Source organism: Mesorhizobium sp. M0830 (assembly GCF_040319965.1).
Lineage (GTDB): Bacteria > Pseudomonadota > Alphaproteobacteria > Rhizobiales > Rhizobiaceae > Mesorhizobium.
On the sequence record NZ_JAMYOR010000001.1, the window covers coordinates 227,483 to 318,304 of the forward strand.

The window sequence follows — 90,822 nt, forward strand, 5'->3', positions numbered from 1 at the left end:
CATCTGAACGGGCTGACGAAACCTGCCGTTTGAAGCGCTCAGCAGGCTTGACTATTTTCCGCTGGCAGCTAAAAGGCAGCGCTCAAGCGGCTCAGCCGCTCGGCCCGCACGGTTCATGACCGCGCCTGCTGGGGAATAGGTTAACGGTAGACCCACGGACTCTGACTCCGTTAGTCCTGGTTCGAATCCAGGTTCCCCAGCCAAACATATCTCGAAAACAGCCGATTTACTCATCCCGGAAATTCTGCAGCGTTTCAGGGCGCAAAGTCATCCTTGCCGGGCGTGAACGGGACTCGGCAACACCGAGATCCAATCCGCTGACTTATATTAGCTTTCTCTCATTAATAACTGATCGTTGTGACGCGCGCCGTCCAATCTGGCGCCTGGAGTGGAACATGGTCCTTTAATCAAATTAGCAATAATGCATAAAAGGGCTTATAATTCGGACAGCCGGCACTGCCCCCCCAAGCCGGTTAGGCTCGGCGCCAGTCCCCTCGATACCCCCCCGACGCCGGGCCGCTGCTCCTAAGCCGCTGGTTAGGATGAGCGCGCGAGCGATATGACGCGTCATCGGTGTCTATGCGACGGAATCATGGAAGGCGAGATTGCCCGGTCGTTGCGTGCGCCTTAGCGAAGCTTCGCGAAAGGATCCTGCACGAGGCGGCGTAATGCCCACTGATAGCCAGTTCATTCTCGAAAGCATCAGCCAAGGCTGCGTGATGCTTGCCGATGACGAGTTCGTCATCGACAGGCTGGTGAAGTATGTCGGCAACGGGAGGATCCGATGGCACGTCGAATTCCGTGGGCATCGCATCGAGCTGACCACAGGCCAGCTTAAGAAGCAGCCTACCTTCCGCCGGAAGATGCTCGAACAGGCTGGTGTGCTGCCGCCCCAGCGTGCAGCGACCAACTACAGGCGATGGGCACTCGATCTGAGGAAGAATGCCATCGAGCTTCCTTGGCGGGATAGGCCGGTCGATGTCGGTTTCGCCATCGACAGGCTCACCAGCCATGGGGATGAGCGCTGGACGGTCGAATACCAAGGCAAGGCAATCAAATTCACGACGACCAAACTCCGCAGGCAGGTCAGTTTCCGCAAACGCATGCTGGCCAAGGCCAAGGTGCTGCCGCCCCAGTTGGACCCGGTTGCCTATCGGAAGTGGATAGACTGGCTCATTCAAAACGCCACCGACCCGCAGGCCGGCGATGCCTTGATGACGGAGAAAAGTTGGCTTGACGACCTGCCAGAGCTAGCCGGCTGGCAAAACGGGAACGGCCTGACATCCTAGTTGCCCGCGCGATTCCCGCGCCGGCGTTGCCGCTTACCCCAGCCATTTCTCGTAGTCGGACACCAGCAGGTGCACGGGGGCGACATCCTCTTCGATGTCCGCGAAGCGGCCGATCGGGTCGCGAAACACGTTGTCGGTGAGATCGTCGTTGACGGTCGACACTTCGCCGATCAGCACATCCTTGCCCTCGGCCCAGAAGGCATGCCAGACGCCGGGCAGCAATGTGACGCTCTGGCCGGGGTCGAGCTTCAACAGGCCGCCCGCCGGCAGCCTGTGGATGGTTCCGTCGACAGGCACCGACACTTCGGCCTTGGGATCGATGCCGCCGTCGCGGTCGTGCATGAACAGTTCCAGCACCAGCTTGCCGCCACCACGGTTGATGATGTCCTCGGCCTTGATATTGTGGCGGTGCATCGGCGACAGTTGGTCCTTGCGCGAGATCATGATCTTCTCGGCATAGAGCATGCCCATGCCCTTCTTCATGTCCTCGTAGCGGCCGTTGCGGACGGTGAACAGGAACAGGCCGAGATCCTTGAACTTGCCCTGCCCGTAATCGGTGATGTCCCAGCCGAGCCGAGAGCTGAAAACGGCCGAGGAATCCATCTGACGCGCCTTCGCCTCCTCGGGTGACCAATAGGCGAAGGGCGGCATGATGTAGCCGAACGAGCGGATGAACGCGTCGGCTTCGCGGATGATGTCGTTGATGGCGGAGCGTTTCATGATCATGACCCTTCGTGTCGATTTTGCCAAAGCGCCTCGCGTTCGACGAGGTTCATGCGACGCGCGTTGGGGTTGTTACCATGCATGCCGTGATCCCAAAACCGCTACACACTTTTGCGCGACATGCTTTGGCAATTCGCTTAGCCCAACGCCGATCCGGTGTCGATCTGGCCAGGCCTTTCGCCTCGAGCACATGGACCATAGACCGGGTTCGCTGGCCGCGTGACATCGTGTCGGTTCAGGGTCATAACCGCTGCGGATTTCCACAGAGTGACAGCTGATGCCGACCATCCACGACCTCGATACGCCGTCGATCCTGATCGACGCCGCGCGCGCCGAAGCCAACATTGCCCGCGCCCAGGCCCATGCCGACAAGAACGGGCTGAAGCTGCGGCCGCATATCAAGACGCACAAACTGCCCTACTGGGCGAAGAAGCAGGTCGCGGCGGGTGCGGTCGGCATCACCTGCCAGAAGATTGGCGAGGCGGAGGTGATGGCCGATGCTGGTCTCGCCGACATTTTTCTTCCCTACAACATTCTTGGGCGCGCCAAGCTGGAACGGCTTCTGGCGCTGCATAGGCGTGTCACCCTCTCGGTGACCGCGGACAGCATGGAGACGCTGGAAGGGCTGGCGGCGACCTTCGCCGATGCCGGTCATCGCCTGTCGGTGCTGGTCGAATGCGATACCGGCATGGGCCGCTGCGGCGTGCAGACGGCGGATGAAGCGGTTGCGCTGGCGAGACAGATCGACAGAGCCGGCGGCCTCGCCTTCGGCGGGCTGATGACCTATCCGGCCGCTGGCCGCGCGGCGGAGGCCGAGGCCTGGCTCGCCGGCGCCAAGCAGGCGCTGACCGCGTCAGGGCTCGCCTGCGAACGCATCTCCAGCGGCGGCACGCCGGACATCTGGCGCTCCAGCATGGCATCGGTCGTCACCGAATATCGCCCTGGCACGTACATCTATCTCGACCGCTACCAAGTCGCGAAAGGCGTCGGCAGTCTCGACGATTGCGCGCTGACGGTGCTGTCGACAGTGGTCAGCCATCCCACAGCAACGCGCGCCATCCTCGATGCCGGCAGCAAGGCACTGTCCAGCGATACGTTGGGGCTCGCCGATTTCGGCGAGCTGCTCGGCATTTCGGGAGCGCGGGTCACCGGCTTGAGCGAAGAGCACGGCACCGTCACGCTTTCAGGCGACGGAAAGCTGCGCATCGGCGATCGGGTGCGTGTCGTGCCCGATCATTGCTGCGTGGTCACCAACCTGTTTGACGAGGTCAATCTGATCGACGGCGACACGGTGCTGGAAACACTGCCGGTGGCAGCGCGCGGCCGCACCAGCTGACGCGAATATCCAAACGCGTGTCCAGGGCATAGTGCATGGTCGACCCTGTCTAAGGTCCTGCTTGCCGCCGGTGTTCCCTTACGTCAATCTGCCTTCAGCAAGCTGGCCATTGGATGGTTCGCGGCTTGTTCGGGAGGAAAACGAAAATGGCTTACGCAATCGCGCATTATTTTCCTGGCGGCACGAAGGAGCAATACGAAGCGTCAATCGCTGCGGTGCATCCAGCAGGCGGGAAAAGCCTGCCAAAAGGCCAGATCTTCCATGCTGCCGGCCCGTCGGCCGGTGGCTGGTCAATTGTTGCGGTTCACGAGTCCAAGAAGAGTTGGGAGCAATTCCGGGATGACATTCTGATGCCTCAGATGAAAACGGTCATCAAGGGTGGGTTCACCTCGCCGCCTCAGGAGACCACGTTCGAGGTTCACAATCTGCAGAAATGACAAGCTGTTCAGAGACGACGAACGCTTGATCTGTCGATGCACCGCTGCGATGGCGCCTTAGATCCGCTCGGCCTGCCTGGCGGCGACGCGACGCATTGCAATGACCCTGCGGCGGCGGATTTCCGTGCGCATCGCCATCAGATGCAGCGCGAAGAACAGCACGGTGAAGCCTAGAGCCATCACGAGCAAAGGCCAAAGCAGGCTCGGATCGATGGTCGGCCCGCCAAGCCTGAACACTGACGCCGGCTGGTGCAGCGTGTTCCACCAGTCTACCGAGAATTTGATGATCGGGATGTTGATAAACCCGACCAGTGTGATGATGGCGGCGGCCCAGGCGGCGCGGCTTGCGTCGTCGAGCGCGCGGCTCAGCGCGATGATGCCGAGATACATCAGGAACAGCACGAAGACCGAGGTCAACCGCGCATCCCAGACCCACCAGGTGCCCCACATCGGCTTGCCCCAGATCGAGCCGGTGATCAGCGCCAGCGCGGTGAAGACAGCACCTATGGGTGCAGCCGATTTCAGCGCGACATCGGCCAGCGGATGCCGCCAGACGAGGGTGCCCAGCGCCGAGACCGCCATCAGCGTGTAGCACATCATGGAGAGCCAGGCGAAAGGCACGTGGATGTACATGATGCGAACGGTGATGCCTTGCTGGAAATCCTCGGGCGCGGCGAAGCTCATGTAGAGTCCGACGGCGAGGATGAGTGCGGCGACGGAGGCCAGCCACGGTACGATCCTGTCGACCAGCCCGACGAAGCGCGTCGGGTTGGCAAGATCCATCCAGCCGGTCAGGCGTGAAGTCGTGTCGCTCATGCGGCTCTACATAGACCGCCGGCGCGTTCGGGGCAATCGAGCGGTGGTGTCGCAGGGCTGGGCAGCGCTTCCCTTCTCCCCTTGTGGGAGAAGGTGGATCGGCGCGCAGCGCCGAGACGGTTGAGGGGTGTTGGGCGGAATGAGGCGTTGGTGTCTTCTGGAGCACCCCTCATCCGACCGAGCTACGCTCGGCCACCTTCTCCCACAAGGGGAGAAGGCAGAGACGTTCAGCTCAGGCCGCGGCTTCCTGCTGTTGCTGTACGGAGCGGCTGAGGCGGCGAACCTCCTCGTCGTTGAGCAGGCCGCCGGCGCGCAGCAGGCTGGCAAAGCGGCCATTGCGCAGCGACAGCTCGGTGAAGCCGCCCATCTCGATCACCCTGCCCTTATCCATGAACACGACCAGATCGGCGTCGCGAACGGTGGTCAGGCGGTGGGCGATGATGAAGGTGGTGCGGTCGCGCCGCAACTCGTCGATCGCTTCCTTGACGCGATCCTCGGTCTCGACGTCGAGCGCGCTGGTCGCCTCGTCGAGCACCAGGATCGGTGCGTCCTTCAGCACGGCGCGGGCAATGGCGATGCGCTGGCGTTCGCCGCCCGATAGCTGGCCGCCACGTTCGCCGACCAGCGTGTCGTAGCCATTGCTCTTCGACAGGATGAAGTCCTGCGCGGCAGCCGCATTGGCGGCGGCATGGATCTCGTCATTGCTCGCATCGGCACGGCCGACGCGGATGTTGTCCTCGATCGAGCGGTTGAGCAGGCCCGCATCCTGGAACACGGTGGCGATCGAATGGCGCAGCGACTTGCGGGTCACGGTGCGGGTGTCGATGCCGTCGATCAGGATACGGCCTTGCGATGGCGAGAAGACGCGCTGCAGCAAGTTGATGAGCGTCGTCTTGCCGGCGCCCGTCGGGCCGACAATGGCGACGGTCTGGCCAGCCTGGACCTCGAAGGACACGTCGTCGATGCCATGGCCAGAATTGGCGAATTCGAAACCGACATTCTCGAAGCGGACATGACCGGTGACGTTGGCGAGATCGCGCAAGCCGTCCGGCTCGGCGGCGTCGGCCGCGGAGTCCTCGAGATGGTAGAAGTCCTCGAGCTTGGCACGGGCCTCCGAAATCTGGTTCGCGAACGCCGACATCTGGTCGAGCCTGGCGATCAGCAGCGTGGCAAAGCCGGTGAAGGCGATGACGTCGCCGATGCGCAGCTGACCGTGGGTGACCAGATAGGCGCCGATCAACAGTACGACCATCATCGAGATCGTCGAGGACAGGCGATGCAGCGCATTGGCCATCGCCCACCAGTCGAGCACCGGGTTCTGGGCGTCGAGCAGGTTCTTGACATAGAGGCGCAGCGTATCGGCCTCGTGGCCGAGACGATTGTAGCTCTGCAACACGGCAACATTGCTGACCGAGTCGGTCACGTGCGCGAACACCTTATGGTAGTGGCGCTCCACGGCGGCCTGACCCGCCTTGGTGCGCTTCATCACCAGCCGGCCGATACCGACATAGAGCGCACCGAGCGCCAGCAGCACCATAGACATGCGCAGGTCCATGCTGACCGCGGTCGGGATCAGCAGGAACAGCGCAACCACCGTCGACAGGTGCTGACGCATGAATTCGAGCCACAGGCTGAACAGCGTCTCGACCGCGCGCAGCAGGGTGTGCAGGGCGTTGGAGGTGCCGCGCTGGTGGTGCCAGGCAAGCGGCATGGTGATCACGCGCTCGAACGAGTCGCAAAGCACCTCGCTACGGCGCTTGTGGGCAAAGCGGTCCGCGCCGCGCGCCACCAGCACGAATGCCACGATGTTGAAAGCGCCGAGGCCAGCCCACAGGGCAAGTGTCGTAAACACCGAGCCGCGTTCGGAGATCGCATCGATCACCCGTCCGAACATGATCGGCTCAAGAATGGCGATGATGGCGAGAGCCACATTGGCCGAACAGATCAACGCGACGCGCTTCCTGTCCTGGGCGAGATATCCGAGCGCTCGCCAGTAGATTTGCAGAAGGGTCACCCCAGTTACTCCGCCATGCTGTTTATTGTGCACTGCATCATTTGACTCGTATCGGTTGATACGTCGCAAAACAATGGCCGTGTACCTCTTCAGTTCCCTCAGAGCGAACAAAAGATGGCGACGTTCCGAAATCTGCCGTGATCACCTAACGGTTTGAGAAGACAGGTAAAATGTCAGGCATACGGCGAAATCATGGCAGTTGGCACACGCTGCCACAATTTTAATCAGCGGCAATGTCGGGCGCATGACCAAGGCCGAAATCTCCTTCTGCGCAGTATAGGCCAAAGCCAAGTGCGCTTGCGCCCCGCCTAGCGACGGGGACTACGTCTCGTCGATCGAGGCGACCCTTACGGCGCACCCCAAGCCTTTGATTTCATGTGCTTCTCAGAGGCATCGCCTTCAGCCGGGCCGACGGCAACGCCGGACGGCATGGCGCCGCGCATCTCGTCATGGCCCAAAAACCGAGCCCCCGGGGCTAGGTCCGGGAGCACGCTTTTGGGGCAACATGCATCAGGCCGGGATCCTGACGATGACGTCGGTAACTTCGCCAGCCCTCAGTTCGAGCGCCGAAGCCTTGGTCTTTGCCCCGTTCACCTCCAGCGTCACGGCCTTGGCCTTATTGTCGCGGATGACGCGAACCTTGAGTTCCGCCCCCAGCATCTTGAGGGTTGCCGAATAGCCGTCCCAGTGAGTGGGTAGTTTCGGCTTGAACTGGACACGCTTGCCGCGCCGTTCGATGCCGAGGATGCCTTCTACCGCCGCCCTGTAGAGCCAGCCGGCGGAGCCGGTGTACCAGGTCCAGCCGCCACGGCCGCCCTTGTTGTTGCCGGCATTGCCGTCCCCGGCATAGATATCGGCCGCCACGACATAAGGTTCGACGCGATAGTGCTCGGCCGAGGCCTCGTCGATCGCATGGTTGACGGGGTTCAGCATCGAGAAACAGCGATAGGCCTCGTCGGTCCGCCCCATCTCGGCAAGCGCGATGACGAACCATGTGGCGGCGTGGGTGTACTGGCCGCCATTCTCGCGCACACCGGGCGGATAGCTCTTGATATACCCTGGGTCTTTATCCGTCTTCGAGAAGGGCGGCGTGAACAGCTTGACGATCTTGAGCTTGTCGTCGACGAGCAGCTTGGTCGCCTGCTCCATCGCCGTCGTCGACCGCGCCGGATCGCCCTCTCCCGAAAGCACGCTCCAGGACTGGGCGATCGAGTCGATCTTGCATTCCTGCGAGGTTCGCGACCCCAGCGGGCTGCCATCGTCGAAGCTGCCGCGCCGATACCATTCGCCGTCCCATGCCGTACTTTCAAGCGCCCGCTTCAGCACATCGGCATGTTTCGCCCAGGCCTGTGCACGCTTGGCATCGCCCTCGATCTTGGCAACGGGGGCGAAGTCACCCAAAGTCTTCAACAGGAACCAGCCGAGCCATACGCTCTCGCCCTTGCCGTGCCCGCCGACGCGGTTCATGCCGTCGTTCCAGTCGCCGCCGAGGATCAGCGGCAGGCCCGCAGGACTGCTGCGCTTGATGGCGAGATCGAGCGCGCGCGCGCAATGGTCGTAGAGCGACGCCGACTTCTTCGAGATTTCCGGAGTGAAGAAGGCATCGTGCTCATCATCGCCCAGCGTCTGCCCGTCGATGAAGGGCAATTGCTCCTTCAGTATGGCGACATCACCGGTGACCAACAGGTAGCGCGCCGTGGCGTGAGCCAGCCAGACCACGTCGTCGGAGATCAGGGTGCGCACGCCGGCACCGGTGCGCGGCAGCCACCAGTGCTGCACGTCGCCTTCGGGGAATTGCCGCCGTGCCGCGTTGAGTATCTGGTCGCGCGCCAGTTGCGGATCATGCGCCAGCAACGCAAGCGTATCCTGCAACTGGTCGCGGAAGCCGAACGCACCACTGGCTTGATAGAAGGCGGAGCGGGCACGGATGCGACAGGCCAGGCTCTGATAGGGCAGCCAGTGATTGACCATGGCGTCGAGTGCCTTGTCCGGCGTCTCGACCTGGAAGGTGTCAAGGAAGCCACGCCACTCGCGCTCATTCTCGGCCAAACGCTGGTCGAAATCCTTGGCCCGGTGCTTCCGCACCAAGGCACTCGCCTCCTCGGCGGATTCGGCGTCACCGAGCAGCCAGAGCAGCGTCACGTCGCCGCCGGCCGGAATCTCAATGTCGCGGGCGATCGCCGCGCACGGATCGTCGCCGGCCTCGACACGGTCCGACAGTCCAGCACCGCTTAGCACCGCCTGCGGAAGCTCGCTGGAACCATGCCGGCCGAGGAACTCCGAGCGGTCGGATGTCACCGAATGGACGCCGCCATCAGCGGCGAGGAAGGCCACCCGCTCGCCGAAATCGAGACCATAGGGATTTTGCGCCAGCAACGCGCCGCTGGCAGCGTCCCGCGCCGGAACGATGGTTGCCGCCGTGCGCGACCGATGCCCGCCGAGCACCCATTCGGCATAGGCATAGACACGCAGCCGTGCCGGCACCGAACCCGAATTCTGGATACGCAGCCGCGAAATTTTCACCGGATCGACCGGATCGACGACATGGGTAAGATCCATCGACAACGGCCCGCGCTTCGAACGGAAGGTCGAGAAACCCTGGCCATGCCAGGCCTCGTAGGTCATCGAGGGGTCGCGCACCATGGCGGCGAGCGGCGAGAACGCCTTGCCGCTGGCCTGATCGTAGATGTAGAGGCCCTCGCCCGGCCGGTTCGAAACCGGATCATTCGACCATGGCGTCAACTGGTAGTCGCGGCTGTTTCGGCTCCAGGTGAATGCAGCACCCTCGGCCGAGGTATGGAAGCCGAACGAGGCGTTGGAGACGACGTTGATCCACGGCTGCGGCGTCGTTCGCCGGCCGGCAAGGCGCACGACATAGTGCCGCCCGTCGCCGTCGAAACCGCCAAATCCGTTCCACTGGCTGAGCCCGCTTCCATCGGCGCTGACATTGGCCACCGCCTGCGAGGCGAATGCATGCGTCGTGGGCATCGGCGACGGCAGGTCACGCGGAACCGGCAACGCTGTCGGCAGCAGGGCGTCGCGCGCCTGCAAGGCGGCTGCTTCGGCCCGCTCGATCTGGTCGAAGATGGTGCCGTTGCGCGTGTGCAGGACGACGCGGGCCACGGCGAGCAGCGTCTTGTAGGTCGTGTCGTCCATAAGATCGCGGCGCACCGCGAAAATGTGCTGGCGAGGTCCGAGCTCCTTGCCGCGCAAACGGCTGTTTTCGCATAGCGTCTCGACCGCCCGTTGCAGGTCCTGGACATAGGAGGAGGCCTGCTCGTTGACGACGACGAAGTCGATCATCATGCCACGGCTGCGCATATATTCCTGGAAACGCAACGCCTGGGCGACGATTTCCAGATCGGCCACGTCACCGATCCTGACCAGGAAGATCGGGAAATCGCCGGAAATGCTGGTCGGCCACAGGCTCGACTGCTTGCCCAGCCCCGTGGAAATGGACTCGGCGGGAAGACGCAGGAACGGATCCGGATAGATCAGGTAGCGCGCCAGCTTCTGGACATTGGCGGCATCGGTCAGGCTGAGGCCCATATGACGCGTCTGGACCTGGCTGCGCGTCCAGGCGAGCATGGCCTGGCGGGCAAAACTCTCGGGATGATCGAGCCGGGCGATAGCCTCGTCCAGTTCGGCACGGCCGGCGCCGACCACAGTCCAGAAAGTCAACGATATCTTCTTGTTGGCCGGCACCCGCACTTGCCGGCGCAGCGAGGCGACGGGATCGAGCGTGAAGCCTGAATGGCCGCCGAGCCTGGCGCCCGGATCGAACGCGGCTGCGTCGACAATGGTACGGCCACGGCCGATGAAGGCGCGCCTGTCGGTCTCGGCCTCGGCATCGCGCGCCGATCCTGATGGATCGGTGACGAAATGCACCATGGCGATATCGGGCTCGCTGGTCTCGCGCTTGCGCCGTGTGGCGAAGATCGCCGCGTTATTCGCAGAGATTTCGGTTTCCACGAACATCTTCGAGAAGGCCGGATGCGCGTTGTCGGATGCTTCCAGACCGAGCACCAGTTCGGCAAAAGAGGTCACTTCAATGTGACGGTCGGATGGGCCATCATTGTAGAGCGTGACCCGACGCCCCTCGCCGTTGCCTTCCGAAACGACGATACATTCGACCTCGGAGCGCAACGTCCCCACCGATTTGACGAAGCTCGCCTTGTCGTCGGAGAACAAGGTCTGCGCCGTTTCCTCGGCCGCACGCTTCGGCTCCGATGTCGCCGACCACCAGTCGCCGGTATCGGCGTCTCGCAGGAAGATGTAGGACCCAAGCCGGTCCTCGGTCGGGTCCGGCTGCCAGCGGGTGACGGCGAGATCGCCCCAGCGGCTGTAGCCCGAGCCGGTCGCCGTGACCATCACCGAATAACGTCCGTTCGACATGACGCTGGTCGAGCGCAGCGATTGCAGCGGGTTGAGCACGATGCGGGTGTCAGGGCTCTCGATCTCGGTCTCGTCCTTGGAGCGTTCGTCGGCCTCGGTCCTGACGGTCGCGGTCGGAATGTCGCGGGGCGCCCTCTCCTGCAGCAGCAGTTCGGCCGATTCGATGACCGGATCGCTGTGGAAGCGGTCGCGCATGCGACCTTCGAAGATGGCGTCGGCGACCGCCACGATCGACATGCCCGAATGGTGCGCCATGTAGTTTTGCACGACGACATGGTCGGTGCCTTCCGGCACGCGCTGCGGCGTGAAGTCGACGGCGTCGTAGTAGCCGTGGCGGCCTAGTGCGCCGACTTCCCTGAGCCGGGCGAGATTGTGCACGGCCTCACGCGGGTTGAACTGTGCCGCCAATATGGTGGCGTAAGGTGCGATTACCGTGTTTTGGCCAAGGCCGCGCTTCAGCCCGAGGCCGGGCACGCCGAAATTGGTGTACTGGTAGGTCAGTTCACGGTCGCGGGCATTGTAGGCCGCTTCGGAAATGCCCCACGGTACGTTCTTCTGGCGGCCATACTGGATCTGGCGCTTGATGATCAGCTTGCTGGTCTGGTTGAGGATCGAACCGTGCGGCTCCTTCATCACCAGCGGCGGCATCAGATATTCGAACATCGAGCCGGACCACGACATCAGCGCGCCCTGAAACCCGATCTCGACGATCGGTCGGCCAAGCCGGAACCAGTGCTCGGTCGGCAGGTCGCCCTTGGCGATGGCGAAAAGGCTGGTCAGCCGCGCCTCGGAAGCCAGAAGGTCGTAGCAGCTTTCGTCGAGCTGGTGTTCCTCGACCCGGTAGCCGATCGACAGCAATTTGCGCTCCGGCCGCATCAGGAAGGAGAAATCCATCTCGAAGGCGAAGCGGCGCGTGCGCTCGCGCAGGGTGATCAGCTTGGCACGCAATGCCTCGACGGCATTGTCGTCGCTGTGCGCGTCGTGGACATGCGCCTCGCAGGTGGCCTCCAGCCTTGCCGCCCAGTCGACGATGACGTCGCTCTGGGGCGACGCCGCCTCGGTGTGGATAGCTGTGGCAAGCTTGCGGATCTCGCCGGCAAGCACAGCCAGGTTGATGGTGCGGATCGACGCCATCTCCGGCTGCGCCTTGATGGTGTCGACCGCGCGCCGCATGCCGTCGAGACGGTCGGCGAGGCGCTGGCGCAGGGGGCGCAGCTGGCGACGGTCATCGGGCAACTCATCAAGGCTTTCGCTGAGAACGGTGACCGTGTCGAGAATGCCTTCGAAATCACCCTGGAGATGGACGGAGGGTGCCTCCGCCCATTCGGCGCAGGCTGCCGCCACAGCCACCAGATGGCCGGCAAGATTGCCGCTGTCGACGGCCGAGATGTAGAGCGGGTAGAGCGGCTTCAGTGTCGTCGTGTCGTACCAGTTGAAGAGGTGGCCGCGGTCGCGCGGCATACCCTCGATCGTCGACATGGTGGCGTCGATGCGGGTGATGGCATCGGACAGGCTGATCCAGCCGAAATCGCGGGCCGATACGACGGACAGCAGGTAGACGCCGATATTGGTCGGCGAGGTACGTGGTGCGACGACCGGCGCCGGGCTTTCCTGGAAATTGTCGGGCGGCAGATGGTGGTGCTCTGACGTCACGAAGCTTTCGAAATAGTGCCATGTGCGCCGTGCCACCGTGCGCAACGCATGGATGTCAGCTTGCGATATGCGCAAGCGATCCTCGGTTTCGGCCGAACGGCTGATCCAACTGGCGATGGCGGGCGAGCCAATCCAGAACAGCGCGAAGAAGAAGGCGACGAAGGCACCGGTGGAATCGGCCAGCACCGGAATGGCAAGGCCGACGAAGCCGATGATCACGGCGCCATACATCATGCCGTAATAGGAACCGACACTATTGTCGCCGCTCTTATGCGCCTGCGAGGCAGTCCGCCATTCCAAAAGATTCTGGCGGCTGACGAACAGCCGGTACAGCGTGCGGACGATGGCATCGCCCATCATCCAGGCGTTGTGCGCCATCAGTACGATCTTCAGCGCCACCATGGCGGTGCCGAAGGCAACGTCGCGTGCCAGGGCCGAAAAATGGCCGCGCGGCGTCTGGTCGCCGCTCTTGGGAAGGATGGCGTTGACGATGTTGAATGTCGGCGCCATGAACAGGCTGAGGATCAGCAAGGCCTGCCATTGCGCCGCCTGCGTGAAGGGCAGCAGCGTCCAGCCGCCGATCGCCGCCATCACCCAGAAGATCGGTGTCAGCGAGCGGCGCAGATTGTCGATCATCTTCCAGCGCGACAGAGCCGGCACGCCGGAGCGCGGATCGAGCATGAAGCCGAGCAGCTGCCAGTCGCCGCGTGCCCAGCGATGGTGGCGCGAGGCATCGACCGAATAGCGCGTCGGATAGTCTTCGACCAGTTCGACGTCGGTGACCAGCGCCGCGCGCGCCAGCGCGCCTTCCAGCAGATCGTGGCTGAGGATGGTGTTTTCCTCGATTCGGCCCTGCAGCGCCGCCTCGAAGGCGTCGACATGATAGAGGCCCTTTCCAGTGAAAGATCCGTCGCCGAAGACGTCCTGGTAGAGATCGGACACGGCAAAGACATAGGGGTCGAGGCCGCGATTGGCCGAAAAGACCCGCTGGAAAAACGATGCATCGTCGCCGCTGGTCAGCGACGCGGTGATGCGCGGCTGCAGGATCGCATAGCCAGCCGTGACGACGCGCTTGCTGGCATCGAAATGCGGGCGGTTGAGCGGGTGGCAAAGCTTGCCGACCATGGTCGCGACCGCGTCTCGAGTGGTGCGCGTGTCGGCATCGAGCGTCATCACATGGACGACGTTCTCCGGTAACGGCACATCGAGCGGCAGGAAGGTGGTGTCGCTGTCACCGCGCAGCAGAAGGTCGAGCTCGTGCAGCTTGCCGCGCTTGCGCTCCCAGCCCATCCAGGACCCTTGAGCCGCATTGAAGAGCCGGCGCCGGTGCAGGATGTAGAAACGCGGCGCACCTTCGGAGGGATAGCGGTCGTTGAGACGGGCGATCTCGGCGCGGGCGAATTCGAGGATTTCAGTATCCGCCGCATCGATCTCGGTCTTGCTGTCGGGCCAGTCCGACAGCAGCGCGAAATGGATTTCATCGGCTGTGTTGGCGAGATGATGCACCTCGATGTTGCGGACATTCTCCTCGACGTCGTCCCGTGAACCGATCAGCGACGGCACCACCACCAGCGTGCGCGCCTCGGGCGGCACGCCGTGCCTGTAATCGTAGCCGACGAGGCGCGTCGGTTTGAGGAACAGCGAAACGACAGTGTTGAAGAAGGCGAGCGCGCCCTCGCTGGCCGGCACTGCAAACAGCACCAGCATCAGGGCGATCGACGGCACCGACAGGCCGAGATTGGCAAGTGCGTTGCCGGAGAGGACCAGAAGCAGGGCCGTCAGCGCAAACACCGGCACGACGATGCCAAGCCATCCGGTCTTGCGGAAGGCTCGTTTGAACGTCTGGCTGATGGTAGGCCGATAGCCGATCGCCTTCTCCAGCTCCAGCCGGCGTGGGCCGACGAGAAAGAAACCCACATCGGTGTGGGCGGATGGCGTTGGTACGGCATCGCCTACATCATCACGCGACATGGTCTCGCCGGCAGCGTGGCCGGCCAGTTCGATGGCTTTGTCGGCGACACGATATTCGGAGAGGTCCGAGCGGCGCGCCAGTTCCTCGATCGCAGTCCGGTACTGGTCACGCGAGAAGAAGTCGAGCGCGGCGAAATCGGTGCGCTCGCGCAGCACCGTATCGATGCGGCTGACGCCTTCGAACCAAACGGTCCAGTCGACGTCGTTGATGAGGCGCAGGCCGCGGATGATGTTGCCTGTCGTCACATTGCCGCTGGACAGCGTCTGATGCTCGGAAATGATGATTTCCTCGGCGTCGGAGCCGGCCTTTTCGAGTTCACCTTCCAGCCATTCCAAGGCCTTGCCGGCGTTCTGCGATCCATCGCGCAGACGGTAGAGCAGCTGGGTGGCAAAGGTGGTGTCCTGCGCATGGACGCTGAAGTTGGACAGGATTGCCTGCCGGTCGGAACTGTCGTCGATCGCCAGAACCTTGTCCGCCACATCATTGGCGATCTGGCGCATCTGACGGGTGCGATTGACCCTGACCGCCAACCGGCGGAGATTCTCGATCAGGACGAAGCGCAACAGGGAAGGCAGCGCCCAGAGCTCGCCGATCTTCAGCGGCTCGACCGATTGAAAACCCTGGACGATGGACTTGAACATCGTCGCCGAGACGGAGCTGTCCGAATGCGCCATATAGGTCCAGGCCAGCGCCAGCGCACGCGGCACGCTGCCGTTATCAGGCAGTTTCAGGGTCGGCAGCTGGCGATAGAAGCGGCGCGGCAGATCGCGCTTGACTTGGAAAATAGTCTCTTCGACCAGATAATTGTTGTCGAGCAGCCATTGAGCCGACGGCGTGATCGTCTCGCCCCTCGCCTGCGCCGCATTCGTCGACCGGTAGACTTCCAAAATCTTCTTGGCACTGTCACGGATACGGGCCTGAAAATCGAAAGGCGTCAGGCCGAACAAATCCGTGAGGTCGCCGTTTGCCAGCCTTTCACCGAGCAGCCGAAGGCGCTCCTCAGGCAGGTAATTGGAGCGGATCGGCTCTTCGGTGATGGCCGGGAAGCTCGCGCTTGTCTTCTCGATTTGGGCAGGGGTCGTCTGAATATTCATTGAAAATTCCGTAAGCGGGGCAGTCCAGCGGCGTCACCGCCACGGCAATGGCCCTAAAACCGATTCAATTGCAATTGGTTGCATAAGCCCCATTTGCCGAAATGTTGTTTCCGCACCGCGACAGGGCGTCATCTCTCAGCGAAAAACAACGACGAGCGCCCCTCTTCCCGTCGGGATCGATCGACGGAAAGGATTCGGGCTTTTTCGTGATGCCCGCCTTCAGCTTACGCTATAATTCGTCGGCATCGCGATCATGTTTGGAAACAGGCGTTAACCATTGCCGGAAATGCCGCCGATCCGGATCACGAACAGCGTTGCGGCATGGGCTGGCTGGACAAGCAGGCTGGCGCTGTCCGGACCGGCTATCAACGTGTCCAGCGCTCCGAGGCGAACCGATCCGATGTCGCTCACGGTTATGTCCCCGTCCAGGCATAGGATCAGGGTCGTACACGCGTCGGTCCTGATTTCCACGGGTACCGAAACAACCAGGCGCTCGACCGAATGCGTCATCCGGCTTCTGCGGGTCATGACATTGAGATCGGTGATCGGCCCGCCGATCAGCGTGGCCGAGGTCTGCACGTCGGCCGGGAAGGAAAACAGGGCGGTCGCCCTGTTTATGGTTGTCGGCGGGTAGCCGGCAATCTTGAGGACGATGCCCTCGCCTTCGAGCACGGCAAGGGTGCGATCGATGCCTGCAAACTGCGAGAACGGGCCGCTCGATTCGACGCGCGCCATCGAGACGCGCCAGTCGAAGTCGTCGAGGCCGGCCCCAGTGGGGGAGACGGCGATTTCGGTCGTCACGCCACCGCCGTTCTTCCACGGCATCGACCGGTATTCGGCTGCCCGCAGGATGCGCATCGGTTCAGGCAGTCAGCCGAGAATGCCGGGCAGGTTGAGCTGATGCTCCCTGGCGCATTCGATGGCGATGTCGTAGCCGGCATCGGCGTGGCGCATCACGCCGGTCGCCGGGTCATTCCACAACACCCGTTCCAGGCGTTTGGCCGCTTCGCGCGTGCCGTCGGCGACGATGACCATGCCGGCGTGCTGCGAGAAGCCCATACCGACGCCGCCGCCATGGTGCAGCGACACCCAGGTGGCGCCCGACGCCGTGTTGAGCAATGCGTTGAGCAGCGGCCAGTCGGACACGGCATCCGAGCCGTCCTTCATGGACTCCGTTTCGCGGTTCGGCGAGGCGACCGAGCCGGAATCGAGGTGATCGCGGCCGATGACGACCGGCGCCTTCAGCTCGCCCTTGGCCACCATCTCGTTGAAAGCAAGGCCGAGCCGATGCCGGTCGCCGAGACCAACCCAGCAGATACGAGCCGGCAAACCCTGAAAGGCGATGCGCTCACGCGCCATATCGAGCCAGTTGTGCAGATGGGTGTTGCCGGGCGTCAGTTCGCGCACCTTGGCGTCGGTCTTGTAGATATCCTCCGGATCGCCCGACAGGGCCGCCCAGCGGAACGGACCGATGCCGCGGCAGAACAGCGGACGGATATAGGCCGGCACGAAACCGGGGAAGGCGAAAGCGTTCTCGAAGCCTTCTTCCCTGGCCACCTGGCGAATGTTGTTGCCATAGTCGAGCGTCGGTACACCGGCGTTCCAGAACGCCACCATCGCCTCGACATGTTCGCGCATCGAAGCGCGGGCCGCCTTCTCGACCGCCTTGGGGTCGCTGACGCGCTTCTCGCGCCATTCGGCCATCGTCCACCCCTTTGGCAGATAGCCATTGATGGGGTCATGAGCCGAAGTCTGGTCGGTGACAATATCGGGACGGATACCGCGCCTGAACATTTCCGGCACGATCTCGGCCGTATTGCCAAGCAGGCCGACCGACTTCGCCTCGCCGGCCTTGGTCCAGCGCTCGATCATCTCCATCGCTTCATCGAGCGTCTCGGCCTTCTCGTCGACGTAGCGTGTGCGCAGGCGGAAATCGATCGAGTCCGGATTGCATTCGATCGCCAGGCAGCAGGCGCCGGCCATGACAGCCGCGAGCGGCTGGGCGCCGCCCATGCCGCCGAGCCCGCCAGTCAAGATCCATTTTCCCTTCAGATTGCCGCCATAGTGCTGGCGACCGGCCTCGACGAAGGTCTCGTAAGTGCCCTGCACGATGCCTTGCGTGCCGATATAGATCCACGAGCCGGCCGTCATCTGGCCGTACATCATCAGGCCCTTCTTATCGAGCTCGTTGAACTTCTCCCAGGTCGCCCAATGCGGCACGAGGTTGGAGTTGGCGATCAGCACGCGCGGCGCATCGGGATGGGTGCGGAACACACCGACTGGCTTGCCCGACTGGACCAGCAAAGTCTCGTCATCGGCCAGCGTCCTCAACGACGCGACGATGCGGTCAAAATCGTTCCAGGTGCGCGCCGCCCTGCCGATGCCGCCATAGACGACCAGTTCGTTGGGATTTTCGGCGACGTCCGGGTCAAGATTGTTCATCAGCATGCGCAGCGGTGCTTCCGTCAGCCAGGAGCGGGCACTGATTTCCGTGCCACGCGGGCTGCGGACTTCGCGGATGTTGTGGCGAGGATTGTTCATGGCGTCACTCCAAAAAGGATCGAATTTCAGACGCGCGCCCAGGATGTCGCGGCCTCGAGGATTTTCCGCAGCGTCGCGCGGATCGGTGCTGCGAACTCGGCATCGTAAGGCACCGGCCAATTGTCCGGCATACCCTTGCCGTCGGGCTCGCGCATATAGCCGCGGTTGGAGAGCTCCATCTGCAGCGCATGCACGCCCTGTTGTGGCTGGCCGAAATGGCGTGTGATCCAGCCGCCCTTGAAGCGGCCATTGACGACATAAGCTTCGCCGGTTTCGGCCATGATCTGGCCGATCATCGCCTGCAAGGCCGGATCGGCGCTCGCGCCGTCATTGGTGCCGAGATTGAACACCGGCAGCATCCCTTCGAACAGGCGCGGCAGCACCGAGCGGATCGAGTGGCAGTCATAGACGACGATCTTTTCGTGCAGGCCACGCAGCCGGTCGATCTCGGCCTGTAGCGAGGCATGGTAGGGCGCGAAGAATTTTTCACGGCGCTCGTCGATCTCCGACGGCCCCGGCTCTTCGCCCTCCCGATAGAGCGGATCGCCGTCGAAAGTCTCGGTCGGGCACAGGCCAGTCGTCGCCTGACCGGGATAGAGCGAGGCGCCGGACGGATCACGGTTGACGTCGATGACGGTGCGCGAGATCGCCGTATGCACGACAGTCGCCCCAAGGTCGGTGGCGAAATCGTAAAGCTTGTCGATCCACCAGTCACAATCGCGACGGCCAAGCCAGGGCGACACCAGCCGGTTCTCGAGGCCGGCGAGGTCGATGCCGGTGTGCGGGATCGAGACCAGCAACGGGGCCGTGCCGCGCGTTATCGTGAGCCAGGGCGCGCTTGCCATCATGCCGCTCCAGAAATCGACGGCAGCGCTACCGTGCCGGCTGCCTTGATCGTCGCGCCGCTGCGCACCATTGCGATGGCCTTTTCCATATCGGGGTGGAAATGCCGGTCATTGTCGAGATGCGGCACCTCGGCCCGAACCAGCTTGCGCACGGCTTCAAGTGCCGCGCTCGACGCCAGCGGGGCATGGAAGTCGCAGCCTTGTGCCGCGGCCAGCAATTCGATGCCGATGACCGCGGTGGCGTTCTCGACCATGCCGATCAGCCGGCGCGCGCCATGCGCGGCCATCGAAACGTGGTCTTCCTGGTTGGCCGAAGTGGGTATCGAATCGACGCTGGCCGGATAGGCTTTCTGCTTGTTCTCGGAAACCAGGGCTGCCGCCGTCACCTGCGGGATCATGAAGCCGGAGTTCAAGCCGGGCTTCGGCGTCAGGAAGGCCGGCATGCCCGACAATGCCGGGTCGACCAGCATGGCGATGCGGCGTTCCGACAGTGAACCGATCTCGCAGACCGCCAGCGCGATCATGTCGGCGGCGAAGGCCACCGGCTCGGCGTGGAAATTGCCGCCCGAAAGCGCGGTGTCGTCCTCGGCGAAGATCAGCGGATTGTCGGTGACGCCATTGGCCTCGGTGCCTAGCGTGTCGGCGGCCTGGCGCAGGACGGTGAGCGCCGCGCCCATGACCTGCGGCTGGCAGCGCAGGCAATACGGATCCTGCACGCGCTCGTCGCCAACCCGGTGCGATTCGCGGATGGCGCTGCCGGCCATCAAATTGCGCAGCGCGTCCGCCGTCTCGATCTGGCCGCGATGCTGTCTCAGCGCATGGATGCGCGGGTCGAAGGGCGCGTCCGAGCCTTTTGCGGCATCGGTCGATAGCGCGCCAGCGACCAGTGCAGACTGATAGAGCACTTCGGCCTCGAACAGGGCGGCCAGCGCATAGGCGGTCGAAAACTGCGTGCCGTTGAGCAGCGCCAGGCCTTCCTTGGCGCCCAAGGTCACGGGCTCCAGCCCGTGCGAGACGAAGGCCACCTTGGCCGGGAAACGGCCGTGCGGGGTAAAGCATTCGCCGACGCCGATCATCACCGCTGTCATGTGCGACAGCGGGGCAAGGTCGCCGGAAGCGCCGACCGACCCTTGCGCCGGCACCACCGGGATGACGTCGTTTGCGAGCATCGCTTCGAGCAGTTCGATGGTCTGCGGCCGCACGCCGGACGCGCCCTGCGCCAGGCTGGCGAGCTTCAGCGCCATCATCAGCCGGCAAATGGCTGATGGCATTGGCTCGCCGACGCCGGCGGCGTGCGACAGCACGATGTTGCGCTGCAAGGTCTCGAGATCCTCAGCGGGGATGCGAACGCTGGCCAGTTTGCCGAAGCCGGTGTTGATGCCGTAGACCGGCTCGCCCTTGGCGACGATCCTGGCGACGGCTTCGGCGCTCGCCTTGATTTTCGGCCGGCAGGCATGGTCCAGCTTGGGCACGGCGCCGCGGTAGATGGCGCGCCAGTCGGCCAGCGTCGCGTTGCCGGGCGTCAGCGTTAGTTCGGTCATTGTCCTCTCCAGATGCGGGCATGCAGCGGATTGAAGCCCATGCGGTAGACGAGTTCGGCGGGGCGCTCGATGTTCCAGATCGCCAGATCGGCGGATTTTCCAGCTTCGAGCGTGCCGGTTTCACCCAGCTTGCCAAGCGCCCGGGCGGCCTCGCGGGTGACGCCGGCAAGGCATTCGTCGATCGTCAGGCCAAACAAGGTCGCCGCCATATTCATGGTCAGAAGCAGCGAGGTCAGCGGCGAGGTGCCGGGATTGTTGTCGGTGGCGACAGCCATCTTGACGCCGTTCTGGCGAAACAGGCCGATCGGCGGCTTCTTGGTTTCGCGAATGAAGTAGTAAGCGCCGGGCAGGATCGTCGCCACGGTTCCCGCCCTGGCCATCGCCGCTGCACCCGCCTCATCGGTGTATTCGAGATGATCGGCCGACAGTGCGCCATAGCGGGCGGCGAGTTCGGCGCCGTGCAGGTTGGACAGTTGGTCTGCATGGAGCTTGACCGGCAGGCCGGCGGCCTTGGCCGCATCGAAGACGCGCGCCATCTGGTCCGGTGAAAAGGCAATGCCCTCGCAAAAGCCGTCGACGGCATCGGCCAGCCCCTCGGCGGCAACCGCCGGGAGAATTTCTTTGGCGACCAGATCGATAAAGCTGTCCTTGTCGCCCTCGGCCTCCGGCGGCAGGGCATGGGCGCCGAGGAAGGTTGTGCGGATCGTCACCGGACGCTGGTTGCCCAACTGCCGCGCAGCGCGCAGCGATTTTTTTTCATTTTCCAGATCAAGCCCATAACCCGACTTGATCTCAATCGTGGTCACACCCTCGGCGATCAGCGCATCGAGGCGGGGTAGCGATTGCGCGACCAACTCGCGCTCGCTGGCGGCGCGCAGCGACTTGACCGAGGAGACAATGCCGCCGCCGGCCCTGGCGACCTCTTCATAAGTGGCGCCGGCCAGCCGCATCTCGAACTCGTTGGCGCGGTTGCCGGCATGAACCAAATGGGTGTGGCAGTCGATCAGGCCGGGCGTGATCCAGCGGCCCTCGCAATCGATCGTCTGGGCATCCTTGGCAAATGCCGCAGGGATCTCCGATTCGGGACCGGCATAGACTATGCGGCCGTCACGTGCAGCGATCGCGCCCCGTTCGACGATTCCCAGTCCGGCCTCGTTTTCGACCAACGTCGCCAAGCGTGTATTGCGCCAGATGCGAACCGCCCCTGCCCGGCCTTTGCTCTCTGCAACCATCATCTTTTCCGTTTCAATCGATGGGGATTATGTATATACATATTGAAACGCACCGCAAGTGCCATCATCGCACGAGAGACAGAGAACCGGAGAGAAAAGTGACTGAGATCTTCGCGGAACAGGCACTCCTTCCCAATGGCTGGCACGACAATGTGCGGCTCAGCTTCGCCAAGGGACGCATTATGGCCGTCGAACCTGGAGCCACAGCGCTGGCCGGCGACGAACGTCACGCGATCCTGCTGCCTGGTATGCCCAACCTGCACAGCCACGCCTTCCAGCGCGGCATGGCTGGCCTTGCCGAGCTTCGCGGCCCCTCCGCCGACAGTTTCTGGAGCTGGCGCGAGGTAATGTACCGCTTCGCCCTGTCGATGACGCCCGATCAGGTCGAGGCTGTTGCAGCACAACTCTATGTCGAGATGTTGGAGGCCGGTTTTTCGCGCGTCGGCGAATTTCACTATCTGCATCACGATCGTGACGGAAAACCCTACACCAACCTCGCCGAAATGGCAGAGCGCATCGCGGCCGCGGCCGGTGAAACCGGTATCGGCCTAACGCTGCTGCCGGTGTTTTATGCGCACTCGTCTTTCGGCGGCACTGCTCCGAACCAAGGCCAGCGGCGATTCGTCAACGATGTGAATCGGTTCTCCCGGCTTGTTGAGAAAAGCCGGGAATCCGTTCGCACTTTGAATCAAGCCGTTGTCGGCATTGCCCCTCACAGTTTGCGCGCGGCGACACCACAGGAATTAGCCGAGGTGGCTGCCATGGCGCCGGACGGGCCGATTCACATCCATGTCGCCGAGCAGGTGAAGGAGGTCGAAGATTGCCTTGCTTGGTCGAGCGCGCGGCCGGTCGAATTTCTGCTCGGCCATGCCGAGGTCGACCAACGCTGGTGCCTGATCCACGCCACGCATATGACCGATGCGGAAACGATCGGCATGGCCAAGAGCGGCGCTGTTGCCGGTCTCTGCCCAATCACCGAGGCCAATCTCGGCGACGGCACTTTTGCCGCGCCGCTATTCAGAGAGCATGGCGGCCGCTTCGGAATCGGCTCCGATTCCAACGTTCTGATCGGGCTGCCCGACGAATTGCGCCAGCTCGAATATTCGCAGCGCCTCGCCCACCGTGCCCGCAACATGCTCGCGGTCGCCGGCGGCTCGACCGGCCGCGCGCTGTTCGACGCCGCACTTGACGGCGGCAGCGTCGCGCTTGGTGCCGGCGCCTCAGCGATCGCGGTCGGCGCATCCGCCGATCTCGTCTCGCTCGACGCCGGCAGTCCCTCGCTGGCCGGCAAGACCGGCGACGCGATCCTCGACGCGTGGATCTTCGCCAATGGCAGCAAGGTCGACTGCGTCTGGGTGCATGGCCAAAGACAGGTCAGCGGCGGCCGGCATGCCAGGCGCGAGGCCATCGCCGAGCGGTTTCGCGGCGTGATGACGGCGCTCTCGGCATGAGCATGACCGGGACAATTGGGACGGAAGGCGGCTCGCTGCACCAGCGCATCCTGTCCGACATCAGCGAGCGCATCATGTCCGGCGCCTGGGCGCCTGGTCACCGCATTCCGTTCGAACACGAACTGAGCGCGCAATACAACTGCTCGCGCATGACGGTGAACAAGGCGCTGTCGCAGCTTGCCAAGGCTGGACTGATCGAACGACGGCGTCGTTCCGGCAGTTTCGTCCGCCGCCCGCAGTCGCAGGCGGCGGTGCTGGAAATCCACGATATCCGGATCGAGGTCGAAGCGCTCGGCCTGGCCTATCGCTACGAGCGCGTGGCGCGACACGAGAGGCTCAGCAGCGCCGAGGATCGCGCACTGCTGGAGCTGGGCGCAGCCGAACCGGTGCTGGCGTTGGAGTGTCGGCATTTCGCCGGCGAGCGGCCATTCGCGCATGAACAGCGGGTGATCAACGTAGCCGCCGTTCCTGAAGCAGCCGACGAGGAATTTTTCGCCATCGCGCCAGGGCCATGGCTAATCAGCCGCGTGCCGTGGAGCGAAGCCGAGCACCGGATACGCGCTGTCGCTGCCGACAGGCTTATCGCGGCCGCGCTCGATATCGCAGCCGGCGCACCGTGCCTGGTGGTCGAACGGCGGACATGGAGCGCCGAACATCCGGTCACCCATGTGCGCTTCACCTATGCCGCCGAGAGCCACGCGCTGGTGGCGCGGTTCACGCCGTCGAAGGGGTAGTCTTTCTTCACCCTCCCCCTTGTGGGGAGGGTCGGCGAACCGGCATTGCGAAGCAATGGTGGCGAGACGGGGTGGGGGTGCGGCGCGGGGGGGGGGGGGGGGGGGGGGGGGGGGGCGGGCCGGGCCGGCGCCGCGGGGGACGCGGCGGACGTGGGGGGGGGGGGGGCGGCCCCCCCCCCCCCCCGGGGCTTGCCCCCCCCCCCCCCCAACATGGGGGAGGGTGAGAAACTCAGATCGCGGCGGTAATAATGATCTCGACCAGATATTCCGGCCCGGCGAGCTTTGCTTCGCCGGTGGCGCGGGCCGGCGTGTTGCCTTGCGGCACCCACTTGTCCCATTCCGCGTTCATCTCGGCAAAGGTGCTCATGTCGGCCAGCCAGACGATCGCCTGCAGGATCTTGGTCTTGTCGGTACCGGCCTTGGCCAGCAGTTGGTCGATTGCCGCCAGGATGTCCCTGGTCTGCGAAGCGACGTTGCCGGTCGGCTGACCGACCTGACCGGCCAGATAGACGGTGTTGCCGTGGATGACGATCTGGCTCATGCGCGGGCCAACGTCGATGCGACGAATGCTCATTGGATGGTTCCTTGCTGTGTCGGTCGTGCCTCTTTAGAGTTGCGGCCGGCCTCGGGCAAGGTCGCCCGGGCAATTCGCCTTGGACCAGCGGCGTGAGACATCCTTACACGGCGAGTTGATCCGGCAGTCGCAATTCCGCCGGATTGGCTTGTTGACTAATGTAATAACATCACATATCCAATCGGCCGCTGACAGCAGCCGGATTTCGCCGCCCCACGGATCGCAGAATGACAAACACATGCCTGACATTCCGCGACCTGACGCTTGGCTACGGCAGCCATCCCGCAATCCATCATCTTGACGGTACCATCCGCAAGGGCTCGCTGACGGCCGTCGTCGGCGCCAACGGCTCCGGCAAATCGACGCTGATGAAAGGCATTGTCGGCGTGTTGAAACCAATGGCCGGCGAGGTCGTCCGCGCGCCTGGCATTCGCGCCGCCTATCTGCCGCAGCAGTCGGAACTCGACCGCTCCTTTCCGGCACGAGTGGTGGATCTGGTCTCGCTTGGCCTGTGGCCACGGCGCGGCCTGCTCGGCCGCTACACCAGGCAAGATCGCGATGATGTTGCCAAAGCACTGATGGCGGTCGGCCTCGGCGGCTTCGAGAAGCGGCCGATCGATACGCTGTCGGGCGGCCAGTTGCAGCGCACGCTGTTTGCGCGTGTGCTGTTGCAGGACGCTGAGCTCATCCTGCTCGATGAGCCGTTCAACGCGGTCGATGCCAAGACGGTTGGCGACCTCATCGCACTGATCAAACACTGGCACGGCGAGGAACGCACCATCATGGTGGTCGTCCACGATCTCGATCTGGTGCGGCAGAATTTCCCCGAAACGCTGCTTCTCGCCCGCCAGCCTATCGCCTGGGGCGAAACCAGGGAAACGCTGAAGCCGGAAAACCTGCTGCGCGCCCGCCGCTTCCACGAAGCCTGGGAAGAGAATGCGCCCTGGTGCGAGCCGGCTGAGGACGCTCATGCCCATGGGCACGATCACGACCATCATGATCACGACCATCACCACGGCGTCGGGCCGAGGGCTGCCTGATGGACGCGCTTTACGGTCTTTTCATCGCGCCTTTCGCCGATTTCGGCTTCATGCAGCGGGCGCTAATCGGTTCGCTGATGCTGTCGCTCGGCGCCTGCCCCATCGGCGTCTTCCTGATGCTGCGACGGATGAGCCTGTCGGGCGACGCCATGGCGCATGCCATCCTGCCGGGTGCGGCCGCCGGCTTCCTGTTCTATGGGCTGGAGATCCTGCCGATGACCATCGGCGGCCTGATCGCCGGCGTCATCGTCGCGCTCGGCGCCGGTGCCGTCTCGCGCTTCACCATCCAGCGCGAGGATGCATCGATGGCGGCGTTCTATCTGATCTCGCTCGCCATCGGCGTGCTGATGGTGTCGATCCGCGGTTCCAGCGTCGATCTCATGCATGTGCTGTTCGGCACCGTGCTGGCGCTCAACAATGAAGCGCTGATGCTGATCGGCGGCATCGTTGCGGTGACATTGGTCAGCCTTGCCATCTTATGGCGGGCATTGGTCGCCGAATGCCTCGATCCGCTATTCCTGCGCTCGGTCAGCCGGCTCGGCAGTCCGGTGCATTTCATCTTCCTCGGCCTTGTCGTGCTCAACCTCGTCGGCGGCTTCCAGGCACTCGGTACCTTGCTGTCGGTGGGGCTGATGATGCTGCCGGCCGCCGCCGCCCGCTTCTGGACGGTGCGCGTCGAGCCGATGTGCGTGCTGGCGGTGTTGATCGGCTTTGCTTCCTGCGTCGCCGGGCTGCTCCTGTCCTATCACGCGTCGCTGCCATCCGGCCCGGCCATCATCCTGTCGGCAGGCGTCGTTTATTTCGGCTCGATCCTATTCGGCACGCGCGGTATCCTGCGCGCCCGCATCGTCCATCACCGTCACAGAACGGCCTGATCCCCGCCCCTAAAGGAGACCTGTCTATGCTGAAATCGATCCGCGCCGCCCTCACGATGAGCGTTATAACATTAACTGCCTTTGGCGCATCGTCGGCCTTCGCGGCACCATTGAAAGTGGTCGCCAGCTTCACCGTCATCGCCGATTTTGCTAGGAATGTCGGCGGCGACCGGATCGATGTAACCACCATCGTCGGGCCGGACGGCGACGCCCATGTCTATGAGCCAAGCCCGGCCGATGCGGTGACAATGGCCAAGGCCGATATCGTGCTGGTCAACGGCCTGCATTTCGAAGGGTTTTTGCAGCGGCTGGTCGACGCCAGCGCCACCAAAGCCTCGATCGTCACGTTGACCAAAGGTGTGACGCCGATCGATTTCAAACCTGAATTCGCCGATGCCGACGCAGCCGAAGGTGCCGGCACCGGTGGCGGCAAGACCGTCACCGATCCGCACGCCTTCCAATCGATCGCCAATGCCAGGATCTATGTGAAGAACATCGCCGAAGCCTTCTGCGCGGCCGACTCCGAAGGCTGCGTCAGCTACCAGACCAATGCCGCCGCCTACACCAAGAGGCTCGATGCAGTCGAAGGCGAAGTGAAAGCGGCGATCGCCTCGATCCCTGAAAACAAGCGTGTCGTCATCACCTCGCATGATGCCTTCGGCTATTTCGAACACGCATACGGCCTGACCTTCCTCGCCCCGCAAGGCATCTCGACCGATTCCGAACCGTCCGCCGCCGACGTCGCCAAGCTGGTCACCCAGGTGAAGCAGGACAGAGCGGCTGCGATCTTCGTCGAGAACATCACCAACCCGCGCCTAATCGAGCAAATCGCCAGCGAGACCGGCATCAAGGTCGGAGGCACGCTCTATTCGGATGCGCTGTCGCAACCCGATGGCCCGGCCTCGACTTATATCGACATGATGCACAACAACATCCGCCAGATCAAAGGGGCGATCCTCGGCAGCTGAGTTTGAAGGGTCATCCAACCGGGCCGCATCGGCCCGGTTGGATTTTCTGGCGCGCAATGTCTATTTGGCAGAGAATTCCTTCGGTGCGGATTGCCGCGCATGTCGGGGAGTGGCAAGACTGCCGCCTGACCAGTTTGCGAGGATACTGTCATGGAATACCGCGAAATCAGTGAGGACTATTCGGTCTCGGGCCAGATACAGCCGGAAGACATCGCCGCCATCAAGGCCGCCGGCTTCAAGAGCGTCATCTGCAACCGACCCGACGACGAGCAGCCCGGCCAGCCTTCGGCCGACACGCTCAAGGCGGCAGCGGAAGCCGCCGGTCTCGCCTTCCGCTATATCCCCGTCATCAGCGGCCAGATCACGGCCGAGAATGTCGAGGATCAGGCCGAGGCGCTGGATGAGCTCGACGGCCCGGTCTTCGCTTATTGCCGCTCCGGCGCGCGCTGCACCAATCTTTATGGGCTGATCCAACAGTCGAAGGGGTAGATTGGCCGAAGGTCGAATCGGGCCAACAGTCAGATCGGCAGCGCGCCGGTTTCCTTCAGTGTCTCCAGCACGATCGCCGTTTTCACGTGCTGCACGGATTCGTGCGGCAGGAGCACACCGTTGACGAATTCCGACAGCGACTTCAAATCGGGCGTCACCACTTTCAAGATGTAGTCCATCTCGCCGGTCAGCGCGTGCGCCTCCTGCACCTCGGGCAGCCGCGCCACCAGTTCGCCGAACCGCCGCGCATTGTCGCGGTTGTGAGTGGCCAATGTCACCGAGATGACGTTGACCAAGGAAAAACCGAGCTTGTCGCGGTCGAGAACGGCGCGATAACCCTTGATAAAGCCGTCTTCCTCCAGCCGCTGGCGGCGGCGCGAGCATTGCGACGCCGACAGGTTGACGCGTTCCGAAAGATCATTGTTGGTCAGCCGAGCATCGCCCTGCAAAAGCGCCATTATCTTGCGGTCAAACTGATCAATGCGCGTCCCATCCATGGTTTTTCCCCACATGGTGCATATTTCGCGCATGAGATGATCATTTCAAGCGTTTGAATGCAAGCACCGTGCACCGGCTCCGCGTTATGATTGCGTCAGATGGCCTTTGCAGGCCAGGCCAGATCCGGAGGAATATCATGGGCCCCTTCCCGCACGATGCCCCACCCGCCAAGATCAGCAAGGACAACCCCGCCGGCACCGATGGGTTCGAGTTCGTCGAGTTCGCGCACCCGGAGCCGCAGAAGCTCGCCGAACTGTTCACCCGGATGGGCTATGTCGCGGTGGCCAAGCACCGCACGAAGGACATCACAGTCTGGCGCCAGGGCGACATCAACTATGTCGTCAATGCCGAGCCCGGCTCGCATGCGATGAAATTCGTCGACAAGCACGGCCCCTGCGCCCCCTCCATGGGATGGCGCGTGGTCGATGCCAAACACGCTTTCGACCACGCTGTTGCCAAAGGCGCGACGCCTTACGAAGGCACCGACAAGGCGCTCGATGTGCCGGCAATCGTCGGCATCGGCGGCTCGCTGCTCTATTTCATCGAGACCTACGGCGAGAAGGGTTCGGCCTACGATGCCGAGTTCGAATGGCTGGGCGAACGTGACCCGCGGCCGCAAGGCGTCGGCTTCTATTATCTCGATCACCTGACTAACAATGTCTATCGTGGCCAGATGGACAAATGGTGGGATTTCTACCGCAACCTGTTCGGCTTCAAGCAGATCCATTTCTTCGACATTGATGGCAAGATCACCGGCTTGGTCAGCCGCGCCATCACCTCGCCCTGCGGCAAGATCCGCATTCCGCTCAACGAGTCCAAGGACGAGACCAGCCAGATCGCCGAATATCTGAAGAAGTACAATGGCGAAGGCATCCAGCACATTGCGGTCGGCACCGACGAGATTTATGCCGCCACCGACAGGCTGGCCGAAAACGGGCTGAAATTCATGCCCGGACCGCCGGAAACCTATTACGACATGTCCTATGCCAGGGTGAACGGCCATGACGAGCCGATCGAGCGGATGAAGAAGCACGGCATCCTGATCGACGGTGAAGGTGTCGTCGACGGCGGCACGACCAAGATCCTGCTGCAGATCTTTTCGAAAACCGTGATCGGACCGATCTTCTTCGAGTTCATCCAGCGCAAGGGCGACGAAGGCTTTGGCGAAGGCAATTTCCGCGCGCTGTTCGAATCGATCGAGCAGGACCAGATCAAGCGCGGGGTGATCAAGGTGGATGGCAAAGCGGCCTGAAACCTCAAGCTCGTTTGCGGCTCGATCGGCTTTGGTCTAAGTTCCGATCACAAGAGGTCGAGCCGTGAACGTCTCCATAACCGAAGCCAGAGCTAAGCTGTCGGAACTCGTAAGGCGCGCGAAGGCCGGCGAGGAGATCGTGATCACCCGACGCGGTAAGCCGGTGGCGCGTCTTCTCCCCCCTCCGGTGAAGGTGGGCCTTCTGCCAGGCATCGGCACTACCTCAGCCGTTGATGGGCCGATTATGTAAGATGAGAATTGGCAACTGGAGCCCCCAGCCTCTCGACCTCTGCCTTCCTTAGTTTGATGTCATAAACGAGCAGGAACTCGTCCAACTGTGGCGGCTTGACCAAGGTGCCGGATAGCATCGCATGCAGGTTGCCGGACATGCGAGCAGGTGATCAGGCAGGTTCATGGTGTCATCCGATCGACCGCACCAGATACAAGCCCGCCCACATAACCACAGATCCGGCAAGAACGATCAGCAAAAGCCGGCTCATCCGCCGCCGCATGACTTGCGTTTCCAGATCCCGCGCGACGTTGATGTTGGTGATGGTGTGGAACATCATCGCCTTGCGCGGAAAGCCGCTGCGGTTGGTCAGGCCGAGCGTGCGCGCCTCGACGCGGTAGCTCAACCGGATCGCCTGGATGAAGGCCGCCAGCAAGGCGAGTGCCCAGACACCGGCCAGCAGATAGTGCCCCGTCATTCCCTCACCTCTCGTATTTCTCGACCTTCTGCTCGATGGCGCCGAAGATCGAATGACCCGTCTTGTCCTTCATCTCGATGCGCACCGTGTCGCCGAAGCGCAGGAACGGCGTCTTGGGTTCGCCTGATACAATGGTCTCGATCATGCGCAGTTCTGCGATGCAGGAATAGCCGGCGCCGCCGTCCTGGACAGGCTTGCCCGGCCCGCCGTCGAGCTTGTTGGAGACGGTGCCCGAGCCGACGATGGTGCCGGCGGCCAGCGGCCTTGTCCTGGCGGCATGCACGATCAGCGCCGGGAAATCGAAGGTCATGTCGATGCCGGCATTGGCCCGGCCGAAGGGCTTGCCGTTGACATCGGCGAGCAGCGGCAGGCTGACCTTGCCGCCATCCCAGGCGTCTCCCAGTTCGTCCGGCGTCACTGCGACAGGCGAGAACGCCGAGGACGGCTTTGACTGGAAAAAGCCGAAACCTTTCGCCAGCTCCGGTCCTGTCAGTGCGCGCAGCGTCACGTCGTTGACCAGCATGATCAGCCGGATCGCGGCGCGCGCTTCCTCGAGGCTTGCACCCATCGGCACGTCGTCGACGACAACAGCGACTTCGCCTTCCATATCGATGCCGAACGCCTCGTCGACTATCCGGATCGGATCGCGTGGCGGAATGAAGGAATCCGAGCCGCCCTGGTAGATCAGCGGGTCGGTCCAGAAGCTCGCCGGCATCTCGGCGCCGCGGGCTTTGCGAACCAGTTCGACGTGGTTCACATAGGCCGAGCCATCGGCCCACTGATAGGCACGCGGCAGCGGCGAATGGGCGTCATGCTCGTGGAAGCGTTCCGACGGCATCGCATTGTTCTCCAGCGATTCCGCTATCGTCGCGAGATGTGGGGCGATGCGCCGCCAGTCGTCTAGCGCCGCCTGCAGCGTGCGCGCCAGGAACGAGGCGTCGGTGAAGTGTGTCAGGTCGCGCGAGACGACGACGAGTTTTCCGTCGCGCGTCCCGTCCTTCAATGTGGCAAGCTTCATGCGGTTTCCTCTCCCTGTGCGGCTTTGGCGCCGCTTAATTCCACAACAAGGCCGTCGCGGGCGATCGTCAAGTCGCCGGCCCATGTTTTCCTGACAGCGGCGATCCAGTCGGCCTCGCCGATCTCGGCATCGTCGGCCGGAATGAGGTGATTGAGCACCAGGCTCGTCACGCCGGCATCGCGGGCGATATGCCCGGCTTCTTCGGCAAAGCTGTGGCTGGCGAGCAGATGGTCTCTCAGCCGCCCGCCATTGCCGGTCTTAGCCACAAGCCGCTCGATGCCGTCTTCCAGCATGGCTTCGTGGACCAGGACGTCGGCGTCCCGGGCAAAATCGGCGAGCGGTGGAAAAAAGGCCGTATCCGCGGAGAACACAACGCTTTTCCCGTCATGCTCGAAGCGCAGGGCAAAACAGTCGGTCACCGGAGGATGCTCGACGCGCAGCGCCGAGACCTTCAAGCCACCCTGCTCGACCACATGGCCTTCGCCGAACTCGACCATCGAAACCAGTTCGCGGATATCCGGCCGGCCCTCATCGACGATGCGTATCTCGATGTCGAACTCCATCGACTGACAAAAGCGCCGCCAGTAGTGGCCCGTGCCGGGCGGACCGAACACTTCGATGGGTGTCGCCAGCCCCGCCGTCCAGGCGGTGTGGATCAGCGGTCCCAGTTCCAACACATGGTCGGAATGCAGATGCGTGATGAAGACCAGGTCGAGCGCCTTCAGGCTGATGCCGGCATCGACCAGACCGCGCGTCACGCCGAGACCGCAATCGACGACGATGCTGCGGCCGCCGATCTGCAGCAGCGACGAACTCGGCCACGGTCCGCCTGGCCGCAATGCCGGGCCACCCTTCGAGCCCAAAAGCACCAGCCGGTCCGGCATTGTCTCAGCGCTCAAGACCAGTCGCCCTCCGGCGTGCCGTTGAAGTGCTTCTTCAGGTCCGCCCAGCAGTCGATGTAATTGTCCTGCCGGGTTTCCAGTTCGGCGCCGTAGCGGGTCAGCATCTGCGGAAAACGGGTCTCGAACATAAAGGCCATGGTGTTGTCGAGCTTGACCGGTTTCAGGTCTGCGCGCGAGGCCTTTTCGAAGCCAGGCGCATCCGGTCCATGGGCCAGCATCAGATTGTGCAGGCTGATGCCGCCGGGTACAAAACCCTCTTCCTTGGCATCGTACTGGCCGTGGATCAGCCCCATGAACTCGCTCATGATGTTGCGGTGGTACCAGGGCGGCCGGAACGTATCTTCGGCCACCAGCCAGCGCGGCGGGAAGATGACGAAGTCGATGTTGGCGGTGCCCTCCTCGCCGCTCGGCGCGGTCAGCACGGTGAAGATCGACGGGTCTGGATGGTCGAACAACAGCGCGCCGACCGGCGAAAAGGTTGCCAGATCATATTTGTAGGGCGCGTAGTTGCCGTGCCAGGCGACGACATCCAGGGGCGAGTGACCGATCTCGGTGACATGGAAATTGCCGCACCATTTGACGATCAGCCGGCACGGCGTTTCCTTGTCCTCGAACCATGCGCAAGGTGTCTTGAAATCGCGCGGATTGGCCAGGCAGTTGGCGCCGATCGGACCACGATCGGGCAGCGTCAGCTTGGCGCCGTAATTCTCGCAGACATAGCCGCGCACTTCGGCATCGACCAGCTCGACCTTGAAGACCAGCCCACGCGGCAGCACTGCGAGCTCGCCGGGCCGCAGCTCGATGACGCCCATCTCGGTGATGAAGCGCAAGGCACCGACTTGCGGCACGACCAGCAACTCCCCGTCGGCATTGAAGAAATGATCGTCCGCCATCGAGCGGTTGGCGACGTAGACATGCGCTGCCATGCCGGTCTGTCCCAGCACATCGCCTGATGTGGTGATGCTGCGCATGCCGGCGATGAAATCGGTGGGCTCTTTCGGCATCGGCACCGGATTCCAGCGGTACTGGCCGAGCGCCAGTTCGTGATCGCCGACATTGGGCGCGCTCTTCCACAAGGGATAGCTCGCCCGTTTGAAGCGGCCAGTGTGCTTGACGCTCGGCCGAATGCGATAGAGCCAGGAGCGCTCATTGGTGCCGCGCGGCGCGGTGAAGGGCGAGCCGGAAAGCTGCTCGGCATAGAGCCCATAGGCCGGCCGCTGCGGCGAATTCCGCCCCTGCGGGAGCGAACTCGGCAAGGTCTCGGTTTCAAAGTCGTTGCCGAACCCCGGCATGTAGGAAAAGGCCATTGCTTCCTCCCGGAATAGATCTCAATTGACCAAACTGGTTTCATTTGTAACCATCGAAAATGTAACCATCAATGGCGGCTTTGAAAAAATGGCGATCAAGAGCGAAGCGTCCGACGCGCCTGAAATTCTCAATCTGGAAAATTTCCTGCCCTACCGGCTCTACCGGCTTGCCGACGCCGTCAGCCGCGAATTTTCGCGAATATACAAGGACAGTCACGGCCTGACGCGGCCGGAATGGCGTACCCTTTCCGGGCTTGGGCAGCATGGAACGATGACCGCGACTGAACTCGGCAACCAATCGGCCATGCACAAGACCAAGGTATCGCGCGCCGTGGCTGAACTCGAACGACGACGCTGGCTCACCCGAACCGCTGACGAGAATGATCGTCGCGTCGAACATCTGGCGCTGACCAAGGCCGGCCTTGCCGCCTATCGCGAAATGGTGCCGCTGGCGAAGGCGTTCGAGAGGGATTTGCTGGACAAGCTTAGCGCGAGCGAGCGTGCGGCGATCTCGAACGGATTGGCCGCGCTGGAGGCCGCCTTGGCATCGACCCACGCCTAGTTACGGAATGACATCGAACAGGCGCAAGGAACAGCCCTTGCTGGCCCGGTTGGATGGCGAGGGCGGCATCTACTCGCCCCCGCCACTTGGAACAACATTGATCGACGCCGCGGATTCAGTCGGCGCCGATGACTTGGCTTTCGCCGGCAAGCATCCGTTCGTTGGGATCGATCGGTCCAAGGTTCTTCACGATCCGGAAGCGACCGCTCTGTGCCTGCGCAATGTACATGTTCATGCGAACATGGTGCTGGCCGGGGACCATTTCGGCCGGGCCACCCGGCCCCTCGCTGATCCGAGCATGGTCGAGCGCCCGGATAACCGCGTCGCGCTCGACCGAGCCGGCTTCGGCCACCGCCGCTTCCCACATTTTGATCGCCCGGTAGTGGCCGGTGCAGCCGCTGCCCGCGGTCAACATCGCGCTGCCGGGGAATCGGTCCTGGTAGCGCCGCAAGAGCGCCCGGCCAAACGGATCCTCGAGTTCCTGATAGTAGTCGAGGCAACTGTAGAGGCCTTCGATCTGCTCGGACGGCACGAGATTGAAGAAGTTCTCGTCGAAGTAGGTGCAGATGAACTTGCCGCCTCGCTTGCCGAAACCAGCCCTGTGCAGCTCGTCGAGAAACGGCGTCAAGCCCGGCGGAACCAGGGTGTTGAAGACCACTTCAGCGCCGCTCGCCATGATCTGCTGCACCGTCTGCCGGAAATCGACGGTATCGAGCGGAAAATACTCCTCACCGACGATCTCGCCGCCATTGGCGCGAACCACCCGGCTCGCGGCCTTGTTCAACAGATGGGGCCAGATGTAGTCGGCCGAAGGCAGATAGAACTTCTTCGCCCCGGTGCTCTTCATGAACCATGGGATCAGCGGCTCGACCTGCTGCGCGGGCACCGGGCCCGTGCAGAAGATCAGGGGATCGCTTTCCTGCCCCTCGTATTGCTCGGTGTAGATGTAGAGCGTCCTGCCGCGTGTGACCGCCTCGCTCTTGATGGCTTGGCGGGTCGAACTGTAGATGCCTCCGACGACCAGATCGACTTTGTCGACATCTATCAGTTTCGCGGTCCTTGCCTTGGCAACGCTGTCGGTGGTCTCACCGTCCTCAATGATGACTTTCACCGGCCGGCCCAGCAAGCCGCCCTTGGCGTTGATGTCATCGACGAGCATGGTCGTGAGGTTTGCGTTGGCGATGCCCATGAAGGACAACGGGCCGGTGAGTTCGGCGATAAGGCCGATCTTGATGGGTTTCTGGTCCATCTCATGTCTCCGATCTTTGGGGTTCGTGGGTGCGCCGCCGGTAGCAGGCGGCGCGAAAGGCACGTCAGGCCTCATAGTGGCCGAGCAGCATCGCCGCTTGCGGCTTGCCCACGTGGCCAGCCTCCTGCAGGATCGCCGGCACTTCGGGATCCGATACGAAGTTCTTCCAACCCTCGGCATCCCAGTCGAAGATCGCCCAGACGCGGTCGGACTCGCTGGGGTCGCGGAACACGGTCGCGCCGTTCGAACCGTGCAGTCGGCGCTTGTCGGCGCCCTTGGTCGAAAAGATACGGATGAAGCGGTCGACGTCCGCCACCTTGGTCGTTGCGAGAAGCATCTGATTTCCTCCTGTCGGTCGCGGCCACCATTGGTCCGTCGACAGGATCACGATGCGCGCCTCGGAGCAGGTGCACATGGGGAGGATTCCCTATGCCGATGACTACGTCTCGCCCGGCCGGACAAGGCCGTGCTCGACCGCATAGAGTACCGCGGCGGCGCGAGTGGTCACACCGATCTTGGCATAGACGTTCTGGATATGGTGGTCCGCGGTCTTGGGCGAGATATCCAGCTCGCGCCCCGCTTCCTTGGCGGTGAGGCCGGCGGCGATCAGGCGCAGCACCTCGATCTCACGTGGCGTCATTCCGGCCAGCGGCCGGTGCGCCGCCCGGCGTGACCGCTGCCCGGCGAAGGACAGCACGGCCTCGGCGGCGTCGGGGCAGATACTGCCCTCACGAACGGCAGCGCGCAACTGCGTCGCTGCAGCGTCGCTGGACAGCGCCCTGCGGTGAGGACGTTCCTCCCGCGACGTTTGGAACGCTTCGGCAGCGGCCAGGATCCTCGCCGCCGGGGACAGGTCGGAACCGCCGACCTTGCGGTGATAGCCAGAGCCGTCCAGGCGTTCGTGATGGCGCAGGACGAGTGAGGCCATTGCCTCGCCCTCGCGGCCGAACGAGGCCAGCGCACGCTCGCCGTAATAGGCGTGCAGTTGGGCTGCGTCGCGCTCGCGGACCGACAGCGGACCATTGCGCATCCAGGTCGCCACCGGCACGACAAGTTCGCCAATGTCGTGGATGCAGCCCGCCCAGCGCAGCGCACGGACGTCGGCGGCGGGCAGCCCCATCTGTCTCCCCGCTCCCTCAGCCAGTTCCGCCACCATCCGCGAATGGCCTTGTGTGAACGGCATGCGCATGTCGATCATGTCGGCGATGGCGAGAAATGCCTCGTCGCAGTCCGCCTCATCGAGCGACACCGGCGGATCGGGCTCCAGCGCCAAAATCGTCTCGCGGTCGACCGTCACGCCGATGCCCTCCATCAGCACCGCCGCGTTTGCCGAGACAAGCCGGGCCAGATCAGCCGCGTAAGGGCCGTCGCCGCGGCTGGCGACAGTTTCGGCCATTTCCACGATCCCGACGGCATCGCTAAGCGCAATGACATCCTGCGCCAGAGTGATCAATTGGACGGCCGGCAGCACCTCCTCGCCGCTCAGTCCACGTGGCAGACCCTTGCCGTCCCAGCGTTCGTAGATTTGTCCAAGATTGCGGCCCATCTCCCCGGACAAGCCAAGCCGCTCACCGATGCGCTGCGCGACCTCGCAATGCGCGATCAGCACCGGGCGGGCCACCGCCAACGCCTGCGACATGGCGGCCTCGATCGCCCTGGCCTGCGCGTCAGGCTGGAGATCGTAGTAGAACCGCTTGAAGGCCTGTACGAAGACCCTGCCCAGTTCCGCACGATTGCCCATGTCGAGACCGACAAGGTCCTGGCGGAGCGCGATTTCGTCGCCGAAGGTTGCCGACAGAAGATCGGTATCCGCGTTGCAGCCAACATAGCGAAGCATCGACTGGTGGTAGGCATCGCGCCGAACCTGCTCGGAAACGCCCGCACGATCTGCGATCCGCATCGCAAGCACGCAGGATTTCAGCGCGAAGTCGCGAGAATGGCCGGTTGCGAGGTCCGAAGCATAGGCGAGGACCATCATGAAGTCCGCCCGGCGGATCGAGACTTTTGTCATCGCCCACCTCCCAATGAGCATGCTAGTCCCGCGGGCCGTCAATACCTAGCGGAAAATCCCACGCACGCCGTCAGCCGGCTGGCTGGTTTCAGATCCCCGGCGCCAACGCCTACCAGTCCATCACCACCTTGCCCGAACTGCCGCTGCGCATGGCATCGAAGCCGGCCTGAAAGTCATCGATGCCGATGCGGTGCGTGATCAAGCCGGAGACATCCAGCGGACCCTGCACAAGCGCGATCATCTTGTACCAGGTCTCGAACATCTCGCGGCCATAGATGCCCTTGAGGTGCAGCATCTTGAAGATGACCTTGTTCCAGTCGATCTCGAAGCCGGTGGGCGCGATGCCCAGGATGGCAATCTTGCCGCCATTGTTCATGGTATCGATCATGTCGCGGAAGGCGGGGGCGGCGCCCGACATTTCGAGGCCGACATCAAAGCCTTCGGTCATGCCGAGCGCCGGCATGACGTCGCGCAGTTTTTCCTTCGAGGCGTCGACGACATGCTGGACGCCGAGCTTTTTCGCCAGCGCCAGCCGCACAGGGTTGATGTCGGTGATCACCACCTTTCGTGCGCCGACGCATTGCGCGACGAGCGCGCCCATGATGCCGATCGGTCCGGCCCCGGTGACCAGTACGTCCTCGCCGACCAAGTCAAAGGACAATGCCGTGTGGACGGCGTTGCCCAGGGGATCGAAGATCGCGGCGATCTCGTCGGGCACGTCGTCGGGGATCGGCACGACATTGTGCTGCGGAATCGCCAGATATTCGCCAAAGGCGCCCGGACGGTTGACGCCGACGCCGAGCGTGTTGCGGCAGAGATGCCCTCGCCCGGCACGGCAGTTGCGGCAATGGCCGCAGACGATATGACCCTCGCCCGACACGCGCTGGCCGACCTTGTATTCGGTGACAGCGGCGCCGAAATCGGCGACGGTGCCGACAAATTCATGGCCGGTGACCATCGGCACCGGCACCGTCTTCTGCGCCCACTGATCCCAATTGTAGATATGGACGTCGGTGCCGCAGATTGCCGTCTTGCGGATCTTGATCAGCACGTCGTTAGGGCCGATTTCCGGCACCGGCACCTCTTCCATCCAGATGCCCGGCTCGGCCTTGGCCTTCACCAGCGCCTTCATCATGTTCGACATGCTTTTGTCCCTTGAATCTCTTGATCCGGAATGGCTTTCGATTGCGGCCTTTCAGGAAATCACGCCCAATTCCTTGCCGACCGCTTCGAATGCCTCAACCGCACGGTCGATGTCCGCGGCGGAATGCGCCGCCGACATCTGGGTGCGGATGCGCGCCTGGCCCTTCGGCACCACCGGGAAGGAAAAACCGATGACGTAGATGCCACGCTTCAGCATGCGAGCCGCCATCTCCTGCGCCAGCGTCGCATCGCCCAGCATCACTGGAATGATCGGATGGTCGGCGCCGGCCAGCGTGAAACCGAGCTTGCCCATCTGCGACCGGAACCGCGTCGCATTGGCATAGAGGTGCTCGCGCAAGGCATCGCCATTGCGGATCAGGTCGAACACCTTGATCGAAGCGCCGGCGATCGCCGGCATCAGCGTGTTGGAAAAAAGATAGGGCCGCGAGCGCTGGCGCAGCCAATCGACCACCTGCCTCTTGCCAGAGGTGTAGCCGCCGGATGCACCGCCGAGCGCCTTGCCGAGCGTCCCGGTGATGATGTCGACCCTGCCCTCGACGCCACAATGCTCGGGCGAGCCGCGGCCGTTCTGGCCGACGAAGCCGACCGCATGGCTGTCGTCAACCATCACCATGGCGTCGTATTTTTCGGCAAGGTCGCAGACACCCCTGAGATTGGCGATGATGCCATCCATCGAGAACACACCGTCGGTGGCGATCAGCCGGAAGCGGCAGTCCCTGGCTTCCTTCAGGCGCACCTCCAGATCGGCCATGTCGTTGTTGGCGTAGCGGAAGCGTTTGGCCTTCGACAGCCGCACGCCGTCGATGATCGAAGCGTGGTTCAGCGCATCGGAAATGACCGCGTCCTCTTCACCGAGCAACGTCTCGAACAGGCCGCCATTGGCATCGAAGCAGGAGCCATAGAGGATGGTGTCTTCCAGGCCGAGGAAGGATGAAATCGTCGCCTCGAGCTGCTTGTGCTCCTCCTGCGTGCCGCAGATGAAGCGCACCGACGCCATGCCATAGCCATAGCGGTCGAGCGCCTGCTTGGCCGCATCGCGCAGGTCGTCGCTATCGGCAAGGCCGAGATAGTTATTGGCGCAGAAGTTGAGCACTTTCTGCCCGCCGACCTCGATCTCAGCCGACTGGGTCGAGGAGATCACGCGCTCGGATTTGTAGAGGCCGGCCGATTTGAGCCCCGCGAGCTCGTTGTCGATGTGGGAAAGGAATGCTGCGGTCATGGTTGGGCCTCGTTCGATGTGGGCCGACTGTCGTCTCGTCCGAGCTAAAAATCCATCGCAAAAACGACCGGATCGGTGGCAAGCGACCCGATGTGGCCCCGATGATCACTAAAGCGACACTACAACAAATGGTGCTGGCTGGTGACCGCTCGAATGCCGGCATGACGCTAAACGGGCCGATAACCATTTCGCGATCTTTCCACGTCCCAACCTTGCCGGACGGCTGTGGATTTCCAGACCTGTTAATGTTTGCAGGCCAGTCTTCGCAGCAGGAATCCGTTGGCGAAGAGGACCGCCCCCGAAAATGTCGCAGCAGCCGGCGCAGACCGTTTCAGGCAAACTCATACTGCTGATCAAAGCTGGCTACTGGCTGGCCCTGCTGATCATTGCCGCCATGGTGATAGCCTCCTTCATCCTGCTGCAGCAGATGATGGCCACCCAACAGCACAACAACACCTTGCTCGACATCGTCAGCACGCAAAAGACGCTTTCGCAGCGCATCGTCTTCCTAGCCGGCGCAACCGGTGCTGCTTCGCGTGACAAACAGCCGGCGCTGGTCAGCGCGCTCAAGCAGGCCACGGGGGAGTTCGAGACCAACTACGATCTGCTGCTAAAGCAGACGGGAGCCGACCCCCAATCGCCGGCCAAGCTCGATCCGAGGTCGATCGACAGCGTCCTTTTCGCCAAGCCCTTCCACCTCGACTATTTCTCGGTCGGGCTGATCGCCAATGGCGACCGCCTGATCTCGGCCTATGAATCTCAATTCAGCGGCAATGGCGGCTACAAGGGCGGCGGCGAGCGCGTCAATCTCGATGCCTCCGTCGCCAATGCGAACTTGTCGGGCTACGCCGCGCTTGGCCAGCGCATCAGCGCCGATGCAGACGAGCGTTCCGAGAGGCTGCTCGCTCTCCACCGCACGCTGTTCTACGCCACCCTGGGCGTCATCATACTGGTGGCACTCTTCATCTTCAGGCCGATGTCGAACGCCATCCTGCGCAAGACGCATGAGCTGATCGACGCGCGCAATTCGATGGCCTTCATCGCGGTGCATGACGGCCTCACCGGCCTGCACAACCGCACGTTCCTGACCGATCATTTCGACACGCTGATCAAGGGGTCACACCGCCGCCGGGAGCGCCTGGCTGTGATCCAGCTCGACCTCGACCGGTTCAAGCAGATCAACGATACGCTAGGCCATGCCGCAGGCGACTATGTGCTGGTCGTCACCGCGCAGCGCATGCGCGATTCCTGCCGAGCGTCGGACTTGTGCGCGCGCCTGGGCGGCGACGAGTTCGTCATGATCCTCGGCGGCGCCGGCGGCACCGAAGACATCAACATGCTGGCCCGGCGCATCCTGGCGCATATCAACGAGCCGATCGTCTTCCAGGGCACGACCGTTCTCCCGGGCGCCAGCGCCGGCATCGCCGTCTACCCGATCGACGCCGACAATGCTCAGGATCTGCTGGTTCATGCCGATCTGGCGCTCTATTCCGCCAAGAAGCTGGGCGGCGGCAACTTCTCCTTCTTCTCCGAAGAGTTGCGCCGCGAGCTCGACTATCGCAAGCAGCTCGAGCACGACATCAAGGTCGCCATCGCGGAGCGGGCATTCCAGGTCTATTTCCAGCCCCAGGTTTCGCTGACCAACGGCACGATCAGCGGCATCGAAGCGCTGGTGCGCTGGAACCATGCCGAGCGCGGCATGATCCCACCGGGCGAATTTATCCCGGTCGCCGAAAAATGCGGCTTCATGCCCGAGATCGGCCGCATCGTCATCGCCAAGGCGATCAACGAAGCCGCCGAATGGAACCGCGCCGGCATTGCCTTCGGCCGGCTTGCGGTCAATGTTTCCGGCACCGAACTGCGCGAGCACGATTTCGATGAGTTTCTTTTCGAGACGCTGGAAAAGGCCGGGCTGCCGCCACAGAAACTGTCGCTGGAAATCGTCGAATCCGTTATCCTCGACGACGAGAAGACGGGTATCGCCGCCAAGCTGCGCCACATCAGGGCGGCCGGCGTCCACCTGGAACTCGATGATTTCGGTACCGGTTATGCCTCGCTAAGCCATGTCAATCCGAACGAGATCGACCGGCTGAAGATCGATCGACGCTTCGTCCAGAACATTCATGAGAATGGCGACAACTCGAAGATCGTGCGCGCCATCACCGAGCTTGCCCGTGGCCTCGGCATCTCCATCGTCGCCGAAGGCGCCGAAACCGAAGCCGAACTCGAATCGCTGATGGCGATCGGCTGCGACCAGGTGCAGGGCTACTCCATCGCCTTCCCGATGCCGCACGACAAGGCACTGGAATGGCTGACTGCCCGCATGCCGAAGAAGGCCAGGCTGACGGTGCTGCAGGGAAGCCTGGCATAGGCGTCGCCCAAAGCGTATCGCGCTTGAGCGGAACCGAGCGACGCGCTTTATTATCCCGAACCGCTACGCACTTTTGGGCGAGATGTTCCAGGACGGCTTCGACGCAAGACGAAGCTGACCAATTTGATCACCGCGCCAAAGCTACGCCATTACACTTTTGGAACAATCCGGGGCTACGACGACTGAGCCGATGAGCCGGGCCCGCGCTCCTATCCCCCGACATTCGCCCGCAACGCCGCCAGAACCTGCGCGAACTCCGCCAGCCGCTCGTCGGACAGTCCGACCCGTAGCCGCTTGTCAAAGGACAACGCAGCCTTGCGCAAGGTCTCGAACATCGCTTCTCCCGCCGCGGTCAGTTCGACCAGATGAACCCGGCGGTTCACGGGATCGCGGCGGCGTATCAGCAGGCCCTGCGCCTCCATCGCATTGAGATGGTGGGTCAGCGTCGCCCCCTGGATGCCGATCATGCCGGCAAGCTCGCGCTGATTGGCAAGCTTGCTCGATTTGACCGACAGCAGAGTGAGCCAGACCGGCAACGTACCGCCCGCTTCGACAAGAGCAGCATCGAAGGCCTGGGCGACAAGTTTGGCGGTGCGGCCGAGATTCATGCCGACTGGCGGGCGGTCAAAGGGCGTCATCGTCGGACACTAGGCGGTGTTCTCCGTAGAGGGAACTGGGTGACAGTCTTATACATTGACATCTAATCATTTGATATCTAATTATATGCGAACGACGGGCAAAAAAGAGGAAATGCGGTCATGCAATATGTCTACATCGTCGTCCTCGGTCTTCATGTCATGGCCGGCGTGTTCTGGGCCGGCACCACCATCGCGGTCGGCCGCGATCCGGAGATCCGGGCGGAACGGTTCTTCCGGCCCCAAATGGGCGCGGCCGGCCTGGTTTTCCTCACCGGCATACTGCTTTGGTATTTCTTCCATCAAGGCCTTTTCGGCCCGATGGAGAAGGTGCTGGCGCTGGGCATCGCCACGGCTCTAATTGCCGCCGGCGTACAGGGCGCGCTGGTCGGTTCTGCCGCCAGGCAGCTTGCCGGCACCGACGCGGCGACAGAAGCCGGGTTGCGCGCGAAAATGACAAGAGGCGAGCGCATCGCCGGCGGTCTGCTGGTCATCACCGTGCTGTGCATGGCCGTCGCGCGGATGGTCTGAGGCGCAGCACAATTTCACGGAATCGCATGTTGTCTGGCGACGAGCCAATGACGTGCGGGCGCGCGGTCGGACCGAAGTACACGGGCTCTCGTACGCAGGTCCGACCGCGCGCCACCGATTCTCGCGATAACGAATTTCAAATCCGCAAGCCGAACCTGATGCCGTCATAGATGGCGGCATGGATGTTGCGCGAGGCGACCGCGTCGCCGATCCGAAACAGCACGAAGTGCGCTTCTGGATTGCGCTCGGGAAAAATGTCGCCACCACTCACCAGCCGCTCATAGTCGATCGCGCCGCCGTTCTTCGACAGCGGCTTCAGCGAGAGATAGAGATCGTCGAGCGGCAGTGTGCCGTGCTCGACCACCACCTGGTCGACCCTGCGCTCGCCGCGCCAGCCATCGGCGAAATCCGAGGCCAGTTCGGCGACCAACAGGTTGCCCTCGCGCCTCACCGAGCGCAGCCGGGTGTTGATAGTGATGGTGACCCCCTTTTCCTGGAATGCGCGCATGTATGGCACATGGTTCATGCCACCCATTTCCGGCGCAAAGAACCGCTCCGGCGAAACAAGCTCAAGTTTCGAGCCGGCATTGGCGATCAGTTCGGCAGCGCCCATGCCCTGATGGCCGCCATTGTCGTCATAGAGCAGCACATTTTCGGCCGCCTTGACGCTGCCGGCCATGATGTCCCAACTCGAGGTGACCAGATTGTCACCAGCCGTCAGCGGCGGGTTCTGCGGCAGCCCGCCGGTGGCAACCACCACAATGTCGGGCGACAGTGCCAGAACGTCGTCTTTCTCGGCCCAGGTGTCGTAACGGATCTCGACCCCGAGCCGGTCGAGTTCGGCCAATCGCCAGTCGATGATGCCGATCAATTCCTTACGCCGCGGGTTCTGCGTCGCCAGCCGAACCTGGCCGCCGGCCTGTGACGATGCTTCCAGGATCGTGACTTGATGGCCTCTCTCTGCCGCGACTCGCGCCAGTTCCAACCCGCCGGCGCCGGCGCCGACGACGACGACTTTATGCTTCGGTCCTTCAGTCTTGACGATGATGTGCGGGATGTCGGCCTCGCGGCCGGTCGCCGCATTGTGGACGCACAGCGCTTCACCGCCTTCGTAGATGCGATCGAGACAATAGGTGGCGCCGACACAAGGGCGGATTTCGTGCTCCCTGCCCTCCATCACTTTTTTGATGATGTGCGGATCGGCGATGTGGGCGCGGGTCATGCCGACCATATCGAGTTTGCCGGTGGCGATGGCGTGCCGCGCGGTGGCGACATCGGAAATGCGCGCCGCATGGAAGGTCGGGAATTTTGTCGCCGCCCTCACCTCGCCGGCGAAATCGAGATGCGGCGACGAGCGCATGCCAGTCACCGGGATAACCTTGGTGAGTGCCGCATCGCTCTCGATCGAGCCGCGGATGATGTTGAGGAAATCGACCTTGCCGGAGCCGGCCAGCCGTTTTGCAATCTCTATGCCTTCCGCCTTCGATAGGCCTTTTTCGAAATCTTCATCGGCGACCATGCGGATGCCGACGACGAATTTATCGCCGACCGCCGCACGGACGGCATCGAGCACCATGTTGGTGAACCGTAGGCGGTTGTCCAACGAGCCGCCGAATTCGTCGTCGCGGTGGTTGGTGGCCGGCGACCAGAAGCCGTCCATCAGATGGCCGTAGGCCTCGAACTCGATGCCGTCGAGGCCCGCGGCGTGGCAGCGCTGGGCCGCTGACGCATAGTCGGCGACGATGCGCTCGATGTCCCAGTCCTCGATGGTCTTCGGGAAAGCGCGATGCGCCGGTTCGCGCACGGGCGAAGCCGAGAGCACCGGCAGCCAATCAGCCTTGTTCCAGCCGGTGCGGCGGCCGAGATGGGTGATCTGGATCATCACCTTGCAGTCGTGCTCGTGACAGGCGTCGGCGAGTTCGGCCAGCCACGGCACGATCCTGTCCTCATAGACATGCAGATTGCCGAAGGCGGCCGGACTGTCGCGCGAAACGATCGCCGAGCCGGCGGTCATGGTCAGCGCCATGCCGCCCTTGGCCTTTTCGGCATGGTAGAGCCGGTAGCGCTCTTTCGGCATGCCATCCTCGGAATAGGCCGGCTCATGGCTGGTCGACATGACCCGGTTCTTCAGCGTCAGATGTTTGAGCTGATAGGGCTGGAGAAGCGGATCGCTGCTGGTCATCGTCTTCCTGCGGTTTCAAATTGTGCTAATGAGCGGCAAATTTCGTTTTCAAGCATGTCGTCCCCACATTTCCCGGCATGCGATAAGGATCCCGCTCATGATCGACACCAAAACCCTCACCCAGCTCGGCGCCCACGTCGAGACGCCACAGAGCCCCGAAGCAGCGATCCTGGAGACCGTGCCGTTTGCGCGCGGCGACGGGCCGCCGGCGATCGTGCGCTTCACCTGCCCGGAATTCACCTCGCTGTGCCCGGTCACCGGCCAGCCGGATTTCGCCCATATCGTCATCGACTATGCGCCCGATGCGCTGCTGGTGGAATCCAAGTCGCTCAAACTGTTCATGACCTCGTTTCGCAACCATGGCGCCTTCCATGAAGACTGCACCGTAGTGATCGGCCGCCGTATTGTGGCGGCAACCAAGCCCTTGTGGCTGCGCATAGGCGGCCACTGGTATCCGCGCGGCGGCATTCCGATCGACGTGTTCTGGCAGACCGGCGCGCCGCCCGAAGGCGCCTGGCTGCCTGACACCGGCGTCGCGCCCTATCGCGGGCGCGGCTAGCTCGCTCATCATTCGCACTGATATTGGCTGAGTGCCCATTCACCGGTCACCGACAACAGATCCGTGATCTTCCAGTCGCCGTCGACCTTCTTGAACTTCCACTCCAGCCGGTGCGGGTTTCCAGCGATGACGAAGGCGACAATGACCTTGGCCTGGTCGCCGCTGATCGCCTCGAGCGTCTTCAGGCTCTTGGCGATCTCGGCCTTGTCGTAATCAGCGTTGTCGAGCGCCATGTTGGGGTCGAGGCATTCGCCCTGCCCGGATTTGCGCAAGGCGTCGCTCTTGTCGAGCACCGTTTTTGCCGGATCGATGAAATGGCTGCGCTGCGCCGGATCGATCTCCAGCCCAGCCTGATCGTAAAACGGCAGCACCACGGCGGTCGGGGATCCCGGCTGGACGGGTGCTGCCGGCGCTGCCTCGGCTGGCGACCATCCGACCGGGGGTGTTGCCGGTTCCACGGCCCCGCCGGGCGCATTTGCCGGCGGCGCCCCGCTGTCGCCCGGCGCGGTGTCAGCCGGGGTGTTTGCCGGCGGCGCACCCAACAAACCTTGGGCGGCGGCACCGCTCAGACTCACCGCCAGCAGGCACATGGTCGAGAGTGCCAGGAACGGGCGATGGGCCATCGCATCACTCCGCTGTCTGGCCGGCCATGCATTCCAGCGCGCTGAGCTTCCAGTCGTTGGTCCTCGAGGCAATGTCCGATATCTTCCATTTGCCTTCGATCTTCTTGAGCGACCACACCATTTCGCGTTTGGAATCGTCGCCTTCGGAGAAAAGGCTGAAGGACGCTGTAACCTCTGCATTGTCGCCATCCAGCTTCTCAGACAGTTTCAGCGTTTTCGAGATGGTCTTCTGATCGAAATCCTGGGCGTCCAGGCCAGGATCGAAATCGATGCACGCGACCTCGTCCGGGTTCTTTTTCGTTGCCTGGTCGTTCAGGTCGAACAGTTTCGTCACCGGCTCGGTGAACCGATCCCGGTATTGTTCGTCGGCCTCGAACTTGACCGCCGGAACATAGAAGAACTTCACGGCGTTGGACGCCGGTCCGGCGACGGCGGCCGCCGGCAAGGCTATCGAAAGGGCGGCAACGAGCACTGTCAGTCTCATGCAGAATCTCCGGCTTTTGATGGCTTGAGCCTATCAATACCACGCATCCTGCATATCGGCTTTTTTTCGGCTCATGAAGCCCCGCAACGCTTGTTTCAACCATCCAGCCAGACGTTCTGCAGGTCCATCTCGAAGGTCTGGTGGACGCCGTAGTTCTTCACCTTCTTGTTCATGTGGCTGTAGAGCTTCTGCCAGAACGGCTGAACGATGACGCCCGGATCCTGCAGGATCTGTTCGACGTCCTTCATCACTTCGCGGCGCTTCGCCACGTCGATGAGCGAGAGAGCCTGCTTGAGCTTGGCGTCGAAATCGGGATTCGAATATGCCGTTTCATTCCAGGCCTCGCCGGTGCGATATCCCAGCGCCAGCACCTGGACGCCGAGCGGGCGCATGTACCAGATCGTCATCGAGTAGGGATATTTCGTCCAGTCGTTCCAGAAGGTCGAACCCGGCAGCACCGTGCGCTTGACCTTGATCCCGGCATCGCGCAGCTGGCCGGCGATCGCGTCGCCCGTATTCTTCTGCCAATCGTCCTCGACGGTGATCAGTTCATGCTCGAAGTCGGCCTGCCCGGCTTCCGCCATCAGCTTCTTGGCGCCGGCGGCGTCACGTGTCTTCTTGGGCAGCGGGTAATATTCCGGGTGGATCGGGGCGACGTGATGGTTTTCGCCGGGGGTGCCTCGTCCGGCATAGCCAAGTTCGAGAACCGCATTGTTGTCGACGGCCATTTGCAGGGCATTGCGCACCCGCTGGTCGTCATAGGGCTTGTGGGTGATGTTGGTGCGGGCAACGAGCGTCGTCGCCGTCGCGACCTCCGATTTCACCAGGCCCATCTTGTCGAGTATGTCGATGAAGTCCGCGGGCGTCTCGAAATTGAGGTCGATCTCGCCGGAGTCGAAAGCATTGACCGAAGCGTTGAAGTCGGTGCCGTAGTCGATGAATTCGACACTGTCGAGCGGCGCTTCCCCACCCCACCATTTGCCGTTCTCGCGGCGCTTGACCACCGCCTTCTGGCCGACATCGTATGAGACCAGTTCGAACGGCCCCGTGCCGATCGGCTTCTTGATCGGATCGGCGCCGTCGGCATCGAAGTTGCGATGAACAACCAGCGCGGGATAGTCGGTGAAGTTCGGGATCAGCGAAATGTCGGGTTCGGCGAGTTTCAGCTTGACCGTGTTGTCGTCGACCTTGGTGATCGCGCCATCCCTGGCCTTGCCGGTCTTTGCGTCGATCAGCGCGCCGACGCGGGCGGCCATCGAATTGCCGGCGACGCCTTTCTCGCACCAGCGAGTCAGATTGTAGGCGACGTCATCGGCGTTGAAAGCATCGCCGTTGTTCCAGGTGATGCCCTTGCGCACGTGCAGCACGTATTCTGTGGCATCGTCGTTGATGTCCCAGCTTTCGAGCAGAACCGGTTCGAATGTGAATTGCCTGGTGTAGCGGACAAGCGGCTCCAGCCAGCAGCGCGAAATGTTGGCCAGTTCCACCCAGTCGTAAGTGCGCGGATCCTTCTGCCCCTTCACCGACATGGAAACGCGCAGCGTTCCGCCTTTCTTCGCCTCCTGCGCCACCGCCCTGTCGGGCACGGCTAGGCCGATCATGCCATAGGCAAGCGCCGTTGACGCGCCGAAGGCGCTTGCCAGCGCCAGGAATTCGCGCCGATCGACGCGACCCGCGCGTGCTTCGGCGGCCATTGCTTCGATGGCGCTCGGCACCTGATCGCCATTGCTTCTGAATAAGGTCATTGTTTCCTCCCGTCTGATTCCCTTGGTCTTGGTTCGTTGCGTCAGCTGACGCTGTCCGGCAGCTTCTCCTCGCGCCGCGCGATAAAGTCTGTCAGGCCGTCGGCGATGCCTTCGTCGAGCTTCGGCTCCTCATAATCGGCCAGCATGTTGCGTGCCTTTTCGCGGCCGCGCGTGTCGTGGTCCTTCGCCCCTTCGGCCTTCCACTGTTCGAACGAGTTGAAGTCCATGATGGTGGGCATGAAGAAGGCGGACTCGAAATGTTCGAGCGTATGCTGGGTGCCCAGGAAATGGCCCTGCGGCCCCACTTCGCGGATCGCCGCCATCGCTTCCTTGAAATCGTCGAACGGCAGCCCGCCGGCGTATTTGTACCAGCCGACAAGCTGTTCGCAGTCGGTCGCGAATTTCGAATAGCCGCAAGTCAGGCCGGCCTCGAGCCATCCGGCGGAGTGCCAGATGTAATTGGCGCCTGAAAGGATGGCGGCATGCATCAGCATGTTCGCCTCGTAACCGGCCTGCGCATCGTTCAGCTTCGACCCGACATGGAAGCCAGACGTGCGCCACGGCAGCCGGTATTTCCGCGCCAGCGCCCCCATCAGATACATCATTTGGGCCGCCTCCGGCGTGCCGCCCATGGGAGCGCCGGTCTTCATGTCCACCGTCACCATGAACTGTCCGTAGACCTGCGGCGACCCCGGGCGCAGCAGTTGCGTGAACGCGACGCCCGCCAGCGCTTCCGCATTGACCTGCGCCACCGCGCCCACGGCGGAGGCCGAGGTCGAGGCGCCGCACAGTGCGAAGGGCGCGAGGATCAGCGGCTGGTTGCTCCGCGCATAGACCTTCATCGCGTCCAGCATGGTGGCGTCCCACACAAGCGGCGAATTGCAGTTGGTGATTGACACCAGGACCGGGTTGTCGCGGACATAATCCTCGCCGAACACGATGCCCGCCATCGCCATCGTGTCTTCCGCCCGATCCTTGGACGTGACGATGCCCATGAACGGCTTGTCGGAGTGCTTCAGCGCTGAATGGATTATGTGGAGGTGACGCTTCGGCACCGCAATCTCCATCGGCTCGCAGATGATGGAGCTCGATGAATGCAGCGCCGGCGCCATGTAGGCGAGCTTGTGGAAATTGTTGAGGTCGGCGAGCGTGCCGTAGCGCCTGTTGTTGTCGAGGTCGCGCACATAAGGCGCGCCGTACATCGGCACGAAGATGGAGTTGTTGCCGCCCACGCGCACCGAGCGCTGCGGATTTCGCGCATTGAGCGTGAATTCCGACGGGACCTTCGACACGAGCTCCATCAGCAACGCGCGGTCGATGCGGACACGCGTCTCCGAAACGTCTGCCCCGGCCGCCTTCCAGATCGCAATCGCCTCGTCGTCGCGGAACTCGCATCCCACCTCTTCGAGGATCGAGAGCGACTCCTCATGGATCAGTTCCACCGCCTCATCGGGAACCATCTGATAGACGGGGATCTTGCGGACCAGCGTCGGAAACGACATTACCGGCGCTCCGCGCAGCGCCTTGCGCCCCAAGCGTCCGCCACTTCGACGGTTGGCGTGTTCGGTCACTTCAGGGGCCGGTGCGTTCATGGCAACTCCATTCCACTCATTGAGACCAGCCTAACGGGACAAAATGGTGATGTGACGCTGGAAAATCCTGATCGCTTGTATAAGCTGAGCTTATGCGAAGCCTGCGCCACCTCCTGCCCTCCGCGGGCAGCCTGATCGTCTTCGAGGCGGCCGGGCGTCTGTCGAGCTTCACCGCCGCCGGGCGCGAACTCGGCATGACGCAGGCTGCCGTCTCCTATGCGGTGCGCGGACTGGAAGAACAGCTCGGCGCCAAGCTGTTCCAGCGCCGCCATCGTCAGGTCGTCCTCACCGAGGCCGGGGAGCGCTTCCACGCCGATGTCTCGCTCGGCCTCTCGCATATTCGTAAATCGGCGGAGGATCTGCGCCTGCAGGCAACTGGCGGCCATGTGACGCTGGCCGCGTCGACTGCCTTCGGTTCCTTCTGGATGATGCCGCGCCTACAGCAGTTCCGAGACGAACTGCCGGGCATCGACCTTCGCATCCAGACCGCCGACCGCGATCTCGATATCATCGCCGAAGGCATCCCTCTCGGCGTGCGCGGAGGCGAGCCGCGGGACTGGCCCGACTATCATTCGCTGCCGCTGGCCGATGAGGAGATATTTCCCGTTGCCGGCACCAGCTACGCGGCGAAGTTCGGCCTGCCCAAATCGGTGGCGGAACTGGCCACGCACCGTCTCATCCATCTGGAAGAGCCGTACCGCGAGGCGGCCAGTTGGGACGAATGGTTCCTGTCAGCGGGCGCCAGCCTAAGCGACACCGCGCGCGGCCTGCGCATCAACGACTATGGCCTGGTGATCCAGGGCGTGATGGAAGGGCAAGGCATTGCCCTCGGCTGGCGGCATCTTGCCGAGCGGCTGCTGGCATCAGGCCTGCTGGTGCCGGTGACGGATCATGTTCTGAGGACCGGCAAGGCGTTCTATGTCGTCTGGCCGAAGAACCGGGAACTGAGCGACAACGCGCGCAAGGTAAGGGATTGGCTGGCGGCGCAGGCATAGGTGGTTTTCCACTGATCCACGGCCTGAGCAATTCTACCCTCCCCCAACGCCTTCGAATCCGCCTATAGTGGACGGCATGCTCATCCGCCAGCTTTCCGAAACGATGATCAACCAGATCGCCGCCGGCGAAGTCATCGAGCGTCCGGCAAGCGTGGTCAAGGAACTGGTCGAGAATGCGCTCGATGCCGGTGCCGGGAGGGTCGAGATCGTCACGGCCGGCGGCGGGCTGAACCTGGTCCGCGTCACCGACGACGGCTCCGGCATTCCAGAACCGGAGCTGGCGCTGGCGATTGCCCGCCACTGCACCTCCAAGCTCACCGAGGATATCAACGATATCCGATCACTCGGCTTCCGCGGCGAAGCGCTGCCGTCGATCGGCTCGGTGTCGCGGCTGTCGATCCGTTCGCGCACGGCCGCCGGCGACAGTGCCGCCGAGATCGGCATCGAGGGTGGCCGCGTCTTGCCCGTCCGACCGGCGGCGGCCAATCGTGGCACCACGGTGGAGGTGCGCGACCTGTTCTTCGCAACGCCGGCCCGACTGAAATTCATGAAGGGCGAGCGTGCCGAAAGCTCGGCGACCAGCGACGTGGTCAAGCGCATAGCCATCGCCTTCCCCGCCGTGCGCTTCACGCTGGCCGGTTCCGACCGCTCGACGCTGGAACTCCCGGCGACGGACGACAGCGCGGAAGGCAGCCTGCGCCGCATCGCCCAGGTGATGGGTGCCGACTTTCCTGACAATTCGATTGCCCTCAATGCGATGCGCGAAGGCGTGCATCTGACCGGTCACGTGTCGATCCCGTCCTTCACCCGCGCCAACGCGCTGCAACAATATGCCTATGTCAACGGCCGCCCGGTGCGCGACAAGCTGATCGCCGGCGCCATTCGTGGTGCCTTCGCCGACGTCCTGCCGCGCGACCGCCATGCGGTGACGGTGCTGTTCCTGACGCTCGATCCGGCCATCGTCGACGTCAATGTCCATCCGGCGAAGGCCGATGTGCGCTTCCGCGACCCTGGCCTGGTGCGTGGGCTTATCGTCGGAGCAATCCGGCAAGCACTCGCCGATTCCGGCATTCGTGCCGCGACCACGGGCGCTGCCGGTATGATGGCGGCCTTCCGACCCGGTGCCGCATCCTACGGTGGCCCGGCGAACGGCCACCGCAGCTACGACGCGGCCTACCGCGCGTCAGGTACGTCCAGCTTCGATGCGGCCCGTTCGCCGCAGCGGCCGCTCGACATGGGTTTCGAAGGGGCTGGCTTTGAGCATCGCGGTTTGCGCGAAAATGATCAGGCTGCGTTCGATGCCGGTCCGCTTGCCAGCGCCGATGCGCGCGCCGGACAGGGCGAAGCCGCCGAGACATTGCTTGGCGCGGTGCTGGGTGCGGCGCGCGCCCAGGTGCATGAGAACTACATCGTCGCGCAGACCAGGGATTCGCTCGTCATCGTCGACCAGCACGCAGCGCATGAGCGGCTGGTCTACGAGGCGCTGAAAAATGCGCTGCATTCGCGCCCCGTGCCCTCGCAGATGCTGCTTCTGCCTGAAATCATCGACCTGCCGGAAGAGGATGCCGAACGGCTGGCGATGCATTCGGAGACGCTGGCCCGCTTCGGCCTCGGCATCGAGCGCTTCGGCCCGGGCGCCGTCGCAGTGCGCGAGACGCCGTCGATGCTCGGTGAAACCAATGTCCAGCAATTGGTGCGCGATCTTGCCGACGAGATCGCCGACAACGACACGGTCGAGACGCTGAAGGAGCGGCTGGACAAGATCGCGGCGACCATGGCCTGCCACGGCTCGGTCCGCTCCGGCCGCCTGCTCAAGGCCGAGGAGATGAACGCGCTGCTGCGCCAGATGGAAGCGACGCCGGGTTCCGGCACCTGCAACCACGGGCGACCGACCTATATCGAGCTCAAGCTGGCGGATATCGAGAGGCTGTTTGGGCGGCGTTAGTTCAGTTCTGGGAAAGACGATGCAGGAGGAGCGTTTGGTCGGCGAAAGAGCAGACCGTAGGTGCCAGTGTTCACAAGCAATGCCGAGACAACCGTTCGCCGCGCTCGCCCCGAATGCGGCGCCGGCTTCACGCACGGCAATCGCCAGCATCGCAGCAGCCAGCAGGTAGCGCATCGCCGCCAACAGAAGTGGGGGGTAAGTCATTGAGACCGAACTTGATCGCCGTCCAGGTCAGCCCCCACATCAGCGACATCACCGCGAAGAAAGGTGAGGTTGCGAATGACCACGTGGCCGTCAGCGCAGTCCCTGCCTATCGACGAGTATCCGATGGACATCGATCCGCTTGGGCAATTCTATCAGGAACTCGGCATCGCGGTCCAAATGGTGGACTTTGGTCGGTTCGCCTTTGGTGAAGGCGGTCATCGCTTGCATATCGGCCCAATAGGAGATGGTCGTGAACCACGTCTCCTCGCCGCGGTCCTCGCGCAACAATTGGACGCCGAGCGCGGTCTTCTCGAGGGGTGGAATACCCTCGGCGCGAATGTATGACTCATAGGCGTCGGCAACCTCGCGGCGTGTGCGACCGCGCCAAATGCGCGCGATTGTCGGCTTAGTCGGCATGATAAACTCCTTCGCACAGACGGGCACGGGCACTGCGAACCCCAACCTTGAGCGACGATCAGGCGTGGACACGTGCCAAAAACTCGCGAATCAGTGGCAGGGCATCGTCGAAATGTGTCTCCAGCAGCCAGTGGCCCGCGCGATCGATCAAATACAGTTCCGCATCGGGCAGATCGCGATGATAGGCCCGGGCGGACGCTGCCGGCATATAGCCGTCCTCTGGCCCCCAGACGATCAGCGTCGGCGGATGATGGGCGCGCAGATAGGCTTGATATCGCGGGAACCAGGCAAGGTTGGCCTCCAGTTTCTCCATTAGATCGACGGCGACCTGTCGACGGACGGGTGTGTCCATCAATGGCCAGTGAAGTTTCCACAGATCGGGCGGCACGCGCATGGCGACGTCGTCCGCCACTTCGCCGATGAACTCGGCGCGAAACCCGTCCTCGCTCACCGCCGCCTCGAGTGGGCGGTGCTTGTCGGGCGTCTTGTCGGCCCACCAAGCTTTGATCACGGCGTATTTGGGACCGAGGACGTCCTCGTAGATATCACAGTTCTGGATGATGAGCGCGGTGACCCGATCCGGATACGAGATCGCGTGCCGGAGTCCTATCTGCGAGCCATAATCATGCAGCCACAAGGCGTAGCGCTCGAGACCGAATGCATCGGCAAGTTTGGCAAGCACGTCGGCATAGGCGTCAAAATCATAGCCGAAGGCGGTCAGATCGGGTGTGCTGCTGTACCCGAAGCCCGGCCAGTCGAGTGCAATCGTCCGCCAGCGGTCGGCGAGCGCGGGCATCAATTGGCGGAATTGGAATGAGGAACAGGGATAGCCGTGCGGCAAGAGCAAGACAGGTGCTTCGGGTGGCCCTGCGTCGCGGTAGAAAACGGATAAATCATCCAGTTGCATGCGCCGGTGCGTCGTTGCACCCACCATTCGGGCCTCCGTCGAATAAACACCGGCAAAACGCGTCTAGCCGGGGTTCGTTCCGGGATTTATCGGAGCGCAAGGGACACTGGCCGATCAGGTAGACGTCGGAGGGTCGGGCTTCAGCATTTCTTTGGAGTCGGACGACTCCAGCATTCATCTCTTCAAATTCACCACGATGACGCCGCCAAGCGCCAGCGCGCCACCAAGGATGCCGAGCAGGGTCGGCACTTCGCCCAGCCAAAAGAAGCCGATCAGGGCAGACATGGGCGAAACCAGGTAAAGGAAGTTCGAGGCGCGTGCCGCGGGCAGACGCGACAGTGCGGTCGCCCAGGCGGCATAGGCGATCAGGCTGGGGACGATGCCGAGAAAGATCACAGCGCCAAGGCCTGCGGTGTCAGCAGCCGCCGCCTGCGAAAAGGCTGACGGCAGGAAGGGCGACAGGCAGAGTGCGCCGAGCACCATGTTCGAAGCCGAAATGGTCAACGGATGGTGGCGGGCAAACAGCGGCTTCTGGACGATGGTGTTGACGGCCGAGCATAAGGCCGAGCCAAGTACCAGCAGGGCACCGGCGTTGAAATGCAGGCCCTGCCCGTCTGCCATGGCGATGATGCCAATGCCGGCAAAGGAAATCACCGTGCCGAACCACGCCATGCCCGAGAAGCGCTCGTCAAGCAATGCCATCGCCATGATGGCGGTGAAGATCGGGCTGACATTGATGATGAAGCCGGCGGCACCTGCCGAGACGGTCAGTTCGCCGAAATTGAGCATGACGGTGTAGAGCGCGACGAAAATGGCGCCGCCGAAGACGAGGCGCCACACTTCGTCCAGCCTGGGCAGCGCCGGACGCTTGACCGCGAGGAAGACCGCCGCCGGCACCGCGGCGATGGAAAAGCGCAGGGCGCCGAGTTCCAGCGGCCCGAAGGCGGCAAGACCGGCGCGGATCGCCGGAAAGGCTGACGCCCAGCCAACCACCGTCAGCGCCACCGCAATGGCTGCCGTGGTGTCCACTCGCTGTGTCGAATTCAACGTGCCCGTGATTGCACCCATCTCACCGTCCTCGCATTCTTCGGTCCTGAAAGGCAGAAAACGCCTTTTCGGGCCAGTTGACAAACGACCAAATCGAGGATCACCTGTGACTATGGATCACAGCTCAGACACAATGGTGCCGCTCGAAACGCTGCGCGCCTTCGATGCGGCGGCGCGAACAGGGAGCTTTTCGGCGGCGGCCGAAAAGCTCAACATCACCCACGGCGCCGTCAGCAGGCAGATCGCCAAGCTCGAAGACTGGCTGGGACTGAAAGTCTTCGATCGTGGCGCGCGCGGCGTTTCGCTGACCATCGAGGGCAACCGGCTGCATCTGCGCACAGCCGAAGCTTTCGCGCTGATTTCCAGCCATTCCGACCGCTGGGTCGAACCGCGCGGCACCGCCGTGGTGCGTCTGACCTCGATCCCCTCGGTCAGCGGGCTGTGGCTGATGCCGCGCATGGCAGCGCTGGAGAACGATCCCTCCAAGCTGCGCATCGTGCTGGATGTCGATATACGTCAGACCGACCTTGCCGACGAAGGCATTGACCTCTCGATCCGCTGCGGCCGCGGCGGCATTCCAGGCCGCGTCTCGGTGCAGCTCTTCGAGGAACATGTCTTCCCCATCGCTTCGCCCGAGCTAGCCCGCGAGATCGGTCGCGGCGACCCTGCCCGGCTGCTCAAATTTCCGCTGATCAACGATTCCGATGCGTCGGCCTGGCGCGCCTGGTTCGCCGCGCAAGGCATGGACTACCGCCCGCGCCCGCAGGACCGTCGCTTCGAGGACTACAATCTGGTGCTCGACGCCGCCGCCTATGGGCTCGGCATCGCGCTGGCGCGTCCGCCGCTGACCGGGCATCAGTTGGAGTCGGGCCGCATCGCTCCCGTCGACGAGCGCACCGCCCTCAATCCGGTATCCTACTGGCTCGACCGGCCGATGGGACGGCCACGGGCCGCCGCGGCGGAACTGGCGCGCCGTATCGCGGTGCAGGCAGGACTGCCGCCGGAAAAGATGGAAGCCTTCATCGATGCTGAGGGTTAGCGTAGCACCAGAAGGACGAACCCGACGATCGCCGCGACCAACAGCCCGGCAGCCAACGACGTTAGCCCGACGCTCATCTGCCTGCTTTCGGGTCGCGCCACGTCGTTCGACCGGGAAGCCGCCCGCCCTTGTCCTGCAACCGCATTGGCTACCGTCGCGCGGCGCAGGGCCGGCACCTCAGGTGATAGAATCGCAAGCCATCGCAGTGCTGTGGGCCTTGCGGCGGCCTCATCGAATCTTGCCGGCGGCGGCGCCAGGCCACGTCGCGTGTCGCCGTCGGCCGATGTGCTCGCCGCAGTCGCTGCGGCATCGCCGGTCGTTTCGCCAGCCGGTTCCGCGAGCGCCAGATAGGCCTGCAACATCTCCGCCGATGCTGTCTGCTGGGCTCTCACCGTTGTTGCCGGCAATATCAGCATAGGCAGTGTCGGTGCCGCTGCCGGACGCACGGGCGCGCCGGATGGCGCCGGCGGCGCCACCAGCGCCTTCACGAGTGCGGCTTTTACCGGATCGGCCTTCGCCGACGGCACGGCCTGCGGAGCTATTGCTTCCCTAAGCAAGGCGGCAAGACGAGCAGAGGAAATATCCATAGTGCCCTGTCAACAGCGTTTTTCTTCCCAACATTAGGGGTTCAGCATTGTCTCAGGCTTGTCACATGCTTGACCTCGCCGGAAATTTATGGCGATGAAATCCCCATGAACCTCGGCGTCCCTGCATGATGAACCGTTTCGAAGGCCCCGGCGGCAGCAAGGAAGCCCGCATCCGCTATCTAGATGGCGATTTCCAGGTTACCAGCCCTGGCGCATTCGTGCGCTGCGCGGTGACCGGCGAAAGCATTCCGCTCGATGAGTTGAAATACTGGAGCGTCGCCAGGCAAGAGCCCTATGTCAGCGCAACTGCATCCCTGCGCCGCGAAATCGAGGTGCATCCGGAGCTGCGTAGGCGCGGTTAGCCCCTCATCTTACGCTGGCGCCAGGCATCGAGCGTTTCATCGATGATGCGCGCGGGCACGTGATCGAGTTCGAAAACGGTGTCGATCTCCAGCACTTCGAGCCGGTCGAGAAAGTCCTGTGAGGCGCCGTGCCGCAGCCGGGCGGCGTCCTTGGCGGTGGTGATGAGGCTAAGCCCCTCGGTGCGTGCGGTCGCCGCCAGTTCGGCCAGTTCATCCTCGCCATAGAAATGGTGATCCGGAAACGGCCGCGTCAATGCCAGTTCGCCGCCGGCTTTGCGCACCGTGTCGAAGAATTTCTCGGGGTGGCCGATGCCGGCGAAGGCAAGGAACCGCTTACCGGCAAGCCCTGCCTTGCCGGTTGGTTCGGTATGGGCTTCGAAGATCGCCCGGCCGGCGCGTGCCGCCTGGCGGACGACGGCGTCGGCGGCGGTGCCCTCGCCGATCTTCAACAGGCCGCTGGTGAAGACCAGCTGGTCGACGATTTTGGCGCGGAGCGGACCGCCCGGAATGACCCGGCCATTGCCGATCCCGTAGCGCGCGTCGACGACGACCAGCGCGTAGTCGATATGGATGCGCGCGCTCTGGAAGCCATCGTCCATGATCAGGAAATCGCAGCCATGCTTTTCCAGCAGCAGCCGGGCGCCGGCGGCGCGGTTGGGCGTTACCGCCACCGGCGCGTGTTCGGCCAAGAGCAGCGGCTCGTCACCGACATGCTTGGCGCTGTCGTGATTGATATCGACGACATGCGGCTCGGCGAAGGAGCCGCCATGGCCGCGCGACAGGAAGCCGGGTTTCAGATGCATGCGTTTGGCTTGTTGGGCGAGCGCGATGGCCACCGGTGTCTTGCCGGTACCGCCAACGGTGAAATTGCCGACGCACAGAACCGGTGCCTCGATTTTCTCACGCTTGGCCCGCCGCATGCCGCGGCCGGCGGCAAGCGCATAGATGGCCGACAGCGGCGACAGTGCCAAGACCCGCCAGTCCGGCTCTTCCCACCAGAATGGTGGTGCTTCGGAAGCCACGTTAGCGCCCGTTAGCGCCCTTCAGGCGCGATTTGATGACCAGCGGCTGGATGTAAGGCTCAAGGGATTTCAGCGTGCGCGCCAGCGCACCGCGCATCTCATCGACGGTCGCAACGCCCGCCGCCATCATTTCGTGGCGCGCCACTTCGTTGGTCAGGAGGAAATTGACGGCGCCGGCCAGCATGTCGCGATCGCGCACCAGCTTGGCGCCGCCGCTGTCGAGCAGACGCTGGTAGGCCTCGCGAAAATTCTGCACATTGCGGCCGGCGAGAACCGCGGTGTCGAGCATGGCCGGCTCCAGCGGATTCTGGCCACCCTCCGAGGTCAGCGAGCGGCCGACGAACGCGATTTCCGTCAGCCGGAGATAAAGCCCCATCTCGCCGATCGTATCGCCGAGCAATATGTCGGTGTCGGCAGTGATCCTGTCGCCCTTGCTGCGCCGCGCGACCTTCAGACCCATGCCGGAAATCTGCGTGGCAAGCGCCTCGGCGCGATCGGGATGACGTGGGACGACGATCGTCAGAAGACCAGGGTGACGCCTGTGCAGTGTCGCGTGGACTTCCGCCGCGACCACCTCCTCGCCGTCGTGGGTCGAGATCGCCGCCCAGGTCGGGCGCGCGCCGATCTGCCGCCGCAGCGTCGCCAGCACCCGTTCGTCGACCGGCGGCGGCGAAGTATCGACCTTGAGGTTGCCCGACACGGTGACCGGCCTGGCGCCGAGCGCGAGGAAGCGCTCGCCATCGACATCCGACTGCGCCACCACATGAGCCAGGTTCTCGAACAACGCCTCGGCGATGTTTGCCCGTTTCTTCCACGACCTGAACGAACGGTCGGACAGCCTGCCGTTGACCAGCACCTGCGGCACGCGGCGCGCGCCAAGCTCGAGGATGGTCATCGGCCAGATCTCGGATTCGGCGATGATCGCCAGATCCGGCTGCCAGTGATCGAGGAACCTGCTGACCGCGGGCTTGAGGTCGAGCGGCACATATTGGTGGATGATGCGATCACCGAGCCGCTCGTCGGCGACCTGCGCCGAGGTGACCGTGCCGGTCGTCAGCACGATGTTGACGCCGTAGTCGAGAATGCTTTCGACCAGCGGCACGACGGCTATGGTCTCACCGACGCTCGCGGCATGGATCCAGATCACCGGACCCTGGGGCCGCGGGCGGCCGGCGACGCCATAGCGCTCGCGCCGGCGGTAGCGATCTTCCTTGCCGCGCGAGGTGCGCCAGGCGACATAGGGCCCGACCAGCGGATAGGCGGCCGCCCCCGCGAAACGGTATGCCGACAGCATGGCTCGCGCCCAGCGACCGCTCATCGCGCGGCATCCACGAGACGGTAGGCCTCGGCGGTCGCGGCATTGAGCGCAACCGTCACTTCCTGGCGCTTGCGCTCCATTTCGGCGTCATCGGCGCCGGCCGCCACGAAGATCGGCGACCCGATGACGATCGACGATCGGCCGAACGGCAGGTTGATGGTGGTCTTGTCCCAGCTCTTGTCCAGCACCTTGCGGCGGCTGGTGGTGATGGCGACAGGCAGTAGCGGCCGGCCCGAGAGGCGCGCCAGGAGAACGATGCCAAGCCCTGCGTCTCGCGGCGTACCGTGCGGAATGTCTGCAATCATGGCGACGTTCTTGCCGACGGCGAGCGACTTTTTCAGGGCGATAAGCGCTTTTGCTCCGCCCTTGTCGAGATGCCTGGCATTTTCTCGCCCGCCCGAACCGCGCACCGCCTCGATACCGAATTTCTCCAGCATCAGCGCGTTGAGTTCCGCATCGGCGCTACGCGAGACCATGGCGACCAACGGCTTGCGCTTGGGGTAATAGGCCGGCGTCAGCAGATGCTGACCGTGCCACAGAACGATGATACCGGGCTCGAACTCGGTATAGGCACCGCCCGAAAACCGCGCCGATCCCTCGACGACACGGTTGGTGAGGCGTACGAACCGGACGAACTGGGCGAACAGGCTGGCGATGGCGTTCTTGACGAATCGCGACTCCGCCAGCGGTTGGCGAATCTTGCGCCAGAAGGCCTTGGTCGTGCGGCTGCGTCCCCTGCCCGTGGGCGAGGCCTCTCTCGCTGGCCCTTTCGCCAGATCATGCTCCATCGAAGTCAACCGGCAGCCTTGTGATCGGGGTCCAGCAGCCGATGTAGGTGAACGACGAAATAACGCATGTGGGCATTGTCCACGCTGGCTTGCGCCTTGGCTTTCCACGCCGTGTGCGCGGATTGATAGTCCGGATAGATGCCGACGATGTCGAGCCCGTCGAGATCGCGGAATTCGGTGCCGCCAAGCTTCTTCAGTTCGCCACCGAACACCAGATGCAAAAGCTGTTTCTTTCCGTCTTCCGCGGCCATGTCGGTCCTTCACATATCGTGAGTTTGTGACAGGTCTAGACCAAAGCCGCCGACTTTGGAACCTTAGAGCCTGATGAATTCATCTCGTTCAGGAAAGCGCTTTCAGGCATCCAGCCCGGCGATGACGCCGGCGAGCACGGCCAGCAGTTCGCCACTGCCGGCGGCGAGCGCGCCGTGACGGGTCACCTCGCCGGCATAGAGCGGGGCGCGGCCATGCTGGTCGAGCAACTGGCCGCCGGCCTCGCGCAGGATGAGATCGGCGGCCGCAATGTCCCAGTCATGCGCGTTCGGCTTGACGAAAGTGGCATCCAGCGCGCCATTGGCGATCATGGCCAGCCGATAGGCGAGCGAAGGACTGTAAGGCGCGCGCTTCATCCGCGCCTGCCATTCGGCAGGCATCAGGTCGGTCAACTGCTTCAGCCCGGAAATCTCGGCCGGATCTGCCAGCTTGCGCACCGCAATCCGCTTGCCGTTGCGAAAGGCGCCATGACCGGGCAGCGCCCAATAGGTCTCCTCCATCGCCGGACATTCCAGCACGCCGGCCAGCGTGCGGCCATGCTCGACCACGGCAACGCTGACGCACCAGGTGCGCTGGCCTTCCAGGAAGCCTCGCGTGCCGTCGATCGGATCGACGACGAAGGTGCGGCGTGCCGAAAGCCGAACCGGATCGTCGACTGTTTCTTCCGACAGCCAGCCATAATCCGGCCGTGCCGCCAGCAGCGTTTCGCGCAGATAGGCGTCGGCGGCGTGATCGGCCTCGCTGACCGGCGATGTGCCGCCCTTCATCCAGACTTGCGGGCTGTTGCCGAAGTAGCGCATGGCGATGATACCCGCCTCGCGGGCGGCATCGCGCAGCAGCGGCAAATCTTCGATAGCACCGGCAGTGGTCAGGTCATGCTCCGGCAAGGGTCATCCCTTCGATCAGGAGCGTTGGAGCGGCGGTGCCGAAATTGCGGTCAAGATCGCTCGCCGGCACCATGTTGAGGAACATGGTCTTCAGGTTCGAGGCGATGGTGACCTCGGCGACCGGATAGGCCAGTTCACCATTCTCGATCCAGAAGCCCGAGGCGCCACGGCTGTATTCGCCGGTGACCATGTCGACGCCCTGGCCAAACACCTCGGTGACATAGAACCCGGTCTTGAGCGATTTGATCAGCTCTTCCGGCGAGCGCTCGCCAGGCTCGATGGCGAGATTGGTGGAGGACGGCGAGACGGAAGAGCCGCTGCGCGCGCCGCGCCCGTTGGTGACGAGGCCAAGCTCGCGCGCGGCCGATGTCGACAGGAACCAGTGATTGAGCACGCCCTTCTCGACCATCAACAGCTTTTCCCCCTCGACGCCTTCGCCGTCGAATGGACGCGACGCCTGGCCACGCCGCCTGAGCGGCTCGTCGGTGACGGTGATGGCGGATGCGGCCACCTGCTTGCCCATCATGTCGCGCAGGAACGAGGTCTTGCGCGCGACCGAGGCGCCGTTGATGGCGCCGCCAAGATGACCGGCGATGCCGCGCGCGACGCGCGGATCGAACACCACGTCGACCGGCCCGGTCGCCGCCTTGCGCGCGCCGATGCGACGCACCGCGCGTTCGCCGGCCTTGCGGCCGATATCCTCGGGTGTATCCAGATCGGCAAAGTGCTGGCGCGAAGAGAATTCGTAGTCGCGCTCCATACCGGTGCCCTCGCCGGCAATGACGCTGGCCGAACGCGAAAAACGCGAGCCGACATAGTGGCCGAGGAAGCCATGCGAGGTGGCCAGAACCAGCCCGCCCAGGCCCGCACTGGCGCTGGCGCCGGCCGAATTGGTCACGCCCTTGACGGCAAGGGCTGCCGCTTCCGTCGCAAGGGCTGCTTCCTTCAACTGGTCGGCCGACACTTCGGTGGCATCGAACAGGTCGAGATCGCGCGTCTGTTTGGCGAGCAATGCCGGGTCGGCTAGCCCCTGGTAAGGATCCTGCGGCGACACTTTCGCCATCGCGACGGCGCGCTCGGCCAGCATCTTCGGATCCGAGGCCGCCGTCGCCGAGACACTCGCCACCCGGCCACCGACAAAGACGCGCAGCGCGACATCCTCGCTCTCGGACGATTCGGTGCCCTCGACGTTACCGAGACGCACCGACACACCGGTCGAGCGGCCGCGCACGGCCACCGCGTCGGCGGCATCGGCGCCGGCCTTTTTGGCAGCCTCGACCAGAGCCGCGACGCGGTCGGTCAATTTTGCTGCGTCTGATATATCGGTCATGCCTGAAATCCTGCTGGTGCGGCCGACGTCCGGTCGTTGCCCACCCATCTATTGTTCCAGTCCGGCTTGTGCAATGGCATAGGCTTCAATCAAAATGCAGGGTTGAGGGTTCAAACTGCGAACCCCGCGACGCATAACCAGTCCGCAGCCTGTTCGGAGCATTTTCGATGACGCCTTTCCATCTCGCCTTCCCGGTCCGTGATCTCGATGAAACCCGCGTTTTCTATGGCGAGGTGCTGGGCTGCGCGATCGGCCGCTCGTCGGCGACCTGGGTGGACTTCGACCTGTTCGGCCACCAGATGTCGGCGCATCTGCGGCCGCAGGCGGCACAAGCCCCCAGTGACGGCAAGGTCGACGGCATCACCGTGCCTATCCCCCATTTCGGCGCTGTGCTGCTGATGGACGACTGGCAGCGCCTGGCAACGCGACTGGAGGCGCGCGACGACATCGACTGGCTGGAACGGCCGATGGTCCGCTTCAAGGGCGAGCCCGGCGAACAGGCGACGCTGTTCATCCGCGACCCCTCGGGCAATGCGCTGGAATTCAAGGGCTTCCGCTCGCTGGAGCAGGTTTTCGCGCATTGAACAGGTCAGGAACGGCTGCCGACTGGTTCAGGACGCCGCGACCGGAGTCCAGATGACGTCCTCGATCTTCTGCGCGCCGGTCGCCAGCATCGCCAGCCGGTCGAAGCCGAGCGCGATGCCGCTGGCCTGCGGCATGATGGCTAGGGCGGCGAGGAAATCCTCGTCCAGCGGATAGCGCTCACCATAGATGCGCTGTTTCTCGTCCATCTCGACGATGAACCGCCGGCGCTGCTCCTCGGCATCGGTCAGTTCGCCAAAGCCGTTGGCGAGTTCGACGCCGCAGCAATAGAGCTCGAAGCGCTCGGCGACGCGCGGGTCGATCGGGCTCGGCCGCGCCAGGGCCGCCTCGGCCACAGGATATTCGCACAGAATGGTCGCCCGCCCCTGCCCGAGAAACGGTTCGACTTTTTCCACCATCACCCGGCTGAACAGGTCGGCCCAGCTGTCGTCGGACGCGGTGCGCAGGCCGGCCTCGACCAAGGCGGCATAAAGTGCGTCGCGGTCGGTGTTGCCGTCGATGGCGACCGTGGCCAGCAGGTCGATGCCGGCATGGCGGGTGAAGGCATCCGCAACCGTCAGCCGTTCCGGCTCGGCGAACGGATCGCAGTCTCGGCCGCGGAAGGAAAAGCGCGTCGCCCCTGCCCTTGTCGCAGCCAGCGCCAGAAAGGCGGCGCAATCCTGCATCAGGCTCTGGTAGTCTTCGCCCACCCGGTACCATTCGAGCATGGTGAATTCTGGATGGTGCAAGGGGCCGCGCTCGCGGTTGCGGTAGACGGGACCGAAGCTGAAAATGCGCTGCTCGCCAGCGGCAAGCAGCTTCTTGCAGGCGAATTCCGGCGAGGTGTGGAGATAGAGCGGCGACCGCGAGCCGTCCGGCCCTATCGCTTCCGTGGCGAAGGCCGCCAGATGTGCCTCGTTGCCAGGCGAGACCTGCAGGGCCGCCGTTTCCACCTCGACGAAATCATGGGAGGCGAACCAGTCGCGCAGGCTGGCGGCGATGGCATTGCGCAGCATCAGCCGCGGGCGGCGGTCGGCATGGACATGCGGCGTCCACCAGGGCGAAGCTTCGGTCATGGGGCGCAGATCATGGCGGAAGGGGGCTGGCGGCGGCGGCCAAGATGCGGTAGGCCCCCAACCAGCGCCGCACAAGCCGGCAAACGCCAATCAACTCTCGCAGGATTTAAAACCGTGGTGAAAGTCATCGCCAGTTCGCTCCGCAAAGGCAATGTCGTCGAAAAGGACGGCAAGCTTTATGTGATCCTCTTTGCCGAAAACATCCACCCAGGCAAGGGCACGCCGGTGACGCAGCTCGACATGCGCCGCATCGGCGACGGAGTGAAGGTTTCGGAGCGCTACCGCACCACCGAACAGGTTGAGCGCGCCTATGTCGAAGAGCGCGAACACACCTTCCTCTATCGCGACGGCGAAGGCTTTCACTTCATGAACCCGGAAACCTACGACCAGGTGGCGGTATCGGAAGCCGTGGTCGGCGACATGGCGCCTTACCTTCTGGAAGGCATGGCCGTGCAGTTGTCACAGTTCAACGGCATTGCCATTTCATTGGTGCTGCCGCAGCGCGCTACCTTCGAAGTGGTGGAAACCGAGCCGACGACCAAGGGACAGACGGCCTCCTCGTCCTACAAGCCGGCCGTGCTGTCCAACGGCGTGCGCACGCTGGTCCCCCCGCACATCGCGCCGGGCACCCGCGTGGTGGTGATGACGGCGGATGGGGCTTATGTGGAGCGGGCCAAGGACTGAGGCGCTGCAGTCACGTGGGATGGCTGCTGGGGTGGCTGCCTCGCAGGGCGCTGCCCTCCGATAGCTCATGGGCGGCTTGAGGCGGCGATCGCGGGATAGTCGGTATAGCCAGCGGAGCCGCCGCCATAGAGCGTCGCCGAGTTGAACTCCGTCAGCGGCGTGCGCGTCTTCAGCCGTTCCACAAGGTCGGGATTGGCGATGAACGGGCGCCCGAAGGCGAACAGGTCCGCCTTGCCCTCGGCGAGCCGCGACGCCGCGAGTTCGAGGTCATAGCCGTTATTGGCGATATAGGTATTGTTGAAGCGCCGGCGGAGCGATCCGAAGTCGAACGGCGCGACATCGCGCGATCCGCCCGTGGCGCCCTCGACGACATGGATATAGACGATGCCCAAAGCGTCGAGTTGATCGACGATATAGTCGAACTGCGCCTGGGGGGCGCTGCTCGAGACGCCGTTGGCGGGCGAGACGGGCGAAATCCGGATGCCGGTGCGCTCTGCGCCGATCTCCTCAACCACCGCAGTCGCAACCTCCAGCATCAGCCGGGCGCGGTTCTCGACCGATCCGCCATAAGCATCCGTGCGGACATTGGCACCGTCCTTGGCGAACTGGTCCAGCAGATAGCCGTTGGCGCCATGAATCTCGACGCCATCGAAGCCGGCCTCAATGGCGTTCGCGGCTGCTTGCCGGAAATCGTTGACGATCCCCGCAAGCTCGTCGAGCGCCAGCGCGCGGGGCTCCGAAACCTCGACAAAGCCGTTGTTCACGAACGTCTTGGTCGCGGCCCGGATTGCTGAGGGCGCGACGGGCGCGGCGCCGTTCTCCTGCAGATCGACGTGCGAGACGCGGCCGACGTGCCAGAGCTGCAGGAAGATACGCCCGCCCTTGGCGTGCACGGCTGTCGTGACCTTGCGCCAGCCGTCGATCTGAGCCTGGGAGTAGATGCCGGGCGTGTCTTGGTAACCTTGTCCCTGCCGCGAGATCTGCGTGGCCTCGGAGATCAGCAGGCCGGCGGAGGCCCGCTGGCCGTAGTACTCGGCGACAAGATCGCCCGGAACGAAGCCCGGGCCAGCGCGATTGCGTGTGAGGGGCGCCATGACGATACGATTGGAGAGCGTCAGCGAGCCGAGAGAATAAGGCTCAAAAAGTGCTTTGTCGGTCATAGGTCACCTTGTTTGTCCCCGCCGCGACGAGGTCGTTATCAAATGGATTCATTGGTGCTCAGGCGACCTTGCGGTACCGCTCGGCGGGATGTTCGTTCCGATAGTTCGGAAGCATGGCCTGGCGCGCGGCCTGAAGCGCGTCCCACTGACCGGCATCGGGGAGTGGCGGGATGGTCACCGGTTCGCGGCGATCGAAGCCGACCAGCGCCGCGTCAACCAGATCGTCCACCTCCATGACGTTGGAGAGCGTGTTGATGTCGGCGCCGACGTGGCCCCAGATCTCGGTTCGCGTCGTGGCGGGTAGCACGGCTTGGACGTAGACGCCCTTCGGCTCAAGCTCGAGGCTGAGCCCCTGCGACAGAAACAGCACGAAGGCTTTGGTTGCGCCGTAGACCGTCATGCCGAACTCCGGCGCCAGCCCGACCACGGAACCGATGTTGACGATCGACCCTTCGCCGGCCTTCGCAAGTCGCGGGGCGATGGCGCTGGCAAGTCGCAGAAGCGCGGTCGTGTTGAGCGCAACGAGCCGGGCGACGTCATTGGTACTCTGCTCGATGAAGCTTCCGCCGATGGCTGTTCCGGCATTGTTGACGAGAATCCCGATGCGGGCGTCGTCGCGCAGCCTCGTCTCTATCGTTGCAAGCTCGGCAGGCTGCGTAAGATCAGCCTGGATGATGTCGATCGCAACGCCAGTCTCCTGACGGAGCCGGGCTCCCAGTGCCTCCATTCGTGCCACGTCACGGGCAACCAGCACGAGGTCGTGTCCGCGGCGGGCGAACCGTTCGGCATAGGAAGCGCCGATGCCCGTGGAGGCGCCGGTGATGAGGACTGACGGAATAGTGGTCATGGCATTGCTCTTTTCTCTGATGGAACCTATATTCATGACGATCATCATGATTGCGGCTAAATATGATGGGCATCATGTAAATGTCAACAGGGCCGACGGAGAATTTTGAAATGAAGGTCAGTCGAGAGCAGATGGCGGAGAATCGTCACCGGATATTGGATGCGGCCAGCCGACTGTTTCGCGAGAAGGGGTTCGACGCGGTCAGCGTGGCGGAAGTGATGAAAGCCGCAGGGCTCACCCATGGCGGCTTCTACGGCCATTTCAGTTCGAAGGACGACCTGATCGCGCAGACCCTTGCCCACGTCCTCGCCGCGGACTCAGGCGGAGGGGGCGATCTTCGCGCTTATTTAGGTTCCTATCTTTCGCCCCGGCATCGCGACAACTGCGCCGGCGGTTGCCCGACGGCGGGCCTTGCTGCAGCCATCCGCCATCAGACCCCGGCTGCACGCTCGGCCATGACGGAAGGCCTACGATCGCAGATCGACCGTATCGGCAAGGCGCTCCCGGAGTTGGATCCGGCAGACAGACGCCGCGCGGCGATCGGAAGCTGGGCAGCGATGGTGGGGGCAGTAATCCTCGCTCGGGCGATCGACGATCCCGCGCTCTCGGATGAAGTGCTTGAGCAGACGCATGCCTGGGTCGATGCCGGGATCAGCCAAGTGTCTGCCAGCTAGGTGGTCTGTGGCAGGAGTGCTCTTGTCGAGAGCAATGCGGCTATCGTCCGTGGTTGGGTGGCTATCTTGCAGAATATCGCACCGCAGCGTGCAATCGGCGGGATTGGCGGACCAAGAGGGTTTCGAACTTCCCTGTTGAGGCAATGAGATGGAAGAGCAACTGCCTAGAGGGTTGGGCGAAGAGCTCATCGAGCACGACGAAGCCGAGCCGGCCCGGCTTGCCAAGCGCAAGGTTGCTCCGCGCCGTTTCTGTTGACGAGTCTCAGGCCCCTGTCAACGCACCATGGACGAGTGCGCGCAGCTCTTTGCGCACCGGAATGGCGCTTGAAGGCAGCAGTTGCGTGAAGAGAATGACAACCATGTCGTCGACCGGGCTTACCCAGAAGAAGGTGCCTGCCGCCCCGCCCCAGCCATAGTCGCCGACTTGCGCCGAAATTTGTGCCTTAGCCGGATCGAGGACGACGGAGCCCAACAGACCGAACCCGACGCCGTCAAACTGGGTTTCGGCCCAAACTTCGGCTGCCATCGAGGCAAGATCTCCCGGTAGGTGATTGCACGCAGCCAATCTCAAAGTACGGGGACTGAGGATGCGTTCGCCGTTGATTTCACCTCCAGCCCGCAGCATTTCGGTGAACCGCCAATAGTCGTCGATGGTTCCGACGAGCCCGCCTCCGCCGCAGAACGTATCAACCTTGCCTTCCCGCCACTCCGAAACCTCCGGCGCTTCGTGCACTGCCATTCCGCCGGCCATAGCCTCATAGAGCGGGGGAAAACGGCTGATCTCAGACCCCGGCACAGAGAAGCCGGTGTCAGTCATGCCGAGGGGCTCGAAGATGCGAGTCGCGAAGTACTTGTCGAGCGTCATTCCGGAAACGACTTCCACGATTCGGCCGATGACATCGGACCCGGTGCTGTATTGCCATTTCGTGCCCGGCTCCCATTCCAATGGCAGCTCGGCGATCCTGCGCACCATCTTGTCGAGCCCACCGTAAGCAAGGGCGAGGCCGAGTTTTTCCTTGGCATAAGCTTCACCGAGCAGTCCGGGGTTCGTAAAAAGGCTTAGGCCAGATGTGTGGGTCAGCAGATGGTGGATCGTCATCTTCGTCTTGATGGGCACTGTCTGGTCCAGCGACGTTGCGCCCGGTATCAGAAGTTGCCTGTCTTTGAATTCCGGCAGGTAAGCTTCGACCGGATCGTCGAGATGCAGGCGCGCCTCCTCGTACAGCATCATCAGCGCGACGGCGGTGACAGGCTTGGTCATCGAGTAGATGCGGGCGATGAGGTCGCGCTGCCAAGGCCGCTTGGCTTCGACGTCGGCGTGCCCGGCGCAGTCGAAAAAGGCGAGTTCTCCATGACGCGCGATGAGCACCGCACCACCCGGCCAGCGCCCTGTGTCGGCATATCGCAGCATCCACCGCTTCAGTCGCGCCAGCCGCGCCTTGTCGAAGCCGAGATGTGCAGGATCACGAACCGGTTCGCCACCAAATTGACTCATCGCGCAAATGTCCTGTCGCAGGCGAACGCCCTTGGACAATCCTGCGCTCTCCCCGCATTATTGCCAATAGGTGACTGCTTGACCTCCAGTGAAGCTGCAGACGACGTCTGCTCTCAGGAAGCCCAAATGCGATCCCTACGGCAAACTTGCGGCGCCTTGCCGCCGTTCGGCCGTGAACTCGCCTATGGCCGCATCGGGTCAAATGCGACCGTTCCCAGCCTTTTGTTCGCTTAGGCCAGGTCCGCAAGCAGAACAGGCGTCAGGCCTTACCGGCACGCCACCATCTTCACCCGATCAGTTTTCCCGGCCTCGCTTTGACGGCGGCATCAGCCCTCGCCTCCATAGCCTTCTCCACCTGCCGTTTTAGCTCGTCCTTGATGTCAACCGTCTCATTCATCAGGGCGTCGATCTTCAGGAAATCGAGCACGCGGTATTTCGAAACCGCCGGGCGGACCAGGATGTCGGGCGGCATTGCTTCAGCTTGTTGGCGATGATCGACTGCATCATCAGCTGCGTGGCGCCGTCAGGCCGGTTGAGGTCAATGCGTGTCTTTGGCATTGGCATAAACGACAAAGCGCCGCGCTATTTTTCACGAAGCGTGTCGCAGGCAGGCCGCGCGGTTCGTCCTCTGACCAATGAAGGAGAGCGCCATGCGAAAACTTATCGTTACTGAATTCATCAGCGTCGATGGCATTGCCGAGGTCGAGAAGCTGCCCAGCGTGACCTGGAACGACGAGATGAACAGGTTCAAGGAAGAGGAGCTTGCCGACAGCGGCGCCATGCTTTTGGGGCGCACGACCTATGAGATTTTTGCCGGCTCATGGCCCAAGGAAACCGGGGATTTTGCCGACCGGTTCAACGCGCTGCCGAAATATGTCGCCCAGCCTGAAGGCGCTCGAGTGGAAGCCGGCCGAATTGCTGAAGGGCTCCCTGCCGGAAGCCGTCAGGGCGCTGAAGCAGGGCACTGGCGGCAACATCTATGTGCATGGCAGCCTGAGCGTCGCGCAGGAATTGCTGCGCCATGGCCTGGTCGACCGCGTCAGACTGCTCAGCTATCCCGGCGCCGTCGGCCAGGGCAAGCCGCTGTTTCCAGTCGGCGAGCCGATCTCGCTCGAACTGGTTTCCGCCAAGCCATTCAACAACGGCGTGGTGGCGCTGGAGTATGCGCCGGTGGCGGCGAAATCGTAAATCGGTTAGCGCTACTTTCCTTGCAGATCGAGGCGGCACAACCACCATCCTCACCCGATGAGCTTTCCCCGCCTCGCTTTGACGGCGGCATCAGCCCGCGCGTCCATAGCCTTCTCCACCTGCCGTTTTAGCTCGTCCTTGATGTCAACCGTCTCATTCATCAGGGCGTCGATCTTCAGGAAATCGAGCACGCGGTATTTCGAAACCGCCGGGCGGACCAGGATGTCGGGGCGGCATTGCTTCAGCTTGTTGGCGATGATCGACTGCATCATCAGCTGGGTGGCGCCGAATATCAGGTCGACGGTGGTCGGGTGCTTGCGGTCGAGCTCTACCGGCGCGCCGACGACGTCGACGCCGATGATGATGTCGGCATCGTTCTCGATCAGGTCGAAGGGCACGGGGTTGTAAATGCCACCGTCGATCAGCAGCCTGCCGTCGCGCATCACCGGGCGGAACACGGCGGGTATGGCCGCTGACGCCGCCAGTGCCGAGTGCAGGTCGCCATCGTCGAAGACGGCCAGCTTGTGGCCGAAATAGTCCGTCGCCGTCACCTTCAGCGGAATTTTGAGCTCGGCAAAAGTTTCGGGAATGGCTTCGGGCAGGAAGGCCTTCAGGATGCGCTCGACGTTGAACTGGCTGACGCGGACCTGCATGGCTTCGGCGATCGTGCCCGGCCTCGCCCGCCACATGCGGCTCGCCACCTGGGCGCGGCGGCCGAGGATCGCGCGGGCATAGTCGTGGATGTCCTTGCCGGTCATTCCAGCGGCCATGCCGGCGCCCATGATGGCGCCGATCGACGAGCCGGCAATCGCCACGGGCCTGATGCCCAGTTCGTCCAGCGCCTCGATGACATGAATATGCGCCAACCCGCGCGCACCGCCGCCGCCGAAGGCGATGCCGAAGGTCGGGCTCATCCCTTGCCGGCCCCTGCCAGTTTCGGGCCGATGACCATGATGGTCGGCTCTGTGGTCAGCAGCTTTTTCGCCGCCGCCTTGACCTGGTCGAGCGTCACCGCGTTGATGTAGCTCGCGCGGTGCTGCATGTAGTCGATGCCGAGACCGTCGAGCTGCAGCTCGACCAGCGTCGAGGCAATGGCACTCGACGAATCCAGGTTGTTGATGGCGTAGGCGCCGATCATATATTTCTTGGTCGCCGCCAGCTCCGCTTCGGTCGGGCCTTCATCGGCCAGTTGCTTGACCACATCGCGGACGATAGCCAGCGTCTCGGCCGCCCGGTCCGAGCGGGTCCCAGTGCTGACGATCAGCGCATTGGCGTGGTCCTGATTGATCAGCGAGGAGTTGACGCTATAGGCCAGCCCGCGCTTTTCGCGCACCTCCTGGAACAGCCGCGAGGTGAAGGTGCCGCCGCCGAGGATCTCGTTCATCAGCACGGCGGGAAAGAAATCCGCCGCCTTGCGCTTCACGCCGGGATAGGCGAGTTGCAGGGAGGTCTGGGGCAGGTCGTAGTCGACCTCGACATGCTGCGCCAGCTTGGGGTCGATATCGGCCACGGGAGCGAGCGCCTGGTTTTGCGGCAGGTCGCCAAACACCATGTCGAGCTTCTTCTTCAGCGTCTCGGGGTCGATGGCGCCGACAACGGCGACATGCAGCCCGCCGCGCGCGAACACCGCCCTATGCAGGGCTTTCAGGTCGTCCGGCGTGATGGCAGCGATGCTCTCCCTGGTGCCCTCGTCCGAGCGGGAATAGGGGTGGTCGCCGTAGAGTGCCCGCGCCCATTTGCTCTGCGCGACAGTATCGGGGTCGTTCTCGCCGGCGATGATGCCGGACAGTATCTGAGCCCGGATGCGGTCGATCGGCAACTGGTCGAAGCGCGGCTCGTTGACCGCCAGCCGCAGGAGGTCGAACGCCTCGTCGCGCTGCTCGGCCAGCATGCGCATCGAGCCGTAGGTGCCGTCGCGGCTCTCTTCGAAACTCATCTCGGCACCGGCATCGTCGAGCTTGATCTGGAAGTCTTCCGAGTCTAGCGGCCCGGCACCTTCGTCGAACAGGCCGGTCATCAGGTTGGCCAACCCTTCCTTGCCCGGCGGATCCTGCGTCGAGCCGCCGCCGAAGACGAAACGGATGGCGACGACCGGCACGGAATAGTCCTCCACCAGCCAAGCGGTGATGCCCTTTGGCGAGGTGACGGACTGGATGTCCATCGCGCGCGCCGTGAGTGCCGGCAGGATCAGGAAGACGATGGAGAGGAAGAGGGTTGCGAGGGCGGCGAGCGCTCTGCCTTCTCCCCTTGTGGGAGAAGGTAAGGGCGCGCCGGCGTGCATCGCGTTCGTTTTCGTCATCAAATCAATTCCCCGCCTGTTGCTGCGGCAAGAGATAACCGGTCGTCGACCGGGCAAGCACCAGATAGCGCGCGGCGACGGCCTTGACGTCTTGGGCGGTGACCTTGCCGATGCGATCCGGCCATTGCTGGACGTCCTGCACATTGCCGCCGGTGGCCAGCGTCGAGCCGTAGATGTTGGCCATGGAATCCTGCTTGTCGCGGGCAAAGACCATCGACCTGATATAGCGGTCCTTGGCCTTTGCCAGCTCCGATGGCGTCACGCCATCCCTGACGATGCGAGCCACCTCGGCATCGACCGCCGCCTCGATATCGACGAGCTTGGCATCGCCGCGCGGCGAGCCGTAGATGGTGAAATTGGTGTCGTCGAGCATGGTGCCCTGGAAATAGGCGCCGGCATTGGAGGCAATGCCTTGCTGGACAACCAAGGCCTGGTAGAGCCGGCTGCGGTTGCCGCCGCCGAGGATTTCCGCCAGCAGATCGAGCGCTTCCGCCTCGCCCGGCTTGCCCGAATGATAGGACGGCACCACCCATTGGGTGGAAAAGCTCGGCACGCTGACGCGGGCATCGGCGAGCGTTACCGTGCGCCTGGTGTTCTGCTCCGGTTCCACCGGGCGGATGCGCGGCGGCAAATCGGGGCCGCGCGCGACCTTGCCATAGGTCTTTTCGGCAAGCGTCCGCACCGTGTCCGGTTCGACATCGCCGGCCACGATCAGCACGGCGTTGTTGGGCCGGTAGTATTTGTCATAGAAGGCGGTGGCGTCGGTGCGGTTCAGCTGCTGCATTTCCTGCATCCAGCCGATGACCGGGATGCGATAGGGCTGGTTCTGCCACAGCGTGGCGTCGACCTCCTCGTCCAGCACGGCCTCGGGATTGTTGTCGATGCGCGAGCGGCGCTCCTCGAGGATGACGTCGCGCTCGGTTTTGATCACATCGTCGGTGAGGATGAGATTGCGCATGCGGTCGGCCTCGAAGCTCATCATCAGCTCGAGCGCCGACGGCACAACCGTCTCGTGGAAGGCCGTGTAGTCGTATGAGGTGAAGGCGTTGTTGGAGCCGCCGATGTCGGAGACGGCGCGGTCGAACTCGCCTGCCGCATGGTGGGTCGTCGCCTTGAACATCAGGTGCTCGAAGAAATGGGCAATGCCGGACTTGCCCGGCGGCTCGTCGGCGCTGCCGATCTTGTACCAGACCATATGGGTGACGATCGGCGCGCGGTGGTCGGGAATGACGACGACCTCCAAACCGTTGTCGAGCAGAAAATCCGTGACCTTGAACGTGGCTGGAATCGTATCGGGCAAGACGAGGCTCTCGGCCAGCGCCGGACCGGTCATGACGAAAGCCAGCGAGGTCGCCAGCAGAGTCCCGCGCAGCCATTCAGCTCTAGATGTCATCAATGGCTCCGATTTCCTTGGCAGACGATAGGCAGGGTATGGACCACAAGCAAAGTGAATTGTTGGCCATCTTGCCGTCAAAGGCGGCGGCAAAGAGGCCGGGCGTCAAAAGCTATCAGCCCGCCTCGATGAAGCGGATCACCGTCTCGCCGTAACTGCGCTCATCCAGCACGGAAAAGCCGGGGCCTGGCTCGAAGGGCGCCACTGCGGCCTCCTCGACCACGCACAGCGCGCCGGGACGGAGCCAGCCGCCGGCCTTGGCCGACTGCAGGGCACGCTCGCCAAGCCCCTTGCCGTAGGGCGGGTCGGCGAAGACGAGGCCGAATGGCGCAAGCGTGCCGGCCTCGCCGAGGCCGGTGGCATCACGGCGGAAGATCTTGGTACGGCCGGTCAGGCCGAACGCCTCGACATTGTCGCGGATCAGGCCACGGCCCTCGGCCGATTCCTCGATGAAGACGCCGTAGGACGCACCTCGCGACAGTGCTTCCAGCCCGAGCGCACCGGTGCCGGCGAACAGGTCGAGCACGCGTGCGCCGTCGAGTTTCTCCGCGAAGCGATGCGCCAGCACGTTGAAGACGGCCTCGCGGGTGCGATCGGTCGTCGGACGGATGGCGCTTGAGCGAGGCGTCGCCAAGGGACGCCCGCGAAACTCACCGCCGACAATTCTCATCTCGCTTTGGGCCTCATTTCGTTCTGGGACCCTTCGGGCCGCCGCGCGGCCGCTCGCCGCCGCCCGGCTCGCCTCTCGGCTTGCCGAATGGCTTTGCGCCGGCCGGTTTGCCATAGGACGGCTTGAACGACGCCTTGCGCGCCTTGGCGTCAGCGGCCTTGGCCGCATCGGCTTCAGCCCTGCCCTTGCCGATCGGCCGCGCGCCCGGCGCCATCCAGACATTGGCCTTGCGCTGGCCGGGCGGCTCGATCGGCCGCTGCTCGCGCTCGGATTTCTTGCCACCGGGCTTGCCGCCAAAAGCACCACGCGGTTTGTCGCCAAAGCCGCCGCGCGGCTTGTCGCCAAAATTGCCGCGGGGTTTGTCGCCAAAGCTGCGCTCGGGCCGCGGGCCGCGTTCGCCGAAACTCTTTTCCGGTCCGGAGCTTCTGTCGGGACTGGTCGATAGCTTGCCCAGCGCCTCGTCGCGGCTGCCTTCGCGGCGTTTGCGGTTCTTGATCAAGCCGCCCTCGCCGATCGGTCGGCGCTCGCCGTCACGGGTGAACTTTGGCCGTTCCGGCTCCGGCTCGCGGATTTCGGTGCGACGCACCGGCTTGTTGGAAAATGGCTTGGTGACCTCGGCGTCGAAATTGGCGCCGGATTCCTCGACCAGGCGCTCGCCAAGCTGGTCGCGCAGCACCCTGCCCTTAATCTCCAGCACATGGCCCTCGGCGAGGTCATCGAGCTGGAACGGACCGTAGGAGATGCGGATCAGCCGCGTCACATCAAGGCCGAGCGAGCCGAGGATGTTCCTGACCTCGCGGTTCTTGCCCTCGCGCAGGCCGATCGTCAGCCAGGCATTGGTGCCCTGCTCACGATCGAGCGTCGCTTCGATGGCGCCGTAAAAGACGCCGTCGACGGCAATACCTTCGCGCAGGCCGGCAAGCGCGCTCTCCTCGACCTTGCCGTGGACGCGCACGCGGTAGCGGCGCAGCCAGCCGGTGGCCGGCAGTTCGAGCACGCGCGAAAGGCCGCCATCATTGGTAAGCAGCAGCAGCCCTTCGGTGTTGATGTCGAGCCGGCCGATGGTCATCAGCCGCGGCAGTTCGGCGGGCAACACGTCGAAGACGGTCTTGCGGCCCTCGGGATCGCGGTTGGTGGTGACGACGCCGGCCGGCTTGTGGAACAGGAACAGCCGGGTGCGCTCGATCGGCGGAATCTCCATGCCGTCGAGATGGATGATGTCATCAGGCATGACGTTGAAGGCCGGCGACGTCAGGGCGCGGCCATTGACCTTGACGCGACCGGCGGCGATCAGTTCCTCGGCATCGCGGCGCGAGGCCAGACCGGCGCGCGCCAGCCGCTTGGCGATGCGTTCGCCTGCCTCTTCGGCAGCGTCGGCGGAACGCGGGCGCGGCCTGAAGCCGGCGCCGGATGCAGTTTGCGGCCGATCGCTGAAGTCGCGCTTGGGACGATCAGCGAAATCGCGCTTGGGGCGGTCAGCGGCGTCGCGCGGCGCGCGGTCGCCAAACTCACGCTTGGGACGGTCGAAGCGCTTTTCGCCGCCCCCTGCCGCTGCAGCCGGGCGGTCGCCACGAGGCGCATAGGGTTTGCGTGGCCCTTCGCGCTTCTCATAGGGCTTGCCTTCGGGGCGCGGGCCTTTGTGGAATGGTCTCTCGGCGCGCGGAGCGCCACGCTCACCGGCTTCGCGCGGCTTGTAGTCGCGTTTCGGCCGTTCGCCTTCAGCCGACATCGGCCGGTCGCCGCGCGGTGCATAGGGCTTGCGCGGCCCTTCGCGCTTTTCATAGGGCTTGCGCTCGCCTTCAGTCGCCATCGGACGGTCGCCGCGCGGTGCGTAGGGCTTGCGTGGTCCCTCACGCTTCTCAAAAGGCTTGCCTTCGGGACGCGGTCCTTTGCTGAATGGCCTGTCGCCGCCCTTGAAGTCGCGCTTCGGCCGCTCGCCCTCGGCGGCCATCGGCCGATCGCCGCGCGGCGCGTAGGGTTTCTTGGCGCCAAAGGACGGCTTGCCGCCCTTGCCGGCGGCGCCATCACGGCCGCGGGGTCCCGCCGCTTTCGAGCCGCTCCTGGCCGGACCCTTCTTGGGTCGGAATTTCTTGTCGTTGTCGTCCATGTGGCCTTTGTCCGTTTGCGCTGCTACAGCGTGGCGCATCCTCTCGGGCGCGCAACGAACGCTGTAGCACTTTGATTTGGCGCATGATCATTTCCGAAAATCGAGTCCGATTTTCGGGTTGATGCGCTCAATAACAGGATCATCAGAGTTTGTCAGGGAAAAGTGGAGACCGGTTTTCCGGCAAGACAAACGAAAACCAAAAGCCGGGGGTGGCGAGGAGATAATAGGAATGGACACCGCGTGAAGCGACCGGATTTCATGGCGATGGCGCTGAAAGAGGCGGAAGCGGCAGCCTTGCGCGGCGAAGTGCCGGTCGGCGCCGTCATCGCCAACGGCGGCACGGTCGTTGCCAGTGCCGGCAACCGCACCCGCGAGCTTGCCGACCCCACGGCGCATGCCGAGATGCTGGTCATCCGCGAAGCCTGCCGCAAGCTGTCAGCCGAGCGGCTGACCGGCCATGATCTCTATGTAACGCTGGAGCCATGCGCCATGTGCGCCGGCGCTATTTCCTTCGCCCGGCTGCGCCGGCTTTATTTCGGCGCCGCCGATGACAAAGGCGGCGCGGTGGTCAATGGCGTGCGCTTCTTCGCCTCGCCAACCTGCCACCACACGCCCGACATCTATCCAGGCATCGGCGAGACCGAAGCGGCCCTATTGCTCAAAGGATTTTTCCAGGAACGGCGCGGCTGAACCGGGCGCAAGGCCGGTCAACGGCAGGCAACGCGGACCGTCGGTTTTTTAGAGCGACGGCAGCCAGTCGAACCAGCCGCTGCCCTTCTTGCCCTCCGCCTCCTTCTTCAGGCGGCGTTCCTTCTTGTACTCGTCCTCGCCAAGCTCGTTCTGCGGCGCCGTGCCGGCTGCGACACGATACTGCACCGGCGGTTCGCTCAGATATTTGCGGGTGTTCGGGTCGCCCTGCTTGCTGTCGGCAAGCCGGCGCTGGATCTCGGCGGCGCGACCCTTGTCTGAATCGGCTGGGCTCCACGCCGGCGGGTGGCTCGAGCCTGAATCCGCCATTGCCTTCTTCACCGAGGCCGGGTCGGTCTGCACGTCGTCGACGATCTCCGACTGGTAAGCCGGGTCGTTCTGGTGGGCGGTGGCGTCGGCGCGCAAGCGGGCGCGGCGCTGCTCGGGCGATTCGGGCCATTCGGCGCTCGCCGTCTCGATGCTGTCCTGCGGCGCCGGCAGCGCTTCCTTCTGGCCTGGCGCCGGTTTCACCAGCGTCGGACGCGGCTTGTAGTCGATCTGCTCCTTGTGCTTCGGCGCGATCGAAAAGGCGCCGGTCAGATCGCCAGCCAGCTGTTCGCCGGCGGTCTTGTCGGTGCCATAGGTCGGAGAGCCCATGCAGCCGGACAAAGCCAGGCCCGATGCGACAAGCGGCGCCAGCAGCGCCAGGCGCGCATTATATCTCTCGGTCATGCCAAAAAGTCCCACTCTAGACAGCCCTCTCGATTGCCACCGGCGTTGTGACCGGTCCCCATCGTCCAAGCACTTGCGACTGAAATCCGGCGACAATTTGTCTTCCGAAGTTTCGCGTGTTTACCTCAACCAGTCGTTAAGGGCAACGCGCGGGCGGTTTTCGCCCGCCCGGCGTGGCATTTGTGCACCCATCAACCTGGCTGGCTGGCCTGTCAAAGCCGGCCAAGCGCCTTCAATTCGTGCAGCACCGCCGCATCGCGCGCCGAAACGTCGGGGAATTCCGGATCCTGACCGACATCCGCGGTGTAGCGCCAGGAGCGTGCGCATTTCACCAAGCTGCGGTCCTCGGCCTTTTCGACCACCACGGCGACACCCCTGACGTCGTCAAGCGTGAAGGCTCCCACAGGCGTTTGCCCATGAGCGATTACCAGATCGCTGGTGATCGCCATCTCGGCCATGTCGACATCCGATATCGCCGCTTCGAGTGCCGCATCGTTGATGGTGACGACCGGCACCGCTTCCAGCGACGACCCAATCACCTTCTGGGCGCGCGCGATCTCCAGCGCGCCGGTGACGACGCGTCGCACCTGCCGCACCTTGCGCCACTTTTCGGCCAGCGCCTCGTTCTTCCAGTCCGCCGGGATTTGCGGGAACTGGTCGAGATGCAGCGAGACGGCGTCAGGATGACGGTCAAGCCAGGCCTCTTCCATGGTGAAGGGCAGCATCGGAGCCAGCCATTTCGCCAGACAGTCGAAGAGATGGCGCACCACTTGCACCGAAGCCTTGCGCTTCACGCTCGAGGGCGCGTCGCAGTAGAGCGCGTCCTTGCGGATGTCGAAGTAGAAGGCCGACAGCTCGACCACCATGAAATCGAGCAGCATACGGGTGATGCGCTTGAATTCGAAAGCGTCGTAGCCCGCGCGCACGACCTCATCGAGTTCGGCAAGCCGGTGCAGCATCAGCCGCTCCAGCTCCGGCATTTTCTCCAGCGGCACCTCCTCGCCATCGTCATGGGCAAGCGTGCCCAGCATCCAGCGGATGGTGTTGCGCAGCTTGCGGTAGGCGTCGATGTTGGTCTGCAGCACATTCTTGCCGAGGCGCTGATCCTCCCAATAGTCCGTCGTCACCACCCACAAGCGCAGGATGTCGGCGCCCGACTGCTTGATGACGTCCTGCGGCACCACGGTGTTGCCAAGCGACTTCGACATCTTGCGGCCGTCCTCGTCCATGGTGAAGCCATGGGTGACGACGGTTTCGTAAGGCGCCCTGCCCCTGGTGCCGCAGCTTTCCAGCAGCGAGGAGTGGAACCAGCCACGATGCTGATCGGAGCCTTCGAGATAGACGTCGGCCGGCCATTTCAGATCCGGACGATCCTCCAGCGTGAAGGCGTGGGTCGAGCCCGAATCGAACCAGACGTCCAGGATGTCCATCACCTGCTTCCACCTGGACGCATCGTGATTGCCGAGGAAGCGTTCCCTGGCGCCGGCGGCGAACCAGGCGTCGGCACCCTCCTTCTCGAATGCGTCCATGATGCGCTGGTTGACCGCCTCGTCCTTCAGCACATTGCCGTCGGCATCTGCGAAGACGGCGATCGGCACGCCCCAGGCGCGCTGGCGCGACAGCACCCAGTCGGGACGTTCCTCGATCATTGCGCGGATGCGGTTCTGGCCGGCGGCGGGCACGAAACGGGTGTCGTCGATCGCTTTCAGCGCACGGCTGCGCAGCGTCGAGCCGTCGCCGAGATCCTTGTCCATATAGACGAACCATTGCGGCGTGTTGCGGAAGATGATCGGCTTCTTCGACCGCCAGGAATGCGGGTAGGAGTGTTTCAGCCGGCCGCGCGCGAACAGCGCGTTGCGCTTGATCAGCTCGTCGATGACGGCCTGGTTGGCGTTGCCCTTCTTGCCGTTGTCGTCAATGACGCGCGCCGGTCCACCCTCGCGGTCCGGTCCGAAACCCGGCGCGTCCTTGGTGAAGAAGCCGCCGTCGTCGACGGCGAACGGGATGGCGCTGTCGATGCCGCGTGCGCGCAAATCCACCGCCGCATCCATCCAGGCGTCAAAGTCCTCGCGACCGTGACCGGGCGCGGTGTGGACGAAGCCGGTGCCGGCGTCGTCGGTGACATGGTCGCCGGCGAGCATCGGCACGGCGAATTCGTAGCCGCCGCCAAGCCCCTTGAACGGATGTGAAAGCGTAAGGCTTCCAAGCTCTTGCGCCGAAACGCTGCGAAGTCGATCCAGGGTGACCTTGGCCTTGGCCGAGGAGTCTTCGGCCAATGCATCGGCGAAAATCAGCTTTTCACCCGGCTGCGGGCCGAACGCGTTCTCGGCCGCCGTTACCTCGTAGAGGCCGTAGCTGATGCGCGGCGAATAGTTGACTGCCCGGTTGCCTGGGATCGTCCACGGCGTCGTCGTCCAGATGACGACATGGGCCTGCAGCAGATCGAGCGCTCCTTCCGTCAGTTTGGTCTCACCCCCTTCGATTGGACGGACGAGGCTGGCGACCGGAAACTTCACCCAGATCGTGTCGGACTCATAGTCCTGGTACTCGACCTCGGCTTCGGCCAGCGCCGTGCGTTCGACCACGCTCCACATCACGGGCTTCGAGCCGCGATAGAGCTGGCCCGACATGGCGAACTTCAACAGCTCGCCGGCAATGCGCGCCTCGGCATGGAATGCCATCGTCGTATAGGGATTCTTGAAGTCGCCGATGACGCCGAGCCGCTGGAACTCACCGCCCTGCACCGAAATCCAATGCGCGGCGAATTCACGGCATTCCTTGCGAAATTCGTTGACCGGCACCTCGTCCTTGTTCTTGCCCTTGGCGCGATACTGCTCCTCTATCTTCCATTCGATCGGAAGGCCGTGGCAATCCCAGCCGGGCACATAGTTCGAGTCATAGCCGCGCATCTGGAACGAGCGGGTGATGACGTCCTTGAGGATCTTGTTCAGCGCGTGGCCGATATGGATGTTGCCGTTGGCGTAGGGCGGGCCGTCATGCAGCACGTATTTCGTGCGGCCGGCCGCGCTCTCGCGCAGCTTGCGGTAGAGGTCCATATCCTGCCAGCGCTTGACCAGCAGCGGCTCCTTATCCGGCAGGCCGGCGCGCATCGGGAAATCCGTTTGCGGCAGATAAAGCGTCTTGGAATAATCGATCGTTTCTTTGGTGTCGGTCATCGCTGCATCGGTCATTGGTCTGCCATGTGCATTTGCCCGGAGGCTAAGCAGCTCGGGCGTTGAACTTTACTTTTACGCATGTCGGTTTCCCAAAACCGGGGCCACTTTTGGGCGACATGCCTGATGATCTGGAAAAAGCGCGAGAGGGCGCACGCCAAAATCCCGGCGGTTCCGGCGGCGCTCAGGCCACCCGGAACACCGGGCTCATAATTCGTATCGTCAGCCTGCAAAGGCGCGAAAAGCTCGTCATGCCCCGGCTTTTAGCGGAGATGAGCGCAGGAATAAAGCGTCTCGTTCGATTCACCTACATCGTGAAATCGAAGCGATAGGTGGTCGACACGCCGATCATGAACTGATTGCGGTCGCCGCGTTGCTTGACCAGGCTGGAATCGGCGGCCGGTCCCATCAAGCGCGAATATTCGCCAAACAGGCTGGCGGTCATCGGCTCGGTCACCTTCCAGGTTATTGCGCCGCCGAGGCCGGTCGATTTCAGGCCGCCACCGGGGTGATATTCGCTAAGGCCCGAGGCCACGGCTTCCTGCGCATTGACGCCATAATAGGCGTCGAAATAGTTGGCCGAGGCGAAGGAAACGCGCGGTCCGCCCGAAATCCTGAGGGTTGGCGTCACATCGTAGAAGGCGTCGGCAGCGATGTCGGCGACAAAGCCGTTGTGAGCGCGAATGCCGTGGCGAAGCTCGGCGCGGGCACGCAGCCAATCGGTCGGATAGAATTCGAAGAAGCCGCCAACCTCGCCGCCCCAGCGCACCGGATCGAGGCCCTTCAGTTCATCGGCGTTGCCGTCGTCACGGGAAAACAGGAACTTGCCGGTCAGGCCGGCACGGACACTGCCATCGTCGACCAGCGCCAGCGAGATGTTGTCGTTGCGCGAGGTGAAACGTGCCGCCGGTCCGGCCTTACCCAACGATATGATCGGAGAAGCGCTGAGCAGGTACTTCTTGCCGCCCTCGAAGTTCGGCGCCACCATGCCCGTGGCGCCAACTGTCAGATACCAGTCACCGGACAACCAGCTGCCCTCGCCCGCATTGGCAGCGCCCGCCCAACCGAGCAGCGCTGCGGCCAACACCAGAGAGATTTTTCCGACCGGACTCATGGCCACTCCACTAACACGACGCCCACGGCTACCGATGACAGCTTTGACGGCCGTTTGGTAAAATTTGATTTAAGCCCGAGACATCCGCACGCGGTTTGCGACGATCCCTCACTGCCGGCCATCGACTGGACGCTGACCGGCGCCAGGACTAACGTCCGGCAGCATCCCGCAGCCCTTGGTAGAGACCGCGACAATGACCCTGAATGGCGACGCCTTGAAAATCGCGATCGAACAGACCCGGACAAAATGGGGGTGGTTTGTCGCGCTCGGCGTGCTGCTGCTCATCTTCGGCGGCATTGCATTCGGCAATCTGTTCATCGCCACGGTGGCTTCGGTCTATGTCGTGGGATGGCTGATGCTGGTGGCGGGCGTCATCGAGATCGTGCATGCGTTCGGGGTCAAGACGTGGGGCCGCTTCTTCTACTGGCTGCTCAGCGGATTGCTCTATGCCATCGCAGGCTTCTTCGCTTTCAACAATCCGCTGCTTGCCTCGGCGGTGCTGACGTTCCTGCTGGCGATCGCGCTGGTCGCGTCAGGCGTGCTCAGGGCATGGGTCGGCTACAGCCACCGGCCGCAACGCGGCTGGGGCTGGGTCGTCGCGGCCGGTGTCATCAGTGCACTTGCCGGCCTGATCATCGCCATGGGCTGGCCGGTCAACAGCCTGTGGGTGCTCGGGCTCTTCCTGGCGATCGACCTGATCTTCCAAGGCTGGACCTTCATTGCCGTCGGTTTGGCGCTGAAAAGGTAGTGTCCGGTTTGCGCATGATCTGGTCCGAAAACCGGTTCCCACTTTTCGGGATCATGCTTGATCCCGTTTGCGCATGATCTGGTCCGAAAACCGGTTCCCACTTTTCGGGATCATGCTTCAAAAGGCTATAGCGGCGTCAAGGTCGGAGAGCGGTTTGACGCCGGCAAGCAGCGTGCGCGCCTCGGCTTCATCGCGCTTCATCTGCGTGACCAGCGCGTCGAGCCCTTCGAACTTCACCTCGGGGCGCAGGAACCCGAAGAAGGAAACCCGGCAGATCTCGCCATAGAGATCCCCGGAGAAATCAAAGACGAAGGTTTCCAGCAGCGGCGCACCGTTGTCGTCGACCGTCGGGCGACGGCCGAAGCTGGCGACACCGTCGTGAAGCGTGCCGTTAGCGCGGCGAAAGCTGACGGCATAGATACCCTCCTTCAGGGCGGCTTCGGCCGACAGCCTCATATTCGCGGTCGGAAAGCCAAGTGTGCGGCCGAGTTGCTGGCCGCCGACCACCTCGCTTTCGACGGTGAAGCGATAGCCGAGCAGTCCGGCGGCCTCGGCCACCTCGCCCTCGCTCAGCAGCTCGCGGATGCGGCTGGACGAGATCACCTCGGCGCCCTCGTCACGGAAGGCGTCGACGAGCGTTACGCCGAAGCCGTGACGCTCGCCGGCTGCCATCAGGTAGGCCGGACCGCCTTGACGATCCTTGCCGAAATGGAAATCGAACCCGGTCACGGCGTGGGTTATGCCAAGGTTCTTTTCCAGCACATCGGTCACGAATGCTTCCGCCGACAGCGAGGCGAAGTCGCGTGTGAACGGCTGTTCGACGAGCGCGGCAAAACCCAGCAGGGACAGGAGCCGCGCCTTCATCGGCGGCGGCGTCAGCACGAACAACGGTATATCGGGCCTGAAAATCTTGCGCGGATGCGGCTCAAATGTCAGCACCAGGGCCGGCACCCCGCGCCGCCCGGCTTCAGCCAATGCCCGCTCGAGCACCGCCTGATGACCGCGATGGACGCCATCGAAATTGCCGATCGCCACCACGCCGCCGCGCAGGTCGGCGGGCAGCGGTGCGGTTGCGAGAATGTGTTGGAAAGCTGCCATCATCATCTACCGCAGTCTGGGAATGACGGCCACCGGACGATAACCATGCTTTTCCAGGAAGGCAGCCAGCCTTGCCGGATCCGGTTGCAGTGCATCGCCGTAGTCGCGGGCATGGATACCGCCGGAGACATAGAGAACGTCGAAGCCATTGTCGGCAGCGCCCTTCACATCCGTCATCATGCCGTCGCCTATGGCCAGCACCTGGCCGCGCTCGACCGGCCGGCCGAGAAGCTCCACAACCTCCTTCATGGCGAGGTTGTAGATCGGCGCATAGGGTTTTCCGGCGATCAATGTGCGGCCGCCGAGTTGGGCATAATCGCGTGCCAGCGCGCCGGCACACCAGATGAGGCGTTCGCCACGCTCGACCACGATGTCGGGATTTGCACAGATGAAGGGCAGGTTCCTGGCGCGCAGCCGCCGCAGAAGCTCGGTGTAATCCTCGGGCTTCTCGACCTCGTCATCGAATAGACCGGTGCAGACGACGCCGGACGCCTCGAATTCCTCGACAAGTTCGACGTCGAGACCTTCATAGAGGGTGAAGTCACGGTCGGCGCCGATATGGAAAATCTTGCGCGGGCCCTCGGCGATCAAATCTCGGGTCACGTCGCCGGACGTGACCACCCGGTCGTAGGCTGATAGTGGAACGCCGATAGCGTTCATCTGCGCCACGACATCGGCACTTCTGCGCGGCGAATTGGTGATCAGGACGACGGGGATTTCTACCTCTCGAGCCCTCGCAAGCGCCGAGGCCGCCACCGGGAAATGGCTCTCGCCATTGTGGACCACGCCCCAGACATCGCACAGGATTGCCGAATAGGTCTTCGACACGTCTTCGAGCGAGCCGATGATTTCAGGCGAATCCGCCATGCCATTTCCTTCAGTCATGATCACCACGAGCACCACGGCCGACGGTTCGCCGCAGCCGGTTCGGATTAGCCGAACCGCCCCGGCCTGTCACCCGCTTTCAGCGTGGCCGCGGGAGCGGTAGCGGATGCCTCGCACAAAGGAGCGCGGCGCCAATGTTTTCGCCGCTTCAGAGAGTTGTCATAACGGCGCATTATTGCGCCGTCGGAGCCGGCATGGTTAACGAACCATCAAAAAGCTGGCCGGCCTTTGAGACATCCAGCAACATGAAATTTAGCATTTTGTCAGCATTGTCATGCCGAAAACTGGCTTCTGGGCAGGGATGCTGAAGGCGATGATCCTCAGATTCGCGCGCGACAGGCGCGGCAACTTTGCCTTGGCGACCGCCATAGCGATGCTGCCGATAATGATCAGCGTGGCCGGCATCATGGATCTGGTGGGCACGAGCGACGACGCCGCGCAATTGCAGAACTCACTGGACGCGGCTGGGCTCGCAGTCGGCACGAAGTACTCGCCCGGCATGACGGCAAGTAATGTCCGGGCGCTCGGGCTGACATTTTTCTCGGCCAACATGAGCACCGCCGACCAGCAAGAATATTCGGGCAGCGTCTCCAACTTTTCGGCGGCAGCCAGCGGGGACGCGAGCGCCTACTACATTTCGGTTTCCTCCAGCATCAGCCGAGCAAGCTTTATCCGCGGCGCGCCGTCCTGGCCGGCTCACCGCTCCGCCTCGGTCAAACTGGAACCCGGCGCGCAAGCCTGCGTGCTGGCGCTCGATCCGCAGGCATCGGCCGCCGTGAGCCTGCAGGGCTCGACCAATGTCTCGATGACCAACTGCGTGATTGCGGCAAACTCCGATGCGTCCGATGCTGTGAACAGAGGCGGTTCCGCGCTGGTTTCAGCGGGCTGCGTCTCGACCGTCGGCGGCACTTCCGGCCTTTCGTTACCCAACGCCAATCTCACCTGTGGAACGCCGCTCGAACATCAATATGCGTCGTTTGATCCTTTGGCCGACGTCGTCCCTCCTCCCTTCACATTGTGTCTGCCGGTCCCGAACGGGAACGGCAAGACCTACAGGCTGTCACCCGGCACCTATTGCGACAAAACATTGTCGGGAAACATCACACTTGATCCGGGCGTCTACATCCTGCGCGGCACCGCCATCAAGCCCGGAGGCAACGGTAGCCTGACCGGCCAGGGCGTGACTATATTCCTCATGGAGGGCGCACAGATCTACATAAACGCCAATGAGCAGGTGAACCTTTCCCCGCCGACCAGCGGCCCTTACGCCGGCATCACCATTTTCGAGGATCGCGGGAACACGTCCGCCCTGACGCTGAATGGCGGCGCAAATTCCGTGATCAGCGGTTTCATCTATGCGCCTGACGCTCCCATTTCCTACGCCGGCAACTCGGATATGAGCGGCCAAGGCGACTGCCTGAGGCTTGTTGGCAAGACCGTGCAGATGACGGGAAACTCATCCGTCAGAACGGATTGCACGGCCGCTCTTGGAAATCGCGAGATGTATGCCAGCCGCCGCATTACTCTCGTGAAATGAGAGACGCCTCCGAACGTTTGAGCGACATCGTCGGCTGATCCAGAGGCATCGGCAACCAACTGGCGCAACGGCTGGCGCAACCCTGCTCTTGCGCGCGCCTGCCGGGACAGGCACATCTCAACGGCTCGCGGGATCATGTACCCACGGCAGGGGAACGAACCGATGCCCGAAACCGCCAATCATCTCGCCTTCGCGCTGGTCTGCCTCGGCATGGTGCTGACGCCGGGCCCCAACATGATCTATCTGATCTCGCGTTCCCTGTCGCAAGGGCCGAAGGCCGGGCTGATCTCGCTCGGTGGCGTGGCGCTCGGCTTTCTCTTCTATGTGCTGGCGGCGGCCTTCGGCATCACCGCACTGCTGCTCGCCGTGCCCTATGCCTATGACGCGCTGCGCTTTGCCGGTGTGCTCTATCTCCTTTGGCTTGCCTGGCAGGCGGTGAAGCCGGGCGGGCGTTCGCCATTCCAGGTGCGCGAACTGCCAAGGGATAGGCCGCGCAAGCTGTTCGCGATGGGCCTGATGACCAACCTGCTCAATCCGAAGGTGGCCGTGCTGTATCTGTCGCTGCTGCCGCAGTTCATCAGCCCGGGCAAAGGCCATGTCCTGTCGCAGCTTCTGGTGCTGGGCGCCACGCAGATCACGATCAGCCTCACCGTCAATGCCATCATCGCGGTGACGGCCGGTTCGATCGCCACCTTCCTCTCCGGACGGCCCTTGTGGCTGGTCATCCAGCGCTGGATGATGGGCACCGTGCTGGCGGCACTGGCGCTGAAGATGGCAACCGACGCGCAGCGCTGAGAGCGACAGGGCAAAACGGTGGTCCCGGCTGTCAGCCGCCGAAGACTTCTTTCAGAAACGCACGGACATCGCTTGTCGATTGATCGGCCGCAGCTGCATTGTACTCTACCCGGTGACCGTAGGCCTCGATACCGTTCTTGAATTCCGGAGCGTCAAATGCATGACGAGCACCTGGGTAGACGTTGAGCTGCACGGAGCTTCCCTTGCCGCTGCGCTGCTTCATCATCGCCCGGCATTCTTGGGCAGGGCTAAAATCGTCAAGTTCACCGGCCAGAATCAAGGTCGGGACCGCCATGTCGCCATTCGCTAGCGAACATCGCGGATAGTAGGCAATCGCTGCCTTGAACTTGCGCTCCATAAGCTGCTCGGCGCCACCAAGCTGCACGGCCTCGAGCGTTGCGATCCCGCCGGCGGAGAACCCCATCAACGCTATGCGCTGCGGGTCGACGAAACTGTATTTCGATAGGAACTCCAAGGCGCCGTAGGCGTCATAGACCCGATCAGCAAGCAGGCTGCGATCACACGTCTCGTGAATGCCGCGCGTGCTGAAACTGTCGACAACGAGGACGACATAACCCCAGGAGGACAGCCGCTCGGGCCAGGTTTGCTTGTCATTCGAGAGCACACCTGCACACCCATGGAGAAGTACGATCGCAGGAAACGGCCCCTCACCCAGCGGTCGCGTTAGATACCCGTTCAATGGTGTGCCGGAAACAGCTTTGATCACTTGCCCGTTTTGTTGCGCATTGCGCTCCTGAAACGGCGTTGGCTTCAAAGTTGCGCTTTCAAATTGCACCGGCTGGTCAGCGCTTGCGGGGGCGGCATCGAGATAGCCAACAATGCCAAAGCAGGCCAGCCAAACAAGTTTTCTGAGCAATCCCCGCAGTTTGCGCGCCATGGGTAGATCTCAGTCAGTTGGCCATCGAGATCACCTGACAAACCAAACATATCGGGGTCTGTACAGGCGCTCTTTGTCAGGCGCTCCGGGGGTGCTCATCGGCAACGAGGCGGCTTGCCTACATCGGCCGCCTTGTCTGCTCCGCCCGCTCCGGCTCGACCACCTTGCGGTAGAGGTGCCAGGTGGCATGACCAAGGATCGGCATGACTACGGCCAGTCCGGCGAACAGCGGGATGGAGCCGATCACCAGAAGCACGGCAACCGTCAAGCCCCACAGCGCCATCTGCAGCGGATTGGTCATGACCGCCCGCGCTGAGGTCTCGATGGCCGAAACGGCGCCGACATCGCGGTCGAGCAGCAGCGGGAAGGCAATCACGGTGGTGGCCAGCACGACCGCGGCGAAGACAAAACCCGCAGCGTTGCCGGCAAGGATCAGCGTCCAGCCCTTGCTGGTCGTCAGCACCTCGCGGACGAAGTCTCCGATCGAGGACGGGGGCCGATCGCCAAACAGGCCAGTGTAGATCGACTGGGCGGTGTACAGCCACAATAGGAACAGCGCGACCAGCATCACCCCGATCACCACGATCGACGGAATCGCTGGCGAGCGGCGCACGTCAAGGGCATGCCACCAGGAGGTGTCCATGCCGAGCTCGCGCCGGCGGCTGATCTCGTAAAGGCCGATCGCGGCAAACGGCCCAACCAGCGCGAAACCCGACATCAGGGGGTAGATGAGCTGGATGGCATTGGCGCCAGACGACGTCCACCGCGTCAGGATCAGGCCGACGATGGGATAGATCAGGCACAGGAACACGTAATGCGACGGCTTTGCCCAGAAATCCTCGGCGCCGAGGCGCAGTGCATCCCAAAGGTCCGACGTGGTAATGCGCCGCACTGCTGGCTGCACATGCATTCCACGTGCGTCCGCCATGACATGAAAGCCGGCCATAACCTTCCTCCCGTATGTCGGGGCGGTCACCGCCAGGATGGCCGCCCGGAGCTGCCACTTTTCGTTCAAGCGCTATTCTAGTCGATTTAGCGCCGCTTGTCGCCAAGTCCATGGATCGGGTTGGGTTGATTCCGGTTCTCTCCCCGAATCGGTAACCGGCATTGCAGTCGCGGGGGGGGGGGGGGGGGGGGGGGGGGGGCGGGGGGGGGGGGGGGGGGCGCGGGGTGGGGCGGGCAGCGCGGCCGCAGACGCAGGCGAGGCGCCGCCGACGCGCGCCCCGGGCGGC

Annotated in this window: 80 protein-coding genes, 1 tRNA gene and 2 pseudogenes; 30 read left to right on the plus strand and 53 right to left on the minus strand. The window is 63.4% G+C overall.

Annotation, left to right across the window (positions count from 1 at the left end; all coding sequences use genetic code 11):
- Positions 1-129 precede the first annotated feature (129 nt).
- Together NKI20_RS00990 and NKI20_RS00995 are read left to right on the plus strand one after the other, a co-directional pair.
- A tRNA-Gln gene (locus tag NKI20_RS00990) sits at positions 130-203 on the plus strand.
- A gap of 465 nt (positions 204-668) precedes the next feature.
- Complete coding sequence (locus NKI20_RS00995; protein WP_352827484.1) at positions 669-1,289, plus strand: hypothetical protein; 621 nt, start codon at positions 669-671, stop codon at positions 1,287-1,289.
- Between the two features lie 33 nt (positions 1,290-1,322).
- Here NKI20_RS00995 and NKI20_RS01000 read toward each other — a convergent pair whose 3' ends face one another.
- Positions 1,323-2,009, minus strand: coding sequence for a D-lyxose/D-mannose family sugar isomerase (locus NKI20_RS01000; RefSeq protein ID WP_352827487.1), 687 nt, complete (start codon positions 2,007-2,009; stop codon positions 1,323-1,325).
- 280 nt (positions 2,010-2,289) lie between these two features.
- Here NKI20_RS01000 and NKI20_RS01005 point away from each other — a divergent pair, with 280 nt between their 5' ends.
- Both NKI20_RS01005 and NKI20_RS01010 read left to right on the plus strand, forming a co-directional pair.
- Complete coding sequence (locus tag NKI20_RS01005) at positions 2,290-3,348, plus strand: D-TA family PLP-dependent enzyme (protein WP_352827490.1); 1,059 nt, start codon at positions 2,290-2,292, stop codon at positions 3,346-3,348.
- Between the two features lie 146 nt (positions 3,349-3,494).
- On the plus strand, positions 3,495-3,785 hold the full coding sequence (locus NKI20_RS01010) for a hypothetical protein (RefSeq protein WP_352827492.1): 291 nt from the start codon (positions 3,495-3,497) through the stop codon (positions 3,783-3,785).
- A gap of 57 nt (positions 3,786-3,842) precedes the next feature.
- Here the strand turns inward: NKI20_RS01010 and NKI20_RS01015 are convergent, their stop codons facing one another.
- The 8 genes from NKI20_RS01015 to hutI form a co-directional block, all read right to left on the minus strand.
- The gene (locus tag NKI20_RS01015) at positions 3,843-4,601 is read right to left on the minus strand and encodes a heme ABC transporter permease (protein ID WP_352827494.1); all 759 of its coding nucleotides are present in this window, start codon (positions 4,599-4,601) and stop codon (positions 3,843-3,845) included.
- Positions 4,602-4,833: 232 nt separating this feature from the next.
- The gene (locus NKI20_RS01020; RefSeq protein WP_023762195.1) at positions 4,834-6,615 is read right to left on the minus strand and encodes a glucan ABC transporter ATP-binding protein/ permease; all 1,782 of its coding nucleotides are present in this window, start codon (positions 6,613-6,615) and stop codon (positions 4,834-4,836) included.
- Positions 6,616-7,125: 510 nt separating this feature from the next.
- The gene (locus NKI20_RS01025) at positions 7,126-15,729 is read right to left on the minus strand and encodes a glycoside hydrolase family 94 protein (RefSeq protein ID WP_352827496.1); all 8,604 of its coding nucleotides are present in this window, start codon (positions 15,727-15,729) and stop codon (positions 7,126-7,128) included.
- A 270-nt stretch (positions 15,730-15,999) separates the two neighbouring features.
- Positions 16,000-16,587, minus strand: a complete 588-nt coding sequence (locus NKI20_RS01030) for a HutD/Ves family protein (protein WP_352827499.1) — start codon at positions 16,585-16,587, stop codon at positions 16,000-16,002.
- 12 nt (positions 16,588-16,599) lie between these two features.
- Positions 16,600-18,270 (minus strand): urocanate hydratase, encoded by a 1,671-nt coding sequence (gene hutU, locus NKI20_RS01035; RefSeq protein WP_352827501.1) that lies wholly within the window; start codon positions 18,268-18,270, stop codon positions 16,600-16,602.
- 26 nt (positions 18,271-18,296) lie between these two features.
- Positions 18,297-19,115, minus strand: a complete 819-nt coding sequence (gene hutG, locus NKI20_RS01040; RefSeq protein ID WP_352827631.1) for an N-formylglutamate deformylase — start codon at positions 19,113-19,115, stop codon at positions 18,297-18,299.
- The gene (hutH, locus tag NKI20_RS01045) at positions 19,115-20,656 is read right to left on the minus strand and encodes a histidine ammonia-lyase (protein ID WP_352827504.1); all 1,542 of its coding nucleotides are present in this window, start codon (positions 20,654-20,656) and stop codon (positions 19,115-19,117) included. Before hutH ends, hutG begins: the two co-directional genes overlap by 1 nt.
- Positions 20,653-21,888: an imidazolonepropionase gene (gene hutI / locus NKI20_RS01050; protein ID WP_352827634.1), complete on the minus strand. Its 1,236-nt coding sequence runs from the start codon at positions 21,886-21,888 to the stop codon at positions 20,653-20,655. Before hutI ends, hutH begins: the two co-directional genes overlap by 4 nt.
- Positions 21,889-21,986: 98 nt before the next feature.
- On the opposite strand from hutI, the gene NKI20_RS01055 reads away from it, so the two are divergent.
- Positions 21,987-23,339, plus strand: a complete 1,353-nt coding sequence (locus NKI20_RS01055) for a formimidoylglutamate deiminase (protein WP_352827507.1) — start codon at positions 21,987-21,989, stop codon at positions 23,337-23,339.
- The gene (hutC, locus tag NKI20_RS01060) at positions 23,336-24,073 is read left to right on the plus strand and encodes a histidine utilization transcriptional repressor HutC (RefSeq protein WP_352827509.1); all 738 of its coding nucleotides are present in this window, start codon (positions 23,336-23,338) and stop codon (positions 24,071-24,073) included. The genes NKI20_RS01055 and hutC overlap by 4 nt, the downstream gene beginning before the upstream one ends.
- A gap of 229 nt (positions 24,074-24,302) precedes the next feature.
- Here the strand turns inward: hutC and NKI20_RS01065 are convergent, their stop codons facing one another.
- Positions 24,303-24,647, minus strand: coding sequence for a RidA family protein (locus NKI20_RS01065; RefSeq protein WP_352827511.1), 345 nt, complete (start codon positions 24,645-24,647; stop codon positions 24,303-24,305).
- A 227-nt stretch (positions 24,648-24,874) separates the two neighbouring features.
- On the opposite strand from NKI20_RS01065, the gene aztA reads away from it, so the two are divergent.
- From aztA to NKI20_RS01085, 4 genes are all read left to right on the plus strand, one after another.
- Positions 24,875-25,687: a zinc ABC transporter ATP-binding protein AztA gene (aztA, locus tag NKI20_RS01070; RefSeq protein ID WP_352827514.1), complete on the plus strand. Its 813-nt coding sequence runs from the start codon at positions 24,875-24,877 to the stop codon at positions 25,685-25,687.
- Positions 25,687-26,562, plus strand: a complete 876-nt coding sequence (gene aztB / locus NKI20_RS01075; protein WP_352827516.1) for a zinc ABC transporter permease AztB — start codon at positions 25,687-25,689, stop codon at positions 26,560-26,562. The genes aztA and aztB overlap by 1 nt, the downstream gene beginning before the upstream one ends.
- A gap of 26 nt (positions 26,563-26,588) precedes the next feature.
- Entirely contained in the window at positions 26,589-27,530 is a 942-nt protein-coding gene (gene aztC / locus NKI20_RS01080) for a zinc ABC transporter substrate-binding protein AztC (RefSeq protein ID WP_352827518.1), read from the plus strand.
- 150 nt (positions 27,531-27,680) lie between these two features.
- Positions 27,681-28,019: a protein tyrosine phosphatase family protein gene (locus NKI20_RS01085; protein ID WP_352827520.1), complete on the plus strand. Its 339-nt coding sequence runs from the start codon at positions 27,681-27,683 to the stop codon at positions 28,017-28,019.
- Between the two features lie 29 nt (positions 28,020-28,048).
- On the opposite strand, the gene NKI20_RS01090 is transcribed toward NKI20_RS01085, so the two are convergent.
- Positions 28,049-28,516 carry an Lrp/AsnC family transcriptional regulator gene (locus tag NKI20_RS01090; protein ID WP_352827522.1) on the minus strand — a complete coding sequence of 156 codons (468 nt, stop codon included), beginning with the start codon at positions 28,514-28,516 and terminating at the stop codon, positions 28,049-28,051.
- Between the two features lie 137 nt (positions 28,517-28,653).
- Between NKI20_RS01090 and hppD the strand changes: the two genes are divergently transcribed.
- Both hppD and NKI20_RS01100 read left to right on the plus strand, forming a co-directional pair.
- Positions 28,654-29,769 carry a 4-hydroxyphenylpyruvate dioxygenase gene (gene hppD, locus NKI20_RS01095; protein WP_352827525.1) on the plus strand — a complete coding sequence of 372 codons (1,116 nt, stop codon included), beginning with the start codon at positions 28,654-28,656 and terminating at the stop codon, positions 29,767-29,769.
- A gap of 64 nt (positions 29,770-29,833) precedes the next feature.
- Positions 29,834-30,019 carry a type II toxin-antitoxin system Phd/YefM family antitoxin gene (locus NKI20_RS01100; RefSeq protein ID WP_352598846.1) on the plus strand — a complete coding sequence of 62 codons (186 nt, stop codon included), beginning with the start codon at positions 29,834-29,836 and terminating at the stop codon, positions 30,017-30,019.
- 169 nt (positions 30,020-30,188) lie between these two features.
- Here the strand turns inward: NKI20_RS01100 and NKI20_RS01105 are convergent, their stop codons facing one another.
- The 4 genes from NKI20_RS01105 to hmgA are packed head-to-tail and all read right to left on the minus strand — an operon-like array spanning position 30,189 to position 33,703.
- On the minus strand, positions 30,189-30,476 hold the full coding sequence (locus tag NKI20_RS01105; protein WP_352598848.1) for a hypothetical protein: 288 nt from the start codon (positions 30,474-30,476) through the stop codon (positions 30,189-30,191).
- 4 nt (positions 30,477-30,480) lie between these two features.
- The gene (locus NKI20_RS01110; RefSeq protein ID WP_352827529.1) at positions 30,481-31,494 is read right to left on the minus strand and encodes a fumarylacetoacetate hydrolase family protein; all 1,014 of its coding nucleotides are present in this window, start codon (positions 31,492-31,494) and stop codon (positions 30,481-30,483) included.
- On the minus strand, positions 31,491-32,378 hold the full coding sequence (locus NKI20_RS01115; RefSeq protein WP_352827636.1) for an MBL fold metallo-hydrolase: 888 nt from the start codon (positions 32,376-32,378) through the stop codon (positions 31,491-31,493). The genes NKI20_RS01110 and NKI20_RS01115 overlap by 4 nt, the downstream gene beginning before the upstream one ends.
- Before the next feature lie 11 nt (positions 32,379-32,389).
- Positions 32,390-33,703 (minus strand): homogentisate 1,2-dioxygenase, encoded by a 1,314-nt coding sequence (hmgA, locus tag NKI20_RS01120; RefSeq protein WP_352827532.1) that lies wholly within the window; start codon positions 33,701-33,703, stop codon positions 32,390-32,392.
- 88 nt (positions 33,704-33,791) lie between these two features.
- Here hmgA and NKI20_RS01125 point away from each other — a divergent pair, with 88 nt between their 5' ends.
- Complete coding sequence (locus tag NKI20_RS01125; RefSeq protein WP_352827639.1) at positions 33,792-34,265, plus strand: MarR family winged helix-turn-helix transcriptional regulator; 474 nt, start codon at positions 33,792-33,794, stop codon at positions 34,263-34,265.
- A 115-nt stretch (positions 34,266-34,380) separates the two neighbouring features.
- Here the strand turns inward: NKI20_RS01125 and NKI20_RS01130 are convergent, their stop codons facing one another.
- The 5 genes from NKI20_RS01130 to NKI20_RS01150 form a co-directional block, all read right to left on the minus strand.
- A complete protein-coding gene (locus NKI20_RS01130) occupies positions 34,381-35,514 on the minus strand; it encodes a substrate-binding protein (protein WP_352827534.1) in 1,134 nt (377 codons plus the stop codon).
- Positions 35,515-35,578: 64 nt separating this feature from the next.
- Positions 35,579-35,851 (minus strand): hypothetical protein, encoded by a 273-nt coding sequence (locus tag NKI20_RS01135; RefSeq protein WP_352598856.1) that lies wholly within the window; start codon positions 35,849-35,851, stop codon positions 35,579-35,581.
- A gap of 102 nt (positions 35,852-35,953) precedes the next feature.
- Positions 35,954-37,525 (minus strand): HD domain-containing phosphohydrolase, encoded by a 1,572-nt coding sequence (locus NKI20_RS01140; protein ID WP_352827537.1) that lies wholly within the window; start codon positions 37,523-37,525, stop codon positions 35,954-35,956.
- 109 nt (positions 37,526-37,634) lie between these two features.
- A complete protein-coding gene (gene tdh / locus NKI20_RS01145) occupies positions 37,635-38,669 on the minus strand; it encodes an L-threonine 3-dehydrogenase (RefSeq protein WP_352827539.1) in 1,035 nt (344 codons plus the stop codon).
- A gap of 51 nt (positions 38,670-38,720) precedes the next feature.
- Positions 38,721-39,908: a glycine C-acetyltransferase gene (locus tag NKI20_RS01150; protein ID WP_352827541.1), complete on the minus strand. Its 1,188-nt coding sequence runs from the start codon at positions 39,906-39,908 to the stop codon at positions 38,721-38,723.
- Positions 39,909-40,212: 304 nt separating this feature from the next.
- Between NKI20_RS01150 and NKI20_RS01155 the strand changes: the two genes are divergently transcribed.
- Positions 40,213-42,279: a putative bifunctional diguanylate cyclase/phosphodiesterase gene (locus NKI20_RS01155; protein WP_352827543.1), complete on the plus strand. Its 2,067-nt coding sequence runs from the start codon at positions 40,213-40,215 to the stop codon at positions 42,277-42,279.
- A gap of 209 nt (positions 42,280-42,488) precedes the next feature.
- On the opposite strand, the gene NKI20_RS01160 is transcribed toward NKI20_RS01155, so the two are convergent.
- The gene (locus NKI20_RS01160) at positions 42,489-42,917 is read right to left on the minus strand and encodes a MarR family winged helix-turn-helix transcriptional regulator (protein WP_352598865.1); all 429 of its coding nucleotides are present in this window, start codon (positions 42,915-42,917) and stop codon (positions 42,489-42,491) included.
- 120 nt (positions 42,918-43,037) lie between these two features.
- On the opposite strand from NKI20_RS01160, the gene NKI20_RS01165 reads away from it, so the two are divergent.
- Positions 43,038-43,445, plus strand: coding sequence for a hypothetical protein (locus tag NKI20_RS01165; protein WP_352827546.1), 408 nt, complete (start codon positions 43,038-43,040; stop codon positions 43,443-43,445).
- A gap of 136 nt (positions 43,446-43,581) precedes the next feature.
- Here the strand turns inward: NKI20_RS01165 and NKI20_RS01170 are convergent, their stop codons facing one another.
- Positions 43,582-45,627, minus strand: coding sequence for an oxidoreductase (locus tag NKI20_RS01170; protein ID WP_352827548.1), 2,046 nt, complete (start codon positions 45,625-45,627; stop codon positions 43,582-43,584).
- 97 nt (positions 45,628-45,724) lie between these two features.
- On the opposite strand from NKI20_RS01170, the gene queF reads away from it, so the two are divergent.
- Positions 45,725-46,186 (plus strand): preQ(1) synthase, encoded by a 462-nt coding sequence (gene queF, locus NKI20_RS01175; protein ID WP_352827549.1) that lies wholly within the window; start codon positions 45,725-45,727, stop codon positions 46,184-46,186.
- Positions 46,187-46,194: 8 nt separating this feature from the next.
- On the opposite strand, the gene NKI20_RS01180 is transcribed toward queF, so the two are convergent.
- The 4 genes from NKI20_RS01180 to NKI20_RS01195 form a co-directional block, all read right to left on the minus strand.
- A complete protein-coding gene (locus tag NKI20_RS01180) occupies positions 46,195-46,809 on the minus strand; it encodes a hypothetical protein (RefSeq protein WP_352827551.1) in 615 nt (204 codons plus the stop codon).
- 4 nt (positions 46,810-46,813) lie between these two features.
- Positions 46,814-47,293, minus strand: coding sequence for a DUF3828 domain-containing protein (locus NKI20_RS01185; RefSeq protein WP_352827552.1), 480 nt, complete (start codon positions 47,291-47,293; stop codon positions 46,814-46,816).
- Positions 47,294-47,388: 95 nt separating this feature from the next.
- Complete coding sequence (locus tag NKI20_RS01190; RefSeq protein ID WP_352827554.1) at positions 47,389-49,038, minus strand: ABC transporter substrate-binding protein; 1,650 nt, start codon at positions 49,036-49,038, stop codon at positions 47,389-47,391.
- Positions 49,039-49,079: 41 nt separating this feature from the next.
- Positions 49,080-50,630, minus strand: coding sequence for a trimethylamine methyltransferase family protein (locus NKI20_RS01195; RefSeq protein ID WP_352827556.1), 1,551 nt, complete (start codon positions 50,628-50,630; stop codon positions 49,080-49,082).
- 92 nt (positions 50,631-50,722) lie between these two features.
- Here NKI20_RS01195 and NKI20_RS01200 point away from each other — a divergent pair, with 92 nt between their 5' ends.
- Together NKI20_RS01200 and mutL are read left to right on the plus strand one after the other, a co-directional pair.
- The gene (locus tag NKI20_RS01200) at positions 50,723-51,625 is read left to right on the plus strand and encodes a LysR substrate-binding domain-containing protein (protein ID WP_352598882.1); all 903 of its coding nucleotides are present in this window, start codon (positions 50,723-50,725) and stop codon (positions 51,623-51,625) included.
- A gap of 76 nt (positions 51,626-51,701) precedes the next feature.
- Complete coding sequence (gene mutL / locus NKI20_RS01205) at positions 51,702-53,570, plus strand: DNA mismatch repair endonuclease MutL (RefSeq protein ID WP_352827641.1); 1,869 nt, start codon at positions 51,702-51,704, stop codon at positions 53,568-53,570.
- 294 nt (positions 53,571-53,864) lie between these two features.
- Here the strand turns inward: mutL and NKI20_RS01210 are convergent, their stop codons facing one another.
- The 3 genes from NKI20_RS01210 to NKI20_RS01220 all read right to left on the minus strand — a co-directional run bounded on the left by NKI20_RS01210 (position 53,865) and on the right by NKI20_RS01220 (position 56,166).
- Positions 53,865-54,191: an antibiotic biosynthesis monooxygenase family protein gene (locus NKI20_RS01210; protein WP_023762123.1), complete on the minus strand. Its 327-nt coding sequence runs from the start codon at positions 54,189-54,191 to the stop codon at positions 53,865-53,867.
- 58 nt (positions 54,192-54,249) lie between these two features.
- The gene (locus NKI20_RS01215) at positions 54,250-55,125 is read right to left on the minus strand and encodes an alpha/beta fold hydrolase (protein WP_352827560.1); all 876 of its coding nucleotides are present in this window, start codon (positions 55,123-55,125) and stop codon (positions 54,250-54,252) included.
- 147 nt (positions 55,126-55,272) lie between these two features.
- Positions 55,273-56,166, minus strand: coding sequence for a DMT family transporter (locus NKI20_RS01220; protein WP_352827563.1), 894 nt, complete (start codon positions 56,164-56,166; stop codon positions 55,273-55,275).
- A gap of 91 nt (positions 56,167-56,257) precedes the next feature.
- On the opposite strand from NKI20_RS01220, the gene NKI20_RS01225 reads away from it, so the two are divergent.
- Positions 56,258-57,184: a LysR family transcriptional regulator gene (locus NKI20_RS01225; RefSeq protein WP_352827565.1), complete on the plus strand. Its 927-nt coding sequence runs from the start codon at positions 56,258-56,260 to the stop codon at positions 57,182-57,184.
- Here NKI20_RS01225 and NKI20_RS01230 read toward each other — a convergent pair.
- A complete protein-coding gene (locus tag NKI20_RS01230) occupies positions 57,181-57,771 on the minus strand; it encodes a hypothetical protein (RefSeq protein WP_352827567.1) in 591 nt (196 codons plus the stop codon). The two genes, NKI20_RS01225 and NKI20_RS01230, sit on opposite strands and share 4 nt — an antisense overlap.
- Before the next feature lie 125 nt (positions 57,772-57,896).
- Between NKI20_RS01230 and NKI20_RS01235 the strand changes: the two genes are divergently transcribed.
- Positions 57,897-58,133: a DUF2093 domain-containing protein gene (locus NKI20_RS01235; protein ID WP_352827568.1), complete on the plus strand. Its 237-nt coding sequence runs from the start codon at positions 57,897-57,899 to the stop codon at positions 58,131-58,133.
- On the opposite strand, the gene lpxK is transcribed toward NKI20_RS01235, so the two are convergent.
- From lpxK to NKI20_RS01265, 6 genes are all read right to left on the minus strand, one after another.
- Positions 58,130-59,155: a tetraacyldisaccharide 4'-kinase gene (gene lpxK / locus NKI20_RS01240; protein WP_352827570.1), complete on the minus strand. Its 1,026-nt coding sequence runs from the start codon at positions 59,153-59,155 to the stop codon at positions 58,130-58,132. The genes NKI20_RS01235 and lpxK overlap by 4 nt on opposite strands.
- 1 nt (position 59,156) lies before the next feature.
- Complete coding sequence (gene waaA, locus NKI20_RS01245) at positions 59,157-60,473, minus strand: lipid IV(A) 3-deoxy-D-manno-octulosonic acid transferase (protein WP_352731204.1); 1,317 nt, start codon at positions 60,471-60,473, stop codon at positions 59,157-59,159.
- Positions 60,470-61,261 carry a lysophospholipid acyltransferase family protein gene (locus NKI20_RS01250; protein WP_352827573.1) on the minus strand — a complete coding sequence of 264 codons (792 nt, stop codon included), beginning with the start codon at positions 61,259-61,261 and terminating at the stop codon, positions 60,470-60,472. The genes waaA and NKI20_RS01250 overlap by 4 nt, the downstream gene beginning before the upstream one ends.
- A 5-nt stretch (positions 61,262-61,266) precedes the next feature.
- Positions 61,267-61,512, minus strand: a complete 246-nt coding sequence (locus tag NKI20_RS01255) for a DUF4170 domain-containing protein (protein WP_352827574.1) — start codon at positions 61,510-61,512, stop codon at positions 61,267-61,269.
- Between the two features lie 102 nt (positions 61,513-61,614).
- The gene (locus NKI20_RS01260) at positions 61,615-62,418 is read right to left on the minus strand and encodes a 3'(2'),5'-bisphosphate nucleotidase CysQ (protein WP_352827575.1); all 804 of its coding nucleotides are present in this window, start codon (positions 62,416-62,418) and stop codon (positions 61,615-61,617) included.
- Positions 62,405-63,748 (minus strand): TldD/PmbA family protein, encoded by a 1,344-nt coding sequence (locus NKI20_RS01265; RefSeq protein ID WP_352827576.1) that lies wholly within the window; start codon positions 63,746-63,748, stop codon positions 62,405-62,407. Before NKI20_RS01265 ends, NKI20_RS01260 begins: the two co-directional genes overlap by 14 nt.
- Positions 63,749-63,915: 167 nt before the next feature.
- On the opposite strand from NKI20_RS01265, the gene NKI20_RS01270 reads away from it, so the two are divergent.
- The gene (locus NKI20_RS01270; protein WP_352827577.1) at positions 63,916-64,332 is read left to right on the plus strand and encodes a VOC family protein; all 417 of its coding nucleotides are present in this window, start codon (positions 63,916-63,918) and stop codon (positions 64,330-64,332) included.
- A gap of 27 nt (positions 64,333-64,359) precedes the next feature.
- On the opposite strand, the gene epmA is transcribed toward NKI20_RS01270, so the two are convergent.
- The gene (gene epmA / locus NKI20_RS01275; RefSeq protein WP_352827578.1) at positions 64,360-65,406 is read right to left on the minus strand and encodes an EF-P lysine aminoacylase EpmA; all 1,047 of its coding nucleotides are present in this window, start codon (positions 65,404-65,406) and stop codon (positions 64,360-64,362) included.
- A 114-nt stretch (positions 65,407-65,520) separates the two neighbouring features.
- Between epmA and efp the strand changes: the two genes are divergently transcribed.
- Positions 65,521-66,090 carry an elongation factor P gene (efp, locus tag NKI20_RS01280; protein ID WP_023762108.1) on the plus strand — a complete coding sequence of 190 codons (570 nt, stop codon included), beginning with the start codon at positions 65,521-65,523 and terminating at the stop codon, positions 66,088-66,090.
- A gap of 65 nt (positions 66,091-66,155) precedes the next feature.
- Here efp and NKI20_RS01285 read toward each other — a convergent pair whose 3' ends face one another.
- Together NKI20_RS01285 and NKI20_RS01290 are read right to left on the minus strand one after the other, a co-directional pair.
- Positions 66,156-67,250 (minus strand): alkene reductase, encoded by a 1,095-nt coding sequence (locus NKI20_RS01285; RefSeq protein WP_352827581.1) that lies wholly within the window; start codon positions 67,248-67,250, stop codon positions 66,156-66,158.
- A gap of 58 nt (positions 67,251-67,308) precedes the next feature.
- Complete coding sequence (locus tag NKI20_RS01290; protein WP_352827582.1) at positions 67,309-68,097, minus strand: SDR family NAD(P)-dependent oxidoreductase; 789 nt, start codon at positions 68,095-68,097, stop codon at positions 67,309-67,311.
- A gap of 110 nt (positions 68,098-68,207) precedes the next feature.
- Between NKI20_RS01290 and NKI20_RS01295 the strand changes: the two genes are divergently transcribed.
- A complete protein-coding gene (locus NKI20_RS01295; protein ID WP_352827584.1) occupies positions 68,208-68,771 on the plus strand; it encodes a TetR/AcrR family transcriptional regulator in 564 nt (187 codons plus the stop codon).
- Between the two features lie 262 nt (positions 68,772-69,033).
- On the opposite strand, the gene NKI20_RS01300 is transcribed toward NKI20_RS01295, so the two are convergent.
- Together NKI20_RS01300 and NKI20_RS01305 are read right to left on the minus strand one after the other, a co-directional pair.
- The gene (locus tag NKI20_RS01300; protein ID WP_352827586.1) at positions 69,034-70,305 is read right to left on the minus strand and encodes a serine hydrolase domain-containing protein; all 1,272 of its coding nucleotides are present in this window, start codon (positions 70,303-70,305) and stop codon (positions 69,034-69,036) included.
- A gap of 247 nt (positions 70,306-70,552) precedes the next feature.
- Positions 70,553-70,788: pseudogene (locus tag NKI20_RS01305) on the minus strand (patatin-like phospholipase family protein); the annotation flags it as partial.
- A 128-nt stretch (positions 70,789-70,916) separates the two neighbouring features.
- Between NKI20_RS01305 and NKI20_RS01310 the strand changes: the two are divergent.
- Together NKI20_RS01310 and NKI20_RS01315 are read left to right on the plus strand one after the other, a co-directional pair.
- A pseudogene (locus tag NKI20_RS01310) lies at positions 70,917-71,093 on the plus strand (dihydrofolate reductase family protein); the annotation flags it as partial.
- A gap of 46 nt (positions 71,094-71,139) precedes the next feature.
- The gene (locus NKI20_RS01315) at positions 71,140-71,454 is read left to right on the plus strand and encodes a dihydrofolate reductase family protein (protein WP_352827587.1); all 315 of its coding nucleotides are present in this window, start codon (positions 71,140-71,142) and stop codon (positions 71,452-71,454) included.
- A 50-nt stretch (positions 71,455-71,504) separates the two neighbouring features.
- Here the strand turns inward: NKI20_RS01315 and NKI20_RS01320 are convergent, their stop codons facing one another.
- From NKI20_RS01320 to NKI20_RS01340, 5 genes are all read right to left on the minus strand, one after another.
- Complete coding sequence (locus NKI20_RS01320) at positions 71,505-72,368, minus strand: patatin-like phospholipase family protein (protein ID WP_352827589.1); 864 nt, start codon at positions 72,366-72,368, stop codon at positions 71,505-71,507.
- Positions 72,365-73,753 carry a M16 family metallopeptidase gene (locus NKI20_RS01325; RefSeq protein WP_502898022.1) on the minus strand — a complete coding sequence of 463 codons (1,389 nt, stop codon included), beginning with the start codon at positions 73,751-73,753 and terminating at the stop codon, positions 72,365-72,367. The genes NKI20_RS01320 and NKI20_RS01325 overlap by 4 nt, the downstream gene beginning before the upstream one ends.
- A gap of 4 nt (positions 73,754-73,757) precedes the next feature.
- Positions 73,758-75,146, minus strand: coding sequence for a M16 family metallopeptidase (locus NKI20_RS01330; protein WP_352827591.1), 1,389 nt, complete (start codon positions 75,144-75,146; stop codon positions 73,758-73,760).
- 115 nt (positions 75,147-75,261) lie between these two features.
- Positions 75,262-75,816 (minus strand): 16S rRNA (guanine(966)-N(2))-methyltransferase RsmD, encoded by a 555-nt coding sequence (rsmD, locus tag NKI20_RS01335; RefSeq protein ID WP_031261126.1) that lies wholly within the window; start codon positions 75,814-75,816, stop codon positions 75,262-75,264.
- A gap of 13 nt (positions 75,817-75,829) precedes the next feature.
- The gene (locus NKI20_RS01340; RefSeq protein WP_352827592.1) at positions 75,830-77,923 is read right to left on the minus strand and encodes a pseudouridine synthase; all 2,094 of its coding nucleotides are present in this window, start codon (positions 77,921-77,923) and stop codon (positions 75,830-75,832) included.
- Positions 77,924-78,163: 240 nt separating this feature from the next.
- Between NKI20_RS01340 and NKI20_RS01345 the strand changes: the two genes are divergently transcribed.
- Complete coding sequence (locus NKI20_RS01345) at positions 78,164-78,613, plus strand: nucleoside deaminase (protein ID WP_352598928.1); 450 nt, start codon at positions 78,164-78,166, stop codon at positions 78,611-78,613.
- A gap of 48 nt (positions 78,614-78,661) precedes the next feature.
- Here the strand turns inward: NKI20_RS01345 and NKI20_RS01350 are convergent, their stop codons facing one another.
- Both NKI20_RS01350 and ileS read right to left on the minus strand, forming a co-directional pair.
- Positions 78,662-79,342: a hypothetical protein gene (locus tag NKI20_RS01350; RefSeq protein ID WP_352598930.1), complete on the minus strand. Its 681-nt coding sequence runs from the start codon at positions 79,340-79,342 to the stop codon at positions 78,662-78,664.
- Positions 79,343-79,554: 212 nt separating this feature from the next.
- Positions 79,555-82,518, minus strand: a complete 2,964-nt coding sequence (gene ileS / locus NKI20_RS01355; RefSeq protein WP_352827594.1) for an isoleucine--tRNA ligase — start codon at positions 82,516-82,518, stop codon at positions 79,555-79,557.
- Between the two features lie 59 nt (positions 82,519-82,577).
- Here ileS and NKI20_RS01360 point away from each other — a divergent pair, with 59 nt between their 5' ends.
- Positions 82,578-82,847: a hypothetical protein gene (locus NKI20_RS01360; RefSeq protein WP_352827596.1), complete on the plus strand. Its 270-nt coding sequence runs from the start codon at positions 82,578-82,580 to the stop codon at positions 82,845-82,847.
- Here NKI20_RS01360 and NKI20_RS01365 read toward each other — a convergent pair.
- The gene (locus tag NKI20_RS01365) at positions 82,823-83,629 is read right to left on the minus strand and encodes a MipA/OmpV family protein (protein ID WP_352827599.1); all 807 of its coding nucleotides are present in this window, start codon (positions 83,627-83,629) and stop codon (positions 82,823-82,825) included. The two genes, NKI20_RS01360 and NKI20_RS01365, sit on opposite strands and share 25 nt — an antisense overlap.
- A 193-nt stretch (positions 83,630-83,822) precedes the next feature.
- Between NKI20_RS01365 and NKI20_RS01370 the strand changes: the two genes are divergently transcribed.
- The gene (locus tag NKI20_RS01370) at positions 83,823-84,377 is read left to right on the plus strand and encodes an HdeD family acid-resistance protein (RefSeq protein WP_352827601.1); all 555 of its coding nucleotides are present in this window, start codon (positions 83,823-83,825) and stop codon (positions 84,375-84,377) included.
- A 117-nt stretch (positions 84,378-84,494) separates the two neighbouring features.
- Here the strand turns inward: NKI20_RS01370 and NKI20_RS01375 are convergent, their stop codons facing one another.
- A complete protein-coding gene (locus NKI20_RS01375) occupies positions 84,495-85,475 on the minus strand; it encodes a bifunctional riboflavin kinase/FAD synthetase (protein ID WP_352827645.1) in 981 nt (326 codons plus the stop codon).
- A 6-nt stretch (positions 85,476-85,481) separates the two neighbouring features.
- On the minus strand, positions 85,482-86,342 hold the full coding sequence (locus tag NKI20_RS01380) for a TIGR01459 family HAD-type hydrolase (RefSeq protein WP_352827603.1): 861 nt from the start codon (positions 86,340-86,342) through the stop codon (positions 85,482-85,484).
- A gap of 319 nt (positions 86,343-86,661) precedes the next feature.
- Here NKI20_RS01380 and NKI20_RS01385 point away from each other — a divergent pair, with 319 nt between their 5' ends.
- Together NKI20_RS01385 and NKI20_RS01390 are read left to right on the plus strand one after the other, a co-directional pair.
- Positions 86,662-87,897, plus strand: a complete 1,236-nt coding sequence (locus tag NKI20_RS01385) for a TadE/TadG family type IV pilus assembly protein (RefSeq protein ID WP_352827606.1) — start codon at positions 86,662-86,664, stop codon at positions 87,895-87,897.
- Between the two features lie 162 nt (positions 87,898-88,059).
- Positions 88,060-88,692, plus strand: coding sequence for a LysE family translocator (locus tag NKI20_RS01390; protein WP_023762294.1), 633 nt, complete (start codon positions 88,060-88,062; stop codon positions 88,690-88,692).
- A 31-nt stretch (positions 88,693-88,723) separates the two neighbouring features.
- On the opposite strand, the gene NKI20_RS01395 is transcribed toward NKI20_RS01390, so the two are convergent.
- Together NKI20_RS01395 and NKI20_RS01400 are read right to left on the minus strand one after the other, a co-directional pair.
- Positions 88,724-89,590 carry a dienelactone hydrolase family protein gene (locus NKI20_RS01395; RefSeq protein WP_352827609.1) on the minus strand — a complete coding sequence of 289 codons (867 nt, stop codon included), beginning with the start codon at positions 89,588-89,590 and terminating at the stop codon, positions 88,724-88,726.
- Positions 89,591-89,708: 118 nt separating this feature from the next.
- Entirely contained in the window at positions 89,709-90,536 is an 828-nt protein-coding gene (locus tag NKI20_RS01400) for a DUF2189 domain-containing protein (RefSeq protein WP_352827611.1), read from the minus strand.
- Positions 90,537-90,822 lie beyond the last annotated feature (286 nt).

Coding starts and splice junctions, on each gene's coding strand:
- NKI20_RS00995 (WP_352827484.1), top strand. CDS start 669: ATGCCCACTGATAGCCAGTTCATTCTCGAAAGCATCAGCCAAGGCTGC.
- NKI20_RS01000 (WP_352827487.1), bottom strand. CDS start 2,009: ATGAAACGCTCCGCCATCAACGACATCATCCGCGAAGCCGACGCGTTC.
- NKI20_RS01005 (WP_352827490.1), top strand. CDS start 2,290: ATGCCGACCATCCACGACCTCGATACGCCGTCGATCCTGATCGACGCC.
- NKI20_RS01010 (WP_352827492.1), top strand. CDS start 3,495: ATGGCTTACGCAATCGCGCATTATTTTCCTGGCGGCACGAAGGAGCAA.
- NKI20_RS01015 (WP_352827494.1), bottom strand. CDS start 4,601: ATGAGCGACACGACTTCACGCCTGACCGGCTGGATGGATCTTGCCAAC.
- NKI20_RS01025 (WP_352827496.1), bottom strand. CDS start 15,729: ATGAATATTCAGACGACCCCTGCCCAAATCGAGAAGACAAGCGCGAGC.
- NKI20_RS01030 (WP_352827499.1), bottom strand. CDS start 16,587: ATGCGCATCCTGCGGGCAGCCGAATACCGGTCGATGCCGTGGAAGAAC.
- hutU (WP_352827501.1), bottom strand. CDS start 18,270: ATGAACAATCCTCGCCACAACATCCGCGAAGTCCGCAGCCCGCGTGGC.
- hutG (WP_352827631.1), bottom strand. CDS start 19,115: ATGGCAAGCGCGCCCTGGCTCACGATAACGCGCGGCACGGCCCCGTTG.
- hutH (WP_352827504.1), bottom strand. CDS start 20,656: ATGACCGAACTAACGCTGACGCCCGGCAACGCGACGCTGGCCGACTGG.
- hutI (WP_352827634.1), bottom strand. CDS start 21,888: ATGGTTGCAGAGAGCAAAGGCCGGGCAGGGGCGGTTCGCATCTGGCGC.
- hutC (WP_352827509.1), top strand. CDS start 23,336: ATGAGCATGACCGGGACAATTGGGACGGAAGGCGGCTCGCTGCACCAG.
- NKI20_RS01065 (WP_352827511.1), bottom strand. CDS start 24,647: ATGAGCATTCGTCGCATCGACGTTGGCCCGCGCATGAGCCAGATCGTC.
- aztA (WP_352827514.1), top strand. CDS start 24,875: ATGACAAACACATGCCTGACATTCCGCGACCTGACGCTTGGCTACGGC.
- aztB (WP_352827516.1), top strand. CDS start 25,687: ATGGACGCGCTTTACGGTCTTTTCATCGCGCCTTTCGCCGATTTCGGC.
- aztC (WP_352827518.1), top strand. CDS start 26,589: ATGCTGAAATCGATCCGCGCCGCCCTCACGATGAGCGTTATAACATTA.
- NKI20_RS01085 (WP_352827520.1), top strand. CDS start 27,681: ATGGAATACCGCGAAATCAGTGAGGACTATTCGGTCTCGGGCCAGATA.
- NKI20_RS01090 (WP_352827522.1), bottom strand. CDS start 28,516: ATGGATGGGACGCGCATTGATCAGTTTGACCGCAAGATAATGGCGCTT.
- hppD (WP_352827525.1), top strand. CDS start 28,654: ATGGGCCCCTTCCCGCACGATGCCCCACCCGCCAAGATCAGCAAGGAC.
- NKI20_RS01105 (WP_352598848.1), bottom strand. CDS start 30,476: ATGACGGGGCACTATCTGCTGGCCGGTGTCTGGGCACTCGCCTTGCTG.
- NKI20_RS01110 (WP_352827529.1), bottom strand. CDS start 31,494: ATGAAGCTTGCCACATTGAAGGACGGGACGCGCGACGGAAAACTCGTC.
- NKI20_RS01115 (WP_352827636.1), bottom strand. CDS start 32,378: ATGCCGGACCGGCTGGTGCTTTTGGGCTCGAAGGGTGGCCCGGCATTG.
- hmgA (WP_352827532.1), bottom strand. CDS start 33,703: ATGGCCTTTTCCTACATGCCGGGGTTCGGCAACGACTTTGAAACCGAG.
- NKI20_RS01125 (WP_352827639.1), top strand. CDS start 33,792: ATGGCGATCAAGAGCGAAGCGTCCGACGCGCCTGAAATTCTCAATCTG.
- NKI20_RS01130 (WP_352827534.1), bottom strand. CDS start 35,514: ATGGACCAGAAACCCATCAAGATCGGCCTTATCGCCGAACTCACCGGC.
- NKI20_RS01135 (WP_352598856.1), bottom strand. CDS start 35,851: ATGCTTCTCGCAACGACCAAGGTGGCGGACGTCGACCGCTTCATCCGT.
- NKI20_RS01140 (WP_352827537.1), bottom strand. CDS start 37,525: ATGACAAAAGTCTCGATCCGCCGGGCGGACTTCATGATGGTCCTCGCC.
- tdh (WP_352827539.1), bottom strand. CDS start 38,669: ATGTCGAACATGATGAAGGCGCTGGTGAAGGCCAAGGCCGAGCCGGGC.
- NKI20_RS01150 (WP_352827541.1), bottom strand. CDS start 39,908: ATGACCGCAGCATTCCTTTCCCACATCGACAACGAGCTCGCGGGGCTC.
- NKI20_RS01155 (WP_352827543.1), top strand. CDS start 40,213: ATGTCGCAGCAGCCGGCGCAGACCGTTTCAGGCAAACTCATACTGCTG.
- NKI20_RS01160 (WP_352598865.1), bottom strand. CDS start 42,917: ATGACGCCCTTTGACCGCCCGCCAGTCGGCATGAATCTCGGCCGCACC.
- NKI20_RS01165 (WP_352827546.1), top strand. CDS start 43,038: ATGCAATATGTCTACATCGTCGTCCTCGGTCTTCATGTCATGGCCGGC.
- NKI20_RS01170 (WP_352827548.1), bottom strand. CDS start 45,627: ATGACCAGCAGCGATCCGCTTCTCCAGCCCTATCAGCTCAAACATCTG.
- queF (WP_352827549.1), top strand. CDS start 45,725: ATGATCGACACCAAAACCCTCACCCAGCTCGGCGCCCACGTCGAGACG.
- NKI20_RS01180 (WP_352827551.1), bottom strand. CDS start 46,809: ATGGCCCATCGCCCGTTCCTGGCACTCTCGACCATGTGCCTGCTGGCG.
- NKI20_RS01185 (WP_352827552.1), bottom strand. CDS start 47,293: ATGAGACTGACAGTGCTCGTTGCCGCCCTTTCGATAGCCTTGCCGGCG.
- NKI20_RS01190 (WP_352827554.1), bottom strand. CDS start 49,038: ATGACCTTATTCAGAAGCAATGGCGATCAGGTGCCGAGCGCCATCGAA.
- NKI20_RS01195 (WP_352827556.1), bottom strand. CDS start 50,630: ATGAACGCACCGGCCCCTGAAGTGACCGAACACGCCAACCGTCGAAGT.
- NKI20_RS01200 (WP_352598882.1), top strand. CDS start 50,723: ATGCGAAGCCTGCGCCACCTCCTGCCCTCCGCGGGCAGCCTGATCGTC.
- mutL (WP_352827641.1), top strand. CDS start 51,702: ATGCTCATCCGCCAGCTTTCCGAAACGATGATCAACCAGATCGCCGCC.
- NKI20_RS01210 (WP_023762123.1), bottom strand. CDS start 54,191: ATGCCGACTAAGCCGACAATCGCGCGCATTTGGCGCGGTCGCACACGC.
- NKI20_RS01215 (WP_352827560.1), bottom strand. CDS start 55,125: ATGGTGGGTGCAACGACGCACCGGCGCATGCAACTGGATGATTTATCC.
- NKI20_RS01220 (WP_352827563.1), bottom strand. CDS start 56,166: ATGGGTGCAATCACGGGCACGTTGAATTCGACACAGCGAGTGGACACC.
- NKI20_RS01225 (WP_352827565.1), top strand. CDS start 56,258: ATGGATCACAGCTCAGACACAATGGTGCCGCTCGAAACGCTGCGCGCC.
- NKI20_RS01230 (WP_352827567.1), bottom strand. CDS start 57,771: ATGGATATTTCCTCTGCTCGTCTTGCCGCCTTGCTTAGGGAAGCAATA.
- NKI20_RS01235 (WP_352827568.1), top strand. CDS start 57,897: ATGATGAACCGTTTCGAAGGCCCCGGCGGCAGCAAGGAAGCCCGCATC.
- waaA (WP_352731204.1), bottom strand. CDS start 60,473: ATGAGCGGTCGCTGGGCGCGAGCCATGCTGTCGGCATACCGTTTCGCG.
- NKI20_RS01250 (WP_352827573.1), bottom strand. CDS start 61,261: ATGGAGCATGATCTGGCGAAAGGGCCAGCGAGAGAGGCCTCGCCCACG.
- NKI20_RS01255 (WP_352827574.1), bottom strand. CDS start 61,512: ATGGCCGCGGAAGACGGAAAGAAACAGCTTTTGCATCTGGTGTTCGGT.
- NKI20_RS01265 (WP_352827576.1), bottom strand. CDS start 63,748: ATGACCGATATATCAGACGCAGCAAAATTGACCGACCGCGTCGCGGCT.
- NKI20_RS01270 (WP_352827577.1), top strand. CDS start 63,916: ATGACGCCTTTCCATCTCGCCTTCCCGGTCCGTGATCTCGATGAAACC.
- epmA (WP_352827578.1), bottom strand. CDS start 65,406: ATGACCGAAGCTTCGCCCTGGTGGACGCCGCATGTCCATGCCGACCGC.
- NKI20_RS01285 (WP_352827581.1), bottom strand. CDS start 67,250: ATGACCGACAAAGCACTTTTTGAGCCTTATTCTCTCGGCTCGCTGACG.
- NKI20_RS01290 (WP_352827582.1), bottom strand. CDS start 68,097: ATGACCACTATTCCGTCAGTCCTCATCACCGGCGCCTCCACGGGCATC.
- NKI20_RS01295 (WP_352827584.1), top strand. CDS start 68,208: ATGAAGGTCAGTCGAGAGCAGATGGCGGAGAATCGTCACCGGATATTG.
- NKI20_RS01315 (WP_352827587.1), top strand. CDS start 71,140: ATGTCGCCCAGCCTGAAGGCGCTCGAGTGGAAGCCGGCCGAATTGCTG.
- NKI20_RS01320 (WP_352827589.1), bottom strand. CDS start 72,368: ATGAGCCCGACCTTCGGCATCGCCTTCGGCGGCGGCGGTGCGCGCGGG.
- NKI20_RS01325 (WP_502898022.1), bottom strand. CDS start 73,753: ATGACGAAAACGAACGCGATGCACGCCGGCGCGCCCTTACCTTCTCCC.
- NKI20_RS01330 (WP_352827591.1), bottom strand. CDS start 75,146: ATGACATCTAGAGCTGAATGGCTGCGCGGGACTCTGCTGGCGACCTCG.
- rsmD (WP_031261126.1), bottom strand. CDS start 75,816: ATGAGAATTGTCGGCGGTGAGTTTCGCGGGCGTCCCTTGGCGACGCCT.
- NKI20_RS01340 (WP_352827592.1), bottom strand. CDS start 77,923: ATGGACGACAACGACAAGAAATTCCGACCCAAGAAGGGTCCGGCCAGG.
- NKI20_RS01350 (WP_352598930.1), bottom strand. CDS start 79,342: ATGACCGAGAGATATAATGCGCGCCTGGCGCTGCTGGCGCCGCTTGTC.
- ileS (WP_352827594.1), bottom strand. CDS start 82,518: ATGACCGACACCAAAGAAACGATCGATTATTCCAAGACGCTTTATCTG.
- NKI20_RS01365 (WP_352827599.1), bottom strand. CDS start 83,629: ATGAGTCCGGTCGGAAAAATCTCTCTGGTGTTGGCCGCAGCGCTGCTC.
- NKI20_RS01370 (WP_352827601.1), top strand. CDS start 83,823: ATGACCCTGAATGGCGACGCCTTGAAAATCGCGATCGAACAGACCCGG.
- NKI20_RS01375 (WP_352827645.1), bottom strand. CDS start 85,475: ATGGCAGCTTTCCAACACATTCTCGCAACCGCACCGCTGCCCGCCGAC.
- NKI20_RS01380 (WP_352827603.1), bottom strand. CDS start 86,342: ATGGCGGATTCGCCTGAAATCATCGGCTCGCTCGAAGACGTGTCGAAG.
- NKI20_RS01385 (WP_352827606.1), top strand. CDS start 86,662: ATGCTGAAGGCGATGATCCTCAGATTCGCGCGCGACAGGCGCGGCAAC.
- NKI20_RS01390 (WP_023762294.1), top strand. CDS start 88,060: ATGCCCGAAACCGCCAATCATCTCGCCTTCGCGCTGGTCTGCCTCGGC.
- NKI20_RS01395 (WP_352827609.1), bottom strand. CDS start 89,590: ATGGCGCGCAAACTGCGGGGATTGCTCAGAAAACTTGTTTGGCTGGCC.
- NKI20_RS01400 (WP_352827611.1), bottom strand. CDS start 90,536: ATGGCCGGCTTTCATGTCATGGCGGACGCACGTGGAATGCATGTGCAG.